The organism is Komagataeibacter rhaeticus (assembly GCF_011611525.1).
GTDB classification, from domain to species: domain Bacteria; phylum Pseudomonadota; class Alphaproteobacteria; order Acetobacterales; family Acetobacteraceae; genus Komagataeibacter; species Komagataeibacter rhaeticus.
In genome coordinates this window covers 2,061,266-2,175,636 of record NZ_CP050139.1, presented here as the reverse complement: position 1 = coordinate 2,175,636, position 114,371 = coordinate 2,061,266, and the positions used below count along the sequence as shown (strand labels likewise).

Sequence of the window (114,371 nt, the reverse complement as noted above, 5' to 3'; positions counted from 1 at the left end):
AGCGGTTCGCCCGATTTGGCCCTGGCACGCAGCGCCGTGCGGAATGCGGAGGGGATGGAAACCCGTCCTTTTGCATCCAGCCGGTTGAGGTGTGTGCCCAGGAATACACTCACGCTGCGCGATGCCCTCCCTTGGCATGAATTTCAGGAGCCGTGGATTGCGTGCCTGCGAGGACCGCCCGTGGGCCGCAGCCATCCTTATCCGGCATGCGCATGGGATAACATGGGATTTCATGGGCGGTCAATTAAAGATGTAGGAAAGATGGCTGAAAACTACTGCTATTTCAGCACAGACACGCCGCATGGCAGGTAAAGAGCCCAATTGGCATGCAATATGGCAGCAATGTGCCGTGTTTATGGTTTGTTCTTTATTGTTAATACTTGTAAACAACTCTGGGTAGAGTAGCCCTGTGGCGGGCCGATGCGATGGAAACAGGAAAAAATGCCAGACGGTCTGTAAGCCGGGTTCTGTCCGCCCTAAGGCGGGGCGATCATTCCTCTGAGATGGGCCTTGCGGCACACCTTGCGCGACCAACCCGAACGACGGGGCGGAAAACCCCTGATGGCACCCTGCGGCCCATCCGCCGTTCCTATTCGGTCTTGCTCCCGGTGGGGTTTGCCCTGCCATCCATGTTACCATGCATGCGGTGCGCTCTTACCGCACCGTTTCACCCTTGCCCCCAACGCCACCCGCATTGCTGCGGGCACCGCCGTGGGGGCGGTCTGTTTTCTGTGGCACTGTCCCTGGGGTCGCCCCCGCCGGCCGTTAGCCGGCACCGTTTTTCCGTGGAGCCCGGACTTTCCTCCATCGCGTGGCGCAAACCACCCGACAGCGACCGCCCGACCGTCTGGCATGCGGAAACTGGCGGTGCATGCGCGCAGCGTCAAGCGATAAATGATACGGCGGCGTTCTGGTCATGCCCGCGCGCCCCTTTTTTTCCTGCCGGAGTGCCCATGCCCCAGCCCACGCCCCCCTCACGCCCCGGCCTGCTGACCCGCCTGCTGCTGGGTGGCATGAAATGGGCGGCGTCGCGTCGCCATGACGAAACCCCGCATACGCTGGAGGATATGCGCCGCAAGCTTGACCGCCCATGTTTTCCCATGGGGCTGTCGGCCCTGCAGGTCCGTCGTGTGATCGACTGCCGTGTGCCGGGCCATGCGGGCCTGCTGCCCGCGCGGTTATACGTGCCCTATGGCCGGGTGCATGGGGTGGTGCTGTTCATGCACGGGGGCGGGTACGTGCATTGCGGGCTGAACTCGCATCACGGCATATGCTGCAGGCTGGCGCGGCAGTCGGGTGCCGCGGTGCTGTCCATTGCCTACAGCCTGGCGCCTGAAAACCGTTTTCCCGTCGCGGTGGAGGACTGCTGGGCCGCCCTGCGGTGGCTGGCGGGGGAGGCCCATCGCTGGGGCGGGCCGATTGCGGTGGCGGGCGACAGCGCGGGCGGCACGCTGGCCGCCGTGCTGGCGCAGATGGCGCGCGACCGGGGCGGGCCGGAACTGGCCATGCAGCTGCTTTATTATCCCTCCCTCTATGGGGAGCGTGACGTGCCTTCGCGGGCGGCCTATGCCCATGGCTACGTGCTTTCGACCCGGCTTATGGAATGGTATGCGGAGCAGTATATCCGCACACCCGCCGACCTGTCCGATCCAAGGCTTGCGCCCATCTGCGCCCCCTCGCTCGCGGGGTTGGCGCCTGCGGTCATCGGGCTTGCGCAGTGTGATCCGCTGCATGACGAGGGCACGGGTTATGCCGCCGCCATGCAGCAGGCCGGCAGCCCGGCCCGGACCCGCACATGGCGGGGCACCGTGCACGGGTTCCTGAATTTCTATTCCGTCCTGCCCGCCGGGCGGGAGGCCATCCATTATGGCGCTGGCGCGCTGCGCGCCGCGCTGCGGGCGCGCGGCAAGGCTAGCGGGGCAGGGGGTGGAACACGCCCGGGCTCTGCCAGTCCGTCTGCGCCTTCTGGTCAATCCGGTCGATCTGGAGCGTGAACAGCTTGGGCAGGGTGTTGCGGTCACCGGGGCAGGTGCCGGAATGCTTTTCCATCACGTCGATATGCGTGGCGTCGGGCGGGTCGTTGCCGTTGAGCACGAACAGCAGGCAGTTGCCCGGTACGGCCGTCATGCCGTTATGGGTGACAAGGGTGCGGTAATGTTCGACCAGGGCGGTGTTATCGAACCAGCTTGTGCGTGAGAAGGTGAGCCTGTCCGCCGCCTGGTCCAGCCAGCCCATGCGGCCGACCACGAAAACAAGGGCCGCCATCGGCACGATCATGAGCACCCGGCGCACGATGCGCTGGCGCAGCGTGACCGGCCCGCGCCTGCGGGTCAGGCGCGGTGGCGGGGTGGGGGATGATGTGGCCATGGGGCTAGTTCTTCATGTCCTCATGCCACAGGTGCCCGGACTGGGAGAGCAGGTTGCGCGCCCCCTCCGGCCCCCATGTGCCGGCGGCATAGGGTTCCAGCGGGGCCTTGTTTTCCTTCCAGCCCTGCAGGATCGGGTCGATCCAGCGCCACGCGGCGGCTACCTCGTCACGGCGGATGAACAGGATCGGGTCACCACGCACCACGTCCAGCAGCAGCCGTTCGTAGGCATCGGGGTAGCGGATGTTGAACGCTTTTTCGAACTCGATGTTGATGTCGGCCTTGCGCAGGGCCAGGCTGTCGGTTGGCGTGGGGTCCTTGGTCGAGACCGAGAGCATCATCCCCTCATCGGGCTGGATGCGGATGATCAGGCGGTTGGCGTCGGGCCGGTTGGCGAAGATCGACCACGGCGCGCCACGGAACTGGATCACGATCTCGCTTGACTTCTCGGCCATGCGCTTGCCCGAACGCAGGTAGAACGGCACCGTGCCCCACCGCCATGTCAGGATCTCGGCCTTCAGCGCGACAAAGGTTTCCGTCTCGCTGGTCACACCTTCGCCCAGGTCCTCCAGGTAGCTGCCGACCGTGCGCCCGCCAATGGTGCCGCGCATGTACTGCCCGCGCGCGGTATAGATGGCCACGTCATCCGCCTCGATCGGCTTGAGGGCGTGCAGCACCTTCAGCTTTTCATTACGCACGCTGTCGGCCGCCAGTGATACGGGCGGGTCCATGGCCACAAGGCAGAGCACCTGCAGCAGGTGGTTCTGGATCATGTCGCGCAGCGCGCCGGAGCGGTCGTAATAGGGGCCGCGGTTTTCCACGCCCACGGTCTCGGCCGCCGTGATCTGTACGTAATCGATCGCATCGCACGACCACAGCCGCTCGAACACCGGGTTGGCGAAGCGCAGGGCGATCAGGTTCTGCACCGTCTCCTTGCCCAGATAGTGGTCGATGCGGAAGATCTGGTTTTCGGGGAAGTGGCGGCCCACGCTGTCATTGATCGCTTCCGCGCTGGCAAGGTCGGTGCCGATCGGCTTTTCCAGCACCACGCGCGACTGGGGCGTGATCAGGTCCTCGCGGCTCAGGTTCTCGCAGATCTGGCCATACAGGGCAGGGGAGGTGGCCAGGTAGTAGACCCGGATGCGCCCCGGCGGCACGCTGCCCAGCAGGGTCTGGAGCGTGGGCCAGTCGCTGTCCGCCTCCGCCCCGTTCAGGCTGACGTAATGGACCATGTTCACGAAGCGGGCGACGGTTGCGTCATCCAGCGCCTCGGGCTTGACATGTTCATGCAGGGCCGCCGTGGCGCGCTGCTGGTAGTCAGCGCGTGAAAGGGCGGAGCGCGCCGTGCCGATGATGCGGGAATCATCGGGGATCTGGCCGTCACGGTAACGGTGGTAGAGCGCAGGCAGCAGCTTGCGCATGGTCAGGTCACCTGTTCCGCCGAAAACGATGTAGTCAAAGGTCTCAACGGGGGGAAGATGTGCCATGGAAGGTGGCCTCCTGCCTGTATCGGTGTGCCATGACTGCCGGTGGCACGCATGGGGATGGGGCATGCCGCAAAAGCTGCATACCGGCTGCCGCTTCGATTACGGCCCGGCTCTCCGGCCTGTCAAGTTGGCATTGACCATCGGGCGGCGGCGCGATAATCCCGCCGTTCCACCCCATCGCCTAGTGACATTCCCTTCATGTTGCTGATGGGCGCCTAACGGGACAATCACGATATCTGGAGACATCTGCCATGAATGCTGACAATTTCGGGGCGGACGATACGTCTGCCGCTGTCGGTGGTATCGCAGCCGATCGCCTGCGCAGCATTATCGAGCGCGTTGAACGCCTTGAGGAAGAACGCAAGGCGCTGGCTGGCGACATCAAGGATATTTTCACCGAGGCGAAGTCCGCCGGTTTCGATGTCAAGGTGATCCGCCAGATCATCCGCCTGCGCAAGCAGGAACCCGCGGAAGTGGAAGAGCAGGAAACCCTGCTTGACATCTATCGCCGCGCGCTGGGCATGTAACGGTACGGCCCTGTCATGCCCTGATGGCGCGGGTGGCAGCGGCCCGTGCCGCCGGGTAACTTCAGTTCAGGGTGCATAGGTACATGCTGTCGTCCCTTTTTCCGCAATGGATGCCGCCATGGGCACAGGCCGTGCTGCTGGTGGGGGGCATCCTGTTCGCGCTGGTCTGGCTGTTCGTGCCCTTTGCGGTCTTTGGCGTGAAGGGGCGGCTGGACAGTCTTGCCATCCAGCTTGATGACCTGCAGGCCGAACTGCGGGTCATGGCGATGGGGCTGAATACGCCATCCGCCAATCCCGACCCGGCCCCCGCCGCCCGGCCGCCCGAACCCGCGCCCGTGTGGGAGCCGGAACCCGCATCCCGCCCGGCCGCGCGTCCCGTGCCCGATCCCGATGCGGACGGGCATGACATTCCCGCCTATGAACGCCGCGCCACCCGCGCGCCGCAGTCCGCCCCCGTGGCACCGCCCCGGCAGCCCGACCCGCCCCCCGTGCGGGTGCGTGAGGATGGCGATGAATGGCCGCCGCGCGCCAGTATCCGCCCGGCTGCCGCCCCCGCGCCGCGCCCCGGGCGGGAAGACGAAGCCCCCAGCCTGTCGGAATGGAGCCGTGGCCCGTCGCGCGCGGCCCCCGAACCCACGGGTCACCGCCCGTTGCGCGCGTCCGTCTGGCCGCCTGAACGCGGGCAGCGGGCGGAACCGACCCTGCGCTGGCCGCCCCGCCCGGATGCGTGAAAAGCTGGTTTCGTAAAGCGTGGAAGGACGCCGCCTTTTTGGAAAAAGGCGGCCCCGGAACTTTTATTGTCTTGAGTGCAGTGGTTCAGTCGGTAGCGGATTCCGCGCGGGTGAACAGCACCAGGTCATCGCGGTGAATCACCTCATCCGTGCCCTGCCAGCCCAGGCGGGACTCGATTTCATCCGACCGGCACCCCGCGATCCGGCGCGCATCCTCCGCCGCATAGGCCGCCAGCCCGCAGGCCACCCGGCGGCCGTGGCGGTCCAGCACCGCAATCAGGTCGCCCCGGTCAAAATCCCCCGCGACATCACTCACGCCCGCGGGCAGCAGGGAAGACCCCTGCATCAGCGCCACAAGCGCGCCGTCATCAATCACCATGTGGCCTGACGGCGTCAGGCTGCCCGCGATCCAGTTCTTGCGTGCCGAACGGGCATCGGTCGTGGGCAGGAACCAGGTGCAGCGCGCGCCATCGCGCAGGCGGCCAAGCGGGTGCAGGTCCTGGCCGCGTGCGATCACCATGGCGCAGCCCGCCTGGGTTGCGATGCGGGCCGCCATGAGCTTCGTGCGCATGCCGCCCGATGAATAGCCCGGTGGCGGCGCGCCGCCCATGGCCTCGATACTGTCGGTCAGGGCGGCTACGACCGGCAGGTGCCGCGCATCGGGGTTGCTGCGCGGGTCGGCCGTATAAAGCCCGTCAATGTCGGACAGCAGTACAAGCTGGTCCGCATTGATCATTTCCGCCACCCGGGCCGCCAGGCGGTCGTTGTCGCCAAAGCGGATCTCGGTCGTGGCGATGGCGTCGTTCTCGTTGATGATGGGAACGCAGCCCAGTGCCAGCAGCGTGTTGAGCGAGGCGCGGGCGTTGAGGTAGCGGTTGCGGTTTTCTGTATCATCGGGGGTGAGCAGAAGCTGGGCCGCCGTCAGGCCCAGGCCGGACAGCGCATCGGTCCAGGCCTGCGCCAGCCGGATCTGGCCGACGGAGGCGGCGGCCTGCTTTTCCTCCAGCCGCAGCACGCGGCGCGTCAGCCCCAGCTGGTGGCGGGCCAGGGCAATTGCACCGGATGAGACCACAACCACTTCCGTTCCCTGCGCGCGCAGGTCGGCTATGTCCTGCGCCACGCTGTCCAGCCAGGCCTGCCGGGGCGCGGCCTGTTCGGGGTCCACGATCAGGGCGCTGCCAATCTTCACGACAACCCGCCGGGCCGTGCGCAGGTGGGGCAGGGGGGCGGTCATGTCGCGGGGGTCTCCGCCTCTGCGGCCTGCGCGCGTTCGGCACGGTCGCGGGTGACGAAATCCTGCAACCGGCGCAGGACCGCATCCACATTCATGTGGGCGACGGAGGACATGGTCATGACATCCTGCCCGCTGGCCTGTTCCAGGGCGGTGCGGCGTTCGTCAATTTCCTCGGGCAGCAGGGCGTCGATCTTGTTCAGCACGATGATTTCGGGCTTGTCCGCCAGTCCGCCGCCATATTCCGACAGTTCATGGCGGATGGTGCGCCATGCGCCCACCACCTCCTCTACCTCTGCCGTGCCATCAATCAGGTGCAGCAGTACCGCGCAGCGTTCGACATGGCCCAGAAAACGGTCGCCCAGCCCGCTGCCCTCATGCGCGCCTTCGATCAGGCCGGGAATGTCGGCAATCACGAATTCTTCCGTAACCGACAGCCTGACCACGCCAAGCTGCGGGTGCAGCGTGGTAAACGGGTAATCCGCGATCTTGGGCCGTGCCGCCGATACGGTGGACAGGAAGGTGGACTTGCCCGCGTTGGGCAGGCCGACCAGCCCGACATCGGCAATCAGCTTCAGCCGCAGCCAGACCCAGCGTTCCTCCCCCGGCCAGCCCTTGTCCGCCCGGCGTGGGGCGCGGTTGGTGCTGGTCTTGAAATGCGCGTTGCCGCGCCCGCCATCACCGCCCCGGCACAGCAGCAGGCGCTTGCCCGCCACGTCCAGGTCGCCCAGCATGGTCTCGCGGTCTTCATCGAAGATCTGGGTGCCGATGGGCACCTTGATCACAACCGTCTGGGCCGCGGCCCCCGTGCGGTCGGACCCCGCGCCATTGCCGCCCTTGCGCGCGCGGAAATGCTGGGTATAGCGGAAATCGATCAGGGTATTGAGGTTATCGACCGCCTCGAACACGATATCGCCGCCCCGGCCGCCATTGCCCCCGTCCGGACCGCCAAATTCGATATATTTCTCACGCCGGAAGGCAACGACCCCGTCACCCCCATCGCCTGATTTTACATAGATTTTGGCCTGGTCAAGAAACTTCATTGCCTGCGATCCGGTGGGGGGTGCGGCACAAGCGCGCCCTGTGTGCGTGCATGATACCAGAGAATACGCCCCGGCATCATACGAAAAAGGGGGCGGCCAGAATGACCGCCCCCCCTGAATATCGGGTAATCCCGCAGTGTTGAAGGCGTTGGGCCTTATTCCGCTGCCAGCGGCAGGGCCTGCACGGATACATGCACCCGGCCTTCCGCACGGCGTTCGAACTTCACATGTCCGTCCACCAGCGAAAACAGGGTGTGGTCGCGGCCAACGCCAACGTTCACACCGGGCTTCATCTTCGTGCCGCGCTGGCGGACGATGATGTTGCCTGCGATGACGCTTTCGCCACCAAACTTCTTGACGCCAAGACGGCGCCCGGCGCTATCGCGCCCGTTACGGGACGAACCGCCTGCCTTTTTTTGTGCCATTGCCTGAACTCCTTAAAACTGAAATCTCTGATCGAACCTGCCCGGCCTGTGGCCGGGCGGGGATCAGGCGGCGTTGATCGCGGAGATGCGCACCACGGTCACCGGCTGGCGGTGGCCATTCTTGCGGCGGCTGTTCTGCCGGCGGCGCTTCTTGAAGATGATGACCTTCGCCAGACGGTCCTGTGCGATGACGGTGGCCGTGACGGTGGCACCCTTTACGGTGGGGGCGCCGATGGTCGTGCCGCCTTCGCCGCCAACGGCCAGGACCTGGTCGAAGGTGATCGTGGCGCCGGCTTCGCCTTCCAGCTTTTCAATCTTCAGGACGGCGTCCTTGGCAACGCGGTACTGCTTACCGCCGGTACGGATAACTGCAAACATGTCTCTATCTGTCTTTCCGATCTCTTGGCGTGTGCGGCACCGTGGGTGGTGCAGGCGACACGGCCCAGTCGCTTTTTTATATTGGCCGCAATTGCAGCGGCGCCCCGTCCGCGCGGGGTGAGTGCGGGCTTTTACTGGCTGGGGGGGCGCAGGTCAATGTTTTTTATGGGGTGCGGCCAGCGGCAAAAAGACCCCTTGCGCCCGCCCGCGCACGCCCCTATAAGCCGCTGCATCACCGCGTGCAGATGGAGAGGTGCCGGAGCGGTCGAACGGGGCGGTCTCGAAAACCGTTGTGCGTGCAAGCGTACCGTGGGTTCGAATCCCACCCTCTCCGCCACTGCATCGCGTGTGTATTTCCCCAATTCAGGTCATTAGCCTGCCGTCGCAATCATGCGCTGGACATGATTGTCCGGGTGGTCACGGCATGGCGTATGGTTTCCGCCTTACCCTTACACCCCGGCCCTGTCGCGGTCATGTGCCAGGCGCCCGCCCACATAGGTGGCGCGGATGCTGCGGTCATCGCCCAGCATCATGAGTGTGAACATCAGGTCCGCCGTGCTGTCGCACATCTGCGTACGCAGCGCCTGCAGGGGCGTGGCCGCGGGGTCCAGGATGCACAGGTCCGCATCCATGCCGGGGGCCACCGTGCCGATCTGTCCGTCCAAGTGCAGGGCGTGCGCGCCGCCTGCCGTGGCCAGCCAGAAGGCCTGTACGGGGTGCAGCGTGTGGCCGGTCATCTGTGCGATCTTGTAGGCTTCGTTCATGGACTGCAGGTGCGACAGGCTGGTGCCGGCCCCCACATCCGTGCCCAGGCCCGTGCGCACCGGCCGCGCGGGGGCCAGGGCGTCGAACAGCCGGAACGCGCCACTGCCCAGGAACAGGTTCGAGGTGGGGCAGTGCGCCAGCGCGCAGCCGGTGGCGTGGCAGCGCCGCATGTCGTGTTCATCAATATGGATGGCGTGTCCCATCACGCTGCGCGGGCGCACCAGTCCCGCGCGGTCATAGACATCCAGATAGGAGCGGCTGTCGGGGAACAGTTCGGCCACCCAGGCCACTTCCGCCCGGTTTTCGGCCAGATGGGTCTGCATGAACAGCGTCGCGTCACGCGCCAGCAGGCTGCCCGCCGCTTCAAGCTGCGCGGGGGTGCTGGTGGGGGCGAAGCGTGGGGTGACGGCGTAATGCTGGCGGTTTTTTCCATGCCAGCGTTCGATCAGCGCCAGCGACTCATCGTAACCCTGCTGGGCCGTGTCGCGCAGGTAATCGGGGGCGTTGCGGTCCATCAGCACCTTGCCCGCAACCATCAGCGTGCCAAGGCGGGTGGATTCGCTGAAGAACGCATCGACCGATTGCGGGTGGACGGTGCAGTACACCGCAGCCGTAGTGGTGCCGCAGCGCAGCAGCGTGGACAGGAACTGCCGGGCGATGGTGGCGGCATAGGCTTCATCGGCAAAGCGGCGTTCGGTAGGGAAGGTGTAGCGTTCCAGCCATTCCAGCAGCTGTTCGCCGTAAGCTGCGATCATGGGCAGCTGCGGGTAATGGACATGGGTATCCACAAACCCTGCCGAGATCAGGCACCCCCGGTAATCCGTCACCGCCAGATCCGGTGGCAGGTGGGCCACCGTCCGGTCATACGGGCCGACATGGGTGATGCGCCCCGCCTTTATGATGACCAGACCATCTGGTTCATCAACCAGCGCCGCATCGGGCGGCATGAGGAAAGGATTGCCGCAAAAGGTAATGACATGGCCGCGCAGGGCGGCATCGGCGGGAAGGGGGGAAGGGGTCATGTCTGGCTCCGTTTCCGGGTCCGCCGCGTGTCAGGCCACGTTCATGACACGTCGCTTGCACGATAGGGCTGGGAGGCATCAAGGAAGGCTGCGTTGGCCCCCAGTTCATAGGAAATGACCAGCAGATAGGCAATGGCGCGCGTCATCTCGATGCGCGAGGTGATGTTGGCTTCCGCCGCTTCCAGCCTGCGCAGGCTGCGGGTGGCCCCGCGCGCCACCCGCGCCGTGCGGCCAAAGCGGCCGTAGCGGCCGCTGAACTGCGACATGCGGGTCAGGAACAGCTCGATGGCGCGGTGGGCGGCGGGGGGTAGCTGCCCGCGTTCCAGCACCACGCGCAGGCGGATGATGTTCAGCCCGATGGTCATGGCCGAAAGCGTGCCCTGCAGATAGGCCTCGATGGTGGGCGTGGGCGTGGGGCCGGCATGGCGGATCAGGCGCGAGAAACGGTCGGTATTGCGCCCGATCCACGACTGGGTACGCGGCATGGGCTGGGCGGAAGCCAGGTGGCGCAGGTCATGCAGCGTGCGGTTGCGCATGCGCCAGCGTTCCTCGTCATTGTCAAACGGCAGCACCGCGCGGAAGATCAGCACCGCGAAGCCGATGCTGCACAGGAGCGCGAAAGAGGCGTTGAAATACGCGATCTCGTTCAGGCGGCTCTGGTTGCCCGGCCCCACCAGATTGGGCAGGAACAGGGAATAGGACGCCGCCGCCCCCGCCGTTGCCGGATTGCGCGCGGCAAGGCCGCCCGCGATCATGGGCAGGGCAAGGACGGCTGCAAGCATTTCAAATTCCGCCGGTCGCGGCAGGAACAGCAGTACCAGGAAGCCCGACACCAGTACCGACCAGCATGCCCCGCGCAGGAAGCTCATGGTGCCCACCACCGGATTCTCACGCGTGGCGAACAGCCCGCATGTGACCGCGACCATGGTGATGAAGCCGATGCCGTTGGCCCAGGCCGTGACCTCCCATATCAGGGCCGAGGTGCCGATGGCCACGGCGGCGCGGATGCCGTTATAGGCCGCTTCCTTGAAGTCACGATGCGCCTCGATGCGGAAATGGAAGTGGTCGCCCCGGATCTCGTGCTGGCTGGCGTCGAATTCCTGGATCGCCTGTTCCAGTTCGCCCAGCAGTTCATCCAGCGCGTTATGCAGGATGCGGCAGTTGAGCAGGTCGTCCACCTCGGCCGTTTCCGTGGTGGCGCCACTGCTGATTTCCTGCGTCAGCGCGTCGATGATACGCTGGCGGCACACGCCGCGCAGGTCCTGCAGGTCCTGCTGGATATGCGGGATCTCGGCATCGTTCTCCAGCCGGGTGGACACGCCCAGCAGGAAGGTGCGGGTCAGCAGCGAGGTCTCGGTAAACTGTTCGTTGCTGGTTTCCAGCGCCTTGATGCGCGCCATCATGCCCAGCCCGCGTGACAGCAGGACGGACACGGCCGCAAGGGCTGCGCGCGCGTGGTCGCCCTCATGCCCGTGGGGACCCATCTCGACTTCACTGAACTCGATCTGGTCATTGATGGTCAGGATCGTGCCGAACAGCGCGCGCGAGCGGATGAAGGCCGCTTCATCCCCCGCCAGCAGGTTGGCCACGGCGTCGGTGGCGCTGCTCAGGGCCATCTGGATCTTCTGGCGCATGTTGCGCCGGGCGCTTGCGGCCAGATTATGCGCGAACAGCACCGCCACCAGCGTCTCGCAGGTGATGCCCAGCACGATATAGGTCGTGCGCGACATGGTGATCATGAAGATGTTGTCCGGGTCGCGCGTGGCGGCCAGCGCGATGATGGCGCAGGTATAGCCCGACAGCACCAGCGCATAGGACCGGAAGTTGCGCACCAGGGTTGCGCACATGCAGCACAGCCCGATCCACAGGCTGATGGCCGGGAAGAACAGCCACGGCGCCTGCGGGAAGGAGCAGACCAGGATGACGGCGCTGATCGCCCCCACCGCCGTGCCCACCAGCCGCCACCGCGCCTTGGACAGGCTTTCCCCGCGTGAACCCTGTGCCACGATCCACACGGTCATGGCCGCCCATGGCGGGTCGTCCAGTTCCATCCACATGGCGATGGTCAGCGCCATCAGTGCCGCAACCGTGGTCCGCACGGCAAAGGCCAGGGCTTCAGGCGTGGGGGCGTAAAGCCATTTCAGCCCGCTCATCCGCGCGTAGCCGGGCGCGCGGATGGTGGGAAAATGCTTTCCACTGAACAGGCGGGTCAGGAAGGAGGGCAGAAGATTCAGGTCAGCAGGCACGATATGCGGCTTCCGGCGACAAGGGGCGCGTTATCCATAACGCATCTTGCCATCACGTAATGGTGCCACGCATGCATATCTGGCATCGGCTTTCCTCGTGGCGGGTCAGGGGGTGGCCGGGGGCAGGTGCGACGCCGCCAGCCGCAGGTCGGCTACGAAGCGGTCATATTCGCGCGTCCGCGCATCCGCGTCGGGCAGGCGCAGCAGGTAGGAAGGGTGAACGGTCACGACCCCCGTGCTGCCGTCCTCCATCGGGATGGGGCGGGAACGCTCGTGGCCAATTGTAACGCTGCGGCCCAGCAGGGCGGATGCCGCCGTGGCGCCCAGCATGACCAGCACGCGGGGGCGGATGATGCGCCGCTCGGCCGCAAGCCATGGCGCGCAGGCCGCTATCTCCTCCCGTCCCGCCTTTTCATGGATGCGGCGGGTGCCGCGGCGGATGAACTTGAAGTGCTTGACGGTATTGGTCACATACGCATCCGCGCGGTCGATGCCGGCTTCCGCCAGCGCGCGGTCGAACAGCTGCCCCGCCGGGCCGACAAAGGGGCGGCCGGCCTGGTCCTCGCGGTCACCGGGCTGTTCGCCCACGAACATCATGCGCGCGGTGGGTTCGCCCTCGCCAAACACCGTCTGGGTCGCATGGCGGGCCATGGGGCAGATCAGGCAGGTCCGGGCGGCCAGATAGGCCGCGCGCAGGCTGGTGATCTGGCCGATGTCCAGATCCGTCACCAGCGGCAGGGCGGGCGGGGGCAGGGTGTTCAGCGCCAGCGGGCGCAGGGGGTCGGCCGGACCATACAGCAGCGTCTCGCCCGTCCAGTGCAGCATGCGCCCCGGCAGGGAAAGCCGCCAGGGCGCCAGCGAGAGCTGGAGGGTGATGAAGCGCGCATTGCTTTCGGGCGCATGGGTCCGGGCGGGGAAGGTTGCCTCGCGTGTCGCGCCCGGCTGCATCAGGGCCAGCAGGTTGCGGCGCAGTTCTTCGGTTTCCGCGCGCACCGCTGCCGCCGCCGCCTCGATACGTTCAAGGTCCGCAGGGTCGGGCGTGGTGGCGGTGGCATGGGCGTAGATCAGGCCATAGGCCAGCGCAAAGCGGTCGGCCAGCGTGGACTGGATCGTGGCGGCCGCCAGGCGCATGGTCTCCCGCGGGATGGAAAAGCCCGGCGCGTCCGATGGGGCCGGTGGCGGGGATGTCTGCGTCCCGTCAGGGGCGACCTGCCAGGTAATGGCGGCGGGCGGGACATGCCGAGCCACAAGCGCGCGGGTCATGGCGCGCCATGTCGCGAAATCAAGCGGGTGGGCAAGCGTTACGGTGGTCTGCTGCATGGCGGCGGAGGTCCGGTCATGGGCGCGGGGCAACGGGCGGGGATCAGGCAAGGCCCAGCGCGCGGGCGCTGCGCCACATCATGTACAATGCCACAAGGAAGATCAGGCACGCAAAGATCAGGCGCAGGTGCTGCGGCCGGCTGCCCAGCCGGCGCGCCAGCAGGGTGCCCCCCATGCCCCCCGCCACGCCGCCCGCCACCAGGATGCCCACCATGGGCAGGTCCACCATGCCCGCCATGGCGTAGCTGGCCGAGGTTGTCAGCCCGAAGGCGCATACGGCCACGAGCGAGGTGCCGATGGCATTGAGCATGGGCATGCCGGTGGCCGCCAGTAGGGCCGGCACGATCAGGAAGCCGCCGCCAATGCCGAAGAACCCGGAACAGAATCCGGTCGCGATGCCGTAGCCCAGCACCGGCAGCGGGCTGTCGCGTTCCGGTCTGGCCGCCGCCTGCGCCGGCATGCGGCAGCCACGCAGCATGAGCGCCCCCACCCCCAGCATGACCAGGGCAAACAGGAACAGGAGCCGCTGCCCGTTGATGATCTTGCCGCAACTGGCGCCCCCCAGCGCGCCGATCACGCCCGCGCCGGCAAACACGGTGGCGCATTTCCACCGCACGTTGCCCGTGCGCGCGTGCTGGGCCAGGTTGGACAGGGCATTGATGGTCACGGCCAGCGCGCTGGTGCCGATGGCCCGGTGCGGGTCGGGCATGCCCACCACATACAGCAGCAGCGGCACCGCCAGGATGGACCCGCCGCCGCCCACCAGCCCCAGCGTGAAGCCGATCACGCCCCCGCTGCACAGGCCCAGCAGCCCCTGGATCAGGTCAGGCACGCCGGCACCGGGCGCGCCGGGGCGGCATTGGGGTGGCGGGCAGGGGGCGTGTCATGGCGTGGTTCCCGATATGGGTATGGCATATGATTATTTAATTATTTATTATATTATGTATATATTTTGGCAAGCCCCTGCATCGTGATGCGTGTGCTGTCGGCCATCAATGGTGGTTGGCAGGGCGTTATGGTACGATGGGGCGATATGTTTGAGGGGAATTGAGTCAATGCCCAACCTGCCCAGAACGCGTGAAAACGCGGAAGGCCTTGTGCAGCGGCTGCGCCTGCTGGCACAGCCGCAGCGCCTGATGGTGCTGGCCTGCCTGCTTGATGGTGAAAAGAGCGTGGGTGAGATCGAGGCCCGCACCGGAATAGGCCAGCCCACATTGAGTCAGCAGCTTGCGGAACTCCGGCGTGCGGAAATTGTTGTAACACGCAAGGAGGCCCGACAGGTCATCTACAGCATCAGGGACGGGATGGAGGAGATGCGCCTGCGCCTGATCTGTGCCGTCTGTGATCCGGATTTTGACATGGAAAACCTGGGCGGCCTGCTGCGCGGCCAGAAAACCCCGCCCCCGCCGGAGCGCGAGGTGGACGCCGCCTGCTTTGCCCGCATCGGGCTGGATTCCTGAGCCGGGTCAGGGGATGTGTGGCGGAATTAAGAAGTTTTGTATCAATTTCATACAAAACAATACATTTTGACTAACGGGTATTATTTAATACTATTCTGCGAAAAGAAATAGTTAAATATTGTATCGCGCCAATAGGAAAATGTTCCGCGATTGATGTTGTAAATATTGATGTGCTGGTATATGAACCTGCCTTGATGGTTCGTGAATATATCACGGCTATTGGTTGATATGGAGACACGGAATACGTTATGTCTGATACCGAGCAGGATTTTTCATGTCTGGAACTCACGACACAGATCGTGTCGGCGCATGTTTCCAACAACAGTGTCGCGGCGGATGTGCTGCCTGACCTGATACGGCAGGTGTACCAGGCGCTGGCCAATGTCAGCCGTCCGGTCGAGGAACCCGAGAAGCTCCAGCCTGCCGTGCCCATCAAGCGTTCGGTGTTTCCTGACTACATTGTCTGCCTGGAAGATGGCAAAAAGCTCAAGATGCTCAAGCGCCACCTGCAGAGCGCCTATGGCATGACGCCGGAACAGTACCGTGAGCGCTGGGGCCTGCCCGCGGAATATCCCATGGTCGCCCCCAATTACGCCGAACGCCGCTCCAGCCTTGCGCGTGAGATCGGGCTGGGCCGCAAGATCACCGCCGCGTCTGCCGGCATGACCGCCAGCGGGGGGGATGCGCCCGCCCGGCCGGGCCGCCGCCGCAAGGCCTGATGGCCCGCATGCCCTGAATCCTGCCTTCGGTGTTTACGGTATCCATGATATTGCACCCCCATGGATACTGACCCAGACATATGCCTGCGCGCCACGTCGCTCCACCGCCGCCTGCTGTTATGGCGGGGTGGGGCCGTGGCTTTTTTTGTCCTTGCCTGCATCGTGGCCTTCGGGCGTGCGTCCGGGGGGGTGGACGGGCCATCAGGCGCCGCATCTGGTGCATCTGAAGGTGCAGGGGGTCATTGGCGCCGATGAGCACGAGAATGTCGAGGCCCTGAACCGGGCGCGCGATGACGCGGCGGTCCGGGGGCTGCTGCTGGAAGTGAACAGCCCCGGCGGCGCCGTAACGGGGGGCGAGGTGCTGCATGATGCCGTTGCCGCCTTTGCGCGGCGCAAGCCGGTGGTCGTGTCCATGGGCAGTGTCGCGGCCTCGGCGGGGTACATGGTGTCAACGCCGGCCAGCCGCATCTTTGCCAATCGCTCGACCCTGACCGGCTCCATCGGGGTGATTCTGGAATCGCCCGATGTCTCCCCCCTGCTGGACCGGGTGGGGGTGCGGGTGGACCAGCTTGTCTCCGGCCCGATGAAGGGACAGCCTTCCGTCGTGAAGCCCCTATCCCCCGAAGGGCGCGCGATGCTGCAGGGGGTTGTGTCCGATCTGTACGATTTTTTCGTCACTGTCGTTGCACAGGACCGCCACATGCCCGCCGGGCGCGTGCGGGAGTTGGCCGATGGCCGTCCCTTTACCGGCCAGCAGGCCCTGCCGCTTGGCCTGGTGGATGAGATCGGCAATATGGACGACGCGCGTAAATGGTTGGTCAAGAAGACGATTCTGCCCGATGATGCGAAGGTGACCGATATCGGTCCCGCCGCCACGCGTACCCGGTGGCAGCGTCTGCTCTCGGGCATTCTCTCTGTTGTGCCGGGTGCGGAATTCGTGCTGAAGGAAAGCAGTGCGCTTGACGGAGCCGTTGCGATCTGGAAACTTTAATTTCTTGTTTAAACAGGGGAACAGGATGACCAGGTCGGAACTGATTGCTGAACTTGCCGCTGCCCGTCCCCATCTTCCGGTCCGGGAAGTGGAACGTATTGTCCAGGTCATTTTTGCTGAAGTCAGCAATGCCCTGATGCGGGGGGACCGGGTGGAACTGCGGGGCTTTGGCGCGTTTACCGTCAAGAAGCGCGATGCGCGCACCGGGCGCAACCCCCGCACGGGGGAGACCGTCTCGGTTGATGAAAAGGTCGTACCGTTCTTCAAGGCAGGCAAGGAACTGCGTGAGCGCGTCAATCGCGCCCATGGCACGAAGGAATAACCATCCGCCTGCCACGCATGGCCCGCCATGCATTATCCCGGTTCAATCAGGGCCAGGATATGGGCCGCGCCGGCCGCCACGGCCGGAACCGGACGCGGGGCGGGCCGGGCGGGGCCTAGTGGCGGGCGTTGATTTCCGCTAGCAGGAAGTCGCGGAAGACAGCCACGCGCTTGGACGTGCGCAGTTCTTCGGGATAGACGAAATAGGCATCCACCGTGGGCAGCGGCACTTCGGGCAGGATCTTGACCAGGTTGGGATAATGTGACGCCGCGTAAAGCGGAATCGACCCGATCCCGATCCCGGCCGCGATTGCCCCCGCCATGGCCGCCAGGCTGTTGACTTCCAGCCGCGCCTGACGCCGCTCATCCGACGGCACGCCGGTTTCCGCCAGCCAGTTGATATGCGGCACCGGCGGGTGATAGCCGCCGAACAGCACCAGCTTGTGGGCGTTCAGTTCCTCAAGCGTGCGGGGGGTGCCGTAATCATTCAGATACGACTGTGAGGCATAGATCGGCAGCGGGAAATCGGCCAGATGGCGCTGGATCAGGTCCGGCTGGCGGGGCGGATGCATGCGCACGGCCACGTCCGCCTCCCGCATGCCCAGATCCAGGTCGTTATCTTCCAGGATCAGGGTGATCGAAATGTCTGGATTGGTTTCCATGAACCGGTGCAGCCGTGGCGTGAGCCAGCAGGTGCCAAAGCCGGTTGTTGTGGTAACCCGTAGCCGTCCGGCCGCCTTTTCCTTGCTTTCCGTCAGCAGGGAACTGGGTCATGGCCAGCTTGGAGAAGACTTCCCGAACCGTCTGGTTCAGTGTCTCCCCCTGTTCGGTCAGGATCAGCCCCCGGGCATGCCGGTGGAAGAGGGGAACCTGCAGTGCCTCTTCCAGGGCTGAAATCTGCCGCGATACCGCAGACTGGCTCAGGTTAAGCACGTCGCCGGCATGGGTGAAGGACCCAGCCTCGGCTACAGCATGAAATATCCGGAGTTTATCCCAGTCCACGCGTTGACTCCGCTTTGCTATCTAAATAAGGGCGCGCCAGATGTTATGACACTATTCGTTGTGGTGAAGGAAATAACGGTGCAGGTCAAGGACTCTTACTGGTCCATTACGGCGTTGCGGCAAGAAAACGCTCGGCCTCCAGCGCCGCCATGCAGCCCGTCCCGGCCGCGGTTACCGCCTGGCGGAATATCTTGTCCTGCACGTCTCCTGCGGCAAAGACGCCTGGCACCGAGGTGCGCGTGCTACCCGGTGCCGTAATGATGTAACCGTCTGTATCGATCTCCACCACATCACGGAAAATTGTGGTGGTGGGGGCATGTCCGATGGCAACGAACACGCCATCCACGGCGATATCACGGGTTGCGCCCGTTTTCGTGTCGCGCAGTTCCAGCCCGGTTACGACCGGGGGCGTGCCACTGCCCGTTATGCGCTCTACCGCGCTGTTCCATATGACGGAAACCTTGGGATTGGCGTGCAGCCGGTCCTGCAGGATCTTTTCCGCCCGCAGGCTGTCACGGCGGTGGATCAGGGTGACGTGGCTGGCGTGATGGGTCAGGTAGAGCGCTTCCTCCACCGCCGTGTTGCCGCCGCCAATCACGGCGACATGCTTGCCACGATAGAAAAAGCCATCGCATGTGGCGCAGGCCGAAACGCCGGAACCCTGGAATTCCTTCTCCCCCGGAACGCCCAGCCATTTTGCCTGCGCGCCGGTGGCGATCACCACGCTGCGAGCTTCGTACAGCATGCCGGAATCGCCGGTGGCGTAAAAGCGGCCCGTGCCGTCCCTGCGGCTGAAATCACAGGACACGATTATGTCATCCATCAGCCGCGTGCCGACATTGCCCGCCTGTTCGGCCATCTGCATCATCAGGTCCGGCCCCTGGATGCCCTTGCCAAAGCCGGGGTAGTTCTCGACATCGGTCGTGATCATGAGCTGGCCGCCGGGCTGGAGTCCGGCCACGAGCACGGGCGAGAGGTTGGCGCGCGCGGCATAGATGGCGGCGGTGTAGCCTGCGGGGCCGGCACCGATGACAAGCAGGTCGGTAGAACAGGTCTGGGGCATGAGATCCTAAAAACCCTATGGTCGGAATTTCCTTTGGTATGGTCGTCCACTGGCGTCCGTGCAAGGGTTGGAGTAGGTAGGGCTGGATTATTGTGGCGCGGAAAGACCCGTTTCGCGCCTTTATCGAGAGATGGAACACGTATGGCGGAACGGATGGCTGATCTTGATGCGATTGACCGTCGGATTGTGGCCGAGCTTCAGCTGGACGGACGCATGACGAACGTGGAGCTGGCCCGGCGCGTGGGTATTTCGGCCCCGCCCTGCCTGCGCCGCATGCGCCGGCTGGAGGAAGACCATGTGATCCGTGGCTACCACGCCGATACGGATGGGGCGCGGCTGGGCTGGTCGATCACGCTGTTTGCCCTGATCGGGCTGGACAGCCAGAAGGAGACCGTGCTCTCCGCCTTCGAGACCCAGGTCTCGGCCTGGCCGGAGGTGCGTGAATGCCACATGATCCGGGGCGGGGGCGATTTCCTGGTCCGGCTGGTGGCGCGCGACGCAACCCATGAGAACCTGCTGACCCGCCAGTTGACGGAAGCCCCGCACGTCGTGCGCGTGCAGACGCTGCAGACCATCCGCACCAGTCTCAACCGCCCCGGCGTGCCTGTGTGAGTGCCGGATACAGCCCGAGCCGGTGGCTGTATCCGCTTGGACTGCTGGCCTGTGTGCGGCTGGTTGTGGCGGGGTGGCTGCCACTCTCGCCCGATGAAGCCTATTACCGTGTCTGGGCCCTGGCCCCGGCTGCCAGCTACCTGGACCATCCGCCCATGGTGGCCGTGTGGCTCCGGCTGGGCCTGCTGCTGGCGGGTGACAGCCCGCTTGGCGCGCGGCTGGTGGGGGTGCTGGCCGGGTGTGGCCTGTCCTTTTTCATAATCCGTGCGGCGCGTGACCTTGTGCCCGATGGCGGACGGGAACGGGGCTGGCGGGCGGCCCTGTTGCTGCAGGCGACTCTGGCGCTGGCAATTCAGTCAGTTGTCATAACACCGGACATGCCGGTGCTGTTTTTCGTGGCCATGCTGCTGTGGTGCATGGGGCGCATCGTGGCGGGGGCAGGGACATGGTGGTGGGGACTGGCCGGTCTGGCTGCGGGACTGGCCTTTGACAGCAAATACACCGCCATCCTGCCCGTGGCGGGAATCGGGCTGTGGCTGGGCCTGCAGGCGCTATGGGGCCGGTGGGCATGGGTGCGCGGGCAGGCGGCCGGCGTGGCGGGCGCGCTGGGGCTGGTGGCGCTGGTCGTGGCGCCGGTGGTGTGGTGGAACGCACGGCATGACTGGGCCAGCTTTGCCCGGCAGGGTGGCCGGACAGCGGACTGGCATCCCGCGCGCGCGTTCCAGTACCTGACGGAACTGCTGGGGGGGCAGCTGGGGTTGATGACACCGGGTGTGGCCCTTTTTTTCGCGGGGGGGATGACATGCCTGCTGCGCCGCGCCCGCCGGCATGATCCGGGTGCGATGCTGCTGGCGTGCATGACCTGCGTGCCTGCCTGTGTGTTCGTGCAGCATGCGCTGGGGGACCGGGTGCAGGCCAACTGGCCACTGGTCATCTATCCCCTGCTGGCCGTGGGTACGGCGGTGCTGGGCTGGCGGTGGGGGCGCTGGGCCGTGGGCGGTGGCATGGCGATGGGGGCCATGGTGTATGCGCAGGCCCTGTTCGCGCTGCTGCCGTTATCCGCCCATACGGATGTGGCGCTGCGGCAGATGGCGGGATGGCGGGATCTGGCCGCCCGGATCAATGACGTAGCCCGACCGGGCGAATTCATTGCCGCATGTGATTACGGCACGGCGGCGGAACTGGCCAGTGTCATGCCCGGCCGGGTGGTGGTGGGCATGGAACCACGCTGGGCGCTGTTCAGCCTGCCCCATGGTGTGGCGGGGGATGGGGTGATGGTGTGCAACCCGCGCCGTGAATTCGAGCGGGCGGACTTTACCCTTGTGCAGCCCCTGGGCGTGGTGATGCGGGGCCGCCATGGCCGGGTGGCGGAACCGGTCGGCCTTTACCGGGTACACATGCGCGAAGACCTGCCTGCCGCCCGCGTGCAGTCCATCGCTCGGTTGCCGGTTCCCCCGCAATCGTAAGAAAGTTTTTGGCGAAGCTTTTTTAAAAAAGCTTCGAAGGATGACCCCCTTTTTGAAAAAAAGGGGCACCCAAAAACTTTTATTATTTGAAAACGGTTCTCAGTTCGGCACAGGCACCGCCTGGCGCACCTGTTCCAGCAGGGCTTTCATGCGGAAGGGTTTTTCCAGCAGGGGCAGGGGGGCGTAACTTGCCAGCCGGTCCGGGTCGCCGCTCATGGCAATGACCTGACTGCCCCGTGCGCGCGCCGCCTGGATGAAGGCATCGGGTTCCCCATCGGGCAGGGTCAGGTCAACCAGCGCAAGCGTGTAGGCAGTGGTTTCGATGCGGTGCATGGCATCCGCCACGCTGGGGCTGATGGTGGCGGCAATGCCCTGGGTTTCCAGCATGGTTGCCACCAGTTCGGCTATCGTGGCCTCGTCCTCGACAATCAGGGCGGAAATCTGGGTCATGACAGGATGCTTTCGGGCCGCTGTGCGGTGATGGTGTTTTCAGGCATGCGGGTCTGCTGCGCGACGGGCCACGGGGCAATCCCGCGCGGGGAAAGGGCCAGCGCCCCCAGTTCGGGCAGGCCGGGGCTGAAGGCCGCCGGACTGGCATGGACCTGGGCCATGTCAAACCAGCCCACATCGCAGGCATCATCGCCTGCCCGTATGGCGGTCCAGCCGTTATCGTGGCATTTCACCGCGACAATCAGGTAGTGGAAGCGGATCTGTCCATGCCCATCGCGGTCAATCAGGTCAAAGGCGGTCAGCGTGCCTTCGGCGTGGGTTTCAAAGCCGGTTTCCTCCCGCAGTTCGCGCGCGGCCGCGGCCAGATAGCTTTCACCATGTTCGATGCGGCCGCCAGGAAAGCCCCACAGCCCCTGATCGGGCGGATTGCGCCTGCGCACCAGCAGCATGCGTCCGTCGCGCACCACAATGGACAGGACCGCCCCGGCAAGTGTCGTTCTGTCAGACATACAGGGAATATAGAGGATCAGGCCCGCGCATCCATGCCAATGTCAGACCGGCCTGTTCCCGATTGCGTGAACGCCCTGTCCACGCGGGGGGCGGCCTAGCGTTTCAGCACGATATGGGCACGGCAGCGCGGGGTGCCGTAGGTGCCGACTATGGTCCTGCCTTCCGGGTGGGCTTCGAACACCATGGGAAAGGGCGCGCCGGAGGGCTGCTGGATCAGCGCTTCGGCATGGTAGTGGGCATAGCCCTTTTCCGGCACGCCGGTCAGCAGGATCGAGCCGTCGGCGGGGGTGAAGGTGATGTGCCTGGTCTCGATCTGGAAGGTGGAGGTGTCGCGGGTTTCATCATCACAGCTGCCCCGGTCGGCAACAAGCCGGCCGGTCCATAGTCCCAGCGGGCTTTCGGCCATGGCCGGAAACGGCAGGGCGCACAGGCAGGCAAGCAGGGCAAGGAAGGCAGGCGCTGGCAGCGCGGAATGGCGCGTCGTCATGGAACAACCCCGGGGTCCGGTTTTATGTGGGCAGGGGCACGGGGCGGCCTGCCGTGATGCCGTATATTGTGCTATCCGGGCACGAAAGACTATCCCGCCCTTGCACTCTGTTGCCAGATCATGCTGGAAGCCTAGCCTATCGATAATGCCGCGACCGAAAGACACATGATGACCGATACCGTGAAGACCGCCGCCCCCCCCCCGGCAGCCCTTGATGAAGCCCTGCACGAGGATCGGATCCTGATCCTGGATTTTGGCAGCCAGGTCACGCAGCTGATTGCCCGCCGCGTGCGCGAAAGTGGGGTGTATTGCGAAATCTGGCCGTATTCTGCCACTGCGGAAAAGATTCGGGCCTTCGCGCCGAAGGGGATCATCCTGTCCGGCAGCCCGGCCAGCGTGCTGGATGCGAATGCCCCCACCATCCCCGATGTGGTCTTTGCGCTGAATGTGCCGGTACTGGGCATCTGTTACGGCCAGCAGGCCATGTGCCGCCAGCTTGGCGGGGCGGTTGAATCGTCCGAACACCGCGAATTCGGTCGCGCGCATATCGATATCGTCAAGGACTGTGCCCTGTTCCGTGGCACATGGGCACGCGGCGGGCGCGAACAGGTCTGGATGAGCCATGGCGACCGCGTGACAAAACTGCCGCCGGGTTTCCAGGCCGTGGCCGTAAGCGAAGGCGCGCCGTACGCGATCATCGCCGATGAAGGCCGCCGGCTGTACGGCATGCAGTTCCACCCCGAAGTGGTGCATACCCCCCACGGTGCGGCCCTGCTGCGCAACTTTACCCATGATGTGGCGGGCTGCCGGGGCACATGGACCATGGCGGGCTTCCGGGATATGGAAATCGCCCGCATCCGCCAGCAGGTGGGCAAGGGGCGGGTGATCTGCGGCCTGTCGGGCGGTGTGGATTCATCGGTTGCCGCCGTGCTGATCCATCAGGCGATTGGCGACCAGCTGACCTGCATCTTTGTCGATCCCGGCATCCTGCGCGCGGGTGAGGCGGATGAGGTGATCCGTACCTTCCGTGACCGCTTCAACATCCATCTGATTCACCGTGATGCGTCCGATTTGTTCCTGAATGCGCTGGAAGGGGTGAGCGACCCCGAAATCAAGCGCAAGACCATTGGCCGCCTGTTCATTGAGGTGTTCGAGGAAGAAGCGGCCAAGCTGGGGGGGGCCGACTTCCTGGCGCAGGGCACGCTGTACCCCGATGTGATCGAGAGCGTCAGCTTTACCGGTGGCCCGTCGGTGACCATCAAGTCGCACCACAACGTGGGTGGCCTGCCGGAACGGATGAAGATGCAGCTGGTCGAGCCGCTGCGCGAACTGTTCAAGGATGAAGTGCGCGAACTGGGCCGCGAGATGGATATTCCCGAAGCCATTGTCGGGCGCCATCCGTTCCCCGGTCCGGGGCTGGCCATCCGCATTCCCGGTGCCATCACGCGTGAAAAGCTGGCCCTGCTGCGGCGCGTGGATGCCATCTTCCTGGAGGAAATCCGTTCGGCCGGGTTGTACGATGCCATCTGGCAGGCCTTTGCCGTGCTGTTGCCCGTGCGCACCGTGGGCGTGATGGGGGATGGCCGTACCTATGATTATGCCTGCGCCCTGCGCGCCGTTACCAGTACGGATGGCATGACGGCGGATATCTACCCGTTTGACATGTCATTCCTTAACCGCGTGGCAGGACGGATTGTTAATGAAGTGCGGGGAGTGAACCGTGTAACCTATGATATTACTTCCAAGCCGCCTGGCACGATTGAGTGGGAATGATTCACAAGGGGTCCTGAAGTATCCCATTCCCTCCCCGAACCCTACCTAACATATTGAAATAAAAAGTTAATGTCGTCGTCTGCTATTGCAGACTATCGATGTGCACAGGTTGGTTTTGACGGTATGCGTGACGGACCTCGTCAGGCTTGCCAGTCGGGAATTGTGTGAATACCGTCATGGGCAGATGGGCCTGTGACGGTATTTTTTTTACAATAAGTCTTTGTAAACAGATGCTTTTTCTCCGAAACAGCCCACCAAAATCCCTTGACGGTATTTTCGGGTCGGAGGCGGTGCAATGCTTACGGATGCTGCAATTAGATCGTTGAAACCAAAAGGAAAAAAATACAAGGTCGCGGACCGCGACGGGATGTATGTCCTCGTCACGGAAAAAGGCGTGGTGTCCTTTCGAATGGACTACCGTCTGAATGGACGGCGCGAGACCGTGTGTTTGGGGAAATACGGTCCAGGGGGACTATCGCTCGCGCGTGCACGGGAGAAGTGTATTGATGCGAGACGCGCTCTTGCGGAAGGAATTTCTCCGGCGATCGAGAAGCAGCGCAACAAGCGGCGCCTCAAGGAGGCCAGAAGCTTTGGCAAGCTGGGAGAGAAATGGCTGCAGGCTGCAGCAATGGCCGATAGCACCCGGGCCATGCGTCGCGCAATTTTCGAACGGGAACTGCTTCCTGTCTGGAGCAATCGTCTTCTGACCGAGATCACGCCAAATGATCTCAGGACGCATTGTGCAGCGATAGTCGATCGCGGTGCGCCGGCGACGGCGATACACGTTCGGGATATTGTAAAGCAGATCTACAACTTTGGTATTTTGCACGGAGAGAAGGTTGCCAATCCTGCCGACGAGGTCGGACCATCATCGATCGCGACCTTCGTTCCCAAGGACCGTGCACTTTCTCCCGCTGAAATTCGGGTGTTGTTCCGGGTGATAGAAAACGTACCGACGTTGCCGACCATCCGCCTGGGAATGCGGTTCTTTTTACTGTCCATGGTCAGGAAAAGCGAATTGCAGGACGCTGTCTGGGATGAAGTTGATTTCGAGAATGCTGTCTGGACAATTCCTAAAGAACGCATGAAGCGTTCAAAGGCACATAATGTGTATCTTTCTCATCAGATGTTGGACATATTGATCGCATTGAAAACGTGTGCAGGAAATTCGCGTTACCTACTACCGTCTCGCTATGATGCAGACGCGCCGATGTCCCGCGCGACATTCAATCGCGTGACCTATTCGGTCGTCGATCAGGCCAAAAAGGATGGGCTGTCGTTGGAAGCTTTTACGGTCCACGACCTGCGTCGCACCGGATCAACGCTTCTGAATGAATTGGGCTTCAATAGCGACTGGATTGAGAAATGTCTTGCTCATGAAGACGGGCGTTCCTCGCGGGGCGTCTATAATAAAGCAGAATACGAGCTACAACGGCGTCATATGATGCAGGAGTGGTCGAACACTGTGGATGCCTGGATCGCAGGTAAGAAATACGTGCCCAACCTGGTGTCACCATCTATGCCGTTGTTCGAGCCGGATCCTGCCCTTTGATCGGGCGCGTTCGCCTCTGCCTTACGTCGGGACCTCTTGCCGGCATACTTGGTTTTGAACGCCGTTCTTCCAACCATGCTTCCACTTCGGCCAGGTCCCACACGACACAGCGTGGCGAAAGACAGAAGCGGCGCGGGAATGCACCGCGTTGTTCCATTTCGTAAATTGTGCTGTCGGCCAGTGGCACCATTTCACGCAGTTGGCGCCGACGGATTGATTTCCGGGGAGACAATATGGCTCTGGCGTGCATTGATCTAACCTTTCCTATTGGCGCTAATAATAAGAGCCAATAGGTATCATTGTGCGGAAGTGTATTTTCTATCGTAGGAACAAACGGGATAGAAACGGATAAAAATAGGATAGGGGCAGCAGTTTATACAGGATCTGGATGCCTGTACAGCATAAGGTCAGTCTGTGAAGAGACAGTTCTCAATGCGTATGCCCTGTTGCATGATTGGCGGATCGTCAGAATACGCCTTGGTTCAAGACGTGGACCTTGGCGACTTATGTTCCCGAAAGCAGACGTCAGATCGTAACCTGTCTGCGTAACAGGGCAGAGATCCATGCGCTTGTGCAGGATGATCATGTCGCTGGAACCTATCGTTGGCGTCCTGCACTGGCGGCGGGACGGATCGACATGATCGACCATGGCCTCCAGTCCGTGTCCTGAAACCGTCGCCGGAGAACATGTGGAAGTGCGCAATATTGCCCTGACTTCCATGGAGATGAACGTCCATCGCGTCTAGCCATTGCTCGCATGGTTGGTCCATGCGTAACGCGACGTGGGCGTGTGGTGGCTGCCCGACCCAAGGATGCTGCGACCATGCACCCGGTACGTAACGCGGCAGGAGGATATTGAAAACCCGTTGACAGACTCTGCTTTCGAAGGCTTTGATTAAAACAGCTAGTCCGGTCTTTGCGGACCGTACTTTCGTATGCGTTAACGTGAAACAACGCACAGAAACTGACAGCAGCATGCTGGCAGCCTGTGCGTCTGTGTATCCACAGTCACCGGTCTGTCGGCATGACAGGGATACACAATGATGAAGCTTTTCCAGTCCTTTTCAAATCGTGATGATGCCCCAGAGATTCGCCGTGTGCGGCATAATCTGGTCAGGCGTCGCCTTGAAGTCCGCGCTGTTGAGCGCCTGACCCCGCACATGATCCGTATCACGCTGGGTGGCCCCGAACTGGCCGGGTTCACCAGCCCATCCCCGGATGATCATATCAAGATATTCGTGCCCGGCCCGGATGACGCACCAACCCGTCGCGATTACACGCCGCGCCGTTACGACCCACAGAACGGTACGCTGCTTCTGGATTTCGTCAATCACCATGGTGGCCCGGCGGCGGCCTGGGCGCGGGCCGCCAAACTGGGTGACCGACTGGAGATCGGTGGTCCACGCGGGTCGCAGATCATTTCCGGCCCGATTGATCACTGGCTTCTGATCGGTGACGAAACGGCGTTGCCTGGATCGGACGACGGGTTGAGGCGCTTCCTGCCCGGACGTCCGTTACGAGCGTGGTTGCCGTGCCGGGGGCGGAAGACGAGCAGATCTTTACCACGGCCGCACACCATGCTGCCCATTGGGTCCATCGCTCCATGGAGCAAGCGGATGACGCTGCCGGCATTCTTGCTGTCCTGAAAAATCTGGAAATTCCGGACCGTACTTTTGTCTGGGTCGGTGCCGAGGCCCGCGTGGCGAAAGCCGTGCGCCAGTATCTTCTCGATGAACGCAGGATTCCGGCACAGTGGGTCAAGGCATCCGGCTACTGGGTGAAGGGCCAGGCCGATGCGTCGGTCAAGGATTTCGGGGACGCGCGCTGAACGATAAGGGGCATGGGTGTCAGGACCATGATGCGGCGCCTCCCTTACAAATTTATACATTCATTCAGCGAGACATGACCTACGTTTGGTTCATGAACCGAAGAAGGCCGAACAGGACATTTTGCCTGATATGAAAAACATACTTCTGACCCTGACCGTTCTCCTTGCGGTCATGGGGGCAGGGGCAGGATTGCTGCCTGCCACTCCTGCACAAGCAGCGGATATGGCTTCGCTGCCGGTGGTCGCTCCCGCCATATCGTGCGATGTGCTGGGCCATATCGATCTTGCGCCCGCCGTCGGCGCTGCAGTCCATGGCCAGAAGGCTGCCGTGCTTCAGACGCCGAAGGGGAAATTCTGCAAGGTCACGGGACAGGTCGCGCCTGCGATTTCCTTTGAGGTCGATCTGCCCATGGAGCACTGGACCCAGCGCTTCCTGCTGGGTGGGTGTGGTGGCCTGTGCGGCATGACGCGTGTGGGCATCAGTAATGCCGGGGCCTGCGCGCCCGCCCTGAATGGCGAATTCGTCATGGCGGGTGATGACATGGGCCATACCGGCTCCATGATGGGACTGGCGCAGGGCGAGTTTGGTAAAGACCCACAAAAGCGCATTGACTTCGCCTATCGCGCGAACCATGTCACCACGCTGGCGGCCAAGGCCCTGACGGCGGCTTTCTACGGACAGGCTCCGAAATATTCCTATTTTGTCGGCTGTTCCGATGGTGGGCGCGAAGCATTGATGGAAGCCCAGCGTTTCCCCGATGATTTTGACGGCATTTCTGCCGGTGCCCCGGCCGCCCTGTTTACCGTGCAGAACTCTTTCTACCATGCGTGGAACGTGCGCGGGAACCAGCGTGCCGATGGCACCAGCATCCTGCTGCAAGGCCGCATGGGCGTGCTGCATGATGCCGTCATCCGCCATTGCGATACGCTTTCGGGCGTAAAGGACGGTATTCTCGAAGATCCCCGCACCTGCCATTTCGATCCTGCATGGGTGCGGTGTCCGGCTGGCCAGAGCGACACTTCGCACTGCCTGACGGCAGAGGAAACGCAGGCGGCTGTGCGTCTCTATACCGGGGCAACCGATGCATCCGGTCATCCCTACATCATCGGCGGCCCCCTGCCGGGATCGGAACTGCAATGGGCGCTGCCCGCGACCGCGCACGGAGAGTCCATGAGCAATGGCATTGCTGCTTCGGCCATTGCCTATGTCATTCCGGTTCAGGTGGATGAAAAGGCGGCTGACCTGACCCGCTTCCGCTTTAACGATGCGTCCTTCGCTTACATGAGCGAGCTGGCCCCGCTGTATAATGCCGAGAACACGGACCTTCATGCGTTTCACAAACGTGGTGGCCGTCTGATCCTGTGGCATGGCCTGGCGGACCAGTCGATCTCGCCCCTGAATACCATCGCCTATTATCAGGGCGTGCAGCGGGAAATGGGTGCGGAGCAGACTGACCAGTTCATGCGCTTCTATCTGCTGCCCGGTGTGGGCCATTGCGGCAATGGCGAGGGCTTTCCGCAGGTCGATTTCCTCTCGCCGCTGATGGGCTGGACTGAAACCGACACCGTGCCCGCCGTCATCCGTACCGAGCGGACAGCGCAGGGCAGGGAACCGATGGGACCACCGCCCGGCAGCCATGACAGGCGCCCGGCGGACGGGCAGATCCACATGGCCCCCATGCCCAGCCAGCCTTATGCGCAGCCGAATGCCACGGCGACGGCCAGCCGTCCGGTCTATCCCTATCCGTATATTGCCCGGTATACCGGGGCAGGGGACGTGAATGATGCCCGGAATTATCGCCCTGTGAAATCGTCTGTGTCCCTGCCGATGACATTTACAAGTCACGCCACGCCGCTTATCGGCCCGGATAACCAGAAGCAGTATGGCGTCCGGGACGACAGGCTTGTGGCGGAAAGCGCGAAGTAACAGGCATTGCGCCGCCCGGCATCAGATGTCGGGCGGACGACCGGGCTGTTCAGACTTCACGGTTATATGGGTTCCGGCGCACTACCCTCGCCCGGTAGGATGATGGAGCAGGGGGCAGCGATCACGCCCTCCACCGGCCCAGGTAGATGTCTACCCGTATGTCGACGGCATGAATTGCGGCCTGTCCGCTGTGTCTTAACTGGACAGGCCGCAATCGCCCTCATTGCAGACATTCTGCCACATTGCTGCATTGCCCGAAGCAGATATCAGGGAGCATGGCGCGCTCAGAGCGCGCATACGTAATGATGCTTGATGCCTACACAGGAACAAATTAGAAACATTTGAAGCTACGATAACATTCGGGAAAGACAAACAGCATGCGGTCATTACAATCTGCTTCTGGCCGTTTGCCTTCTTTGTCTGTTGATTTTCACTGAGAACTGACCCGGGTAGGGCGGAAATTTTCATCGAGATTTCATATCCGCAGAGTTCTGCGAAAAATCAATCAAACCGCTTTCTGATTCAGGCTCTGAGACCAAGTCCATAGTCCCGACAGAAGAGGAATTATATGAAGAATGTAGTGAATTTTCGATGGCAGGAATACATGAATGCCTACAAAAAAACGTGATGAAAGTCAAAAAGCGTTAACACAAGTTGAATACCATGTGAATACCATGCTGTCTCGATGGGATGTGGAAGACCAATATATTGCTCAGGCAAAAAGTCATTTTGCAATAGATAAGCAGGAATTTATTAATTATCGTGAGGCGCACTGTCTCTTTGTAAAATCTTTGGGTGCTAGTGGAATTGGTAATGCATTGGAAATAAGAGAATATGCGTGTATTGCCGAATTGAATTATAGGAGAATTGCACAATTGCGGGAAGCTGTTTCTCAGTTCCAGCTTAAATAACCCGCCTCTTTGGTGAAAATAAGATCCTCTTTCATGTTTTCTGCTACTGCTGAGAGAAAGGCGAAAATCGCCAGACGGAGTAAGGAAACTGGTTTGTCATTTAAGATTATGCTGTGACGGTGAGTATGCGAAGTGGTGACAGTATCTAACATAGGAATCGAGCCTCAAATAGCTTACTCACTATCCCGATAGTCCCTGAAATCTCAAAATTTTTTCCCTTTAATTTCTGTTGTAAAATCAAAAGTGTAGCATTTTGCGGGATTGTTAACGGTTCCGTCCGACAAGGGAGATCACCAGTAAAGCGAGATATCGGGGGGACACGTTCTGCCGGGAAGGGCATGCCACCAGAACATCTCATACGGATGGTTCCTGCCGGGCAAACAGGTATGTGCGCAGGAATGTGCAGAATACGTCACTGATCACGGGAAGGCTGCGGCCTTTCCTGATTCCCAGCACCATCTGGCGTGTACTGTCACGGAATTCAGCCAGTGGAATGGCAACGAGTTCAGTGGAAAGCGGATGGCGTTTTTCATGGAATCCGATCTGGAAATACAGGCCGCTGTTGTTACGGGCAAAGCCTGCCATGACTTCATTCGAATTCGTCTGTAGCCCCACATTCAGCTCCGTGCCGGATGCAGCCAGGTAATGATCCAGCATCTGCCGCCCCCCCCACGTACTGTCGCCCAGCGCCACGCGATAGGCCGCGCAGTCCGGCAGGCGCAGGACCGTCCGTGATGCAAGGGGGTGATCGCGGTGCATGACCGCACATAGCTGCTGCCGTGTCCGGGCCAGTATGGTGAAGGCGGGGTCAGGGGGGGGATTGAAGGCGATGCCGCAATCCGTTTCGTCTTCCACCACGCTCCGCACCACATCGTCCGACCCGGCGATCGTGATATCGAAGGTCACGTCGGGATGGCTCTGCTGGAAATCGGCAATAAGCCGGGGCAGTTCCTCCGCCGCGATGGCGGAAATGGAGGACAGTCGGATCACACCCCGGCGCAGCCCCTTCAGGTCCTCGATGCGTGACAGCACGGCATTGTGTTCGGACAGGGCATGGCGGGCAAAATGCAGGTAGGCTTCACCCGCCGCAGTCAGCCTGACCCCGCGCGGCGTCCGTTCAAAAAGGGAGGTCCCCAGTTCGTGTTCCAGATCCAGGATGCGGCGGGTCAGGGCGGAAGAAACGATATGCAGTTTTTCCGCCGCCGCCCGGATGGAACCCGCACGGGCCACGGCATCCACGTATCTGAGCATGCGTGTAAAATCTAAGGCCATGGACCAGGCACCCCGGTTGCAGGTCTGTCAGTCCCCACGTCGCACGATAATGCTGAGCGGGCCACCCCCATCCGGTCCCTGATGTTCGGCCCCACCCGATACGAACAGCGCCGTCCGCCCCAGCGCGCCCGCCATCACACCCCCCACCAGCGCGCGGGCATGCCGTGATGAGGCGATATCGCTGTCATCCAGCATCGTATGCCGGGCGTTGCGGATCTGGCCGGAACGGGATGCTTCCGCCTTGGTCAGGAGTGTCACGACCCGCCGTGCCGGCTCCGGCGGCAGGGGACAGGTGGCGTGAATATCCACCTTCGCCAGCGCGCGGAGCAGTGCCGCCGCATCGATCGCATCGGCCATGACATCATGCGACGCCAGCAGGTCGCCACTCCAGTGCGGGCTGTTGCCCATGACAACCACCTGGTTTTCCATAAGCTCGACCCCGGCAGATGTGCTGGCGCGGCTGGAATACAGTCCGTAATCGCGGCAGACCACGCCATCATGCACGGTGTCTTCCCCTATTTCACCCAGCGCAACCGCCACGCCCAGCGCCGAAGCCCCGCGTGAATATCCCATCGAGTCCAGCGTGCTTGTGGTTGCGACGGTATGGCCATCACCAACCGCGCGGGCGATGCGTGACTTGGTCAGCAGCGGGCATTTGACCTGAACGTAATGCACATCATCCACATGGTCGATACCGGCATGGGCCATGGCTTCGCGCACGGCATGCGCGGTTTCGTTCACCTGTGGCATGCGCCCGATTTCATGCGGGGCGAAGGGGCGGGTCGTGGCCGTCCCGATGGCCAGGGCCTTCCTGTCCGGCCGGGGGGGCGTGCGGTCGGGATGTATTTCAAAGACGATCCAGTGTGGCGACAGCCCCCCTTCGGTTCCGCCGGACATGACGAATGCGGTCCTGCGTTCGATATCGCCCGCGTCCTGCCCGGTCAGGCCACCCAGAAATGCCTTGAACGTGTCGGTGGCGTAACCACGGGTAAAATCATTTACGCACCCGTTGCCTTCGGTCTTGCCCAGGATGGCTACAATATGGGCGGCGGAGACGCGGCCGTTTTCGATAGCGGCGCGCAGGCCCGAAATATCATTGGGCGCGCTGGCGGGAATACAGGTGACGCGGGCTTCCATTTTCATTTCCCTTGCATTTCCCCAGAGCATGAAACAGCGGCCTGTGTAGCGGCAAGCGGTGTTTCCAGCGCACGGTGGTGCCGTTTGGGCAGCGATGGCGGCCCCGACGCCCTGCGTATGGCGCCGGGCATGATGCCCATATGGCACCACGCCGCGCTGGAAAGAGCACTTGTGCCGGCCAGTAAACCTGCCGATCCTTCTGCTGACGTCATGGTCGCTCCGGACCTGGCAGGGCAAGGGAACCCCGTTCATGCCGCCTGCAATCTCTCCCGCTTCCATGGGGCCAGCGGACGTAACAGTGCGCGCCAACCCCTATGACTGGCCGTTTGACGGACGCTTGGGCGTGCATGACACGGCGCTGCTCGTCATCGACATGCAGACGGATTTCTGCGGGCCGGGGGGCTATGTTGACACGATGGGATATGACATCAGCCTGACCCGCGCGCCGATCGCGCCCATCGGCAGGGTCATGGACGCCATGCGGCAGGCCGGGTTCATGATCATCCACACGCGGGAGGGACATCGCCCGGACCTGTCCGACCTGCCGCGCAACAAGCTGTGGCGCTCGCGTCGGACTGGCGCGGGTATTGGCGATGCCGGGCCCGCCGGCAGGATACTGGTGCGGGGCGAACCGGGGTGGGAGATCATTCCCGAACTGGCCCCGCGACCGGGCGAAGTCATTATCGACAAGCCGGGAAAAGGGGCCTTCTACGCCACTGACCTTGATCTCGTGCTGCGGGGGCAGGGTATCCGCAACCTGATCCTGACCGGCATCACCACGGATGTATGCGTTCATACCACCATGCGGGAGGCGAATGACCGGGGTCTGGAATGCCTGATCCTGTCAGACTGCTGTGGTGCGACCGACCGGGGCAACCATGAAGCCGCACTTAAAATGGTCACCATGCAGGGCGGTGTATTCGGGGCGGTGGCATCCAGCGATGACCTGCTGGCCGCCCTTGAAAGCAGCCGGTCATCGGGGAGAAAAGCATGACCACGTCCCCTGCCGTGTTTTCCGGCCTGCTTGGTGGTGACCTGTCCGGGCTGGTTTTCACCCCCTTCCGCCCCGGCGTTGACATATGCCGCCTTGCGGACAATGCGGCCGGCGAGACCACGCTGGCCCTGTTGCGCTATGGAGCCGGGGCATCGGTTCCGCGCCACATGCACCCTGATACGGAGACGATTATCGTGCTGACCGGCGCGCAGAGCGACGAACGCGGCACCTACAGGGCGGGCGATGTTGTGGTGAACGCCCCCGGGTCCGCTCACCGTGTGTGGTCGGATAATGGCTGCCTGGTGCTTATTTCGTGGGGGAAGCCCGTAAGGATACTGGATGACGCACCCCACGGCGACGGATGCACGGGAGCAGCCGGCAATGGATGACACGTTCGGGATTCTGGATCTTGGCACGCTAAGACGCGCATACGATAGCGGTGTCACGCCCGCGCAGGTCATTGCGGTGGTGGAGCAGCGCATCGAGGCCGCGGGCGACCGGGCGATCTTTATTTCACGCGCCAGCCACGAGCAGCTGGCGGCCGCCATATCCGACCTGCTGGCGCGGGCGCCACGGGCGAATTCGCTACCGCTGTGGGGCGTGCCCTTCGCCATAAAGGACAATATCGATGCGGCCGGGTTCGCCACGACGGCGGCCTGTCCGGAATTCGCCTACCGGCCCGACGCCAGTGCAACGGTGGTCGCGCGCCTGGTCGCCGCCGGTGCCATACTGGTTGGCAAGACCAATCTGGATCAGTTCGCGACCGGCCTGAATGGTACCCGGTCGCCCTATGGCGCGCCACGATGTGTTTTTGATGAACGCTATATCTCGGGTGGGTCCTCTTCCGGGTCGGCCGTGGGGGTTGCGGCCGGACTGGTATCCTTCGCGCTGGGAACGGATACGGCGGGTTCCGGCCGGGTGCCCGCGGCGCTGAACAATATCGTCGGGATCAAGCCTTCGCCCGGCCGGGTGTCCAATACGGGTGTCGTACCGGCCTGCCGGACGCTGGATGTGGTGACCATATTCGCCCCGGGCGTAAGCGATGGCATTGAAATCAGGGCCGTGATGGAAGGGCGCGACCCAACCGACCCTTATTCCCGCGAACCGGGCGAAGTGGCCCTGCCGGACCGGCTTCGGCTGGGCATTCCGGCGGGCGATGAGCTGGCCTTTTTCGGGAATGAGGCGTTTCGCGGCCTGTTTGTCCGGGCGGTTGAACGCGCACGCATGCTGGGCGCGGAAATCGTGGAAATTGATTACCGCCCGTATCGCGAAGCCGCGGCGCTGCTCTATAACGGTCCATGGGTCGCGGAACGGCTGGTTGCAACGCGGGATATCCTGGCGGCCCGGCCCGATGCGGTGAACGGGGTGGTGCGTGATATCCTGCACAACGCCACCCGGCTTACGGCCGTGGATGTCTTTCAGGGGGAATACCGGCTCAAGGCCCTGCTGGCGGAAGCCGATCGCGAATGGGCCAGGGTCGATGCGCTGCTGCTGCCCACCACGCCATCCACCTATACGGTGGCGGATATGATGGACAACCCGATCGAACTTAACAGCCATCTGGGGTATTACACGAACTTCGCCAACTTCATGCGGTGCGCGGCGATTGCGGTTCCGGCGGGACGCACGGCCGCGGGCCTGTCATTTGGAATACAGATTGTCGGCCCCTGCGATAGCGATGCCGCCATCGCGCCATTCGCGGCGGCCATGCACCAGGCGGCGCGGTGCGGGGCCGGAACCGATGGTGCATACCACCCCGCATCAGTGCCCCTGCCCCTGGCCGGGGAAAGGCTGCGGATTGCCGTCGTGGGCGCGCATCTGCGGGGCATGCCCCTGAATGGGGAACTGACCGGGCGTGGTGGCCTTTTCATCCGCACGACCACGACCGCCCCCGGTTACAGGCTTTATGAACTGGCGGGCACGGTCCCCGCCAAACCCGGTCTGGTGCGCGATGACAATCATGACGGGGATGGCGTGGAGGTGGAAATCTGGTCCCTGTCCCCCGTGCAGTTCGCGGGGTTTGTCGCCAGTATTCCCCAGCCGCTGGGTATTGGCCGGATCAGCCTGGCGGACGGGAGCGAGGTATCCGGCTTCATATGCGAGCCTGCAGGACTGATCGGGGCGACAGACATAACCGTCTTTGGCGGGTGGAGACAATTCCGTCAGCAGGCAGAGGGAACCGGCCCGTCCTGATGGTCCGGATTATTCTCATCGCGTTGTGACAGGATCATGCCGCGGTGATCCCGGCGGCCGTCAGTTCCGGGGGCAGGCCCTTTACGGTAGGCCATGATGCGTTTCCGGTCCTTTATGAAGGACGGGAAGGGACGGACTGCCGGAGCCGGACGGCACCGGCATGTGTCCTGACATGCTGTCAGGGCGGCTGGCAGTCGTACTGATTTTTCAGTGCCAGACCCAACTCATCAATCCAGGACCCATTCATCAACCGGCCGGTTGGCCATGTCATGTGCCCTGTAGCCTTTTTTGCGTGTCCGCTCGCTGTCCGCGCTCCCGGCCGGAAACAGCTTGCGGGCATCTTCATAGGCAAACATCGCAGCCTTCGCGGCTTTCTGGCGTTCCTGTGCGGTTTTGTCGGGGTTCAAGGCTTTGGCCATCCAGGCATCGCCTTTACGCTCACATTCATTGGCAGGGATCATTATGGGGCCTTTTCTGACCGGGTTTCCTGTACGTAAAATACTCTAAATCATATGCCCGGGTCCAGTCACGGCGCGGCAACCGGCCTGCGCCCCGGAATGAGCCGCGTATGGACGATCCCCCGCGCTTTCCAGTCCTGCCCTGTGTGCCAGCCGCCGCACCAGGCGAAGCGGTGGTGCCGGGGGCAGGGCCTGCCCGTGACGTTCCCGTCGCCTCACGCATGCGGCAAGCGTTGCCGGGCATACCAGGCGGAACCGGCGTTCTGACCGGCCTTGCGGGACGGGACGCCACAGGCGCGTGCATGCGGCGTATCGTGGCGTCCTGACAAGGTTCCGGGAAACGCCCGGACGGGCATCTTCCGCTTCCGCGGAAGCAGGTCGGGATATTCGTCCCGGACCTTCAGTGTGTGGCGAAACTTTCGTCAAGCCAGGCGCGCATCATTTTTGATGACCAGCCGTCCGCCTGCGCATCATACCGGCACAGGCCCGATGCGGCCGTCGCTTCCTTTTCGGTAAAGCAGTGGACAGCATGGCCGATGGCAAGAAACTGCCACGGGGCGGGGCTTGCGCGCATCTCGGTCAGGAAGCCGTCGAACTGGGGGCTGGTCGTGGTGTCGTCCGCCCCGTTCATGGCGAGAACCCGCGCCCGGATCGCATGCGCCAGGGCGGGATCATCAGTCGAGAGATTGCCATGGAACGCGACCGCAGCGGCGATGTCCGCGCCGCTCCGGGCCAGATCAAGGACCGCCGCGCCGCCAAAGCAGTAGCCGATGGCGGCCAGGCGGGTCGTGTCGATCGGTGCCTGCGCGGCAAGGGACCTGAACCGCGCCAGGGCAAACGCGGCACGACGGCGCATCATGGGCCGGTCAGCCAGCAGCGGGGATACGGCGTCGCGTGCGCTGGCCGTGTCCTTCGGGCGGATCGTGGCGCCGTACATATCCGTCAGCAGGATCACATAACGCTGCCCCGCGATGCCTTCGGCCTTGCGGATGGCGTTCTCGTTGACGCCGAACCACGCGGGAACCATCAGAAGGCCCGGCCGCCGCGCGGCCGTCGCGTCGTCATAGACAAGGACGCTGTCATAGCGCGCGCCCTCGAATGTCCACGAAACCGGCCTGTCGACCATGCGCGCACTGGCGTGCCCGGCAACAAGAAACGGCAACGCGGCAATGACGGTATGGCGCAGGCGGACCATTGACGTTTTCCTTCCGGTCAGGGGAAAGGCGAGAGGGCGGTCAGATTACCGCATATGCCGCTCCGCTCCAGACCATGAGGGCGCGAAGCTGTCACGAAATCGGGATAACGGGCCAGAATGACCGTTTTCTTCTGTCCCGTTCCCGAAACCGGGGCCGGTGCTTACCCGCAACGGCCCTTCGTCGGGCTGACAGGCGGCGACCGCCGCATCCGAGGTGGAAAGACATTGCGGTATTGTCCCGGGGCGGACATGGTAACGGGCAACGGATCGATGGCGCCGGGTCCGGCCCGGCGTTGCACAGCCATGGAATGGCGTATGGACTGGCCTGGAATTTCAGGGAAAGCAGGGTAATGGGGAACGGGCAGGTGCTTTCCGTAAAAGAAAAGACGGCCTATGGCTGCGGGGACGCCGCCTCCAACATGATGTGGGGCATGACGTCATCCTACCTGATGTATTATTATACGGACATATATGGCCTGCCGCTGGCCGCCGTATCATGGATACTGCTGGTGGCCCGTGTTGTGGATGCCTTCTGTGACCCGGCCATAGGCTATGCTGTTGACCGTATCGGCGGGCTGGTCGTGCCGCGCCTGATCCGCTTCCTTGCCATTCCCTTCGGCATAACGGGTTTCCTGTGCTTTCTGGCCCTGCCGCTTTCACCCACGGGGAAAATCCTGTGGGCTGGCGCGACCTATATCGTGTTTGGCGCCATCTATTCGTGCATCAACACACCCTATGGCGCGCTGGCCGTCATGATGAGCCGCTCCGCCACGGGGCGCATCGGCCTTAACGCATTCCGCATGATGGGCTGTCAGGCCGGATCGCTGCTTGTGGCGCTGCTGACCATTCCCGCCATCACCTGGCTGGGTGGGGGCGACAGTGCGGCGCAGCACCGGTATGGCATGGCGGTCTATGTGCTGGCCCTGTCGGTTCTGGGTAGCGTGTTGTGGCTGTGCGTGGCGCGTGGCTGCACCGTAAGGCATCCGCCGGTACCCGTCCGGCAGGCTTTTGTCGGCACGCTGCGCCATCTGCTGGGAAACCGGCGATGGGTGCTGAGCAATCTGCTCGCATCCTTCTATTTCGTGGGGCAGGCGGCCCTGTTCGGGTTTGCGCTGTATTACGCCCGCATCATCCTGGGCGGCACGGAGCAGCTGGGCGCCAATATCATTACCTTAATCACCGTGCTGCTGTTCGCGGGCGTGCCCGCGTGCCTGCCCCTTGCCAGACGTATGGGGACCGTCCGCAGCGGGGTGATATGCCTGATCGCGCAGGGCGTGGCCTATCTGGCAATGGCCGCTGCGGGTGCGTCCATGACGGGTTTTTTCCTGTCCGTAGCACTTCTGGCACTGGCGCAGGGTGTGATGTCCCCGCTGTATTACACCGTGCTGGCGGCAGCCGTGGACGATGGTGATCCGCGGACTTCGACCGGATCGGCTGGCCTGGCGTATTCGATCAACACATGGGTCACGAAGCTGGCGATGGGGCTGACCGGCTTCGTTCTGGCGCAGTTCCTCTCATGGGGGCACTATATTGAGGGCGGAATGACACAGCCACCGGATCTGCCGTCCTGGATCATGGGCGGATTTGTCTGGCTGCCGCTGGGGGCGGTCGGGATGCAGGTTCTCTGTCTTCTGGCATGGCGTGGCAGGGAATGAACATGCCGGTCGCATTCGAAACGATCTGGACCGTGATAGACCATTTTGTGTTCAAGAAAGGTCGCCCGCCCTTGCCGGGACGGGCAGGCCATAGAGTGTAACGAGATGCATTTCTGCCGATCGCTGTTTTTCCAGATTGTCGTGGCGAGCGTGCTGGGTGCCGGGCTGGGCATTGCGGCGCCTGACACGGCGGTCTCGCTCAGGGTCCTGAGCGACCTGTTCCTGAAGCTGATCGCCATGCTGATGGCCCCGCTTGTGTTCTGTGTGGTGGTGCAGGGCATTGCAGGGGCCGGCAGCCTGCGCACGGTCGGGCGGATCGGCCTGAAGGCCCTGTTCTATTTTGAGGCCGTAACCAGCGTTGCCCTGTTCCTTGGCGTGCTGGCGGCGATGATATGCCAGCCGGGCGCGGGCCTGCATGTCGGTGCGGATGCGCAGGCCCCGGGGCCTGACGGCACGTTCGGTGAAAATGCCGCCGCCCTGCGCCATGACGGACCTGCCGGCTTCATGCTGCATCTTGTGCCCGCCAGTCCGCTCGGCGCGTTCGTGCAGAATGACGTGCTGCAGGTCCTGGTGTTCGCCATCCTGTTCGGCTGCGGGCTGTCCATGGCGGGGGCGCAGGGAAAACCGGCGGCGGCACTGGTCAACGCCATTGCCGCCGTGCTGTTCCGCATCATGGGCATGGTCATCCGGGTGGCCCCGGTCGGGGTGCTGGGGGCCATTGCCTATACGGTCGGTCATTTCGGCATACGGTCGCTGGGGCAGCTTGGGGTCTTTGTCGGGCTGTATTTCGTGCTGGTCGGCCTGTTTGTCCTGCTCGGGCTTGGTCTCCTGCTGCGCCTGTGCGGGGTGGGGATCTTTTCCTTCATGTGGTACCTGCGCGCGGAACTGGCGGTTGTGCTGGCCACCACGTCGTCCGATGCGGTGCTGCCGCAGATCATGGAAAAACTTGCCGCCATCGGCATCCCGCGTGAGGTCGTGGGGCTGGTCATCCCGGCGGGGTATTCCTTCAATCTCGATGCGCTGTCCATCTATCTGGGGCTGGCGGTACCGTTCCTGGCCCAGGCGTCGGGCGTTCACCTGACGGGGACGCAGCTCTTCCTGGTCATGGGCACCGCCCTTGTTACCTCCAAGGGGGGGCATGGCGTGCCCGGGGTTGCGATTGTCATTCTGGCCGCGACACTGGCGGTCGTGCCGGAAATTCCCCCTGCGGGGCTGGTTCTGCTGGTTGCGGTGGACTGGTTCATCGGGATTGCCCGCGCGCTGGGCAATGTCATGGGCAACTGTGTCGCAACCATTGTGGTCGCGAAATGGGAGGGCCAGCTTGATGGCGCCGCCACACGGCGTGCCCTGCGGATGGCCCGCACCCACGGAGCGGAATGAACCGGGCGAAAATACACGGTACCGGCATATGGGCGGCCCCGTAACCGTGATGATATGCGTAGTTCGGGTATGATGGCCTGCTGATCAGGATGGCTGTTTCTGGCAGGTGCCTGCCCCTGTGTCCGCTCCGATTGGGTGAAAGACCATGGTCCATGCATGTCCCAGCGTAACCGCATGGCGCGTCGCCCGCCACCGTGCGCGGCATCAGCTGCTGGAAAGGGGGGCTGTCTTTACCGATCCCCTCGCAATCCGGATTATGGGCACAGAGGGTGAAACGCTTGCCACGGCAGGGGACGGGCCGGGAGAAAAGGGTTTTCGTCTTTTCATGGCCATCCGCAGCCGCATCGCGGAGGACAGGCTGGCCCATGCCGTCCGGCGCGGTGTCAGGCAGGCCGTTGTCCTGGGTGGGGGCGTCGATACCTTTGGCCTGCGTAATCCGTATGAACGGCACGGCCTTGGCGTGTTCGAGGTGGACAGGCCCGTCATGCAGGACTGGAAGCGCCGGCATCTGGCACGGATGGGTCTTTTAGTGCCCCGGTCCCTGACATACGTGCCCGTTGACTTCGCGCAGGACAGCCTGCGTGCCGGTCTGGTCAATGCGGGGTTCGACCCCGGCCAGCCCGCATTTTTTTCATGGCTGGGGGTCGTGCCTTACCTGACGCGCGCGGATATCGGACAGACGCTGCGCTTCGTATCGGGCATTCCGGATGCCGAAATCGTATTTGACTATGGCGAACCAGTTGAAAATTATCATGGAGACCACAGGAAACGTATGGAGGAACGCGGCAGGTTTGTCGCATCCGTCGGGGAACCGTGGCTGAGCCGCTTCAGTCCCGTGGCAATGCACGCCATGTTAAGGGACGCCGGGTTCAATGCCATTACGGATTACGACAGGGCGGGCCTTTCTGCCTATTTCGGCTGGCCCGTCAGCAGATCGGGTCCAGAAGCCGGACCACATGTCATGGTTGCCCGCCCGGCGTAATGGCGCATGCCATGACGGCACCGGCCGCCACCCCGCCCGGATTGCCGACAGGCCGGGCCTGACAGCACACCTGGCTGGCATCCGCTTTGCCCCGGGGCGCGCGTGGCCCTGCCGGGCCGGTTTTGACAGGGCCCCGGCATGCCGCCCCATGGCGGGTGGCATGGGGGCATGGTCGTGAACTTCATTGCAATACGATACGGTCTCGTCTATGAAATGGCGGCCACTGGATCCCCTGTCGTCGGGTTCCGGACATGATTGAGGACGCTCCTTGCCCATGCAGACCAGACATGCTGGCACAAAGGCCGGGGGGGCTGTACGGCCGCCATCCGGCCTGCCCACCGTTTCCGGGGCGCGCGGGCCCATCGGGGACAGCACGCCCCCGGCCATGCCCGGACCGGCGCATCGCCCGGCGGGAACCGGGCTGGTCCTGCTGTGCCTGCTGCTGCTTCTTTCCGCCTGCCACAGAAAACCGCCAGCGGAGGAAGTCCGCCCCGTCCGCTCGGTCATGGTTGAACCCGGGCCTGACAGGAATGCCGAGGTGATGACAGGGCAGGTCGCCGCCCATCGGTCCATCAACCTTGCCTTCCGCCTGCCCGGCAAGGTGGTGGAGCGTGCGGTTTCCGCCGGCAGCACCGTGCATGCGGGCGATGTGCTGGCACGGCTGGATGACACGGTGCCGCAGCAGACGCTGCGTACGGCACTGGCGGAGAACGCCACCGCGAAAGCCGCGCTGGAACAGGCCGCTCCCCTGAAGCAGCGTGCCGCCGCCCTGCTGCCGGTAGAGGCCATTTCACGCAACGATTATGATGACGCGGTGCGTCGCTACAAAACCGCGCTTGATCAGGTGCAGGCGACACAGGCGCAGGTGCGCGTGGCGCAGGAACAGCTTGGCTATACCCGCCTGCTGGCGCCCGAGGACGGCATCGTGACCGACCGGCTGGTGGAAGCGGGCGAGGTGGTGGCCGCGGGCCAGCCCGTGCTGCGCATGGCGGCGGGCGACGGGCTGGACGGGCAGTTCGACATGCCCGAGGCCCTGGCGCGGTCCCGTCTGGCCGTGGGCATGACCATGAAGGTGTGCCTGGATGCGACGCCCGCGCTCTGCGCCCCCGCCGCGATCTATGAAATCGCCCCCGATACCGATCCGGCTACCCGCACCTATCATACCAGGGCGCTGCTGCGCGCCACGCGCGACATGATGCCGCTGGGTGCTGTGGTGACGGGACATCTGTCCATGCCATCGGCGCCAACCGTCCATCTGCCACCCGCCGCCCTGACAGTGCAGGACGGCAGGCCCGCGGTCTGGATCATCGCCCCCGACACGCTGCGCGTCTCCCTCCGCCCCGTCATCATTGCCCGCTATGCCACCGATGACGTGGTGATCGCATCCGGCCTGAACGCCGGGGACCGGGTGGTGACGGCGGGCGTGCAGGCGCTTTACCCACAGGAAAAGGTCAGCCTGCTGGATGAAGCCGATGTCCGCCCCTGAGCCCCGTGCGCCGGGGGGCATGAACCTGTCGGACTGGTCCATCCGCCATCGGGCGCTGGTCCTGTTCTTCATGATCCTGATCGGTGTGGCCGGCATCCAGTCCTACTTCAGACTGGGCCGGAACGAGGACCCGCCCTTTACCGTCAAGACCATGGTGGTGGAGGCATTCCTGCCCGGTGCCTCGGTGGAGGAAACCACCCACCAGCTGACCGAACGCATTGAAAAGAAACTGCAGGAAACGCCCGACCTCGATTACGTCAAGAGCTATACGCTGGCGGGCAAGACCACGATTTTCGTCAACCTGCTGTCGGGCGCGCCCAAGGCGCAGGTGCCCGATATCTGGTACCAGGTGCGCAAGAAGGTGGGCGACATCAGGGCCCAGTTGCCGCAGGGCACGGTCGGCCCGTTCTTTGATGATGAGTTCGGCGATACCTACGGCATCATCTACGGCTTTACCGCCGACGGGTTTTCCCACCGCGAACTGCGTGACTATGTCGAGACGGTGCGCGACGAACTGCTGCATGTGCCCGACGTGGCCAAGATCGACACGCTGGGCGCGCAGGATGAGAAGATCTATGTCGATTTCTCCACCCACCATCTTGCCCGGCTGGGCATAAACGGGGCCACGATTGCGGCAGCCCTGCTGGCGCAGAACGCCACGGTGCCATCCGGTGTGATCGATACCGGGCGCGAGCAGATACAGGTCCAGCCCACCGGGCAGTTCGGATCGGTGCAGGATATTGCCAATGTCACGGTCTATGCCGGCAGCCGCAAGGTCCGGCTGGGCGATATCGCCACCATCACCCGCACCTATTCCGACCCGCCGCAGACCCTGTTCCGCGTGGGCGGGCAGGATGCGATCGGGCTGGCGCTCAGCATGCGCAGCGGTGGCAACGTGCTGGAACTGGAAAAGAACATCACGGCCAAGATGGCCGAACTGCACGCCCGCATGCCCATCGGGATCGAGGCGCATCTGGTCGCCAACCAGCCAAAGGTGGTGCACGACGCGGTGGGCGATTTTACCGAAGCCCTGTTCGAGGCCATCGCCATCGTGCTGGGCATCAGCTTCCTCAGCCTTGGCGGGCGGGCGGGCACGGTGGTGGCGTTCTGCATTCCCTTCGTGCTGGCGGTGGTGTTCGTGTGCATGAAGCTGTTCGGCATCGACCTGCAGCGCGTCTCGCTCGGCGCACTGATCATCGCCCTTGGGCTGCTGGTCGATGACGCGATGATTACGGTGGAAAGCATGGTCAGCAAGCTGGAGGAAGGCTGGACCCTGACCCGGGCCGCGACCTATGCCTATGTCTCGACCGCGTTCCCCATGCTGACCGGAACCCTTGTGACCGTGGCGGGGTTCATCCCGGTCGGCTTTGCGAAAAGTGTGGCGGGGGAATACACGTTCTCCCTGTTCGCCGTGGTGGGCATGGCGCTGATCGCATCGTGGTTCGTGGCCGTGCTGGTGGCCCCGCTGGTGGGTGTGACCATTTTGAAGCAGCGCCCGGCGGCAGCGCCCCATGCCCCGCCGGAGGGGCGGCTGCTGCGCGTGTTCAGCCGTGCGCTGCTGTTCACCATGCGCAGGCCGCGCGCCACCGTGCTGGCCTGCCTTGGGGCACTGGTCGTGGCCATTGCGCTCTCGCCACTGGTGCCCCGGCAGTTTTTCCCCGCATCCGACCGGCCGGAACTGCTGGTTGACCTGTCGCTGCGGCAGGGGGCGTCGATCAGGGCGACGGCGGATGTCTCGCGCCGGCTGGATGCCCTCCTGCGCCATGATCCCGACATCGACCACTGGAGTTCCTATGTCGGGCGCGGGGCCGTGCGCTTCTACCTGTCGCTTAATGAACAGTTGCCCAACGACTTCTTTACCCAGACCGTCATCGTCGCCAAAAGTGCCGTGGCGCGTGACCGGCTGCGCAGGCGGCTGGACGTGGCCCTGAGCCGCGACATGCCCGATGTGGTGCATGGGCTGTTCCCGCTGGAACTGGGGCCGCCGGTGGGCTGGCCGGTGCAGTACCGCGTCACCGGCCGTGACCCGGACCGGGTGTGGCATTACGCGCATGACGTGGCGAAGATCATGGCCGACAGCAACCAGTTGCACATGGTCAATTTTGACTGGGGCGACCCCGCGCGCAAGCTGAAGATCGAGGTAAGGCAGGATGAGGCCCGTCGTCTGGGCCTGTCATCGGGGGCGATTGCGCTGGCCATCAATTCGGCCGTGACCGGGCTTACGGCCACGCAGGTGCGTGACAGCATCTATCTGGTCGATGTGGTGCTGCGCGCCAACCACGCCCAGCGCCTGTCGATCGAGGACCTGCGCAACCTCGACATCCGCCTGCCCAATGACCTCACGGTGCCGCTGTCCACCGTCGCCAGCGTCGCTTACGTCGAGGACTATCCCCTGATCTGGCGGCGTGACCGCCTGCCAACGCTGACCATACAGGCGCAGCTACGCGACGGGGTGCAGGCGGATACGGCCGTTGCCACGCTGGCTCCGAAAATCGCGGCGTTCAACGCGGGCCTGCCTGCGGGCTACCACGTTGCCGTAGGCGGCACGGTGGAGGAAAGTGCGAAATCGCAGAAATCCGTCGTGGCTGTCGTGCCGCTCATGATCCTGGTCATGCTGGGCGTGCTGATGATCCAGTTGCAGGACTTCAGGCGGCTGGCGCTGGTCATCAGTGTGGCGCCCTTTGGCCTGATCGGCGTGGTCGGCGCGCTGTTCCTGACCCAGCACCCGATGGGGTTCATCGCCATGCTGGGGCTGGTGGCGCTGATTGGCATGATCATCCGCAACTCGGTCATCCTTGTCCACCAGATCCAGATCGAAAAGGACCTGGGGCAGTCGGAATGGGATGCGGTGATGAATGCGGCCAAGATCCGTTTCCGTCCCATCATGCTGACGGCTGTTGCCGCCATACTGGGCATGCTGCCCATTGCATCCAGCGTGTTCTGGGGGCCGATGGCCGATGTCATCATGGGCGGCCTGGCCGTGGCGACGGTGCTGACGCTGATCTTCCTGCCTTCGCTGTATGTACTGTGGTTCCGGGTCAAGGAAACGCCACAACCGCAGGTTGAGGGAGCCGCCCGATGAAACGCATCCCGATCCTTGTGCTGCCCGCGCTGCTGGCGGGCTGCGCGTGGCTGGCGCCGACCTATCACCGGCCACAGATGCCCATGCCCGATAAATGGGGCACGCAGCAGGCCGCCACCGTGCCCGATGGCGGCGCATGGTGGCGCAGCTATCATGACCCGGTCCTGGACGCGCTGGTGGACGAAGCGCTGAAGAACAATGATGACCTTGCCCTGGCCGGGTCAAAGCTGCAGCAGGCGCGGGCACAGTATAAATATGCCTTCGCCAACCAGTTGCCCTCCATCTCGGTGGCGGGCGCGGATGCCATGGGCCGCCTGCACCTGAAGGATGAACTGCCGGTCACACACAAGATGAGCAACCTTGGCTTCGTGGGCGGCATGCTGAATTACGAAGCCGATTTCTGGGGCAAGAACGCCAGCCTGAGCAAGGCGGCAAAGGCGGGCGTGAAGGCAGCGGGGTACGGGCATGAGGCCGCGCGGCTGTCCATCGCCGCCGCCACCACCAAGCTGTATTTCAGCCTGCGCGCGTTGGACCGGCAACGCGAGATCCTGCAACAGACCATCGGGACCCAGACGGCCCTCCTGGCGCTGGTGCGGCGCCAGCATGAGGTGGGGGCGGTCGATGCGCTGGTGGTGCAGAACGTGACCGAGCAGCGTGACGCGGCACAGGCGGCCCTGCCGGATGTGGAGGACCAGCGCGGCAAGGCGGAAAGTGCGCTGGCCGTCATGCTGGGGCGCGCGCCCCAACAGATCATCGGACAGGCGATGGAGCGGGGCAAGAACATCGACGAACTGACCATTCCCATCCCGACACCGCCGGAAATTCCGTCCACCCTGCTTGAACGCAGGCCCGACATCGCCATGCATGAACAGACGCTGATCGCCAGCAACTTCAATATCGGCTTTGCGCGCGCGGCCTATTTCCCCACCATCTCGCTGGCCAGCCTGGCGGGGGTGAACAACATTGATATCGACAATTTGTACCGCGCCACCACGCGGTCATGGACGCTGGCGGCCTCCATGGCGGCGCCGGTGATGGATTTCGGTCGCACCGCCAGCGGCGTCAGGCTGGCACGCGCCGAGAAGAACGAGCAGGTGATCCTGTACAAGCAGAGCATCCGCACCGCGTTCAGGGAAGTGCATGACGCCCTGCTGGAACAGGCCAACGCCCGCACGCGCGAACAGGGTGACGGGGATAAGGAAACGGCAGCCGAAAAAACCGTGGAACTGACGCAGTTGCGGCTGGAACACGGCTATTCCAGCAGGCTGGATGTATTGTCGGCGCAGGTACTGGCCCAGCAGGCGGAACTGGCGCATACGACCGCACGGCTGTCCAGCCTTGATGCATCGGTTGACATGTACAGGGCGATCGGGGGCGGGTTTGACACCAGGACCCCACAGGACAGCAGGCGGAAATAACGGCGGGGCAGGGGAGGGATGTCCCGCCCGTCCCGGTTTGGACCGGCGGCCGCCCGCATTCCGGCCGCGTGGCGGTACGTCAAAAAAACGCCAGCCCGTTACCGGCGGTCCCTGTTGCCCGACGGCGGGGGAGCGGGTGTGGCCAGTATGCCCGTCATGAAGGCGCGCCAGGCGTGATCAAGGTAGTGGTCCCGGTCCTGTGCCGTCAGCAGCACCCTGCGCCCGAACAGCACCTGCTGGTGGGGGCCGCCAAGGCAGAGCGTGGCCAGCATCTGGCTGGTTTCCTCCAGGTCGCACCCCGCCTTCAGCAGCCCCGCCCGGGAGACGGCGGTCAGGAGCGTGCAGGTCAGTTTTTCCAGCGGGTCAAAGATATGGGCACCCGCATGGTTCACCAGGTCGGGGAAGCGCCATCCTTCCGCAATGAAGGTGCGGCTCAGGGACAGCGTCTCGGGGCTGAGGATCAGGTCAAGCAGCATCCGCATGGTCTTGTACAGGGCTTGCAGCGGGTCGCTGGACACCATCTCCGCGGACGGGGAAGCGGCACGCAGGAAGCTGTTGCCCAGTTCGGCAATGACCGTCTTGAAAAGGCTTTCCTTGGAGGGATGCCGCCGGTAGATCGTCTGCTTGCCCACCCCGGCCACGGCCGCGATCTGTTCGACCGACGTGGCGGCATAGCCCTGTTCGCCAAACAGGCGGGTGGCGGTTTTCAGGATCAGGGCATCCAGTTCTTCCGACATCCGGCTGTCGGGCCGACCTGAGAATTTCCGCTTCCTGTCCTGATCCGCCATTCGACCCCCTGTGCGCACTCCCTTCCGATTATAGGGGACCCAGGCCCCCCGCAAGGGCTTTCAGCGGGGGCGGCATCCCGTCGCGGGCGGCGCAAGCCGCTTCGTTTCCGGCACCGCAAGGCAAAGCGGGCCTGCCGCGCGCTCTTTCCCGCAGAACCCGCCCGGCAGCCCGATGGCAGGGTGGCGCCGTAACCGACCTGTTCCTGTCCTTTTGCGGCAGAAGGGGCGGTGGCCTGCGGCATGCCGTCCTGTCCCGGCCCATGGGGAAGCGGGACGGGCGGACACCGTGCAGAATTTATTTGCGATTCATTCTTACACTCATTATTGATTGACCTGTCCGCGTGACACCCCGTACCCTCCACCGCCGGCCTGCCGTAAACAGGGGCCAGCGACTACCGTCCCCTTCCTTCTGGCCGCGTGCATTACCGGATTGCCGATGCTGTCTTTCAAGCAGAGATGCGACATGGTCGCAGGTCATGATGCGCCATGGCGGGGCCGGCCCGCAGGCGGCCCGGATGCGGCCGTGGTGCCGCCGCGCGCCCCCCATGCCGGCCCGGTCCGCGCCTGGCCCCGCAACCCTTCTGTCAGGAAAGGTCAGCCATGACCCCGATTTCGTTCTCTCCCTGGGCCATGTTCCTGGGGGCTGGCCCCGTGGTCCGCTGCGTCATGACCCTGCTGGCCATGGCGTCCGTGCTGACATGGACCCTGTTCATCGCCAAATCGGTCGAACTGCTGCGCGTGCGGCTGAAGCTGCGCCGCGCCGAACAGGCGCTGGAGCAGGCCAATACCCTTGATCTGGGCGAGGAATGGACCCGCGACAATGCCTCCATCGCCCACACGCTGGTCATGGCGGCCGAGACCGAACGCCGCTGCTCCGCCGATATTCCCGATGATGGCGAGGGCCTGAAGGAACGCATCGTGCTCCATCTGGAACGGCTGGAAGCCGCCGAGGGGCGCCGGTTGCTGCGTGGCACCGGCGTGCTGGCCACGATCGGGGCGACCGCGCCGTTCATCGGCCTGTTCGGTACCGTATGGGGCATCATGACATCCTTTACCGGCATTGCCGCAAGCCGGGCGACCAGCCTGGCCGTGGTGGCCCCCGGCATTGCCGAGGCCCTGCTGGCAACCGCCCTGGGGCTGGTGGCCGCCATTCCGGCGGTGGTGATCTACAACCACCTTGCCCGTCAGGCGGCGTCATGCCGCGCGCAGGTGGCGGACCTGACCGCGCTGGTGATGCGCCTGGTCTCGCGCGATCTGGGGCGGGCGCGGCTGCCGGCGGCGGCGGGCAGCGTCGTGCGTCTTGACCCGCAGCCGCGTGATGCCCTGGCCGCGGCGGAATAGGGGGCGGCCATGACCATCCGTATCCGCCATGCCGATGACAACCCGCACGAGGCCAGCGAGATCAACGTTACGCCGTTCATTGACGTGATGCTGGTGCTGCTTGTCATCTTCATGGTCACGGCCCCGCTGGCCACGGTCAACGTGCCGGTTGACCTGCCGTCCTCTGCCGAAAGACCTGCCCCGCGCCCGGATGATCCGGTGTTCCTGACCGTAAAGGCCGACCACGGCCTGGCCCTGGGCGAGGACGACATCACCCCGGATGCCCTGCCCGGCGCGCTGGAGGGGGCGACGAAAGGCAACAGGGACGAACGCATTTTCCTGCGGGCCGACAGGACAGTGGATTACGGTACGCTGATGGGCGTGATGGACAGGCTGCGCGCGGCCGGATACCTCAGGGTGGCGCTGGTCAACCTGCAGGGGCGGGAGGAAGGGCGCGACCCCGCCACCGCGGGCGGGGCGGGGGCCGCGCCATGACGGCCACCGGCCCGGCATGTTCCCTGCCGCCCTTCGCGCAGTGGCGGCAGGGGCAGGAAAGGCTGGCCCGGCGGGCGGAAGCCATCCGGTGCGGGGTGTCCCTTGCCGTGGTTCTGGCGGTGGCCGGTGGTGCCGTGGCATGGGTCATGCGCCTGCCGCCCCCGCCCGTGGCGCCGCCCGCTCCGCCGCCCGCCGCCATTGCCATCGACATGGCGCCCGAACCCCCTGCCACCCCGATGCCGCCAACGGATGTTCCCCCCGGCCCGCGGCAGACCCTGTCCATACCCGACCCGCAGCCGGACCCGCCGCCCCGCGTCACGGCTCCGCCCGCCCCCGTGCCCGACCCGCCGGTTCCGGTACCGCCGGAGGAAAAGCGCAGGCTGCCTGCAAGAAAGCCCAGGCCGGTCCCGCACCTGAAAAAACCCGTGCCCGACAGGACGCCACCGGCCGATGCCACCACGGCGCCGCCGTCCGTCCAGGCGCCGCCCGCGCCAGTACAGGCCGCGCCGGCACCGGGTGCCAGTTCGGCCCGCGCGGCGCATGACCCGCTTACATGGCAGGGTGCCCTGCTGGCACAGCTGGAAAAGTTCAAGCGCTATCCCCCCGCCGCAATGGGCGCGCGGCAGGAAGGCGTGCCCACCGTCCGGTTCTCCATGGACCGCAGGGGGCATGTCATCTCGGTCGAACTGGCCAGCAGTTCCGGCCATTCCATGCTGGACCAGGAAGCCGTGGCGCTGCCCCGCCGCGCCCAGCCGCTGCCCGCCCCGCCCGACAGCGTGCCGGGGGACCCCATCACGCTAACCGTTCCGGTTGAATTCTACCTGCACCAGAACTGACCATGAACCGGGGGCCGGGGTGCGGCCTGCGCGCCGCCCCGCTGCCTTCATCCCGGCCCCCGCACACCGGCCCCGCCACCCTGGCCCCCGGGGTCATCCGGTGCCCCCGGCACGGACGGGCACATTAATTCCGCGTAACATCCCCCGATATGCCCCATCCGGAGGCAGGTCCCCGCGCGGTGATCAGGGAAGCCCCGCCGCCGCTTATGCGGCCGGCCCGTTTCCCGCCCGGAAAACCGGATGAAAAATGGAATGTTGATGACCGGAAGCGGGCATTGACAGGGATATATTTCCAATATAAGGGGGAAAATTGACCATTATATTACAATATATATCCATTCTGTTCTGAAAAGCCGGATGGAAATCAGGATTTTTTATAAATGACCATCATGTAATGGCGGACGGGTGGCTGCCTGTACCACAGGTTGTGGGTGCGGGACTGCGGGGACTGCCCGAAACGAATGTCCCGTTCCTGAAATCGCCTACTGAATTGCAGCGTATCGTCCCGAATTTCCATGATCTGGCGTATTCTCAAGTCTCCCTTCGTCACCGGCCCGCTCTTTGCCCTGCTGATGGCGGTGGTCAGCCTGACCTATCTCACCCCCGACCACCAGTTCTTCGTGGCGGTGGGGGGTGGGGTCCTGTTCTTCCTTGTCCGGCGGCATGACGAACGGTGGTCGCGCTGCTTTCTGATGGTGCTGTCCATTGTCGTATCCGGGCGTTACCTGGTGTGGCGGTTCACCTCCACCCTGGACCTTGACGGGGTGCTGCAGGGCAGCCTGGTCCTGGCGCTTGCGGTGGGGGAAATCTATACCACCATCCGGGTGGGCTTCACGTATTTCCAGCTGGCCTGGCCCCTGCGGCGGCAGATCCACCCCCTGCCGGAAGATGAGGGCACATGGCCGGTCATCGATGTGTATGTCCCGACCTATAACGAGGACATTTCCATCGTCCGCACCACGGTGCTGGGCTGCCTGTCCATGGACTGGCCGGCAGACAGGCTGAACGTCTACATCCTGGATGACGGGCGGCGGCGCGCGTTCCGTGACTTCGCAGGGCAGGTCGGGGCGGGCTACATCAACCGCGCGGAAAATGTGCATGCCAAGGCGGGCAACCTCAACCACGCCATAGGCGTCACGTCCGGCGACATCATCGCGATCTTTGACTGTGACCATGTGCCCGTGCGCGGCTTCCTGAAAAAGACCGTGGGGTGGATGCTGGCCGACCCCAATCTGGCCCTGCTGCAGACGCCGCATCACTTCTATTCCCCCGATCCCTTCCGCCGCAACATGAGCCGGGGCATGCAGGTCCCGCCCGAAAGCAACCTGTTCTATGGCCTGCTGCAGGACGGGAATGATTTCTGGAACGCCACCTTCTTCTGCGGGTCATGCGCCCTGCTGCGGCGCAGGGCCATCGTGTCGATCAACGGTTTTGCCACCGAAACCGTGACGGAAGACGCCCACACCGCCCTGCGCATGCAGCGCAAGGGGTGGGGGACGGGTTACCTGCGCGAACCGCTTGCCGCCGGGCTGGAGACGGAAACCCTGCTGCTGCAGATCGGCCAGCGCGTGCGCTGGGCGCGCGGCATGTTCCAGATGCTGCGCATCGACAACCCCATGCTGGGCCGTGGCCTGCGCCTGACGCAGCGGATCTGCTACATGGCGGCGGCCACGAACTACTTCTTTGCCATACCGCGCATGATGTTCCTGCTGGCGCCGCTGGCCTACCTGTTCCTGGGTGTCACCATGATCGCGGCATCGCCGTATGAACTGGCGGTCTATGCCCTGCCGCACCTGTTCCATACCACCATGACCATGTCGCGCCTGCAGGGGCGGTGGCGTTATTCGTTCTGGAGCGAGATTTACGAATCCATGCTCGCGCCGTTCCTGGTGCGCATGACGTTCGTGACCATGATCGCGCCGCACAAGGGCAGCTTCAACGTAACGGACAAGGGCGGCCTGCTGGACCGGGAGCGCTTTGACTGGCGTGCGTCCTATCCCGGCGTGATCGTGGCCGTGGTGCTGGCGGTGGGGCTGGTCAGCGGCATCTGGGCGGCGATTGTCCATTACCATGAAACGCTTGTGTTCCGCGCCATGGCCGTCAATTCGATATGGGTGCTGTTCAGCCTGATCATCGTGCTGGGCGGTGTTGCGGCGGCGCGCGAGACCCGCCAGCGCCGGCACAGCCACCGCGTGGCCGCCAGCCTTCCCTTCGAACTGGTGGATGCGCAGGGCCAGGTGCATGCCTGCCGCAGCGTGGACGTGTCGATGGGGGGCTGCCAGCTTGACGCCGCCACGGTACCGGGCGCGGCGGGGGGGCGGGTCATGCTGCGCTGGTCGCTGCCTTCCGGCCCGGCCACGATGGGGGCGACCATCATTGCCCGGTGCGGCGGGCGGCTGCACCTGCAATGGGTCATTGCGGGGCTGGCGTCGGAACGGCAGGTGGTGGCGCTGGTCTTTGGCCGCGACGATGCCTGGGCGCGGTGGTCCGACTTCCCGCCCGACCGCCCGCTGCGCAGCCTGTACCTGCTGGTGGCCAGCATCTGCGCGCTGTTCCGTCCCCCTCCGCGCGTGCGGGATGAAACGCCGCACGCCGTTGCGCGGAAAACGGCAGCGCAGGACGAAACGCTGCCCCGCCAGCAGCTTGTCATCCCGCCCGATCGCACCGTGGTGCTGCGCGATATCGGCACGGCGCTGGTCCTTGCCGCCATGCTCCTGCTGCCGGCCATGGACGCGCGCGCGCAGGCGGCCCCCGCCATGGCGGATGCCGGCCCGGCGGTGGTGGCCGACGGGTCCGTTGACGCGATTGACAATGCCCATATGACCAGCGCGGATGTGGACGAGGTTTCACACCAGCCGGTTACCCGCACGCGCACCCTTGCGGACATGGGCCGGACGGAGGACATGGTCCTGCGCGCGAACGCCCCGCTGCATGGCCTGAGCGCGGGCGTGGGGCGGGACATCATCATTACCGCCGCCCGTCTGGGCATTTCCGGCACCGCGCGCGGTGCCGCGGGCCGCGTGGCGGTTGCGGTCAGCATCAACAACCAGGACGCGGGCGTGATCTGCCCCACCGCCGATGGCGCTTTCGGGCCGGTGGACCTGCCGCTCAGCCCGATGTTCCTTGATACGCGCAACAGGATCAATTTCCGCCTGTTCCTGCGCGCCCCGCAGCCGGCCGACCCGTCCGCCCCCGCCTGCGGCCCCGATGCGCGCGGGCGGGACGGCAGCGCGGCGCAGGTCAGCGATCCGGGGGTGCAGGTCGTGATCTCGCCCCGTTCCACCCTGACGCTGACCACGGTTGGCCTGGTGCCGCACCGGCTGCTCTCCGCCTTGCCCTATCCGGTGCTGGACCCCGATGCGGCGCGGACGGCTGCGGTCACCTTCGTGCTGCCCGGCGGGCGTGATCCGGCGCAGCTGGAGGCGGCGGGCATGGTGGCGTCGTGGCTTGGCTTGCAGTCACGTGAAAGCGGCATCCATTTCAACGTGGCCGCCATCCCCCCCGATCAGGGCAGTGCCGTGGCCATTGCCCCGGGGCAGCCGGGGCCGTGGGGGCGCGCGCCGGCGGGGCCGGCACTGGCGGTCATGCCCAACCCGCACGACAGGTTCGGCACGGTGCTGGTGGTGACCGGCCGCACCCCGGCCGAGGTCAGGACCGCGGCACAGGCGCTGGTGCTGGGGGCGGAACATGACGCGCCGGGGGCCTTTGCCGCGGCCCCCGTCGTGCATCCGCCCGCCCGCCAGCCCTATGATGCCCCCGGCGTGGTGCGCACGGACCGGCCCGTGACCCTGCGGGAACTGGTTTCCACGGCGGCGCTGCGCACCCGTGGCCTGACATCGGGCACGCTTGACATCGCGCTTTCACTACCACCGGACCTGCGTTCATGGCGTTCCAGGCCGTTCATGGCGCGCCTTCAGATCAGCGCGCCCGAAGGCGGCGTGCTGGACCGTGCGAAATCGCGTGTCAGCATCACGCTGAACGGGACCTACCTGCATTCCTATCCGCTGGTGCCGCTGTCGCTCAACCCGTTTCGCACGCCCGGTGCGCCGGTGGAACACGATCTGGAACTGCCGGTGTGGAAAATGGCGCGGCACAACGAACTGCGGCTGTATTTCGATGTCCATCCCCGCCATATGACGGATGCCGCCGCCGCCGCATCGGATGCGGTGGTGGAACTGGACCCGTCCTCCACCATCGATTTTTCCAAGTCGCGGCATTTCGCGGTCCTGCCGGATGTGGCGCTGTTCGCCGCCTCGGCCTTTCCCTTTTCCCGTATGGCCGACCTGTCGGAGACGACCGTGCTGCTGCCGCCCCATCCCGCCGATGGCACTGTGGGCGCATTCGTGGACATGATGGGCTTTGCCGGGGCGATCAGCCGTTATCCCGCCACCGGGGTTACGGTCCGGGCCACCGACATGCCGGTTGATGCCTCGGTAACGGGTGACATCCTGCTGCTTTCCACACTGGACGGGCTGGGCAACGGGCGGGCCGCCCTGGCGCGCGCGGGATGCGTGCGCGCGCCCTCCCTGCTGGCGCGGCTGCGCGCGCGGGTGACGCAGGGCCGTGACGTGCCCGCATGCGACTTCACGCAGGGCGCGCTGGTGGCGGCGCAGTCGCCCTTTGCCGCGCAGCGTTCCGTCGTCGCGGTGCTGGGGGGGACGCCCGATGCGCTGTCCGCCATGGTGCGCGACCTGCGTGACCCGGCCGACACGCCGCGATTCCAGGGGGACATGGTGATCCGCCATGGCGCGCGTCTGGACAGTTACCGCACCGGCGGCCTCTACACCGTGGGCAACATGCCGGCGTGGATGCTGCCGGACTGGTATCTGGGCGGCCATCCGCTGCTGCTGTGCGGGCTTGGGGGGCTGGCCGCGCTGTGCGGCACGTCATGCGCCATGCGGGTGCTGGGCGCGCGCAGCCGGCGGCGCATCCTGAACGATGACCTGACAGGCGACCTGTAACAGAGGGAAACGGACCATGCCGGATGGGTTTGCCATGCCCTGTCGCGCCTTCATGCCCGTGGGGCGGCCCGTCCGCGCGCGGATGTGGGGGGGCGTTGTCCTTGCCGGGGCGCTGTGCCTGTACATGCCACGGGCCGAGGCACAGACACCGCTGCGCTATGCCGAGACCATCCTTGACGGACAGATCGAGGAGGGGGCGTTCTGGATCCACCATGGTGACGACATGCATGCCCTGCATGCCCTCCAGCGCGCGCTGCGCATCGAGCCGGATAACCTTGAAGCCGGCCTGATGCTGGGTGCCGTGCAGGTGCACCAGAACGACATGGCGGGCGCGCGTGCCACGTTGCAGGCGCTACAGGCGCAGCCGGGGGCACAGGCGCAGGTCGCGGCCCTGCGCGGCTGGATCGGGCAGGCGCCCATCGACCCTGCTGCGCTGGCAAATGCCCGTTCCGCGGCCGATACGGGCAAAAAGCTGCAGGCGACGCTGCTCTATCGCGCGGTGTTTCAGGGCGCGCACCCCCTGCCGGACATGGAACTGGAATATGACCGGGTCCTGTCCGGCTCCCTGTCGGGCTATACCGAGGCGACGCAGCGCCTGCGCGCGCTGGGCGCGCTGCTGCCCCATGACCTGGAAATACGCATGGCGCTTGCGCAGGCCCTGAGCTACCGCCCCGCCACCCGCCCGGACGCCATTGAGGACATGCGCCAGCTTGCCACCGCCGCCACCACGCCGGATTTCATCCGGGGCGAGGTGATGCAGTCATGGCGCAGGACGCTGGAATGGATGGGGGCCGACCCGCAGGCGGAACCCTATTATCAGGAATGGCTGGCCCTGCATCCCGATGACACGGAAATCGCCAGCCGCCTGAAGGCGGAACAGGCCGCCCGCGCGCAGGCGGCCCGTCTGGCGCTGGTGGGGGCGGGCTACCATGCGCTGGCGCATGGGGAACTGGAACAGGCGGAACGCGACTTCAGCAGTTCCATGGGCACCGATCCCCCCCGCCCCGAGGCGCTGGAGGGGCTGGGCCTGGTGGCGCAGCGCCGTGGCGACATACCGGCGGCGCGGCGCTGGCTGGAGCAGGCGCGCGCCCTGGCGCCGGATGACGCGGGCATCCGCAATGCGCTGGCCGGGCTGGACGCCCCCGGCGGCGACCCGCAGCTTGCGCGCCTGTGGGCGCTGGTGGCCCGCCACCAGTATGACGAGGCGCAGGCCATGCTGCCCGCCGTGGAAAAGGACCACGGCAGGATTGCCGATACCCTTCGGGTGCGCGCCATCATCGCGCATGCACGCCACGAACTGCCCCGCGCGGAAGCCGCATGGCGCGCGGTGCTGCGGCTTGTGCCCGGTGACCTGCCCGCCGCCGCCGCCCTGTCCGACGTTTTGATCGAGGAAGGCCGGATTACCGAGGCCGAAGGCTGGGTCGCCCGGCTCCGGGCTGCGCATTATCCCGGTGTTACGGGGCTGGAGGCCGGTGTGCTGGGGGCCATGGCCGAAAACGAACCCGACCAGGCCCGGCGCGCCCTGCTGCTGGAACAGGCCCTGCGTGATGCCCCGCATAACGGCTGGCTGCGGCTGCATCTGGCGCAGCTATGGCTGGCGCGGGGGCAGGCCACGCGCGCGCGTGCGCTTATGGCGCCGCTATGCAACCTGCCACCCAAAACGGACGAGGATACGCAGGTCTGCTTCGCCTTCGCGCTGCAGGACCAGGACATGCCGCGCGCCGATGCGCTGCTGGCGCGCCTGCCGCGTGCGGACATTACCGCGCAGATGGCCGATGGCGTGGCGCAGGTGCGGCTGTGGCACCAGATCAGCCACCTGCCGCCAGATGATGCGCAGGCTGTCCCGATGCTGGAGCACATGCCCGTCGTGCCCGATCCCGAAGGGACGCAGGCGCGGCTGGTGGTGAATGCGCTGCTTACACGCCACGCGCCGGTCACTGCCGCAGCCGGGGTGCTGCACCGCGCGCTGGCGGACAGTGCCGGGCATGTCAGCGTGAACCAGAGCCTGTCCTATGCGGGGCTGTTCATGCAGATTGATGACCCGGTGGCGGCGCAGCAGGTGCTGGACGGGCTGCCCGCCGTGGCGCGGGGCAGGCGGCTGACCCCCACGCAGGCGCGTGACCTGCGTGACATGACGCGCAGCCTGGCCATTGCGCAGGCGGACCGTGATGACATTGGCGGCCACCCCGATGCGGCCCGCCGCCTGCTGGACCCGCTGCTGGCGCAAGGCCCGGATGATGCCGACCTGCTCCTGGCGCGCGGGCGGGTGGAAGCCGCACTGCGCCAGCCCGCGCAGGCGGTAGTCTATGACCAAAAAGCGCTGGCCATCCGCCCCGATGACACGATGGCCCAGGCCGCGCTGGCACGCGACAGCCTGGCCAGCGGCCACGAACAGGCGGCGCGCGCCATGGCGCGCACATTGCAGGCCACGCATCCGCAATGGGGCGATACATGGGAGATACAGGCCGAGATCGCGGGTCTGGACGGCCGTGACCGCCGTCGGCTGGCGGATGTGCAACGCGCCCGCGCGCTGGACTGCACCCCCCGCGATGACGGGGATGACAGCACCGGCTACGGCACCCGTATCGATGCGGGCTGTGCCCCTTACCGCGCGCATGCCGGGGATGAATGGCCAGACATCGGCACGAATTTCGTGCCCGGCATGGGGGCCGGCATGCCGGAGGTCTATCATTATGACCCGTCCCTGACCCCCGTGCAGGCGCTGGACCGGCAGGCGGACTACCTTCAGCGCGCGCTGGTGCCACAGGCGGATGGCAACCTGGAAATCCGTGACCGTTCGGGCCAGCCGGGGCTGGGCCACATGACGGTGGTCAACATTCCCATGACGGCCATCGTGCCGTTTTCCTCCACGCAGCACCAGCTTGCCCTTTCCGTCATGCCCAGCGTGCTCATGTCGGGCGATCCGCTGGCATCCGGTGCCACCGCGCAGCAGTACGGCAGTGTTGCGGCGGGTGGCGTGCGTCCGGGCTTTCATGTGCCCGCCGCCGTGGCCGGTGTGGCGCTGTCGGCGCATTACCAGTGGCGGTGGGTTGCGGCCGACGTCGGGTCCACCCCGCTGGGCTTTACCACGACCAATGTGCTGGGCGGGATTGAGCTTGCGCCGCACCTGACCCACAGCCTGACCCTGCGGCTGACGGGTGAACGCCGTGCGGTGACCGACAGCCTGCTGGCCTATTCCGGCGCGCGCGACCCCGCTACGGGGCGGGTGTGGGGCGGGGTGACGCGCAACCGGGGCCATGGGCAGCTGGAATGGGCGCAGCCGGGCTACAACCTGTATGCAGGCGGCGGCTACGCGGTGATGCAGGGCACGCATACGGTAGCCAACCATGAAGCCGAGGCCGGCGCGGGGGGCTCCGGCCTGCTGTGGCACCGCCAGGACGCGCAGCACCTGCGGCTGGGGCTGGACCTTGTCTATTTCGGGTATCGCCGCAACACGTATTTCTTCACATGGGGGCAGGGGGGCTACTTCTCCCCGCACGCGTTCATGGCCGCCCTGGTGCCGCTGACCTATGACGGGCATGCCGGGCGGTGGACATGGCTGTTCAGGGGGGAAGCGGGCTACCAGCACTATACCGAGCACGCGACGGCCATGTTCCCGCTGGGAGAAGGCGGGGCTATGGCGGGGCAGCGTTACGCGGGCCAGTCCACCGGCGGGCTTGCGGGCAATGTGCTGGCGCGCGCGGTCTACCAGCTTACGCCCGCGCTGCGGCTGGGGGTGGAGGGGGGCTATTCACGCTCGGGCAGCTGGGATGAGGTGCATGGCATGCTCATGCTGCATTACGCGCCGGGGTAAGTATATTTTAAAAAGGAACGGAAGTTCCTGGTGAAGCTTTTTTCAAAAAACTTCAGAAGAACGCCGCCTTTTTGAAAAAAGGCGGCATCCAGAAACGTCCTGTCTTTTAAGGGTGCCCCGCCCTGCGGGCAGGACGCCGTGCCCGGATCAGGGCGTGTGGACCAGCTTGCGGTTGAGGAATTCCTCAATGCCGAATTCCGAAAGCTCACGCCCGTAGCCAGAGTTCTTGATCCCGCCAAAGGGCAGGTCGGGTGCGGTGCCGGTGGTGCTGTTGATGAACACCATGCCCGTATCGATGCGGGCTGCCACCCGGCGGCCGCGTTCCACATCGCTGGTCTGGATGGAACCGCCAAGGCCGTAGGGCGAATCATTGGCCAGGGCCACGGCCTCATCATCGCTGCCCACCGGGTAGATGATGGCGACGGGGCCGAAGATTTCCTCGTAGAAAATCGGGTTGTCCTTTGTGACGTGCGTCAGGATCGCGGCTTTCATGAAGAAGCCCTCACGCGCGATCTGCCTGCCGCCCGTAACCAGTGTCGCCCCGTGTGCCACCGCCTTTTCCACCTGGGACACGGCATGTTTCATCGCCACTTCGCTGCTCATCGGCCCATGGGTCACGCCCTGTTCCAGCGGGTCGCCGTACTGGAATGCGTCCAGTGCGGTTTTCAGCTTCGTGGTGAACGCATCAACCAGTGACGTATGCACGATCATGCGCTTGGCCGCGGTGCAGACCTGCCCGTTATTGGACATGCGGCCCTGCACGGCCAGCGGAATGACCTTGTCCAGGTCGGCATCGTCCAGCACGATGAAGGCATCCGACCCGCCCAGTTCCATCGTGCTTTTCTTGAGCGCGCGCCCCGCCTGCGCCGCAACCGCGCTGCCCGCGCGTTCGCTGCCGGTCAGGGCCACGCCGCGCACTTCGGGCCGTCCGATCAGTTTTTCCGACTGGTCGTTGGTAATGAACAGGTTGGTATAGGTGCCTTCGGGCGCGCCTGCTTCACGGAACAGGTCCTCAAACGCCACGGCGCATTGCGGCACGCCGGGGGCATGCTTCACCATCACCACATTGCCCGCCATGATGTTGGGGGCCGCCACGCGGGCCAGCTGGTAGTAGGGGAAGTTCCACGGTTCCACGCAGTAGATGACGCCCAGCGATTCACTGGTCACGGTAGCATGGCCCCGCGATACCGGCAGTTCACGCGGGGCAAGGAAGGTTTCGGCCTTCTGGGCGTAATAGGACAGGATATCGGCCGAAAGATCGATCTCCCCCAGCGCTTCGGGCAGGATCTTGCCCATTTCGATGGAAATCAGGCGGGCATGCTTTTCCCGGTCGCGGCGCAGGATGTCCGCCGCCCTGAGCATGATCGCCCTGCGCTGTGCAATGGTGCGGTGCCGCCAGTCACTTTCCCACAGCTGGTGGGCGGTGGACAGCTTGGCCAGCATTGTCCTGTCATCATGAAGGTCAAAGACCTTTTCCGTCTTTCCGGTGGCCGGATTGATGGTGCGGTAGGGGCTCATGTCAGCATGTCCTTGCATGGTTGCGGGGCGGCAGGTGACTTTATGGCCGGGTGAAGGTTTGTAATGTCTGAACGGGGAATGCCCCGCACCGCAACGCGGTGCACCCGGCCGGCATCGCCCGGCCTGTTGGATGGCTGGCCCCATCGTGACTATATCCGTCCGTATCGTGTCAACATCAGCCACGGGCCGGCTGGGATGCGGTCAGGACAGGCGTGTGCCGCAGGCGGCGCGGGCCGGGGGCGGGCGTGCGATGGCGCCACGGGTGGTCACGATGGTTTGAACACGACGGGGCCGTGCCGGGGCCGGGTACGCCCGCGTCCTGCCCCGCGCCATGCGGGGAGGGGGTGCCCCGCGGCGTGGCTGCTGGACAGGTCCGGCCTCGCCCGCCATGCTGGCGGCCGACTGACCGGAAAGGAGAGCAGTTCATGGATGAACAGGCCAGAAAAACCGCACTGCGGATGATTCCCTACGGGCTGTATGTGCTGACGGCGGGCACGCAGGACACCGCCATCGCATCGGCCACCATCAACTGGGTCACCCAGACCAGCTTCGCCCCGCCGCTGCTGGCACTTGGCATCAAGACGGATTCCGCTGTTTACGACGTGGCCCGCAGGACCGGGGACCTGGTGCTCAACATCCTGGGGCAGGGTCAGGGCGGCCTGGCCTTCGCCTTCTTCAAGCCCGCCGGATATGCGGACGGGAAGCTGGGCGGGCAGGACATCCGCCGGGCGGGCAATGGCGCGCCCATCCTGACCGCGGCACCGGCGGCGGTGGAGCTGAAGGTGCGCCACGTCGTGGAACTGGGCGATCACCATACTTTCGTTGCCGAAGTCACGAACGTGCACCTGAACCGCGAAATCACCGGCCGCCCGGATGAAGCGGTGCTGCACATGAAGGATCTGGGCGAGAAGGTTTTCTACGGCGGCTGATCCCCCGCCCGCCGCCATGCCTGCGGGGCCTATGGTCCGGCCTCCCCCGGCCTGCTGGCGGAAAGAAGGCTGGTGGCCAGCAGGATGGCGGTATCCACCAGCGCCAGCTGCCACATGGGCAGGGCATGGCCCGCAATCCCGGCCACGACCAGCACGCCCGCCCCCGCCACCTGCGCGCGGGCGATACGGCAGGTGGCCACCCAGCGATAGACCGTGCTGGCCACAAGATAGAGCACCGGCCCCAGCGTCAGCACCAGCGCGGGCGCGCCGGTGGCGGGTTCGGCCGGTTCTTCCAGCAAAATGTCCATGCCCACCGCCGTTACAATGATGCCCGCCACCAGTACCACATGCAGGTAATGGAAATACGCCCCCATCCGCCCCGGATCGGCCGAGGAGGTGATGCTGTGCTCGGCTTCCGTGCTGGATGTGCCGAAATACAGCCACCACATGGCAATGGTGCACAGGAAGCCGGTGCCAAAACCCCCCAGTTCCCATACCGACCAGTCCGGGTTCTTTGCCAGCGACAGGCCGGATGCCATGATCGTCTCACCCAGCGCCACGATCACGAAAAGCTGGCACCGCTCCACCAGGTGTCCGCCCGCGATCGTCCATTCCGTCGTGCGCGAACGCCCCAGGCCGGGCAGCCAGAACCCGAACATGGGCGAGACATATTCACACGCCACGCCCACCGCCCATAGCGGCACCCGCGGCCCGGGGGCCGCCAGCCCGCCCGCGATCCAGAACACGGCGGCAATTACCCCCCAGCCCAGGATGCGCCGGTAATTGGGCGCAAGCGGGTGGCGGGCGGGCAGGCTGCACACGATAAAGGCCGAACGGCCCACCTGCATGACCGTGTAGCACAGCGCAAAGGCCAGCCCGCGCGGCCCGAAGGCTTCGGGGGCGGCTGCCCCGCACACCACCGCCAGCGCCATGGTCACGAACATCACCCCGCGCAGCGCGGGCACGCGCGGGTCGAACCAGTTGGTGACCCAGCCGGTGTACTGCCACCCCAGCCACGCGGCAAACCACAGGATGAGCGTCTGCACCCCGCCCATCCAGTTCAGGTGATGCAGCAGGCCATGGCTGATCTGGGTAACCAGGAAGACATAGGCCAGGTCAAAGAACAGTTCCTCGTTCGTGACGCGCGTGCCATCCGGCCCCGGCTGGCGCATCAGCGGGTGAAGGGAGGGGGCGGGTATGGCCATGGTGGCTCCTTCGGATGGGGCAGGGGGCGTGGCCCGTTCTGGTGCCGCCGGGGGGCGGTGCCGCAGCGCCATGTAAAGTGATTCGTGCATGTAACCCGACTCTGCCCCCGGCCGTTACATAAAAAAATACACCGGGATTCGCGCGGCGGAAGTCCTGCCTTTTCACGCGCGGGCAGGGGGCAGGTCACGCATTTAAAGCGTGCATCACACCATATATGGTGCAATCATGATGCACCTACTACAATATGGGCGAACTGGCCGTCTGGCACGGACCCGGCTTCGCATGCAATGAGGGAGCTGGGCATGGACGGAGGTTTCTCGCTGGCTGGTGCGGCACGCATGCGCGCGCGCGACCCGTTCGAGGGGGCGTTTGGCACCCCCCCGCTGCCCGCGCGCGCGCTGGACCGGGGCATGGGTGAAGCCGTGGGCCGCCGCACCGTGTTCCGCCCTGCCGACCACGAGGATTTCGGCCATGTGGCCGACCGTGTCGCAACGGGCAATACCGCCCTGCTGGCCACGGTGGACCCGGCCGAGCGCGCGCAGCTGCGCAACGCCATTGCCACCGGCGCGCTGCTTACCTCGGGCCGCCATCTCCAGCATGGCGATGCCGGGCAGCCGGGGCGCAACATGGAAATGTTCACCAACTGCGCCACGGCCATCTGCTCGTTCGCCAAATTCTACCTGCTGCTCAACGGGTCCGGTGTGGGGCGGGCCTATGATGATGAACTGTGCATCGTGGACTGGGCGCAGGCGCCGGAGTTGAAATTCGTCCTCTCGCCCGATCACCCGGACTATCCGCGCGACCGCGCGGGCCTGCTGCGCTTTGGCCTTGAGATGCAGATCCTGCCCTGGGGCACGGCGCCGGATGCCTTCGATGCGGGGATGGAGGACCAGGTCCGCGCCTTTGTGGCTGAAAACGTGCTGGCCCGCCCGCCAGAGGGCAACGCCCTGCGCCACCTTATTGATGACAGCCGGGAGGGCTGGGGCAAGGCGGTCGAGATGATCGAGGCCATGGCCTTCCGCGGCGCGCGCGAGCGCACGCTGGTGCTGGATTTCAGCGCCATCCGCCGTGCGGGCAGCCCGATCGCGGGCATGCAGGGGCGGCCTGCTTCCGGCCCCGTCTCGCTGCTGCGCGGGCTGCTGAACGTGCGCCGGCATGTGATTGAAGCCGCGCGCGCGGGCGGCATGCCGCTATGGGAGCAGGCGCTGCGGGTGGACCATTACCTGTCGGTCGAGGTGCAGGTGGGCGGCGCCCGCCGTGCGGCGCGCATGGCCACCAAGTCCTGGCGTGATGCGGATGTGCTGCGCTTCATCCGCGCCAAGGAGGAAGGCGGGCTGTGGACCGCCAACCACTCGGTCATGGTCGATGCCGAATTCTGGCGCGGCGTGAACGACCCCGCCCATACCGGCCCGCTGGCCGTCCACGCCCGCGCCGTGTTTGCCGAGGCCACGCGCTGCGCGTGGATCAATGGCGAGCCCGGCTTCATCAACGGTGACCGGCTGGAGGACAGCCGCACCGGCAGCGCCCGGCGCAAGCCCGTGCATGCGGACGGGCGTGATTTCCGCTCGCACCGCTACCAGGCAACCGAAGGCGCCACCCTGCTGGCCGATCTGGCCCGCCGCGCCACCACCGCGCATTTTCCGGTCACCACCAACCCGTGTGGCGAGATTACGCTGCATGTGACGGGCGGCTACTGCGTGATTGGTGATTTTGCCCCGCTGCTGGCCTGCCCCGTGCCGCTGGAGGCGGTAACGCCGGGCCAGGTGCCCACTGATACGGCGCAGACATGGGATGCCCGCGTGCGGGATTCCGTGCGGCTGGGCGTGCGCTTCCTGCTGCGCGCCAACCGCATGGACGCGCTGTATGGCGAGGAAGTGCGCCGCACCAACCGCATCGGCATCGGGCCGACCGGCCTGCATGAATGGGCATGGATGCGCTTTGGCCTTGATTTCCATGACCTGCTGGATGAAGAGCGCGCCGCCCCCTTCTGGCATGCGGTGCGGGAACTTTCCACCATTGCCAAGGCCGAAGCCAATGCCTATGCGGCCGAGACCGGCACCGCGCGCCCCGTCACCATCACCACCGTCAAGCCTGCCGGCACCACGTCCAAGCTGTTCGGCCTGACGGAGGGCGCGCACCTGCCCGCGCGGCGGCAGTACCTGCGCTGGGTGCAGTTCAAGGGCGTGCAGCGCGCCGATGGCATGTGGGAGACGGGGTCCGACCCGCTGCTGGCGGATTATGCGCGCCGGGGCTACCCGGTGCGCGCGCTGCGCAGCTTTCCGGGCATGAGCATCGTGGGCTTTCCCACCGTGCCGCTCATCCAGCGGCTGGGCATGGGCGCGCGCGTGGTGACCGCGCCCGAAGCCACGCCCGCCCAGCAGTACCGCTGGCTGGAACTGCTGGAGAAATACTGGATCGGGGCGGAGCAGGGCAATCAGGTGTCCTATACGCTCAAGATCTATACCGACCGGCAGGACCTTGCGGGTTTCCGCGCCATCGTGGCCGCCAACCAGCCCCATGTGCGCTGCTGCGCCGTGCTGCCCAGCAGGCCGGATTCCGACCTGGGGTACGAATACCTGCCTGAAGAAGAGGTGCCAGCCGGGAAATTCGCGGCCCTGGCGGCGGGAATCCATGACGAGGACGCGCGTGAGGTCGTGGACTGGGCGCATCTGCAATGCGCCAGCGGGGCCTGCCCGATCTGAGTTGGCGCGGCTGCAATCCTGCCTGCCGGTTTTGCGTGCTGCCGCTTTCTGGCCGCATGCGGTATCATGTTCACGGTGACTTGAGACCGGAGGGCCAGCGTGAGCCAGACTTGGGGTGATTTTCAGGCGGTCGTGCAACTGTCGGCCGGCCTGAATGTGGCAATTCTCAGCTTTGTGGATATCAGCCTGTCCGCCATCAAGGAACGGCGGCGTGTCTTTGCCAAGGCCCAGCAGGAACTGAACATGTACCGCACCGCGCCCACCAAGCTGGTCAGCGCGCAGCAGCTCGAACATGACTGCGAGGTGGAGGAGATGAACCAGAAGCTGTACCTGCTGTGGCAGGAAAGCGCCGATTACAGCAATGAAGAGGACACGCTGGTCCATTATACCGGCATAATGGGCTTTTTCGGGGCGGTGCTCAGTCTTGTCCTGCTGTGGTATTCGGCGGCCTATTACGACGCGCCGATCAGCGGGTGGGGGGAGGCGGTGATCGCGCTGTCCTTCTGTTCGCTGGTGGCGGCGTTCATCATCAATTTCATGACCGCGTCCCAGTCCAGCGTCTTTACCCAGAAGTGTAATGACATCCGCCAGCAGGCGCGCCAGAATCTGGGGCCGCGGAACATGCCGCCCTCCGGTCCGGCCGGGTCCGGCACGGCCACCCCCGCCAGTTCCCCCACCGTGCCGCCCGCCTAGTGTGGCATTGTGGCCACAATACGGCCCCCGGCTTCCATGCCGTGACCTGCGGGGCAGGTGGTTTTCCGCAATTCCGGCCCGTGGCGGCAAAAACGGCACATAACCCGGCAGTATAGAACCCTGCATGCGGGCGGTGGCGGCGGCAGAGGGGAAGGTTCCCCAATGTAATGTGTTTTTTAATGCCTTTGTCCGGCGGGGTGGTCCATTTGATGTACAAGGACCGCGCCAAAATTACTTCTGATGAATCAAAATTAAAACGGTGGCATAAAAATTAGTATTTCAATATAGATGTTTTAATAAAACCTTCATAAAACTGTATTGGAAACATAACACACAGGATCAGGCCCGCATTCTAAATGAACTCATCCTTCATTACGGAATGCTTGACATGATCCGCCGGCCTATTGTTTCCCTGTTGCTTGGTTCGTCTGCCCTGCGGGGGCTCTCTTCCTTGCATCAGGCCCGTGCGGATTCCGCATCGGATGCCCAGATCAAGGCCCTGCAACTGGAAATGCAGGCCATGCGGCGGGAAATGTCCGGCCAGATCAGCGTGCTGCGCCAGCGCCTGGTCCGTGCCGAGGCGGTGCGCAGCCCCGAAGCCGCCAACGCCGCGCAGGCCCGCCGGGTTGCGGCCAGCCACGGCCAGCCCCTGCCCGACAGCTATGCGCGTGACATCCATATCGGCGGTGACAGCGGCATGGGCGGCAGCATGGCCAGCGCCATGCAGAAGGCCGACCTGGGCACCCCGCCATCCGACCGTGGCGTCTCCTCCTCCTGGGCGTCGTTCCGTGCGGCAACGGAAAAGGAAGAAGCCCTGCACATGGGTGGCATGGTCGTGGGCTTCCCCGGCGGGCGTCCCACCATCTCGTCCGAGGACGGGATGTATGCCATGTCCATTGGCTTGGCCTTCCATGAGGATATCGGCGGGTTCATGGGCATGTCGCCGCGCCGTGGCGAGACCAAGGGCGATTACGAGGGCCTGACCGAGAACGCCCGCCGCCTGCGTATCCCCATCTCGTTCCGTTACAAGAACTGGATTGCCAACATCACGCCGGATTTCGGCTCCTCCACCGCCGATGGCTCGGCCACGCTGTATGAAGCGAACCTGAACTACGCGGGCTTCAGGAACACCGTGATTACCGCCGGTTACTTCCAGCCGCGCGTGACAGAAGAAGATTCCGAAAGCTCGAACGAATTCGAGATGATGGAACGCCCCGCCATTACCGACATCGTGCGCAACATCGCCGCCGGTGACGCGCGCATGAGCTTTGGCGCCCTGCATTACGCCAAGCGGTGGTGGATCGCGGGTTACGTGACGGGCCAGAGCTATGGCAAGCGCGCAACCTATGACAGCCAGTCCGGTGCGACCTTCCGTGTGGCGGGCCGTCCGTATGTGTCCAAGGATATTGACGTGCATGTCGGCCTGTCGGCCATTACGGCGTTCAAGGTGGCGCAGGGCACGGGCAGCAGCGACCGGTCCTATACCTTTGCCGAACAGCCTGAAGTTGACCTGACCACCACCAAGCTGCTCAGCGCGACGGTGGGCAATGTGGGCAGCATCTGGTCGGCCGGCCCCGAACTGGGCTTCCGCTGGAAGCGGCTGGTGCTGAAGGGTGAATACTACAATATTGGCGTGACCCGTGGCGATTATGGTGCCAGTACCGCCAGCAACACCGCCAATGTCAACTTTACCGGTTATTATGGCGCGGCCAACTACACCATCTTTGGCAAGGCGCGGTCCTACAACATCAAGGAAGGGGCCTTCGCCGCCCCCGGTGTGGACCATGCCTTCGACCCGTCGCACGGTTACTGGGGCGCGCTGGAAATGTCGGCCCGTTACAGCGTGACCGACCTGAACGCCAACCTGGGCAATGCCGCAACCGCCCTGCGTGGCGGGCAGCAGACGGTGTGGTCGGCGGGGCTGAACTGGTATCCCAACCGTCACTTCCGCTTCATGCTGGACTTCAACCACTTCATTGTCAGCCGCAATAGCGTGGCGGCGGACGTGATGGGGCGTGAGGGCAACTCGGTCGCCGGTCGTATCCAGGCCGCCTTCTGATCGGGCGGCGCCCTGTCCTGATAAAGCCGTGGCAGGTGCCCGGACCCGCGTGGTCCGGGCACCTGAAATTAAAGATTAAGAAATAGTGCCGTTTATTTGTTGTAGTGTGTAGTAAAAGTTAATTTATATTGTTATTTTAAATAAATATGGTCATATTTTTATTTACCAGTCTCCGGTTTCAGGTATTTGTTCCGGAATGGCTGATAAAAACACCGTAGCCAGCCCCCGCTGTGGAAAATTGAATGATGAATGAGACTTCTGCACAGAAAAGCCCGTCCCCCGTCCTGACAATGGGGGATATTGCAAGGCCGGGGCCGGTCATTCCCCCCGATGCGCCGGGGGAGCGCCTGTTCACATTTTTCCACGCCCGCCCCGAACTGATGCTGGTCGCGGTGGTGGATGCGGATAACGTGCCTGTCGGCCTGGTGGAGCGGCAGGCCTTTTTCCTCAGGGTATCGGGCAAATTCGGCCATGCGCTGTTCAACCGCCGCCCGGTGGCGCTGCTGATGGATGACAGCCCGGTCATGATCGAGGCCGATGTCTCCTCATCCGACTTTACCGCCCTGACATTGATGAGCCAGCCCTCCGACCTGCTGCGCGGCTATATCGTGACCCGTGGCGGCCGCTACCTGGGCACGGGTTCGGCGCTGGACCTGATTACCGCGTCGCATTCCCATGCCGTGGCCTCGGCGGCCAGCCTGAAGGAAGCGGCCGAGGACCTGCGCCGCGCCAACCGAAAGATTTTACGCGACAAGCTGTTCATTGACACGATTGTCGAGAACATTCCCTCCGCCCTGCTTGTACGGTCGCTGCGGCACGGGCATCTGGTGCTGGTCAACCGCGCGGCCGAGGCCATGACCGGCTGCCGGCGTGACCTGCTGGTCGAGCGCGATGTGGAGGATGTCTTTACCCCCGACGAGATCGGCCACCTGCTGGTCAGCCGCTTTGCCGGCGGCGGGCAGGGCGTGATTGAAAAGGTGCTGTGTGACCATACCGGCGCAAAACGGGCCATTTCCACCCGCCAGGTCACCATTGCCGATGAACGCGGCGCGCCAAGGTGGGAACTGTGCGTGGCCGATGACGTGACCGAACAGCGCAACGCCCAGCACCAGGTGGAACTGCTGGCCCATTACGACCCGCTGACCGGCCTTGCCAACCGCGCGCTGTTCAGTTCCCGGCTGGAAGCCGCCTGTGCTGCCGGCAGCACCGCAACACTTCTGTGCATCGACCTTGATTACTTCAAGACCGTGAATGACGTGTACGGCCACGCGGCAGGCGACAGCCTGCTGCGGCTGGTTTCCGAACGGCTGCGCGCGTGCAGCCGGCCGGGGGACCTGGTGGCGCGGCTGGGTGGGGATGAATTCGCCATCATCTGGCCCGACGTGCCGGCGCAGGCCGAACTGACCACGCGCGCGCGTGAGATTGTGGAGACGGTCAGCAGGCCCTACATCATTGACGGGCACCACATCGTCATTGGCGCCAGTGTCGGCTCCGCCCTGTATCCGCGCGATGCGGAGGCATCCGAGACCCTGCTGCAATATGCCGACATCGCGCTGTACCGCGCCAAGTCGCTCGGCCGCAACGGCTTCCAGTTCTTTGATCAGGAACTGCGTGATGAAATCCAGACCCGTGCCCGGCTGGGCAGCGAACTGCGCGGCGCCATAGCCGGTAACGGGCTGACGCTGCATTTCCAGCCGCTCTATTCCATGCCCGGCAACCGCCTGAGCGCGTGCGAGGCACTGGTGCGCTGGCACCATCCCACGCAGGGCATGATCCCGCCCGACCAGTTTGTGGGGCTGGCAGAGGAAAACGGCCTGATCCACGATCTGGGGGAATGGGTGCTGCGCGCGGCCTGTACTGAAGCCGCCTGCTGGCCCGCACAGGTCAGGGTGGCGGTCAATGTCTCGCCCATCCAGTTGCGCAACCCGCGTTTCATCCGCATTGTCGAGGACGCGCTGGCCCAGTCCGGCCGGCCGCCCGAACGGCTGGAAATAGAGATTACCGAAAACATATTCGTCCAGAACAGCGCCACCAACCGCGAAATCCTGCAACGCCTGGGGCGCATCGGGTGCAGCATCGTGCTGGATGATTTCGGCACGGGCTATTCCTCGCTGGGCTACCTGCGTTCGTTCCAGTTCCAGAAGATCAAGATCGACCGTTCCTTCGTGCAGGAACTGCCCGAACGCGGGGCGGCGGGCATCATCCGCGCCATCATCAGCCTGGCGCAGAGCATGGACATTCCCATCACCGCCGAAGGGGTGGAAACGCAGGACCAGTGGACGCACCTGAACGATCTGGGCTGCAATCAGGTGCAGGGCTTCCTGCTGGGCCGCCCGCAGCCGGCCGAAAGCATCCGCCAGGCCATCCTGACCCATGCCTGAAGCTGACGGGCGAAGGCTGCGCCCCGCTTTGCCGGACATGTCATCAAGGCTTGCGACGCGGCCCCAAAGCGCGTAATCATCGGCCTGCATCAAGAGTTGGGGCGACGCCCAACGCCAACCTGCCATTCCGGGCAAGGTGGCGCTTCCGCAAGGAAGGATGTGGCCCGACCGGCAACCAAACGGAACAAGCCACCGCGTCCACCCCGACCCGTAACGGAGGTTGGACGCAAGGCAATGCCGATCAGAATTCCCGATAATCTGCCCGCCCGTGGTGTGCTGGAGGCGGAAGGCGTGATGGTGATGGGGGAGACCGATGCCATCCGGCAGGACATCCGCCCGCTGCGCATCGGGCTGCTCAACCTCATGCCCGACAAGATCCGCACCGAAACGCAGATCGCCCGCCTGGTGGGGGCCACACCGCTGCAGGTGGAACTGACGCTGGTGTGCATGGGGGGGCATGTGCCGCGCCATACTTCCGCGCTGCACATGGCCGCGTTCTACCAGCCGTGGCAGGACGTGCGCGCCGAACGCTTTGACGGCTTCATCATTACCGGCGCCCCGGTCGAGCGGCTGCCCTTCCATGAAGTGACCTACTGGGATGAACTGCGCCGGGTGTTCGACTGGACCCGGACGCATGTGCACCGCTGTCTCAACATCTGCTGGGCGGCACAGGCGGCGGTCCACCACTTTCATGGCATGCCCAAGCACGCGCTGGCGCAGAAGGCGTTCGGGGTGTTCGACCATCAGGTGCTGGTGCCCACATCGCCCTACCTGCTGGGCTTTGCCGATGACGTGCCCATTCCCGTCTCGCGCTGGACCGCGGTGCGGCGCGCGGACATCCCGCCCGCAAGCGGCCTGACCATCCTGGCCGAAAGTGCCGAGACGGGGCTGTGCCTGCTGGATGACCCCGACAACCGCGCCCTGCACATGTTCAACCATCTGGAATACGACACCACATCGCTGGCCGAGGAATATTTCCGCGACCGGGAGGCCGGCCTGGCGGTGGACGTGCCGCGCCATTACTTCCCGCACGACAATCCGGCCAACCGCCCCGTCAACCGCTGGCGGGGGCATGCCCACCTGCTGGCCGGGAACTGGATCAACCAGATCTACCAGACCACGCCGTTCGACCTGGAGCGCATTGGCGGCCCCAGGGGCGTGCCCGCGCTGGCCGGGGCATGAGGCCGGGCTGGCGCGGCAGGTGTAACATAAAAGAAACAAATTAAGGGGTGTGGTATAAAATCTGTTACAAAAAGATAAATTTTGCCGTAGAAAAGCCGCCATATCTGTTCTTTACGGCAAAATTCGGTCACACTTCGTCACATGACCAGCATCCCACGCATGCAGATCGGCTTTCTGTTCAACCATGACTGCATCCACCAGATTGCGCATACCGCGCCGATCATCTGTGAACTGGTGGCGCTGGGGCAGGATGTAAGCGTTGTCACGTCGTGCGATGCGCAGGAACGGCAGGTCAGGGCCATCATTGCGGGATGCGCCGCGCGGGTGCGTTTCATCCATATCGACATCAGCCGCCTGTCACGCGCGATCAACGTGGTGGCAAAGGCGGTGCTGCCCTTCCGCCGCATCGCCAACCTGCGCGAGAATGTGGGGCTGTTCGCCCGCTTTGACGCGCTGGTGGTGCCAGAGACGACGTCGGCCCTGCTCAGGAGCCATTTCAACCTTGATGTCAGGCTGGTCTACCTGCCGCACGGGGCGGGGGACCGTGCCATCGGGTTCCGTGACGTGACGCGCTTCTTTGACCTGGTGCTGCTGCCCGGCACCAAGACACGTGACCGCATGCTGGCCGGGGGGCTGGTCCGCCCGGGGCACCATGCGGTGATCGGCTATCCCAAATTCGATATCATCGACATGGGTGCCCGCCCGCGTTTTTTTGACAATGACCGGCCCACGGTGCTGTACAACCCGCATTTCGACCCGGTCCTGTCCTCGTGGTGGGACATGGGGCTGGGGGTGCTGGAATGGTTTGCCCGGCAGGATGACTACAACCTGATCTTCGCGCCCCATGTCATGCTGTTCCGCCGCTGGCTGCACACATCGGTCGAGCACCGGCGCATCCGCTGCCGCTGGCCCATACCCGAACGGCTGCGCAACCTGTCCCATATCCTGATCGATACCGGCAGCACGCGCTCGGTCGACATGTCCTATGTCCTGGCGGCCGACATCTACCTGGGTGATGCCAGCAGCCAGGTCTATGAATGGATCTGCAACCCGCGCCCGTGCATCTTCCTTAATTCCCACGGTGCGCGCTGGCAGGGCAATCCCAGCTATGCGCACTGGAACATGGGGCAGGTGATCGACCGGGTCAGCGCGCTGCCACGGGCGCTTGCGGTGGCGCAGGAACAGCAGGCAGCCTTTGCCCGCCACCAGCGCGCGGCCTTTGCCGCCACGTTCCATATCGAAGCGGGGGGCAGTGCCGCCCGCCGTGCCGCGCGGGAAATTGTTTACTATTTGTTACAGGATAAACGCGCCGCCGCCTGAACGCGGGGGCCGCATGGCGCTATGATCCCGCCACCCTGCGGGGGTGGTGGAGAACGTCATGCGGATTGCTTATGTCATCAACAGTTTTGAAGGTGGTGGCGCGGCCCTCCCCATTCCGGCGATCGTGGATGTCTGCCGCGCCCATGGCCATACGGTGCATGTGGTGGCGCTGGAACGGCGCAACGGCCGCGCCATTCCGGCGCTGGAAGCGGCAGGCATCGGGACGGACGTGCTGGCGGCCGATGATGCCCCGGCCCCGTCCGTGCTGCGCCGGCTGGATGGCTGGGTGCGCGATGTGGCCCCCACCCATATCTGGACATCCCTGACGCGCGCGACGCTGCTGGGGCAGGTCGTGGGCCTGCGGCGGGGGGTTCCGGTTACAAGCTGGCAGCATAATGCGTTCCTTCGCCCCGGCAACCTGGCGCTGCTGCGGCTCATGCGCGGGCGCAGCGCGCTGTGGGTGGGGGATTCCGCCTATGTGACCGAACTGACCCGCAGGCGGCTGGGGGTGCCCGAATCGCGGCTGATGTGCTGGCCCATTTTCCGCACCCGCCCCGATCTGGCCCCGGCACCGGGCTGGCAGCCGGGGCAGGTGGTGCGGATCGGCACGCTGGGCCGTCTCAATCCCGGCAAGGGGTACGACATGCTGTGCCGCGCGCTGGTACTGCTCCGGGCGGTGGGGGACCTGCCGCCGTTCCAGGTCACGATCGGGGGCGAGGGGGCGGAACAAGCCCGCCTGCGCGCCTTCTGCCAGCGCCACGGGCTGGATAACGTGGTATTTGCCGGTTACGTGCAGGATACGGCGGCGTTCCTGCGCGGGTGCCACCTGTATGTCCAGCCCTCCCGCCGCGAAGGGTTCTGCATCGCGGCGCATGAGGCCATGGACACGGCCCTGCCCGTGATTGGCAGCACGGTGGGGGAGATGAACCATTCCATCATCAATGGCGTGACCGGCTGGAAAGTCCCGCCCTGCTGCCCCCACGCGCTGGCCGACCGGCTGGAAACCGCCCTGCGCCAGCCCGGGCGGCTGGCGGCCATGGGGCAGGCGGCGCACGCGCTGGTCACGCAGCGCTACAGCCCGGCCGTTTTTGCACAGGCGGGGCATGCGGTGCTGCGCCGCATGGCGGGGGAAGAAGGGTAGGGCGGCGGTCTGGCGGCCTGTTCCCGACACTTCGGGCAACGTCACCTTTCCGGGAACGGGGCGACACCCGGAAACTCTTTTTTATCAACGGGTTGTTTTTTTTCAGCCCTGCGGTGTTCCTTATGTTCCCAATGTTCCCTTGGTTTGGGCAGATCTGTCGGTATGGTAGCAGCCATGCCAGAGGATACCGTATTTCAAATATTATTCCCTATAATCAAAGGGAACGTTGGGAACGTTGGGAACATACCCTGCAAGCCGGCGCCCTCTGCCCCGGAAAAGCGCGGATGGCCGCCATTTATCCGGCATGGCGGGCCGCCTGCCCATGACACCGGGGGGAGGGAACAGCCAGCCGCCTGAACCGCCCGCAGGGCATCATGCGGGGTCTCTGGCGCTGCTTTTTTTACAAGGCACCGGCAGAGAAGCCGCCTTCGCGGGGAAAGGCGGCCCCCATTCAGCCACGGGCCGGTTTCCGGCAGCCGGTCAGACGATCTCGGCTGGCGGGTTCTGCTTGGTCAGCCGGTCATAGCGCAGCAGGGTGGTCAGCAGGTCTTCCATACAGGCCAGCGGCAGCATGGTCGTACCATCGCTGGGGGCTGTATCGGGGTCGGGATGGGTTTCAATGAACACCCCCGCAACCCCTACGGCCAGCGCCGCGCGCGCCAGGATGGGGGCGAATACCCGCTGCCCGCCCGAGGATGTGCCCAGCCCCCCCGGCTGCTGGACGGAATGGGTGGCGTCAAAGATGACCGGATACCCCGTGCCCGCCATGATCGGCAGGCCGCGCATGTCATTGACCAGCGTGTTGTAGCCAAATGACGTGCCACGCTCGCACAGCATGATGCGCTCATTGCCGGTGGAAGCCACCTTGGCGGCCACGTTCGCCATGTCCCACGGGGCAAGGAACTGCCCCTTTTTTATGTTGATGGCCGCCCCCGTCTGGCCCGCCGCCAGCAGAAGGTCGGTCTGGCGGCACAGGAAGGCGGGGATCTGGAGCACATCCACCGTCTCGGCCACCGCGGCGCACTGGTCGGGCAGGTGCACGTCGGTCAGCACCGGCATGCCGAAGCGGGCGCGCACCTGACCCAGTATGTCCAGCCCCTGCGCCATGCCCACGCCGCGCGCGCCGTTGATGGAGGTGCGGTTGGCCTTGTCGAACGAGCTTTTGTAGATCAGCCCGATCCCCAGTCGCGTGGCGATGCCATGCAGCGCGTCCGCCACCTCCATCGCGTGGCTTGCTGATTCGATCTGGCAGGGACCCGCAATCAGCGTGAAGGGGGACTGGTTGCCAACCGTAAGGCTGCCGATGGACAGCGCGCGGTGGTCGGTCATCGCCTGCCACCCGCCCGCTCGGCGGCCTTTTCCACGGCGGCCTTGATGAAGCCGGAGAACAGCGGGTGCGGGTCAAACGGCTTGGACAGCAGTTCGGGGTGGTACTGCACCGCGATGAACCACGGGTGATCGGGGTATTCCACCACTTCGGGCAGGATGCCGTCGGGCGACATGCCAGAGAAGCGCAGCCCGGTCTTTTCCAGCTGCTCGCGGTAGTGGTTGTTCACCTCGTACCGGTGGCGGTGGCGCTCACGGATGTCGGTGCGGCCATAGGCTTCGGCCGCGCGCGAACCCGGCGCAAGCCTGGCGGGGTAGGCGCCCAGCCGCATGGTGCCGCCCATCTCGCCGCCCTCGCGCCGGCGCAGCAGTTCGTTGCCGCGCGCCCATTCGGTCATCAGGCCGACCAGCGGGTATTCGGTCGGGCCGAATTCGGTGGATGACGCCTTCTCGATCCCCGCCAGGTTGCGCGCGCATTCGATCACCGCCATCTGCATGCCAAAGCAGATGCCCATGAAGGGAATGTTGTGCTCACGCGCGTATTTCACCGCGCGGATCTTGCCTTCCGACCCGCGCTCGCCAAACCCGCCGGGCACCAGGATGGCGTCGCTGCGGGCAAGGGTGTTCACCGCGTCGTCCGATTTCTCGAAATCCTCGGCCTCGACCCAGTTCAGCCGCACGCGGGCCCGGTTGGCAATGCCACCATGCTGCAATGCCTCGATCAGGGATTTGTAGCTGTCCAGCAGGGCGGTGTACTTGCCCACCACCGTCACCAGCACCTCGCGGTCGGGGTGGCGGACGGCATCGACAATCTTTTCCCAGCGCGACAGGTCGGGGTCGGGCGTGGTGGGCAGGCCGAAATGGTGCAGTACCTCGGTATCCATGCCCTCGGCATGGTACGAGATGGGGCAGGCATAGATGGTGTCCACGTCGCGCGCGGCAATGACCGCCTGCGGGCGCACGTTGCAGAAGCTGGCGATCTTGCGGCGCTCGTTTTCGGGTATTTCCCGGTCGGAACGGCAGACCAGCATCTGCGGCTGGATGCCCACGTTCTGCAGTTCCTTGACGGAATGCTGGGTGGGCTTGGTCTTCAGCTCACCCGCCGCCGCGATCCATGGCAGCAGGGTGAGGTGGATGAACATCGTCTGGTCGGGGCCAAGGTCGTTGCGCAGCTGGCGGATGGATTCAAGGAAGGGCAGGCTTTCGATATCGCCCACCGTGCCGCCGATCTCGACCAGGACGAAGTCCAGGTCCTCGGTATCGGCCACGATCGTTTCCTTGATCGAGTCGGTAATGTGGGGAATGACCTGCACGGTCGCCCCCAGATAGTCGCCACGCCGTTCGCGCGCGATCACGCCGGAATAGATCTGCCCCGTCGTGGCATTGTCCGCCCGGGTGGCATGCACACCCGTGAAGCGTTCGTAATGCCCAAGGTCGAGATCCGTCTCGGCGCCGTCGTCGGTCACGAAGACCTCGCCGTGCTGATAGGGGCTCATCGTCCCCGGATCGACATTCAGATAGGGGTCAAGCTTGCGCAACCGGACCCGATAGCCACGGGCCTGAAGCAGGGCAGCAAGGGCAGCCGAAGCGATGCCTTTGCCAAGGGAGGACACCACGCCGCCGGTGATGAATACAAACCGCGTCATGGATGGCCTTTCTACACAGCTTGCGGCCCGGCTGCAAAGGCTACGATGCGCCCGTGGCCCAAAAAATGAAAAATGCCCCGGCACGGCGTGCCGGGGCATGGAAATCGCGTGCCGTGGGGCGTGCGTTCAGGGGGCTGGCGCGGGTGCGGGGGCGGGGGCCGCCGCGGGCGGTGCCGCCAGGATATCATGGCCCACCCCGCTGGACGCGCCACGGTTCATGACCGCAAGCGTCAGCGAGAGCACCATGAAAACCGTGCCCAGCACGGCGGTGGAGCGCGTGAGCAGCGTTGCCGTGCCGCGCCCGGACATGAAGGAACCCATGCCCTGCGAGCCGCCGATTCCAAGCCCGCCGCCCTCGCTGCGCTGGATCAGGATGGTCCCGATCAGCGCGATGGTGACGAACAGGTGCAGTAGAAGAAGAACAGTGATCATGCGTCTTTCCAGTAGAGCCCCGCCAGCCGCGCGGCAATCACGAGGCGCGGGCGGCGCGGACAAGCGGCACGAAGGCATCGGCCTTCAGGCTGGCATTGCCCACCAGCGCCCCGTCCACGTTTTCAACGGGCAGGATATCGGTGACATTGCGTTCATTGACGGAGCCACCATAAAGGATTCGGATCGTTTTGCCAGCTTCCCCGAACTGCCGCACCAGTTCGGCGCGGATGAAGGCGGACATGTCGGCAATATCCTGCTGTGATGCCGCCTGCCCGGTGCCGATGGCCCAGACCGGCTCATACGCCACGATGCCGGTAAAGCCCTGCGGCAGGGAGCCCTGGATCTGCCAGCCCACCTTTTCCTGCGAATCCCCGCTGTCGCGCTGGTCGGCGTTCTCGCCCACGCATACGATGGGGGTCAGGCCGGCCGCCATGGCGGCCACCGCCTTCTCGCGCACCGTCTCGTCCAGCTCGCCATGCTCGGCGCGGCGCTCGGAATGGCCAAGGATCACGTATTCCACCCCAAGGTCCACCAGCATCGGGGCCGAAATGTCGCCCGTATGGGCACCCGACCTGTCCTTGTGGCAGTCCTGCGCGCCCAGTGCCATGCCCGCGGCCTTCAGCTTTGGCGCCAGGCGCGCAAGCTGGGTAAAGGGGGGGCAGACCACCACGTCCGCCCGCGCGGGCAGGGCGGCAAGGCCCGTGGCCAGTGCATCCACCAGTGCGTCCGCATCGGCGCTCAGGCCGTTCATTTTCCAGTTGCCGACAATAATCTGCTTCATGTTTCCACTCCTGGCCCATGCCGCCTGGGTGCCGCGTGCGGCGGTGCGGGGCATGGCTTATGACGGGCGCCAGCCTACACCACGGCGCGGCGGCCTGTGCAACCCGCGCGGCGCGCGGGACATGGCTGCGTGCATGCGGGTGCTGGTCAAACCGGCGGCGTGACCGTATGGTGCCCGACCGGAAAACAGGGCGCCCGTCCGGGTGCGCATGGTGCGCACGCCCTGTTCCGTCCGGCTTTGTCTTGGTGCTGGCGCAGGGTTTTTCATGCTATCTTTTCTGTATCGCGTGTTTGTCGATTCATGGGTGGGGCGCATTGTTGCCGGGCTGTTCTTCCTCGCCTTCATCGGGTTTGGCGTGGGGGATGTGCTGATGAACATCGGCACCGAACGCGCCGACGTGGCCGCCCGCGTGGGCAGCCGCCCCATCCTGGTGCAGTCCTACCAGAACGCGCTCCAGTCCGAGATGCCGCAGGTGGCCCAGTCCATGCACCTGTCCGACCCGGCCCAGATCCCGCCCGCAACGCGCGAACAGGTGGCCCGTCAGGTGCTCCAGCGCCTTGTGCTGCAGGCCGAAATTGCCGAGGCCGCCGACCGCCACGGCCTGATCGTGCCCGATTCCGTGGTGCGGGACGAGATTTTCTCCATCCCCGCCTTCAGGGGCACGAATGGCCAGTTCGACCGCGCCCTGTTCAACGACCGCCTGCACCGCACTGGCATGACCGAAGGGCGGCTGATTGAACTGGTGCGGCAGGAACAGGCGTCGCGCGTGCTGCTGGAGCCGATTCGTGACGGGGCCACCGTGCCCGACGTGATGGTCCGCCGCCTGTTTGATTTCGAGGCCCAGACCCGCACCATCGACCTGGTGCGCGTGCCCTTTGACAGCCAGCAGGTGACCGCCACCCCGACCCCCGCCCAGCTTGCGCGCTACCACGCCAACCACCCGTGGGAATTCACCGCCCCCGAATACCGCCATGCCCGCGTGGTCGTGCTTTCGGCCGACACCATCGGCCGCATGCTCGACATTACCGATGCCGAACTGCAGAAAAGCTATCAGGATCAGGCCCAGACCTTCAGCGCGCCCGAACGGCGCAGCGTGCAGATCGTGACCGTGCCGACGCAGGACCGCGCCACCGCCCTGCGCGCGCGGTGGACGGATGCGGGGGCATGGGCGCAGGTGCAGAAGGACGCGGGCCGGGACGCGGCGGCGGTGGAACTGCCGGGCATGAAGCAGACGGACATTCCCTCCGCCGATCTGGGCCGGGCGATCTTCGCCGCCCCCGTCGACGTGACACAGGGGCCGGTGAAGAGCGAGGGCGGCTGGGTCGTCTTTCGCGTCACCACGCTTACCCCCGCCCACACCACGCCCTTTGCCGATGTGAAGCAGGCGCTGCATGACCAGATCGCCCATACCCGCGCGCAGGCGCTGCTGGCCGACCGGGTGCAGAAGCTGCAGGACGCGATTGCCGGCGGCGGGCTGGATTCCATTCCCGCCGACCTGGGTGCCGTGGCCGTATCGGGCGACCTTGATGCCAGCGGCAACACCCACGAAGGCACGCCCGCCCCCATACCGGGCAGCGATGCGGTGCGGCAGGCGGTCATCGCCCGCGTGTTCTCCCAGGCAAAAGGGGCCAGCCCCGTGCTGGTGCAGGGGCCGGATGGCGCATGGTATGCCGTATCGGTTGATGGCGTGACGCCGGGCCATGCGCTGGATCTGGCCGAGGCCGGGCCGCGTGTCGCCGCCGCATGGCAGGCCGATGCCCGCCGCCACATGGCCGATCAGCAGGCCACCGCCTTCTACAACCAGGCGCAGGGGCAGGGGGGGCTGGCCCATGTCACCCCCGCCGTGCCGGGGCTGGAGCACAGCCAGCCCATTTCCCCCATGCAGCCGGCACCCGAAATCCCGCGTGAGGTGGCCGCCCTGATCTTCCGGCTGGAGAAGGTGGGGCAGAATGTCATGACCGAAGCGGGTGATTCCTATGTGGTGGCCACGCTGACGGCCATCAACCACCCCGACCCCGCCACGCAGAAGGACCTGTACGGGCGCGTGCGCGCGGGCCTGACCCAGTCCATGGGCGAGGATATCGAGATGGGCTATGGCGGGGCGCTGGAAGCCATTGTCAAGCCCAGGCCCAACGAGTCCGCCCTTCGCGCCGTGATGGCGGAGGTAACGGGCGGCCAGAACACAGGAACCGCACAGTGACAGCAGACGCCGCGCGCATGCGCCCCCCCTCCCGGCAGCCCGATGCCGCCCGGCGCGCGGCGGCACTTGCCACCCTGCGCGAAGGCAGGGCCGCCGTGGCATGGCGGGTCGAGCCGGCTGACCTGCTTACCCCCGTTGCCGCCTTCCTGCGCCTGTCGCCCCTTGCGCGCAGCCATGGCGGCGGCAATGGCGGGCACAATGCCTTCCTGCTGGAAAGTGTGGAGGGCGGCACCTCACGCGGGCGCTATTCGGTCATCGGCCTGCTGCCCGACCTGATCTGGCGCTGCCATGACGGGCGTGCCAGCCTGTGCACCGACCCGTCCGCCCCCGCCCATGCCTTCGTGCCGCAGGCCGAGGCCCCGCTGGTCTCGCTGCGGCGCATCCTGCATGCCAGCCGCATCGACCTGCCCGAGGGGCTGCCGCCCATGACCGGCGGCGTGTTCGGCTACCTGGGCTATGACATGGTCCGTCAGGTCGAATGCCTGCCCGACATGCCCGCCGATGACCTGGACCTGCCCGAGGGCATCCTGATGCGTCCCGGCCTGTTCGCCATATTCGACACGGTGCGTGACGAACTGCTGCTGGCCGCGCCCCTGCGCCCGCAGGAGGGTGTTGCCCCCGAAGCCATATGGGACGCGGCGCAGGCCCGGCTGGAACAGGCGCGCGCGGCCCTGTCCACCCCGGTGGAACTGCCTGACGGGCCGGTGGGCGAAATGGCGCCCCCCGTGCCGGAATCGACGATGAGCAAGGACGAATTCTGCGCCATCGTGCGCAGGCTGCAGGACTATATCGCTGCGGGCGACGCCTTCCAGATCGTGCCGAGCCAGCGCTTCAGCGCCGCCTTCACCCTGCCGCCGTTTGCACTGTACCGCGCATTGCGGCGCATCAACCCCGCGCCCTTCCTGTTCTATCTGGACCTGGACGGGTTCAGCCTTGTCGGCTCCTCGCCCGAGGTGCTGGTGCGCCTGCGCGAAGGCACCATGACCGTGCGCCCGCTGGCGGGCACCCGCCCGCGTGGCCGCACGACGGTGGAGGACCTGGCGCTGGAGGCCGAACTGCTGGCCGACCCCAAGGAACGCGCCGAACACCTGATGCTGATCGACCTGGGCCGCAACGATGTGGGCAGGGTGTGCGAACTGGGTTCGGTCAGGGTGACGGAGCAGTTCGTGATCGAACGCTTCAGCCATGTCATGCATATCTCATCGAATGTGGAAGGGACCCTGCGCCCCGACCTTGGGGCACTGGACGCGCTGATGTCGGGCTTCCCCGCCGGCACGCTGACGGGGGCACCCAAGATCCGCGCCATGCAGATCATTGACGAGGTGGAGCCGACACGGCGGGCGACCTATGCCGGGTGCATCGGCTATTTCGGCCCCGATGGGGACATGGATACCTGCATCGGCCTGCGCATGGCGGTGGTGAAAGACGGGCGGATGTACGTGCAGGCGGGCTGTGGCGTCGTGGCCGACAGCGTGCCCGAGGCGGAATACGAGGAAACCCGCCAGAAGGCCCGCGCCCTGTTCCGCGCGGCGGAGGAGGCGGTACGCTTCGCCACGGCCGGGGACGCCTGAAGGCCATGGAAATTTCCGGGGGCCGCCTTTTTGAAAAAGGCGGCGTTCCCTCCTGAAGCTTTTTGAAAAAGCACCACCGGAAACTTCTTTCGTGTGCGGGCGGTCGTGACATCAGGGGACTGAAACACTTCGCAAGATGATTTTACGGCTTCCGCGTACATGATAAGGGATGGCAAGACATGCCCGGGCCACGCCAGAAGGTTTGACCCGGCCCAGCGGAAAAGCCATGATACGCCCATGATCCTTCTGATCGACAATTATGACAGCTTTACCTTCAACCTCGTCCACTATCTGGGCGATCTGGGGGAAAAGTGTGACGTCCATCGCAACGATGCGATCAGCGTGGCGGATGCGCTGGCGCTGCGGCCCGAAGCCATTGTCATCTCGCCCGGTCCCTGTTCCCCCAATGAAGCCGGGATCTGCTGCGACCTGATTGCCGCCGCCGCCGGAAAGGTGCCGGTATTCGGCGTCTGCCTGGGCCATCAGGCGATAGGCCAGGTATTTGGCGGCAGGGTGGTGCGCGCGCCCGTGCCGATGCATGGCAAGGTCTCGCCGGTCTATCATGACGGGACCGACATCTTTGCCGGCCTGCCCGACCCGTTCAGCGCCACGCGCTACCACAGCCTGACGGTCGAACCCGAAAGCCTGCCCGAAACGCTGGTGGCCACCGCGCGCACGGAAGATGGCGTGATCATGGGCCTGCGCCACGCCAGCCTGCCCATATTCGGCGTGCAGTTCCACCCCGAGAGCATCGCATCCGAACACGGGCATGACATCATGGCCAATTTCCTGTCCATCGCACGCGGCACCAACACGCCGCGCAAGGCTGCCTGAGCAGGGATGGGCAGCACGATGGACAGCACGCCAGCCACCAGCGCCCTGTTTCGTGATCTGCTGGGGCAGGCTGTCGATGGCGGGGCGAAGGTGGCGCCGGAACTGGCGCAGCAGGGCCTGAAATGCATTGAACGGGGCGAGGCGGCGCCCGTGCCCGCCACCGCCTTCCTGACCGCGCTGCGCCTGCGTGGCCTGCTGCGCGCCGATCCGGTGGAACTGGAAGCCGTGCTGGGCCACCGCCCGCCCGTGGTCGTGGCACCTGAAATGCAGGCCGCGCTGGACCGGGTGATGGACGGGCAGGCATTGACGCCAGAGATGGCGCAGGCCGCGTTTGACCGGATCATGGATGGCGGCGTGCCCGATGCCGCGCTGGCCGCCTTCCTGACCGCGCTGCACATGCGCGGGGAAAGTGCCGGTGAGCTGGAGGCCGCCGTGCGCGCCATGCGCGCGCGCATGATCGCGGTGCCCGGCATGCCGGATGACGCGATTGATGTCTGTGGCACGGGTGGCGACGGGCTGGGCACGCTCAATGTCTCCACCGCCGTGGCCTTCGTGCTGGCCGCCCTGGGGGTGCCGGTGGTCAAGCATGGCAACCGCGCGCTGTCCTCGCGCTCGGGGGCGACGGATGTGCTGCTGGAACTGGATGTGCCCCTGCCGGTGGAGCCCGCGCGTATTGGCGGCATGGTGGAACGCCACGGGCTGGCCTTCCTGGCCGCCACCAACCACCACCCCGCCATGCGGCATGTGGGGGCGGTGCGCCGGGCGCTGGGTTTCCGCACCATTTTCAACCTGGTCGGCCCGCTGTGCAATCCCGCCCGGGTAACGCGGCAGATGGTGGGCGTGTTCTCGCCCGACTGGCTGGAAACCATGGTCCGGGCATTGCAGGCCACCGGATCGACGCATGTCTGGGCCATAAGCGGTGACTGCGGGCAGGGGCGGTTCATTGACGAACTGACCCTGGCCGGTCCCACCCGCGCCTGCGTGCTGGAGGGCGGGCAGGTGCACGCCGTGGACGTGGATGCGGCGGCGGCCGGGCTGGAACCGGCCCCCATTTCCGCCATTGCCGGTGGGCCGCCCGCCCATAACGCGCAGGCGCTGCAGGCGCTGGCGCGCGGGGCGCGCGGGGCGTACCGGGATACGGTGCTGCTGAATGCCGGTGTCGCATTGCATGTGGCGGGGCGGGGCAGCACTATCATACGGGGTGGCGCGATTGACTATGCCGCCCTGCGCGGGAACATCCGCCTTGCGGCGGATGCGCTCGATCGTGGCGCGGTTGCGGCCGTGCTGGAGGCCGTGCGGAGCTTCCGCACGGACGTGCCAAACAGAGTAACAGGGTAGAAAATGAACGACACGCCAAGCACCTCCCCCCAGACAGGCAGTGTCCAGCCCGAGGATGTGGACAGCATTCCCGACGTGCTGGAGCGTATCTGTGCCCGGACAAGGGTGGATGTGGCGCAGCGCGCGAAAGTCATGACACTGAAGGAAATCACCGCCCGCGCGCGGGAGGTGAACACCCCGCCGCGCGGGTTTGGCCAGGCGCTGAAGCAGAAGACGGCGGACCACCAGATCGGCCTGATCGCGGAAATCAAGAAGGCGTCGCCTTCGGCCGGGATCCTGCGTCCCGATTACGAACCCACGCAGATCGCGCAGGAATATGAAAAGGCGGGGGCGGCGTGCATTTCCGTCCTGACCGAAGGCTCGTGCTTCCACGGTAGCGCCGAGGACCTGACCCGCGTGCGGGAGGCATGCAAGCTGCCGCTTCTGCGCAAGGACTTCATCATCGACCCGTGGCAGGTGCATGAAAGCCGCCTGATCGGCGCGGACTGCATCCTGCTGATCATGGCCATCCTGACCGATGCCGAAGCCGCCGAACTGCTGGACATCGCGCGCGGGCTGGACATGGACGTGCTGGTGGAAGTGCATGACGAGGGCGAGCTGAACCGCGCGCTGGCGCTGGATACCTCGCTGATCGGCATCAACAACCGCAACCTGAAAACACTCCAGACCGATATCGGGACCACCTGCAGGCTTGCCCCGCTGGTGCCGCCGGACCGGATCATCGTGTCCGAAAGCGGCATTCGCACCCATGCGGATGTGATGAAGCTCAACGCCATTGGCGCCTCGGGCTTCCTGGTGGGGGAAAGCCTGCTGCGGCAGGCGGATGTCGGGGCGGCGGTGCATGCGCTGCTGGGCACCACGCCCGATGGCGCGGCCCCCGTGGCCCCCGCGCCATGACAGGGCCGCGCCTGTCCCATCTGGATGGCGCGGGACATGCGGTGATGGTGGATGTGTCGGCCAAGGCCGATACACGGCGCGAAGCGGTGGCGCACGGGCATATCAGCATGCGGCCCGAAACGCTGGCGCTGGTTGTGGCGGGCGCGATGCCCAAGGGCGACGTGCTGGCCACAGCCCGCATCGCGGGCATCATGGCGGCCAAGAAAACCGCCGACCTGATCCCGCTGTGCCACCCGCTCGCCATCTCGTCAGTCAGGGTGGAACTGCTGCCCGACGCGGATCAGCGCGGCATCACCATTACCGCGCGCGTGCGCACAACCGGCCCCACCGGCGTGGAGATGGAGGCACTGACCGCGGCCTCCGTCGCGGCGCTGACGCTGTACGACATGTGCAAGGCGGTGGAGCGGGACATGGAAATCGGTCAGATACACGTGATCCATAAATCCGGAGGGGCTTCGGGTACTTATGACCGCGTTGCGGGAGCATGACGGATCATGGCGCGCCCCTGTAACCGAAACGGCTGTGCCGGCCGCCCGGCAGGGGGCAGGGCACAGGCAACATGAACCAAGGACGTTCGATGAGTAACGAGACAGATCCCGGCCTGTCGGGTGGCCACAACAGCCGGACCATGACCGAGGCCGACCTGAAGGAAGCCTATTACCAGATGGTGCTGATCCGCCGGTTCGAGGAACGCGCGGGCCAGCTTTACGGCATGGGGCTGATCGGCGGTTTCTGCCATCTGTATATCGGGCAGGAAGCGGTTGTCGTGGGCATCCAGATGGAGCTGAAGCAGGGGGACAAGATCATCACCTCCTACCGTGACCACGGGCAGATGCTGGCCGCCGGCATGGACCCGCGCGGTGTCATGGCCGAACTGACCGGGCGCGAGGGCGGGTATTCCCACGGCAAGGGCGGGTCGATGCACATGTTCTCTTCCGAGAAGCATTTCTATGGCGGCCACGGCATTGTTGGCGCGCAGGTCTCGCTGGGCATCGGGCTGGCCTTTGCCAACAAGTATCGCGGCACGGACGAGGTCTCGGTCACATATTACGGCGAGGGCGCGTCCAACCAGGGCCAGGTGTACGAAAGCTTCAACCTGGCCGCCCTGCACAGGCTGCCCTGCCTGTTCGTGCTGGAGAACAACCGCTACGGCATGGGCACCAGCGTGGAGCGGGCCTCGGCCTCGAAAGCGCTGTGGCGCAATGGTGAGCCGTGGGGCATTCCGGGCATGTATGTCGATGGCATGGATGTCGAGGCCGTGCGCGCCGCCGCCGCCGAGGCCGTGGCCCACTGCCGCGCGGGCAAGGGCCCGGTGCTGATGGAGGTGGATACCTACCGCTACCGTGGCCATTCCATGTCCGACCCGGCCAAATACCGCCAGCGTTCGGAAGTGGACGAGATCCGCAAGAACCATGACCCGATCGACCGCGTGCGCCGCGAACTGCTGGAACGCGGTGTGGCGGAAAGCGACCTGAAGGCGATGGATGACAGGGTGAAGGCCGTTGTGGTTGACGCGGCCGAGTTTGCCCAGACCAGTCCCGAACCCGATCCTTCGGAGCTGTGGACGGACATTCTGGTAGGAAGCTGATTGAAAGATGGCAATACAGATACTTATGCCCGCCCTGTCCCCCACCATGAAGGAGGGCACGCTGGCGCGCTGGCTGCGCAAGCCGGGCGAGGCGATTGCCGCAGGCGATGTGATTGCGGAAATCGAGACCGACAAGGCCACGATGGAAGTCGAGGTCGTGGATGAAGGCGTGATGGGCCGCATCCTGATCCCCGAGGGGACGGAGAACGTGGCGGTCAACACCCCCATCGCCGTGCTGTTGGCCGAAGGCGAGAGCGCGGATGCGACGCCCGCGGCATCCCCCACGGCCCCGGCAGTACAGGCACCCGCCGCCCCGCCATCATGCGGGCCGACGCCTGCCGCCCCCGGCGCGCCGAAGGTTGCGGCCGAACCGGAAAAGGACTGGGGCGAGACCACCGAGATGACCGTGCGCGAAGCCCTGCGCGATGCCATGGCCGCCGAGCTTGCGCGCGATGAGGACGTGTTCCTGATCGGTGAGGAAGTGGCCGAATACCAGGGGGCCTACAAGGTCTCGCAGGGGTTGCTGGACCAGTTTGGCGAGAAGCGGGTGATCGACACCCCCATCACCGAACAGGGCTTTACCGGCATGGCCATTGGCGCGGCCCTGACCGGGCTCAAGCCGATTGTGGAGTTCATGACCATGAACTTCGCCATGCAGGCCATTGACCAGATCATCAATTCCGCCGCCAAGACGCGCTACATGTCGGGCGGGCAGATGTCGTGCCCCATCGTGTTCCGTGGCCCCAATGGCGCCGCCGCCCGTGTGGGGGCCCAGCATTCGCAGTGCTATGCCAGCTGGTACGGCCATGTGCCGGGGCTGAAGGTGGTGGCACCCTGGTCGGCAGCCGATGCCAAGGGCCTGCTGCGCGCCGCCATCCGTGACCCCAACCCGGTCATCTTCCTGGAAAACGAGATCCTGTACGGCCAGCGTTTTCCCTGCCCGGTGGATGAGGACTTCATCCTGCCGATCGGCAAGGCGAAGGTCGAGCGCGCGGGCACGGATGTGACCATCGTGGCGTTTTCCATCATGGTTGGCGTGGCGCTGGAAGCGGCCGGAAAGCTGGCGGAGCAGGGGATCGATGCGGAAGTGATCAACCTGCGCACCATCCGCCCGCTGGATACCGAGACGGTGGTGGAAAGCGTGAAGAAGACCAGCCGCGTGGTGGTGGTGGAAGAAGGCTGGCCCTTTGCCGGTATTGGCGCGGAAGTGGCCATGCAGGTGATCGAGCACGCCTTTGACTACCTGGACGCGCCGCCGGTGCGCGTGGCGGGGGCCGATGTGCCCATGCCGTTTGCCGCCAATCTTGAAAAGCTTGCCCTGCCCAATGCGGACTGGATCATCAATGCCGTCCGGCAGGTTGTGTGAGGGACCGCGCGATGCCGATCAACATCCTGATGCCCGCCCTGTCCCCCACCATGAAGGAGGGCACGCTGGCCCGCTGGCTCAAGGCGGAAGGCGACGCCATTGCCGCGGGCGACGTGATTGCGGAAATCGAGACCGACAAGGCCACGATGGAAGTCGAGGCTGTGGATGAGGGCATACTGGGCCGCATCCTGATTGGCGAGGGGACGGAGGGCATTGCCGTCAACACCCCCATCGCCATACTGGTGGCCGAAGGCGAAAGCGTGCCCGATGCGCCTGCTGCCACCGCCGCTGCCACGCCCGCCCCCGCAGCACCCGCGCCAGCAACACCCGTGGCCCCGGTTCCCGCCACCACGCAGGCCGCACCGGCAGCCCCTGTGGCCCCGGCACCAAAGGGCACACGCGTCTTTGCCTCCCCCCTTGCGCGCAGGATTGCAGCCCAGAAGGGCATTGATCTTGCCACGCTGAAGGGCAGCGGCCCCAATGGGCGCATCGTGCGCCGGGATGTGGAACAGGCGCAGCAGGCCCCGGCCGCAGCCCCCGCAGCCACGGCCGCGCCCGCCGCAGCGCCGGCATCGGCACCCGCACCCGCCAGCACGGCGTATGACACCGTGCCGCATTCGGGCATGCGCAAGGTGATTGCGCGCCGCCTGACGGAAGCCAAGTCCACCATCCCGCATTTCTATGTGGAAATGGATGTGGAACTGGATGCGCTGCTGGCGCTCCGCAGCCAGCTTAACGCGGCCGCCCCGTCCGAAGGGCCGGGAGCGTACAAGATTTCCGTCAATGACATGCTGGTCAAGGCGGCGGCGGTGACGCTGCGCCGGGTGCCGCAGGTCAATGTGTCCTATACCGATGACGCGCTGCTGGCGTATCATGACGTGGACATCTCGGTTGCCGTTTCCATCCCCGACGGGCTGATTACGCCCATCGTGCGCGCGGCCGACACCAAGGGCCTGCGCCAGATCAGCCTGGAAACGCGCGACCTTGTGGCGCGCGCACGCGCAGGCAAGCTGAAGCCGGAGGAATTCCAGGGCGGCACCTTCTCCATCTCCAACATGGGGATGTACGGGGTCAAGGCGTTCTCCGCCATCATCAACCCGCCACAGGCGGCCATCCTGGCCATTGCGGCGGGTGAGCGCAGGGCCGTGGTCAAGGGCAATGACATCGTGATCGCCACCGTCATGACCGTGACCCTTTCGGTCGATCACCGGGTGGTGGACGGGGCGCTGGCCGCACAGTGGCTCTCGGCCTTCCGCACGGTTGTTGAAAACCCGATGAGCCTTGTGGTCTGAGGAAACGATCCGAAATGAGCACCACGCAATTTGATCTCATTGTCATTGGCGGTGGCCCCGGCGGGTATGTGGCGGCCATCCGCGCCGCCCAGCTCAGGCTGAAGGTGGCGGTGGTGGAAGCCGCCCAGCTTGGCGGCATCTGCCTTAACTGGGGCTGCATTCCCACCAAGGCGCTGCTGCGCGCGTCCGAAATCAACCACATGCTGCACAACCTGGAGGAATTCGGGTTTGCGGCGGACAATGTGCGCTTTGACTTTGCCAGGGTGGTCAAGCGCTCGCGCGCTGTCTCGGCCCAGCTTTCGGCGGGTGTTGCCCACCTGCTGAAGAAGCACAAGGTCACGGTCATCAACGGCTTTGGCAGGCTGGCGGGCACGCAGGGGGACCTGCGCAAGGTTTCGGTCAGCACGGACGGGAAGGAGACGGCTGTCCTGACCGCGCCCAACGTGATCGTGGCCACGGGGGCGCGTGCGCGCGTGCTGCCGGGGCTGGAGCCGGATGGCAAGCTGGTCTGGTCGTACCGTGAGGCCATGGTGCCGACCGAACTGCCGCGCAGCCTGCTGGTGATCGGTTCGGGCGCGATCGGGGTGGAGTTCGCCTCGTTTTACCGCAACATGGGTGCGGACGTGACCATTGTGGAAGTGGCCGACCGCATCCTGCCGGTGGAAGATGCCGAAATCAGTGCCTTTGCCCGCAAGGCGCTGGAAAAGCAGGGGATGAAAATCCTGACCGGCGCGAAGCTGGGCGCGATAAAGAAGGATGCTGACAGCGTAACCGTGGAGGTCACGGCTGGCGGCAGGACGCAGCCGGTGACGGTTGCGCGCGTGATTTCGGCGGTGGGGATTGTGGGCAATGTCGAGAATATCGGCCTTGAAGGCACCGCGATCAAGGTGGACCGCAGCCACATCACGGTCGATCCCTACTGCCGCACGGCGGAGAAGGGGGTCTTCGCCATTGGTGACATCGCGGCCCCGCCGTGGCTTGCCCACAAGGCCAGCCATGAGGGCGTGATGGTGGCGGAACTGATCGCAGGGCGCAGCGTGCACCCGATCAGCCCGCTCAACATTCCCGGCTGCACCTACTGCCGCCCGCAGGTGGCCTCCGTCGGCATGACGGAGGAAAAGGCAAAGGCCGCAGGCTATAAGCTGCGCGTCGGCCGCTTCCCCTTCATCGGCAACGGCAAGGCCATTGCGATGGGAGAGCCGGAGGGCATGGTCAAGACCATCTTCGATGACGCCACGGGTGAACTGCTGGGTGCCCACATGGTCGGCCCCGAAGTGACCGAGATGATCCAGGGCTACGTCATTGCCCGCACCGGTGAACTGACCGATGCGGAACTGAAGGAAACCGTGTTCCCGCACCCCACCATATCGGAAACCATGCACGAAGCCGTGCTGGCGGCGTATGACGGTGCGTTGCATATCTAGCTGATAAAAAAGAATAAAAGTTTTTGGGTGCCGCCTTTTTTCAAAAAGGCGGCGGTCTTTGACGCTTTTTGAAAAAAGCTTCACCAAAAACTTTTTTCACTTTCCGGCCTGTTATGCGGGCAGGGCAGGGGATCACAGCGCTGATCGTGCGGTTGTGATCCCCTGCCGCCGCGCGGGCCGCAAGAATGCTTGACGTTGTGGGGCAGGCGTTACACTTCTGGTCAACCAGCCTGCCAGATGGGATGTTCATGCCATGTCCGTGCGTTTGACGATCGACCACCGCAAGAAGACGGATGCCGCCCTGCGGCACCCCGAAAAGGCGCATCGGCCCGATAACCCCATTGCGCGCAAGCCCGACTGGATCCGCGTGCGTGCCCCCAACCACCCCACCTATCACGAGACGCGCAGGCTCATGCGCGACAACAACCTTGTCACCGTGTGTGAGGAGGCAGCCTGCCCCAATATCGGCGAATGCTGGTCCCAGCGCCACGCCACCATGATGATCATGGGGGAAATCTGCACCCGTGCGTGCGCGTTCTGCAATGTCACCACCGGCCTGCCGCACGCGCTGGATGCGGATGAACCCGAGCGCGTGGCCGATGCGGTGGCGCGGCTGGGGCTGCGGCATGTGGTCATTACCTCGGTGGACCGCGATGACCTGCCCGATGGCGGCGCGCACCACTTCGCGCGCGTGATCGGGGCGATCCGCGCGCACGCGCCCGATACCACCATCGAGATCCTGACCCCCGACTTCCTGCGCAAGCCCGGCGCGCTGGAAGTGGTGGTGCGTGCCCGCCCCGACGTGTTCAACCACAATCTGGAAACCGTGCCCCGGCTCTACACCACCATCCGCCCCGGCGCGCGGTACTACCAGTCGATGCGCCTGCTGGATGACGTGAAGAAGATGGACCCCTCCATCTTCACGAAATCGGGATTGATGCTGGGACTGGGTGAGGAACGGCCCGAAATACTCCAGGTCATGGATGACCTGCGGATTGCGGATGTTGATTTCATCACGCTGGGGCAATATCTCCAGCCCACAGTGAAGCATGCGGCGGTGGCCCGGTTCGTGACACCGGAGGAATTCGCCGATTATGCGGGCATGGCCCGGGTAAAGGGGTTCCTGCAGGTCAGTTCCTCGCCACTGACGCGGTCGTCGTACCATGCGGACGCCGATTTCGCGGAACTGCGTGCCGCACGCGAACAGCGCCTGCGGGGCGAACGTGGCGTAATGGAGATTATGTGATGCCCACCCATGCCGAACGTCGGCTTATCGCCTATTCCCCCAGCCAGCTTTTTGACCTGGTGGCCGACGTCGGGAAATACCCCCAGTTCCTGCCGTGGTGCACGGGCGCGCGGGTGCGCACGCGCACGGCAACCGAACTGGTGGCGGACCTGACCATCGGCTTTGGTCCCTTCCGTGAGACGTTCACCAGCCGCGTGCTGCTTGAGGCACCGGGCACGATCCGCGTCAGTTATGAAAAAGGGCCGTTCCGCTACCTGAACAACGTCTGGACCTTCACGCCCGAACCGCGTGGCTGCCTGGTGGATTTCTTTGTGGATTTCGAATTCCGCTCCCGCCTGCTGCAGGCCGCGATCGGCGTGGTGTTCAACGAGGCGGTGCGCCTTATGGTCTCCGCCTTCATCCGCCGCGCGCGTGACATATACGGCCCGCCCGCACCCGCGGCTCCCGTACCGCCGCCCGTGGGCACGGCCAAGGCCGGAAGCGCCTGAACACCCAGATCCGACCGGACAGAAGGACCCCGTCATGACCAAACGTTTCCTTGCCACCATGCTGGGCGGTGCCCTGCTGTGCACCACGCTGCCCGCCATGGCCGCGCCCGCCGTCCGTCATGCGGCCCGCCATGCGGCGGAAGCCAGCACCGATGCACAGACGGATGACCTGAACGCGCAGAGCCTGCAGAAGGCGCGGTCGGCACTGCCACAGCCCACGGCGGCCGGCACGGCGGCCCCCGCCGCTTCCCCCGTTTCCATGCGTGCGGGGCCGGGCAGCACGGGCCGGGCCGCAAGCCATGCCGTACAGGCCGCCGGCACGGGCGAGACGGCAGGCAGCATACCCGTGCCCCGCACGCAGATGGATGGCGCGGGCGAATAGTCCCCGCACCCTGCCGCCACTATTCCGCCATCAGCCGCCCGGCATGGTCCAGCAGCAGCATCAGCGCCGTGCGGACCGCCTGCGCGCGCACATCCCACCGTTCGCCCGCGAAGGTGTGGGAGAGCGTATCCACGCTGCCCCCGCCCGCCACGCCAAACCAGACCAGCCCCACCGGCTTGCCTTCCACCGCGCCGCCGGGGCCGGCTATGCCGGTGATGGCAATGGCCAGGTTGGCGTCGGGCGCATGGCCCAGCGCGCCCTGCGCCATGGCGGCGGCCACTTCCCGGCTGACCGCGCCGTACCGTTCCAGCAGCGTCGCGGGCACGCCCAGCGCGTGGGATTTCATGCTGTTGGAATAGGTGACAAAACCGCCCGTCACCACATCGGATGACCCTGCGGCTTCGGTCAGGGCCGCGGCCAGCAGGCCGCCGGTGCAGCTTTCCGCCGTGACAATGCGGCACCCCGCCGCGCGGAAGCGGGCCAGCGCGTCGGGTATGCGGGCAAGGAGCGTATCAGGTAACATGCGCCGGGTTCTCCATTTCTGGCCGGTCTAACGCATCAGGCCAGGGCGTGGATGCCTGCCAGTATGGCACCCGCCATAAGCCCGGCCACGACATCATCCCCCATTATGCCCACCGCGTCATGCCTGCGGTCAAACCAGCCCACCGGGCCGGGCTTGGTAATGTCAAACAGGCGGAACAGGGCAAAGGCCAGCAGCAGCCACAGCCCGTCCGCCCAGCGCAGGGCAGTGAGTGGCAGGGGGGCAAGGGGGAACATGGCCAGCCACATGCCCGCCACTTCATCAATCACGATCCAGCCATGGTCCGCCCCGCCCGATACCGCCACCGTGGCCCGCCAGCCCACGAAGGTGCATAGCAGGATGGCCAGCGCCATCCAGATCCAGTGTCCCAGCAGCGGGATGCCCACCACCAGTGCGGCCAGCGAACCCACCGTGCCCGGCGCGCGCGGGGCCAGCCCGCAGCCGCCAAAGGTTGCGACCAGCCGGGCCAGCCGGGGTGCGTCGCCCGCCATCAGCCCTGTCCCAGCGCGGGGTCGGTGGCCTGGTAGATGGCCATGTTCTCCTCCACCCGTTCCACGTAGTTGCGGGTCTCGCCAAACGGGATGCTCTCGATCCAGTCCAGCATGGCGTCGGGCACCGGGGTGTCGCGCGCGGGGTTGCCCAGCGTGAGCAGCCATGTGTCGGTGCGGTGCGGCCCGGCATTGTAGGCGGCGGCCACATAGGGCACGGCGCCGCCCATGCGCTGGGCAATCTCGGCAAGGTACGCGGCCCCCAGCTGCATGTTGAGCTGCGGGTCGGTCAGGGATTCGGCGCTGACCCGTGTGGCGGGCAGGCCCGCCTTGCGCGCCATCTCGCGTGCGGTGGGCACCAGAAGCTGCATCAGCCCCACGGCGTGGGCGGGGCTGACCACGGCGGCGTCAAACCCGCTTTCCTGCCGCGCCACGGCCAGTTCCACATCGGCGGGCAGGATGGAAGTGGGCGGCGTGTAGGTGCGCGGCCAGCCTTCATGCACCAGTGTCAGCCCGTCGCGCCCGGCCAGGCGGGCCACCATCACGGCGGCATCGGGTATGCCCAGCCGCGTGGCCATGCGGGCGGCCAGCACATGGTCGATGGTGCTGGTGGACTGCGCATCCAGCGCCAGGATGAAGTCACGCGCATGCCGCCGGTCCCCCCATGCCACCAGGATCTCGGCCGCGCGGGCCAGGTCGGTGGTGTCAAAGCGCACGGAATCGGCCACGCTGGGGGTGGGTTCGCTCTGGCGCAGCAGGTAGGCGCGGATCTGGCGGCCGGCCTGTTCGGGCACCAGAAGGGGGTTCATGGCATTGCCACCCAGCCACGCGATGGCCATCTGGCCATAGAAGGTATTGGCCAGCGTGGCAGCCTGTTCCCACTGCGCGCGTGCCGCGGCGGCATGCCCTTCGGCCGCAAGGGCGCGCCCGGCCCAGAACAGCCCCCGGCTGCGGGTAATGACCGGCACCGCCTGCGCCAGCGGGGTGAAATCGGTCACGGCGTGCCTGGCATCATGCAGGTATTGCAGCCGGATCCACCCGCTCAGGAACAGTGCGTCGTAATGGTTGGCGGAACCGATATCGGCGCTGTCACTGGCCATGAACAGGGCATCGGCGGTGCGGTGGGCCAGCAGCAGGTCACGCGCCAGCCCGTCACGCTCGCGCCAGAAACCGGCCGCGATCGTGGGGGGCACCTCCTTTTCCGCCGCCACCCCGCGCGCATGCCACAGGGCCAGTGCCTCATCCAGCCGCTGCGCGTGGTGCAGCCAGCGCAGGTGGTCGAACACCAGCGCGGCATCGGCCTGCTGCCCGTCCGGAACCGTGGCCAGCACGGCTTCCGCCTGCGGGTCGTTGCGGCGCAGCGCCAGCCGCGCACGCGCCACGACCTGCTGGGCGGGGTCCAGCATGGGCACCTGCCTTGCTGCCGCATCTACCTTGCCCGCGCGTTCCTGCCGGTCAAAGCGCTGCCAGTGGTCCTGCGGTGTCAGGACGGTGCCGAATCCCGTCAGCAGGGCCTGGGCCTCGGCCGGGGTGTCGGCGCGGTTGACCCATGTGGCGCGCGCCTGTGCGTCCAGCCCGGCGGGGCGGGGGGTGGCACTGGCGCAGCGCAGCAGGGCGTGCGCATCGGTCAGGGGCTGGGCGGCGCACAGGCGGCCCGCCGCCGCGTTGTCCGGCTCGGCGGCCAGGGCCTGCTGGAAGCGCGCCAGCAGCAGCGCGCGCTGGGGCCAGGACGGGTTCTCCGTCAGGAAGGTGGCGTATTCATCCGCGCTGCTGCGCGCGGGGGAAAGCAGGCGCAGATAGACCAGCAGCTTGGCTGCGACCGGGTCGTCATCGGCATTGCCCGTGGCGGCCTGCCGCGGGGTGGGCCAGTCGCCACGGGCGGGCGCGGGCGCGGGCTGTGCGGATGGCGCGGCCGGAGCGGGGCGGGCGGCCAGCGCCGCCAGCAGCGCCACGCCCGCCGCCAGTGCGGGGCGCGCGGCGCGCGGCATCACGCCGCCCCCCCCACATGCGTCCAGACCTCGCCCCCGCCCTTTACGATCAGTTCGATCGCCACCGCCAGCACCACCAGCAGCCCGACCCACGAAATCCAGCGGTACCGCTCCAGCAGCCGCGCGATAAGCGACGCCGCCACCGCCATCAGCACCACCGAGACCGCAAGCCCCGCCACCAGCACGCCAATATGCTCGCCCGCAGCCCCCGCAACCGCCAGCACGTTGTCCAGGCTCATGGACAGGTCGGCCACGATGATGCGGATGATGGCATTGCGCAGTGAACCGGGGGCGGGCGTGCCCTCTTCCGCGGGGGCGGTGCCGCGCATTTCCCGGTACATCCGCCAGCATACCCACAAAAGCAGCAGCCCGCCCGCCAGTGTCAGCCCGATGATGGCCAGCAGCCGCACCGCCACCAGCGCCAGGCCGATACGGATCACCGCCGCCCCCAGCACGCCGCACAGGATGGCGACTCGCCGCGCCCTGTGCGGCAGGTTGCGCACCGCCATGCCCACCACGATGGCGTTGTCACCCGCCAGGGTCACGTCAATCAGGACGACCTGCGCCAGCGCGTACAGGGCGGAAGGGGAAAGGAAGGCGGACATGGGCAGATACGATCCTGGCTGTTGGCCCGTACGCGGGCATGGCTTCACAAGGGCTTTATGGGGCCGCCGGTATGAATCATGCAATCTCCCCCATCATGACGGATCATGCATGCCCCCGCCACGGCGCGCATGAATATAAGGGAGACGCCGCCATCAGAATTGGCTAGGAAGGCGGCCACACGTTCCGATTGAGCCACTGCCGTAAGGAAACCCCATAACATGGTCCCGCGCTATACCCGCCCTGTCATGGCCGCCATCTGGTCGCCCGAGAACCGCTACCGCATCTGGTTCGAGATCGAGGCGCTGGCCTGCGAGGCCATGGCGGACTATGGCGCGATTCCGAAGGATGCCGCGAAGACCATCCGTGAGAAGGGGGATGCCGCCATGGCCGCCTTCTCGCAGGCCGACCTTGACCGCATTGACGAGATCGAGGCCGAAACCCGCCATGACGTGATTGCCTTCCTGACGTGGCTGGCGGAAAAGGTCGGCCCCGACAGCCGCTTCGTGCATCTGGGCATGACCTCGTCCGATGTGCTGGACACCTGCCTGTCGGTGCAGATGGTGCAGGCGACCGACCTGCTGCTGGAAGACCTGGATGCCGTGCTGGCGGCGCTGAAGAAGCGCGCGTTCGAGCACAAGCACACCCTGACCATCGGCCGCAGCCACGCCATCCATGCCGAGCCGACATCATTCGGCCTGAAGATCGCGGGCCATTATGCCGAATTCGCCCGCAACCGCGCGCGTCTGGTCCGCGCGCGCGAAGAAATCGCGGTCTGCGCCATTTCCGGCGCCGTAGGCACCTATGCCCATATCGACCCCCGTGTTGAGGAATACGTGGCGGCCAAACTGGGGCTCAAGCCCGAGGATGTGTCCACCCAGGTCATTCCGCGTGACCGGCATGCGGCGTATTTCTGCGCGCTGGCGGTGATTGCCAGCGGCATCGAGCGGCTGGCCACCGAAGTGCGCCACCTGCAGCGTTCCGAAGTGCGTGAGGCGGAGGAGTTCTTCCACAAGGGGCAGAAGGGCTCGTCCGCCATGCCGCACAAGCGCAACCCCGTGCTGTCGGAAAACCTGACCGGGCTTGCCCGCCTTGTCCGCTCGCACGTCATTCCCGCGCTGGAGAACGTGGCGCTGTGGCATGAACGCGACATCAGCCATTCCTCCGTCGAGCGCAACATCTGCCCCGATGGCACGATCGGGCTGGACTTCGCACTCATGCGCCTTGCGGGCATGATGGAAAAGCTGGTGGTCTATCCCGAGCAGATGCAGGCCAATATCGAAAGCCTGGGCGGGGTCGTGCATTCGGGCGAGGTGCTGCTGGCCCTTGCGCGCGCCGGAATCCTGCGGGAGGATGCGTACCGTATCGTCCAGCGCAACGCCATGGCCACATGGACCCGGCTGGGCAGGCCGGACGGGAAGACCTTCCGCGAGAACCTGGAAGCCGACCCGGACGTGGCGGGCCGGGTGCCGCCCGAGGTGCTGGACCGCGCCATGGACAGCGCATCCCACCTGCGGATGCTCGACCATACATTCACCCGCGTGTTTGGTGAGGCCGGCCCCGCGCGCGGCTGACCCGGCCACGGGGCAGATAACACAGCAGGATGGCAAGGCGTGTGCACAGTCGTCATATCCCATGATCCGGCGCAGGACTGGCCGCTGCTTATGGCGGCCAACCGTGACGAGCGCCTTGACCGCCCCTGGCTGCCGCCGGGGCGGCACTGGCCCGACCATCCCGGCATCGTGGGCGGGCAGGACCAGGTGGCCGGCGGGTCGTGGCTTACGCTCAATGATGCGGGTGTTGTCGCGGGCATCATGAACCGCGTGGGCAGCCTTGGCCCCATGCCGGGCAAGAACTCACGCGGGGCGCTGCCGCTGCTGGCGGGCCGGTTCGATACCGCGCGCGCCGCGGTGGAGCACATCGCCACGATCGACGCGGGGGCGTGGCGGTCGTTCAACATGATCGTGGCCGACCGGCTGGACGCCTTCTTCATCCGTGGCCCCGGCTATGGCCAGCCACAGGTGGAAGCGCTTGCGCCCGGCGTGCACATGGTCGCCACCACCGACCCCGATGACATGGCCATGCCGCGCATCCACCGCCACCTGCCGCGCTTCCGCGCGGCGCTTCGCCCCGTGCCGCCGCACTGGACGGCATGGACCGGCCTGCTGGCCGACCGCTCCCTGCCTGCGGGCAGCGAGATCAACATCCCGCCGCGCTCGGGCTTTGGCACATGCAGTTCATCGGCCATCGGGGTGGCGGCGGATAACCGGCACTCATGGTTTTTTGCCGCGGGCGCCCCGGACCGGGTGGGCTACCAGCCGGTTGATCTGGCGGCGCGCGGGGCGGGGACATAGGTAAAATGGTATCTTCCCGCCCCGAACGCTGCTATGGCATGCGCAGCATGAGGGGTCATGCCAGCAGCAGATCCCGCCGATCAGGGGAGGGGCCGCTCCCGGCCCGTGCCCGCAGCGTTATGTGAAGGACGAGTATGGGCCGCCGCCGCCAGCTTTACGAAGGAAAAGCCAAGATCCTTTTCGAGGGACCCGAGCCGGGTACCCTCGTGCAGTATTTCAAGGATGACGCCAGTGCCGGCAACGGCGCGAAAAAGGGCATCATCACCGGCAAGGGGGTGCTGAACAACCGTATCAGCGAACACCTGATGCTGCGCCTGCACGATATCGGGATTCCCACCCATTTCATCCGTCGCCTGAACATGCGCGAGCAGCTGATCCGCGAAGTCGAGATCATCCCGCTTGAAGTCGTGGTGCGCAACGTGGCGGCAGGCAGCCTGTCCAAGCGGCTGGGCATTCAGGAAGGCACGCGCCTGCCGCGTCCGATCATCGAGTTCTATTACAAGAACGACGCCCTGAACGACCCGATGGTGAGCGAGGAGCACATCACCGCCTTCGGCTGGGCCTGCCCGCATGACATGGAAGACATCGTGGCGCTGAGCATGCGCATCAACGATTTCCTGTGCGGCCTGTTCATGGGCATCGGCATCATCCTTGTCGATTTCAAGCTGGAATACGGCCGCCTGTTCGAAGGCGACAACATGCGCATCGTGCTGGCCGATGAAATCTCGCCCGACAACTGCCGCCTGTGGGATGCCAAGACCAGCGAGAAGCTGGACAAGGACCGTTTCCGCAAGGACATGGGCAAGGTCGAGGAAGCCTATCAGGAAGTGGCGATGCGCCTGGGCATCCTGCCCGAGGCCACGAATTCCGACATGAAGGGACCGGAGGTAATGCAATGAAGGTGCGTGTGACCGTCATGCTGAAGGAAGGCGTTCTTGACCCGCAGGGCAAGGCCGTGGAACACGCGCTGCATGTGCTGGACTTCAGGAACGTGGGTGAAGTCCGCATCGGGCGCGTGATCGAGCTTGAGGTGGACGAGACCGACCGCGAACGCGCCCGCGCGCAGGCCGATGCCATGGCGCGCGCGCTGCTGGCCAATCTTGTGATCGAGGATTTCGTGACGGAGGTCGTTGGATGAAGATCGCCCGCCTTCTTGCCCTTGGCTGCGTGCTGGCCGTGGGCCTGCCCGCCGCCCATGCCTCCGCCCAGCGCGTCTCGCGCATGACGGGCGAACAGCTTGGATCGCTGTGCACCAAGCCCGCCGGCACCGGCATCTGTGATGCCTACATTTCCGGCGTGGCCGATTCCGCGGCCCTGGCCCATCTGTTCGAGCGCAATGCCGAAAAGGATGCCAAGGATATTTCGGCCTTCTGCATTGCGCCGGCAACCCCCACGGCGGACATGCGCACCAAGGTCGTGGGCTGGATGAAGGACCACCGCGATACCCTGTCGCGCCCGGCGGGGGAGGCGGTGTTCACCGCGCTGCATGAATCCTATCCCTGCGGCGGCGGCAAATGAAGGCGGCGATCGTAGTCTTTCCCGGCACCAACCGTGAGCGTGACATGGCCATCGCCCTGCGTGGCGTGACCGGGCAGGCCCCCACCATGGTCTGGCATCGTGACACGGCGCTGCCCGCAGGTGTTGACCTGGTGGTGCTGCCCGGTGGTTTCAGCTATGGCGATTACCTGCGCTGCGGCGCCATGGCGGCGCATGCGCCGATCATGGCCGCCATCCGCGAATTCGCGGCAAAAGGCGGGCATATCCTGGGGGTGTGCAACGGCTTCCAGATCCTGACCGAAGCGCAGCTCCTGCCCGGGGCGCTGCTGCGCAACGCCTCGCTGCGCTTCCTGTCACAGGACTGCTTTTTGCGCGTGGAGCGCGACGGCACGGCCTTTACCCGCCACTGGGCGAAGGGCGATGTGTTCCGCACGCCCATGGCGCATGGCGATGGTAATTATATTGCCGGGGCCGAGACCATTCGCATGCTGGAAGAGACCGGCCGCGTGGCCTTCCGCTACGTGTCGGAAACCGGCCACCTGGATGCGGGCGACGCACGGCTCAACCCCAATGGATCGATGAACGCGATTGCCGGTGTGTTCAGTGAAAACCTGCGCATATGCGGCATGATGCCCCATCCGGAGGATCTGGTCGATCCGCTGATGGGTGGCGTGGATGGCAAACCCCTGTTTACGGGACTGGTGGAGGCTGTGGTCGGATGAGTGCAAGGTTATCCCGCCCCGTTGATGCGGAACTGGCGCGCGAATTCGGCCTGACGGCGGAAGAATACGGCAATGTCCTGTCGATCATGGGCCGCACGCCCACGTTTACCGAACTGGGCATCTTTTCGGTCATGTGGTCGGAACACTGCTCGTACAAATCGTCGCGCGCCCACCTGAAAACCCTGCCCACCACCGCGCCATGGGTGATCCATGGCCCCGGCGAGAACGCGGGCGTGGTCGATATCGGGCACGGGCTGGCCGCCATCTTCAAGATGGAAAGCCACAACCACCCCTCCTTCATCGAACCCTATCAGGGGGCGGCGACGGGCGTGGGCGGTATCCTGCGTGATGTGTTCACCATGGGCGCCAGGCCCATCGCCAACCTCAACGCCCTGCGCTTTGGCGACCCCAACAACCCGCAGACCCGCCGCATCGTCGATGGCGTGGTGCGCGGCGTGGGCGGTTACGGCAACTGCGTGGGCGTGCCCACCGTGGGCGGCGAGATCAATTTCCACCCCGCCTATGACGGCAACCCGCTGGTCAACGCCATGACGGTGGGCGTGGCAAGGCAGGACCGCATCTTCCTGTCCGCTGCCGCCGGTATTGGCAATCCGGTCATCTATGTCGGCTCCAAGACCGGGCGGGACGGGATTCACGGGGCCACCATGTCCTCGTCGGAGTTTGACGAGGACGCGCTGGCCAAGCGCCCGACCGTGCAGGTAGGCGACCCGTTTGTCGAAAAACTGCTGATCGAGGCCTGTCTGGAACTGATGGCGACCGATGCCATCGTGGCCATTCAGGACATGGGGGCGGCGGGGCTGACCTCGTCCTCCGTTGAAATGGCGGGCAAGGGCGGGGTCGGCATCGACCTTGACCTGGACAACGTGCCCCAGCGCGAACGTGGCATGACGGCATACGAGATGATGCTGTCCGAAAGCCAGGAGCGCATGCTGATCGTACTGCGCCCCGACCGCACCGAGCAGGCGCGTGCCATCTTTGACAAATGGGAACTGGATTTTGCCGTGATCGGCCACCTGACCGATACCGGCCACATCGTGATCCGCCACAGGGGCGAAGTGGAAGCCGACATTCCGCTGGCCCCGCTGGCCGATCAGGCCCCGGTCTATCACCGCCCCACGGCACCGGCACAAAAGCCGCTGCCCATGGAGCCGATCATCGACCCCGTGGGCACGGAACAGGCGCTGCTGCGGCTGATCGGCTGCCCGGACCTTGCCTCCCGCGCATGGGTGTACAACCAGTACGACAGCACGGTAGGCGGCCAGACGGTGCGCAGGCCGGGTGCGGCCGATGCCGCGATCGTCAAGGTCGAGGATACGCAGATCGGTCTGGCGCTGACCACCGACTGCACGCCACGCTACTGCCGCGCGGATGCAAGGCTGGGCGGTGCGCAGGCCGTGGCGGAGGCCTGGCGCAACATTACCGCAACCGGCGCGCGCCCGCTGGCGGTGACCGACAACCTGAACTTCGGCTCGCCTGAAAAGCCGGAAGTGATGGGCCAGTTCGTTGACGCCATCGCCGGGATGGGGGAGGCATGCCGCGCGCTCGACTTCCCGGTCGTGAGCGGCAATGTCTCGCTGTATAACGAGACGCGGGCACCCGACGGCACCTCGCAGTCCATCCTGCCCACCCCTGCCATCGGTGGGCTGGGCGTGCTGGAGGACGTGCGCAAGGCCGTGGGGCTGGAAATGCCCGAAGGCTGTGATGTCATGCTGCTGGGCGAGACGAAGGGCCAGCTTGGCCAGTCGATCTGGCTGCGCGAGATCCTTGGCGCGCAGGACGGCACGCCGCCCACGCTCGACCTTGCGGCCGAGCGGCGCAATGGCGATTTCGTGCGCAGGCTGATCCTTGATGGCACGGTCATCGCCTGCCACGACGTGGCCGATGGCGGCGTGCTGGTGGCGGTGGCCGAGATGGTCATGGCAGGGCAGGCCGGCTGCGTGCTGGACGCACCGCAATCGGGCATGCGGCCCGAAGCCTTCTGGTTTGGCGAGGACCAGTCCCGCTACATCGTGGCGGTGCGCGATGGCGCGGCCCTGGCCACGCTGGCCGGAAAGGCCGGTGTGCCATGCCGCAGGCTGGGCCATTCGGCGGGCGGGGGTTTGACATTGCCCAACGGGTCCACAATATCCAAGGCACGTCTGTGCGCGGTGCATTCCGAATTCTTTCCGCGACTGATGGACCGATAGGGCAGGAGCTTCAGACCACAATGGCAATGACCGCACAGGAAATCGAAACCTATATCCGCGAAGCCCTGCCGGACGCGAAGATCCAGATCGACGATCTGGCGGGCGACGGGGACCACTATGCCTGCCGCGTGGTGAGCGAGGCCTTCCGGGGCCTGCCGCGCGTGCGGCAGCACCAGATGGTCTATAACGCGCTGCAGGGGCACATGGGCGGCAAGCTGCACGCCCTTGCGCTCCAGACCCAGACGCCCGACTGATCCCGCGCAGGCCGCGACCCTTACCCCCAGAGCAGGAAACACAATCCATGGCTGAAACAGTTGCACAGCGCATCCAGGCGCAGATCGATTCCAACCCCGTCATGCTGTACATGAAGGGTGATGCCACCTTCCCGCAGTGCGGTTTTTCCGCGCGCGTGGTGCAGGTGCTCAAGCACCTTGGCGTGCCGTTCGCAACCGACAACGTGCTGGCTGATCCCGAGATCCGCCAGGGTATCAAGGACTTCTCCAACTGGCCCACGGTGCCCCAGCTTTACATCAAGGGCGAGTTCATTGGCGGCTGCGATATCGTGACCGAAATGTACCAGACGGGCGAGCTGGAAAAGCTGCTGGCCGAGAAGGGCATCGCCACGGCGGCTGCCTGATCATACGGCACCATAATGGTGCGGCATGCGGGCGGGACAGAAATGTTCCGCCCGTTTTCCGTTTTATAGGCAACATGACTTGCGCGGCCGCCACGCTTTGGCCTAGCTTCCTTTAGCTTTGGAAAACAGGGGGCCTGATGCGCTATAGTGACTTGCGTTTTGCAACAATAATACTGCTTGGCGCAGGTCTTGCAGGCAGCATGGCAGCCCCCGCCCACGCCCGCACCCATGCCGTGAACGATATGGAAGCCGACCGGCTGACACTGGGCGCGCTGACCGCGCCGCCGCCGCCGGTCCGCCACGTCGCCTACCACCACCGCGCGGGCGCGCATGCCGCCCCGGTGGTGCTGGCGTCCAGCCATGGCACCGCCGCCCATACGCGGCGCACGATGGTCCATACCATCGTCTATCATCCGCATGGCACGGCCATCCATCACATCCATCCCGCACCCAGCCGCCACCGTACCTGACCGGGCACCCGGCCTGCCTTTCAGTCCTGCCTGAAGGCGTCGGGTATCCAGCGGATGACATTGCCGGGCAGCACCACGCACACGTCCAGCCGCATGCGGTCATGAACCCAGTGCGGGTTTGACGCGCACAGGAACCGTGCCGCGTTCATGATGCGGCGGACCTGTGCGGGGCGGATGGCCTCGCCCGCCGCCAGCAGGGACGGGCGGGCCTTGACCTCGACAAAAATCAGGCAGCCTGCCTTCAGCGCCACCACATCCACTTCCCCCCAACGCGTGCGGGCCCGATGCGCCAGCACCTGCCAGCCCTGCGCGCGCAGCCTGTCCATGGCCGCCTGTTCGGCCGCCATGCCGGCGGCATGCGCCCGGCGGCCACGCAGGGTGCGGTGGGACGGAAGGGGTGGGCGGCCATCAATGTCCACGATCCGGGTGCTCCATCAGGATACGGCGCTGCCGTGTAAAAGGGTGTCGTAGAACAGTCCATTGAGGAAAATAAAATTTTCCGGGCGCCGCCTTTTTTCAAGAATGCGGTGTCCTGCCGAAGCTTTTTGAAAAAAGCGCCAGCAAAAACGTCCCTATGATCCGCAGGATGGCGCAAAAGCAGGTCCCGGACCCCCGGCAGTGCGTTATAGGGGCCGGCAGCCGGCCCTGTGGGCCGGATAACGGCTGGTCCCGTACGTGACACGGGCAGGATATGCATCATGATCTTTCATGCCCTTACCATATGGGATTTTTTCGTGCTGATGGTGCGTATCGCCATCATCGTGGTGGTGGTGGTGCATGTGCTGCTGACCAAGCGCGATGTGGGGGCCTCCATCGGGTGGATCGGGGTGACGGTGCTCATGCCGCTGACGGGGGGCATGCTGTATGCCATGTTCGGCATCAACCGCGTGCACCGGCGCGCACGCCGCATGGCGGGCCAGCACCCGTGGCGCAGCCGGACCATGTCCTCGCAGTGGCGCAGGGAGGCGACGGGGGCGTTCGCGCCGCTGGCCTCCATGGTGGGCAAGCTGACCGGCCGCCCGCTGCTGGGCGGCAACGCCATTACGATGCTGCATGACGGGGATGGCGCCTATCCGCGCATGATCGCGGCTATTGAGGGCGCGCGCCACAGCGTGCTGCTGTGTTCCTACATCTTCCGCCCCGACCAGGCTGGCCAGCGCTTCTGTACCGCGCTGATTGCGGCGCACCAGCGCGGGGTGCAGGTACGGGTGCTGGTGGATGGCGTGGGATCGGGTTATTTTGACTGCGGGGTGGGGCGCATCCTGCACCGCGCGGGCGTGCCGGTGGGGCGGTTCATGCATTCCATGCTGCCGTGGCGCATGCCCTTCATCAACATGCGTGACCACAAGAAGATCCTGGTGGTGGACGGGCTGGCGGGCTTCATGGGCGGGCTGAACATAGGCGATGAGAACATCGTGGCCTCCGCCCCCGCCCATCCGGTATCGGACACGCATTTCGAACTGGCCGGGCCGGTTGTCCACCAGTTGAGCGAGGCCTTTGCCCGTGACTGGGCCTTTACCACGGGCGAGGAACTGACGGCGGACATCTTCTTCCCCCCGCAGGCCAGCCACGGGCCGGGCCTGTGCCGCATCGTGACCGCCGGGCCGGACATGGACCTGGAAAAGATCGAATACACCATGCTGCAGGCCTTTACGCTGGCGCGGCACAGCATCCGCGTCATGACGCCCTATTTCCTGCCCGATGACCGTTTCCTGACCGAACTGGCGCTGGCGGCGCTGCGCGGGATCGAGGTGGATGTCGTGGTGCCGTGGCACAGTAACCATACCGTCCTGGACTGGGCACGGGCGGCCAACCTGCCGCGCTTTCTGGATTCGGGGTGCCGGATATGGCTGGCGCGGCCGCCGTTCAACCATTCCAAGCTGATGGTGGTGGACGGGCAGTGGTCGTTCGTGGGCAGTTCCAACCTGGATGTGCGCAGCCTGCGGCTGAATTTCGAGATCAATCTTGAAACCTATGACCCCGCGCTGGCGGGCAGGCTGGATGCCTTCATCGCCAGCCACCGGCATGTGCGCCTGACCCATCACGACCTGGACCGCAGGAAGCCGTGGCGCAAGCTGCGTGACGCGGGCGCGCGCCTGCTGCTGCCCTATCTCTAGCCCGCCGCCGAGGGGCGCAGCAGCACCGAGATGGGCCGGTGGTCGGAGGCATAGTTCTCGATCACATGGCGCTCAAGGCAGTCCAGCCCGCGCACCAGGCAGCGGTCCAGCCGGATGGGCAGCATGTCGGCCATGCGGTGGGTGGGCGCGCGCGGCCCCACATCATGGAAATGGCGGATCAGCGCGGGGCCGACCTGGTTGAAATCCCCCAGTATGGCGGCCCGGTGTGGCAGGATCTGGACCACGCGGCGCAACTGGCGGCGGTTGAGCAGCTGCCCGTGGGAAAGGTGGACATTGGCCACCACCAGCGCGCGGCAGTCCACCACCTGTGCCACGCGGCGGATCAGCGTGCCCGCGGGCAGGGTGCAGGTCAGCGGCGGGCGGCGGTAGGGATGCGGGCTCCAGCATGCCAGCCCGTGGATGCGGCCGGGCAGGGGGGAGCGCGCGTAATGCCCGCCCACCAGTGTTGGCAGGCTGTCGATGTCCACGGTTGCTTCCTGCATCAGCAGAAGGTCCGGCCGCTCGGCATGGATCAGTTCGATCACGTCGCGCACGGTCGCGCCAATGCGGCGCAGCAGGTTCCAGCTGACCACCTTCACCGCGCCATCGGCGCGCGCGGGCGGGGCCAGGTCCAGCCGGGCGGGCATGCCGGGCCGGGGCTGGATGGACGGCAGGCGGAGATAGGGGCGGGCTAGGGTCATGGTTCGATAAAGGGCTCGCGCAGGTCATCGGGTATGGGATTGTTGGAGCGGGGATCGCCCGCCGCGAATTCTGCCGTCAGGGTATAGCCCACCCCGATCAGCACGGGACCAAGGAAAATGCCCAGGCCCCCGAAGGTCAGCACGCCCCCCAGCACGCCCAGCACCGTCAGCAGGTAGGGCAGCTGCGCGCCACGGGCGATGAACATGGGGCGGATGATATGGTCGGCCCCCGATACGATGATCGTGCCGTACAGCAGCAGGAAGATGCCCCAGCCGGGATGGTGGGTCAGCAGCAGGAACACCGCCGCCGGAATCCAGATCAGGGGTGCCCCGATGGGCAGCACGGCCACGAAGGCGGTAATCGCCCCCAGCAGCACCGGGCTGGAAATACCCGCGATGGCAAAGCCGATTCCGGTCAGGATGCCCTGTATGATGGCGGTGCCCAGTATGCCGTACACCGTGCCGCGTATGGTGCGGCCCACAATGCCCAGTATCCGGTCGGCATACACGCCCGCGATGCGCCGTACCACGGCCACGAAGGTGGTGCCCAGCCCGTCGCCCCCCAGCCAGAAGAAGAAGGAAATGAACAGCGCCATGGCCAGGTGCGCCATGCCGCTGGCCAGCTGCATCATGGCCGACAGCACGGATTGCCCGATGCGCCCGGCATAGGGGCGGACCACCTGGTCTATGCTGCCCACGTCTTCCGACCATTTCTGCCATTTGTCGGCAATTTCGGGGCCGAAATGCGGGATATGGGCAACGCGCGCCGGCAGGGGCGGCAGGTGCAGCGTGCCCACCGCATCGACAATATACTGCAGCGTGGCCGGAACATCGGCAATGCTGTTGGACACCACGATGACCAGTGGCACCACCAGCACCAGGGCGCACAGCAGCGTCATGACCATGGCGGCGGGCAGCAGCGACATGCCGCGCCGCAGCCGCATGAACACCGGCCAGGTGGAAAAGGTCAGGATCGCCGCCCACAGCAGGGCGGTCATGAACGGATACAGGATCAGGACGCAGCCAAATGCGATCCCCCCCAGCATCAGCCCCATCATGATACGTTCGACCATCATGCTGGCGTACCCCCTCCCGCCATGAAACGAAAGACAAATGTTCAGGACTTTCGTTCCCGCATCATATGCTGCACCCTGTGGCACGACACGCAATTCCTACCGACCGGGAGATGGTATGCATCCGCTGATCTCAGCCAGTGACCTGTCACAGGCGCTACAACAGGACGATATCCTTGTGCTGGATGCCTCCATGGCGCTGCCGGGGCAGACGTTCGACCCGCAGCAGCGCTTTGCCAACGCGCATATCAGCGGCGCGGTCCGGTTTGATATCGATACCTTTTCCGACCCGGATTCCCCCCTGCCGCATACCATCCCCGGCCAGACCCGCTTCACACGCCTGGCGACCGAGCGCGGCATGGGCAACGCGCGGCGCATCGTCTTCTATGATCAGGATGGCATGGCCTGCGCCGCGCGCGCGTGGTGGCTGACCCGCCTGTTCGGGCATGAGCGGGTGCAGGTGCTCGAGGGCGGGCTTGCGGCCTGGAAAAGTGCCGGGCTGCCGCTGGAAAGCGGGCCGGACCTGGCCGCCCCCGCGCCCTTTGTCAGCCGCCCGTACTATGCGCGCCTGCACGGCCTGGGCGATGTGCTGGACATCGTGCACGGGCACAGGCCGGGCCTGATCCTGGATGCGCGCAGCCGGGGCCGGTTCGAGGGGACGGAGCCCGAACCGCGCGCGGGGCTGCAGTCGGGGCACATGCCCGGCGCGCGCAGCCTGCCCTATGGCGAACTGCTGGATGCCAGCGGCCGCTTCCTGCCCGCGGACAGGCTGAAGGAGATGTTCGCCCGGCTGGGTGTGACGGACGATACGGCCGTCACCTGCACCTGTGGCAGCGGCATGACGGCGTGCATGATCGCACTGGCGCTGGTCAGCGCGGGGGGCAGCGCGGGGGAACCGGCGGTGTATGACGGGTCATGGGCGGAATGGGCATCCACGCCGGATTCGCCCATTGTCAGCGGCGCGGCGTAAGGGCGCGCCATGAACGTTTCCATCCCGCCCGTACCCGAATCCCTGCTTGAAAGTGTGGTGCGCGGCTGGCGCGCGCTGTCCACCCGGCTTGTCCAGCTTGGGCGCGACGTGCCCGAAGGGGGGCAGGGCCTGTTCGTCAACCCGCCCGTGACCCGTGGTTCCACCGTGCTGTTTTCCAGCCTTGAGGCCATGGAGACGGCAGGCCGCAACCGCTATGACCATGAACTGATCTATGGCGCGATGGGCACCCCGGTGCAGTACCGGCTGGAACAGGCCGTGGCCGCGATCGAAGGCGGCACGCATGCGCAGGTCGTACCCTCGGGTCTTGCGGCATGCACCCTGCCGCTGCTGGCCTATCTGGAGGCAGGCGATCACTGCCTGCTGTCCGATTCCGTCTATGGCCCCACCCGCCGCTTTGCCGAGAAGGTGCTGCGCCGCTTCGGGGTGGAGACCAGCTATTTCCCGCCCATGGCGGATGAAGCCGCCCTGCGCGCGCTCATACGGCCCGATACCCGTGTCATCTTTGCCGAAAGCCCCGGCAGCCATTCCTTCGAGGTGCAGGACGTGGCCCTTCTGGCCCGCCTGGCCCGCGGGGCGGGGGCCCGGCTGGTGGTGGACAATACGTGGGGTATCGGCCTGTTCAGCCCCCTTGCCCACGGGGCGCATGCATCGGTGCAGGCGCTGACCAAATATGCCGCCGGCCATTCCGATGCCATTATCGGGGCGGTCAGCGTGGCTGACCCGCGTGACTGGCAGCCGTTGCGCGATGCCGCCATCCAGATGGGCCAGCTGGCAGGACCCGATGACTGCTGGCTGACCCTGCGCGGCCTGCGCACCATGGGCGCGCGGCAGGAGCGGCAGGCGGCCAGTGCGCTTGCCGTGGCGCTGTGGCTGCAGGGGCGGCCGGAAGTGGCGCGCGTGCTGCACCCGGCCCTGCCGTCATGTCCCGGCCATGACTGCTGGAAGCGGGATTTCAGCGGCGCGTCATCGCTGTTTGGCGTAGTGTTCGACCCGGGTTTTGACGAATCCGACCTGACCTGCATGATTGACGGGCTGACCCATTTTGGCATCGGGGCCTCATGGGGCGGATATGAAAGTCTGGTGCTGCCCACCACCGGCGGCATTACGCGCGCCATGCCGTCCGTTACGCATGGCGGCGTTGCGTGCAGGCTGCATATCGGGCTGGAAGCGCCCGAAATCCTGGTGGCCGATCTGGCGCGCGGGCTTGATGTCATGTCTGCCGCGCGTCAGCGGCGGGCAGGGGGGTGACCTGGATCAAGGCCGCGTGAACGCAGGGGTGGAACACTGCCTGCCCACGATGCCCCGGCGCCCGTCGGGCATGGGGCCGCACAGCAACAGGCCCCGCCCGCGGGCGGGGGCCATGGCAGCAGAGGGAAGGCGCAGGATGGCTGGAAAGATGAAGGCGGCGGTCGTACGGGAATTCGGCAAGCCGCTGACGATCGAGGAACTGGACATTCCCACGATCCGCCCCGACCAGATCCTGGTCAAGGTGGATGCCTGCGGCGTGTGTCACACCGACCTGCATGCCGCCCGTGGCGACTGGCCGGCCAAGCCCACGCCGCCCTTCATTCCCGGCCATGAAGGCATTGGCCATGTGGTTGAGGTCGGCAGCAACGTCAACTGGATCAGGACGGGCGACGTGGTGGGCGTGCCATGGCTGTATTCCGCCTGCGGGCATTGCGAGCACTGCCTGGGCGGATGGGAAACCCTGTGTGAAAAGCAGGAGGATACCGGCTATTCCGTCAATGGCTGCTTTGCCGAATACGTGGTGGCCGACCCCAATTACGTGGCCCACCTGCCAAAGGACATCGACCCGGTCAGGACGGCCCCGGTGCTGTGCGCGGGGCTTACGGTATACAAGGGCCTGAAGATGACCGACACCCGCGCGGGGGAATGGGTGGCCATTTCGGGCGCGGGCGGGCTTGGGCAGATGGCCATCCAGTATGCCGTGGCCATGGGGCTGAACGTGGCGGCGGTGGATATCAGCGATGAAAAGCTGGAAGAAGCCCGCAAGCTGGGTGCGCGCGTGACCGTCAATGCGCTGAAACAGGACCCTGTGGCCGCTATCCGTGAAAAGACCGGCGGCACGCACGGCGTGCTGGTGACGGCCGTGTCGGACAAGGCATTCAGCCAGGCGGTGGGCTATGCCCGGCGTGGCGGCACCGTGGTGCTGAACGGCCTGCCGCCGGGGGATTTCCCGCTTTCCATCTTTGACATGGTGATGAACGGCACCACCGTGCGTGGCTCCATTGTCGGTACGCGTCTGGACATGATCGAGGCGATGTCCTTCTTTACCGAAGGCAAGGTGACCACCGTGGTCAGCCCGGACCGGCTGGAAAACATCAACACCATTTTCGATAATCTGGAACATGGCCGGGTGGAAGGCCGCATCGTGCTGGACTTCCGCAACGGGGCCTGAACGGGGCGGGAGGCAACTCCGGCGCCCGTGCCACGTTTGGTTTCCTGAATGTGCACGGGTGGCCTGTCCGCCCGTGCTGGCAGGACAAGAGTGGAAAACAGGTGAGGACACATGAAAAGGACGCTGATTCTGGCAGGGCTGTGCGCAACCGGGCTGAACGTGGCGATGGTGCTGCCAGCACATGCGGATTCGTGCGAGGGGGTGACGGACCACGCGGAATGTGAGGTCCGTCTCAAGTCCCGTGAAGCGGGGCACGAAACCCGTGAAAAGGCGCATGAGGCCCATGAAAAGGCCGCGGAAAAGACCGGCGGCGTAAAGGACTGGGGCCACCGCACCGGCCAGACGCTGGACAGGTGGGGCCACAATACCAAGGGCGATATGAGCCAGTTCTTCACCGGCCATCGCTGACGGACGGGAAATGAAGGCTCCCGGGCGCCGTATTCTTTAAGGACGTGGCCGGACCGGATGCCTGCTGAACGACGCTTTACCGCGAACCGGCCCATGGCTGGCCGGCCGGTGCATGAAGATAAGGGGGCGCCACCCGCCGGGTAGCGCCCCCTTTATCTGATCCGGGCGCGATCAGGAATGGTGGTGATCGCCCGCTTCATGCTCGCGCCAGCCCGCTTCCAGCGTGTGCAGGAAGGTCTTGAAGTGCTTCTTCACCTCATCGGGGGAAGCCTTTTCCATCACGTCCTTCTTCGCCGCCGTCAGGGTGGCGGCAGCGTGGATCAGGGCGGCGTGGATGACGTCCGTCGGTTCCTTGGCCATGTCTGTTCTCCTTTTTCTGATGGAGAAAGGATGAAATAGCCCGGCCCCCGTGGCAACCGGCCCGCCTGCATGACTGCCGCTCCCTCCCGCCCCTTGATTCCCCTCCCGGCCGTAACGGGGGGGAACTTCAGCCTGCCCGGCCCCGTTGGATCGGCCAGACATAACCGGATGGGACAGACCATGTTTTTCAGGTACACCGCGTTCGCCCTTGCCACCACCGCCCTTCTTGCCCTGCCCATGGCGGCGCGGGCCGAGCCGGGCGGGTGCATGAAGGGGGCCGTGGCCGGTGGCGTGGCCGGGCATATGGTGGGCAGCGGCCATGGCAAGGGCGGGGCGATGGCGGGCTGTGCCGCTGGCATGGCGCGCCGCCACCATGCGCGCAAGGAAGCCGGGCAGAACCAGCAGGCCCAGCCGCAGAATGAGCCGACCGCCAGTGGCACGCAGGACTCCCGGCCCGCGCCGGATGATGGCGCGGCCCGGTAAGCACGGTGATAAAAAAGGAACGGACGTTTCAGTTTATGGCGCCGACCGCACGGATGACGCCCCCATGGCCCGCGCATAGCACGCCGTAAGCATGTTGTGCGGGTCGGGGTTGATGCCGACGAAAATGATGTCCTTGCGCACATAAAGCAGCTTGTGGCGCGGCCCCATGGTGACGCGGGGCAGCACCACCGGCTGGTCACGGGCCACCTGCGCGCGGGTCTGGGCATCGCGCTCCCGGCTGATCCGGGCCAGCAGGGTCAGGTCCGGCACCACGATGGCCAGATGGGCCGC

At 65.2% G+C, this 114,371-nt stretch carries 103 protein-coding genes, 1 tRNA gene, 1 other RNA gene, 2 pseudogenes and 1 riboswitch (2 of these 108 running past the window's edge); of the genes and pseudogenes, 68 read left to right on the top strand and 39 right to left on the bottom strand.

From position 1 onward, the window contains the following. Together mraZ and rnpB are read right to left on the bottom strand one after the other, a co-directional pair. A protein-coding gene (gene mraZ, locus GWK63_RS09905; protein ID WP_007400187.1) for a division/cell wall cluster transcriptional repressor MraZ crosses the window boundary here: on the bottom strand, positions 1–113 show its beginning. It extends 361 nt beyond the left edge of the window; 113 of the gene's 474 nt are visible here — the first part of the coding sequence; the start codon lies at positions 111–113; the stop codon falls past the left edge of the window. A 327-nt stretch (positions 114–440) separates the two neighbouring features. Beyond that, positions 441–851: RNase P RNA component class A (rnpB, locus tag GWK63_RS09900), an RNA gene on the bottom strand. A gap of 102 nt (positions 852–953) precedes the next feature. Between rnpB and GWK63_RS09895 the strand changes: the two genes are divergently transcribed. Beyond that, positions 954–1,994, top strand: coding sequence for an alpha/beta hydrolase (locus tag GWK63_RS09895; protein WP_034930826.1), 1,041 nt, complete (start codon positions 954–956; stop codon positions 1,992–1,994). Here GWK63_RS09895 and GWK63_RS09890 read toward each other — a convergent pair. Then, positions 1,912–2,367, bottom strand: coding sequence for a hypothetical protein (locus GWK63_RS09890; RefSeq protein ID WP_039999958.1), 456 nt, complete (start codon positions 2,365–2,367; stop codon positions 1,912–1,914). The genes GWK63_RS09895 and GWK63_RS09890 overlap by 83 nt on opposite strands. A gap of 4 nt (positions 2,368–2,371) precedes the next feature. Continuing rightward, positions 2,372–3,853 (bottom strand): glucose-6-phosphate dehydrogenase, encoded by a 1,482-nt coding sequence (gene zwf / locus GWK63_RS09885; protein WP_007400190.1) that lies wholly within the window; start codon positions 3,851–3,853, stop codon positions 2,372–2,374. A gap of 251 nt (positions 3,854–4,104) precedes the next feature. Here zwf and GWK63_RS09880 point away from each other — a divergent pair, with 251 nt between their 5' ends. Both GWK63_RS09880 and GWK63_RS09875 read left to right on the top strand, forming a co-directional pair. Beyond that, complete coding sequence (locus tag GWK63_RS09880; protein ID WP_007400192.1) at positions 4,105–4,380, top strand: DUF2312 domain-containing protein; 276 nt, start codon at positions 4,105–4,107, stop codon at positions 4,378–4,380. An 83-nt stretch (positions 4,381–4,463) separates the two neighbouring features. Continuing rightward, positions 4,464–5,111 (top strand): hypothetical protein, encoded by a 648-nt coding sequence (locus GWK63_RS09875; protein ID WP_039999960.1) that lies wholly within the window; start codon positions 4,464–4,466, stop codon positions 5,109–5,111. Positions 5,112–5,196: 85 nt separating this feature from the next. Here GWK63_RS09875 and proB read toward each other — a convergent pair whose 3' ends face one another. From proB to rplU, 4 genes are all read right to left on the bottom strand, one after another. Beyond that, complete coding sequence (gene proB, locus GWK63_RS09870) at positions 5,197–6,345, bottom strand: glutamate 5-kinase (RefSeq protein WP_007400194.1); 1,149 nt, start codon at positions 6,343–6,345, stop codon at positions 5,197–5,199. Then, positions 6,342–7,385 carry a GTPase ObgE gene (gene obgE, locus GWK63_RS09865; RefSeq protein ID WP_007400195.1) on the bottom strand — a complete coding sequence of 348 codons (1,044 nt, stop codon included), beginning with the start codon at positions 7,383–7,385 and terminating at the stop codon, positions 6,342–6,344. Before obgE ends, proB begins: the two co-directional genes overlap by 4 nt. Before the next feature lie 155 nt (positions 7,386–7,540). After that, positions 7,541–7,810: a 50S ribosomal protein L27 gene (gene rpmA / locus GWK63_RS09860; RefSeq protein ID WP_007400196.1), complete on the bottom strand. Its 270-nt coding sequence runs from the start codon at positions 7,808–7,810 to the stop codon at positions 7,541–7,543. A gap of 63 nt (positions 7,811–7,873) precedes the next feature. Further along, positions 7,874–8,188: a 50S ribosomal protein L21 gene (rplU, locus tag GWK63_RS09855; protein ID WP_007400197.1), complete on the bottom strand. Its 315-nt coding sequence runs from the start codon at positions 8,186–8,188 to the stop codon at positions 7,874–7,876. A gap of 247 nt (positions 8,189–8,435) precedes the next feature. Between rplU and GWK63_RS09850 the strand changes: the two genes are divergently transcribed. Further along, positions 8,436–8,525: transfer RNA gene (locus tag GWK63_RS09850), tRNA-Ser, on the top strand. Positions 8,526–8,637: 112 nt separating this feature from the next. Here the strand turns inward: GWK63_RS09850 and guaD are convergent. The 4 genes from guaD to GWK63_RS09830 all read right to left on the bottom strand — a co-directional run bounded on the left by guaD (position 8,638) and on the right by GWK63_RS09830 (position 14,373). Next, positions 8,638–9,975: a guanine deaminase gene (gene guaD, locus GWK63_RS09845; RefSeq protein WP_007400198.1), complete on the bottom strand. Its 1,338-nt coding sequence runs from the start codon at positions 9,973–9,975 to the stop codon at positions 8,638–8,640. A gap of 41 nt (positions 9,976–10,016) precedes the next feature. After that, positions 10,017–12,221, bottom strand: a complete 2,205-nt coding sequence (locus GWK63_RS09840; RefSeq protein ID WP_007400199.1) for an FUSC family protein — start codon at positions 12,219–12,221, stop codon at positions 10,017–10,019. Positions 12,222–12,326: 105 nt separating this feature from the next. After that, positions 12,327–13,541, bottom strand: coding sequence for a UdgX family uracil-DNA binding protein (locus tag GWK63_RS09835; protein WP_039999990.1), 1,215 nt, complete (start codon positions 13,539–13,541; stop codon positions 12,327–12,329). Positions 13,542–13,584: 43 nt separating this feature from the next. Next, positions 13,585–14,373: a sulfite exporter TauE/SafE family protein gene (locus GWK63_RS09830; RefSeq protein WP_007400201.1), complete on the bottom strand. Its 789-nt coding sequence runs from the start codon at positions 14,371–14,373 to the stop codon at positions 13,585–13,587. A gap of 223 nt (positions 14,374–14,596) precedes the next feature. Here GWK63_RS09830 and GWK63_RS09825 point away from each other — a divergent pair, with 223 nt between their 5' ends. The 4 genes from GWK63_RS09825 (at position 14,597) to GWK63_RS09810 (ending at position 17,033) form a co-directional block, all read left to right on the top strand. After that, complete coding sequence (locus tag GWK63_RS09825; RefSeq protein ID WP_007400202.1) at positions 14,597–15,001, top strand: ArsR/SmtB family transcription factor; 405 nt, start codon at positions 14,597–14,599, stop codon at positions 14,999–15,001. A 248-nt stretch (positions 15,002–15,249) separates the two neighbouring features. Next, positions 15,250–15,720, top strand: a complete 471-nt coding sequence (locus tag GWK63_RS09820; protein WP_007400203.1) for a MucR family transcriptional regulator — start codon at positions 15,250–15,252, stop codon at positions 15,718–15,720. 151 nt (positions 15,721–15,871) lie between these two features. Beyond that, positions 15,872–16,711, top strand: a complete 840-nt coding sequence (gene sppA / locus GWK63_RS09815) for a signal peptide peptidase SppA (protein ID WP_223846512.1) — start codon at positions 15,872–15,874, stop codon at positions 16,709–16,711. Between the two features lie 25 nt (positions 16,712–16,736). Further along, entirely contained in the window at positions 16,737–17,033 is a 297-nt protein-coding gene (locus tag GWK63_RS09810; RefSeq protein ID WP_034930799.1) for an integration host factor subunit beta, read from the top strand. 115 nt (positions 17,034–17,148) lie between these two features. Here GWK63_RS09810 and GWK63_RS09805 read toward each other — a convergent pair. Beyond that, a pseudogene (locus GWK63_RS09805) lies at positions 17,149–18,034 on the bottom strand (LysR family transcriptional regulator). Positions 18,035–18,140: 106 nt separating this feature from the next. Beyond that, on the bottom strand, positions 18,141–19,097 hold the full coding sequence (trxB, locus tag GWK63_RS09800; RefSeq protein WP_007400207.1) for a thioredoxin-disulfide reductase: 957 nt from the start codon (positions 19,095–19,097) through the stop codon (positions 18,141–18,143). Positions 19,098–19,238: 141 nt separating this feature from the next. Between trxB and GWK63_RS09795 the strand changes: the two genes are divergently transcribed. Both GWK63_RS09795 and GWK63_RS09790 read left to right on the top strand, forming a co-directional pair. After that, positions 19,239–19,709: an Lrp/AsnC family transcriptional regulator gene (locus GWK63_RS09795; protein ID WP_007400208.1), complete on the top strand. Its 471-nt coding sequence runs from the start codon at positions 19,239–19,241 to the stop codon at positions 19,707–19,709. Then, positions 19,706–21,175, top strand: a complete 1,470-nt coding sequence (locus tag GWK63_RS09790; RefSeq protein ID WP_007400209.1) for an ArnT family glycosyltransferase — start codon at positions 19,706–19,708, stop codon at positions 21,173–21,175. Before GWK63_RS09795 ends, GWK63_RS09790 begins: the two co-directional genes overlap by 4 nt. Positions 21,176–21,274: 99 nt before the next feature. On the opposite strand, the gene GWK63_RS09785 is transcribed toward GWK63_RS09790, so the two are convergent. The 3 genes from GWK63_RS09785 to GWK63_RS09775 all read right to left on the bottom strand — a co-directional run bounded on the left by GWK63_RS09785 (position 21,275) and on the right by GWK63_RS09775 (position 22,622). After that, the gene (locus GWK63_RS09785; protein WP_034930807.1) at positions 21,275–21,625 is read right to left on the bottom strand and encodes a response regulator; all 351 of its coding nucleotides are present in this window, start codon (positions 21,623–21,625) and stop codon (positions 21,275–21,277) included. After that, positions 21,622–22,134 carry an NUDIX hydrolase gene (locus tag GWK63_RS09780; protein ID WP_007400211.1) on the bottom strand — a complete coding sequence of 171 codons (513 nt, stop codon included), beginning with the start codon at positions 22,132–22,134 and terminating at the stop codon, positions 21,622–21,624. Before GWK63_RS09780 ends, GWK63_RS09785 begins: the two co-directional genes overlap by 4 nt. A 95-nt stretch (positions 22,135–22,229) precedes the next feature. Next, entirely contained in the window at positions 22,230–22,622 is a 393-nt protein-coding gene (locus GWK63_RS09775) for a hypothetical protein (RefSeq protein ID WP_034930812.1), read from the bottom strand. Positions 22,623–22,787: 165 nt separating this feature from the next. Between GWK63_RS09775 and guaA the strand changes: the two genes are divergently transcribed. Together guaA and GWK63_RS09765 are read left to right on the top strand one after the other, a co-directional pair. Further along, the gene (gene guaA / locus GWK63_RS09770) at positions 22,788–24,395 is read left to right on the top strand and encodes a glutamine-hydrolyzing GMP synthase (RefSeq protein WP_099963197.1); all 1,608 of its coding nucleotides are present in this window, start codon (positions 22,788–22,790) and stop codon (positions 24,393–24,395) included. A 295-nt stretch (positions 24,396–24,690) separates the two neighbouring features. After that, complete coding sequence (locus tag GWK63_RS09765) at positions 24,691–25,947, top strand: tyrosine-type recombinase/integrase (protein WP_025438825.1); 1,257 nt, start codon at positions 24,691–24,693, stop codon at positions 25,945–25,947. Here GWK63_RS09765 and GWK63_RS09760 read toward each other — a convergent pair. Continuing rightward, on the bottom strand, positions 25,913–26,104 hold the full coding sequence (locus GWK63_RS09760) for a helix-turn-helix transcriptional regulator (protein ID WP_456305916.1): 192 nt from the start codon (positions 26,102–26,104) through the stop codon (positions 25,913–25,915). The genes GWK63_RS09765 and GWK63_RS09760 overlap by 35 nt on opposite strands. An 886-nt stretch (positions 26,105–26,990) precedes the next feature. Between GWK63_RS09760 and GWK63_RS09755 the strand changes: the two are divergent. The 3 genes and pseudogenes from GWK63_RS09755 to GWK63_RS09745 all read left to right on the top strand — a co-directional run bounded on the left by GWK63_RS09755 (position 26,991) and on the right by GWK63_RS09745 (position 30,613). Continuing rightward, a pseudogene (locus GWK63_RS09755) lies at positions 26,991–27,775 on the top strand (siderophore-interacting protein). Positions 27,776–27,905: 130 nt separating this feature from the next. Further along, a complete protein-coding gene (locus tag GWK63_RS09750) occupies positions 27,906–29,702 on the top strand; it encodes a tannase/feruloyl esterase family alpha/beta hydrolase (protein WP_039999966.1) in 1,797 nt (598 codons plus the stop codon). A 608-nt stretch (positions 29,703–30,310) separates the two neighbouring features. Beyond that, positions 30,311–30,613, top strand: a complete 303-nt coding sequence (locus tag GWK63_RS09745) for a lysozyme inhibitor LprI family protein (RefSeq protein WP_223846511.1) — start codon at positions 30,311–30,313, stop codon at positions 30,611–30,613. A 354-nt stretch (positions 30,614–30,967) separates the two neighbouring features. Here GWK63_RS09745 and GWK63_RS09740 read toward each other — a convergent pair whose 3' ends face one another. Then, on the bottom strand, positions 30,968–31,885 hold the full coding sequence (locus GWK63_RS09740; RefSeq protein ID WP_007400243.1) for a LysR family transcriptional regulator: 918 nt from the start codon (positions 31,883–31,885) through the stop codon (positions 30,968–30,970). A 27-nt stretch (positions 31,886–31,912) separates the two neighbouring features. Continuing rightward, positions 31,913–33,028 (bottom strand): cyanuric acid amidohydrolase, encoded by a 1,116-nt coding sequence (gene atzD / locus GWK63_RS09735; protein WP_007400244.1) that lies wholly within the window; start codon positions 33,026–33,028, stop codon positions 31,913–31,915. 244 nt (positions 33,029–33,272) lie between these two features. Here atzD and biuH point away from each other — a divergent pair, with 244 nt between their 5' ends. The 3 genes from biuH to atzF are packed head-to-tail and all read left to right on the top strand — an operon-like array spanning position 33,273 to position 36,209. Further along, the gene (biuH, locus tag GWK63_RS09730) at positions 33,273–34,016 is read left to right on the top strand and encodes a biuret amidohydrolase (RefSeq protein ID WP_223846510.1); all 744 of its coding nucleotides are present in this window, start codon (positions 33,273–33,275) and stop codon (positions 34,014–34,016) included. Then, entirely contained in the window at positions 34,013–34,405 is a 393-nt protein-coding gene (locus tag GWK63_RS09725) for a cupin domain-containing protein (protein ID WP_007400247.1), read from the top strand. Before biuH ends, GWK63_RS09725 begins: the two co-directional genes overlap by 4 nt. Next, the gene (gene atzF / locus GWK63_RS09720) at positions 34,356–36,209 is read left to right on the top strand and encodes an allophanate hydrolase (protein ID WP_007400248.1); all 1,854 of its coding nucleotides are present in this window, start codon (positions 34,356–34,358) and stop codon (positions 36,207–36,209) included. The genes GWK63_RS09725 and atzF overlap by 50 nt, the downstream gene beginning before the upstream one ends. A gap of 227 nt (positions 36,210–36,436) precedes the next feature. Here the strand turns inward: atzF and GWK63_RS09715 are convergent, their stop codons facing one another. Both GWK63_RS09715 and GWK63_RS09710 read right to left on the bottom strand, forming a co-directional pair. Further along, entirely contained in the window at positions 36,437–36,670 is a 234-nt protein-coding gene (locus tag GWK63_RS09715; protein ID WP_007400250.1) for a hypothetical protein, read from the bottom strand. A 397-nt stretch (positions 36,671–37,067) separates the two neighbouring features. Next, the gene (locus tag GWK63_RS09710; protein WP_110581282.1) at positions 37,068–37,862 is read right to left on the bottom strand and encodes a dienelactone hydrolase family protein; all 795 of its coding nucleotides are present in this window, start codon (positions 37,860–37,862) and stop codon (positions 37,068–37,070) included. A 350-nt stretch (positions 37,863–38,212) separates the two neighbouring features. On the opposite strand from GWK63_RS09710, the gene GWK63_RS09705 reads away from it, so the two are divergent. The 7 genes from GWK63_RS09705 (at position 38,213) to GWK63_RS09675 (ending at position 47,865) form a co-directional block, all read left to right on the top strand. Continuing rightward, on the top strand, positions 38,213–39,517 hold the full coding sequence (locus tag GWK63_RS09705) for an MFS transporter (protein ID WP_112210192.1): 1,305 nt from the start codon (positions 38,213–38,215) through the stop codon (positions 39,515–39,517). A 105-nt stretch (positions 39,518–39,622) separates the two neighbouring features. Beyond that, positions 39,623–40,897: a cation:dicarboxylate symporter family transporter gene (locus tag GWK63_RS09700; RefSeq protein ID WP_112210054.1), complete on the top strand. Its 1,275-nt coding sequence runs from the start codon at positions 39,623–39,625 to the stop codon at positions 40,895–40,897. A 145-nt stretch (positions 40,898–41,042) separates the two neighbouring features. Beyond that, entirely contained in the window at positions 41,043–41,879 is an 837-nt protein-coding gene (locus GWK63_RS09695) for a class I SAM-dependent methyltransferase (protein ID WP_112210052.1), read from the top strand. Further along, positions 41,854–42,057: a hypothetical protein gene (locus GWK63_RS09690; RefSeq protein ID WP_146750220.1), complete on the top strand. Its 204-nt coding sequence runs from the start codon at positions 41,854–41,856 to the stop codon at positions 42,055–42,057. The genes GWK63_RS09695 and GWK63_RS09690 overlap by 26 nt, the downstream gene beginning before the upstream one ends. Before the next feature lie 96 nt (positions 42,058–42,153). Beyond that, positions 42,154–43,365, top strand: coding sequence for an efflux RND transporter periplasmic adaptor subunit (locus GWK63_RS09685; protein WP_039999984.1), 1,212 nt, complete (start codon positions 42,154–42,156; stop codon positions 43,363–43,365). Beyond that, positions 43,343–46,447, top strand: coding sequence for an efflux RND transporter permease subunit (locus tag GWK63_RS09680; RefSeq protein ID WP_112210048.1), 3,105 nt, complete (start codon positions 43,343–43,345; stop codon positions 46,445–46,447). Before GWK63_RS09685 ends, GWK63_RS09680 begins: the two co-directional genes overlap by 23 nt. Further along, positions 46,444–47,865, top strand: coding sequence for an efflux transporter outer membrane subunit (locus GWK63_RS09675; protein WP_007400261.1), 1,422 nt, complete (start codon positions 46,444–46,446; stop codon positions 47,863–47,865). The genes GWK63_RS09680 and GWK63_RS09675 overlap by 4 nt, the downstream gene beginning before the upstream one ends. Before the next feature lie 98 nt (positions 47,866–47,963). Here GWK63_RS09675 and GWK63_RS09670 read toward each other — a convergent pair whose 3' ends face one another. Next, positions 47,964–48,602 carry a TetR/AcrR family transcriptional regulator gene (locus tag GWK63_RS09670; protein WP_007400262.1) on the bottom strand — a complete coding sequence of 213 codons (639 nt, stop codon included), beginning with the start codon at positions 48,600–48,602 and terminating at the stop codon, positions 47,964–47,966. A gap of 651 nt (positions 48,603–49,253) precedes the next feature. On the opposite strand from GWK63_RS09670, the gene exbB reads away from it, so the two are divergent. The 5 genes from exbB (at position 49,254) to GWK63_RS09645 (ending at position 60,079) form a co-directional block, all read left to right on the top strand. Then, positions 49,254–49,994, top strand: coding sequence for a tonB-system energizer ExbB (gene exbB / locus GWK63_RS09665; RefSeq protein ID WP_007400263.1), 741 nt, complete (start codon positions 49,254–49,256; stop codon positions 49,992–49,994). Between the two features lie 9 nt (positions 49,995–50,003). Then, on the top strand, positions 50,004–50,468 hold the full coding sequence (gene exbD / locus GWK63_RS09660) for a TonB system transport protein ExbD (protein ID WP_039999988.1): 465 nt from the start codon (positions 50,004–50,006) through the stop codon (positions 50,466–50,468). Continuing rightward, a complete protein-coding gene (locus GWK63_RS09655; RefSeq protein WP_099963198.1) occupies positions 50,465–51,304 on the top strand; it encodes an energy transducer TonB family protein in 840 nt (279 codons plus the stop codon). The genes exbD and GWK63_RS09655 overlap by 4 nt, the downstream gene beginning before the upstream one ends. A gap of 515 nt (positions 51,305–51,819) precedes the next feature. Continuing rightward, positions 51,820–56,265 carry a UDP-forming cellulose synthase catalytic subunit gene (bcsA, locus tag GWK63_RS09650; RefSeq protein WP_099963199.1) on the top strand — a complete coding sequence of 1,482 codons (4,446 nt, stop codon included), beginning with the start codon at positions 51,820–51,822 and terminating at the stop codon, positions 56,263–56,265. Positions 56,266–56,281: 16 nt separating this feature from the next. Next, positions 56,282–60,079 (top strand): cellulose synthase subunit BcsC-related outer membrane protein, encoded by a 3,798-nt coding sequence (locus GWK63_RS09645; protein WP_112210046.1) that lies wholly within the window; start codon positions 56,282–56,284, stop codon positions 60,077–60,079. Between the two features lie 147 nt (positions 60,080–60,226). On the opposite strand, the gene GWK63_RS09640 is transcribed toward GWK63_RS09645, so the two are convergent. Together GWK63_RS09640 and GWK63_RS09635 are read right to left on the bottom strand one after the other, a co-directional pair. Then, complete coding sequence (locus GWK63_RS09640) at positions 60,227–61,597, bottom strand: NAD-dependent succinate-semialdehyde dehydrogenase (RefSeq protein WP_099963200.1); 1,371 nt, start codon at positions 61,595–61,597, stop codon at positions 60,227–60,229. A 175-nt stretch (positions 61,598–61,772) separates the two neighbouring features. Then, the gene (locus GWK63_RS09635) at positions 61,773–62,024 is read right to left on the bottom strand and encodes a hypothetical protein (protein WP_139064320.1); all 252 of its coding nucleotides are present in this window, start codon (positions 62,022–62,024) and stop codon (positions 61,773–61,775) included. Between GWK63_RS09635 and GWK63_RS09630 the strand changes: the two genes are divergently transcribed. Next, on the top strand, positions 62,023–62,526 hold the full coding sequence (locus GWK63_RS09630; RefSeq protein ID WP_007400274.1) for a flavin reductase family protein: 504 nt from the start codon (positions 62,023–62,025) through the stop codon (positions 62,524–62,526). The two genes, GWK63_RS09635 and GWK63_RS09630, sit on opposite strands and share 2 nt — an antisense overlap. 29 nt (positions 62,527–62,555) lie before the next feature. Here GWK63_RS09630 and GWK63_RS09625 read toward each other — a convergent pair whose 3' ends face one another. Then, positions 62,556–63,821 (bottom strand): low temperature requirement protein A, encoded by a 1,266-nt coding sequence (locus tag GWK63_RS09625; protein ID WP_223846509.1) that lies wholly within the window; start codon positions 63,819–63,821, stop codon positions 62,556–62,558. A gap of 213 nt (positions 63,822–64,034) precedes the next feature. Between GWK63_RS09625 and GWK63_RS09620 the strand changes: the two genes are divergently transcribed. From GWK63_RS09620 to GWK63_RS09590, 7 genes are all read left to right on the top strand, one after another. Next, positions 64,035–66,434 (top strand): recombinase, encoded by a 2,400-nt coding sequence (locus GWK63_RS09620; protein WP_007400276.1) that lies wholly within the window; start codon positions 64,035–64,037, stop codon positions 66,432–66,434. A gap of 99 nt (positions 66,435–66,533) precedes the next feature. Then, positions 66,534–67,127 (top strand): hypothetical protein, encoded by a 594-nt coding sequence (locus tag GWK63_RS09615; RefSeq protein WP_040000005.1) that lies wholly within the window; start codon positions 66,534–66,536, stop codon positions 67,125–67,127. Between the two features lie 388 nt (positions 67,128–67,515). After that, complete coding sequence (locus GWK63_RS09610) at positions 67,516–69,186, top strand: OprO/OprP family phosphate-selective porin (protein ID WP_112210190.1); 1,671 nt, start codon at positions 67,516–67,518, stop codon at positions 69,184–69,186. A 242-nt stretch (positions 69,187–69,428) separates the two neighbouring features. Then, positions 69,429–71,567 (top strand): putative bifunctional diguanylate cyclase/phosphodiesterase, encoded by a 2,139-nt coding sequence (locus GWK63_RS09605; RefSeq protein WP_112210044.1) that lies wholly within the window; start codon positions 69,429–69,431, stop codon positions 71,565–71,567. 81 nt (positions 71,568–71,648) lie between these two features. Beyond that, positions 71,649–71,756, top strand: a riboswitch (SAM-I-IV-variant riboswitch). 45 nt (positions 71,757–71,801) lie between these two features. After that, a complete protein-coding gene (locus GWK63_RS09600; RefSeq protein WP_112210042.1) occupies positions 71,802–72,749 on the top strand; it encodes a homoserine O-succinyltransferase in 948 nt (315 codons plus the stop codon). A gap of 141 nt (positions 72,750–72,890) precedes the next feature. After that, entirely contained in the window at positions 72,891–74,069 is a 1,179-nt protein-coding gene (locus GWK63_RS09595) for a hypothetical protein (RefSeq protein WP_050800806.1), read from the top strand. A 58-nt stretch (positions 74,070–74,127) separates the two neighbouring features. After that, complete coding sequence (locus GWK63_RS09590) at positions 74,128–75,210, top strand: glycosyltransferase family 4 protein (RefSeq protein ID WP_040000015.1); 1,083 nt, start codon at positions 74,128–74,130, stop codon at positions 75,208–75,210. Positions 75,211–75,690: 480 nt separating this feature from the next. Here the strand turns inward: GWK63_RS09590 and kdsA are convergent, their stop codons facing one another. The 4 genes from kdsA to tpiA form a co-directional block, all read right to left on the bottom strand. After that, positions 75,691–76,539, bottom strand: coding sequence for a 3-deoxy-8-phosphooctulonate synthase (gene kdsA / locus GWK63_RS09585; protein WP_007400288.1), 849 nt, complete (start codon positions 76,537–76,539; stop codon positions 75,691–75,693). Beyond that, positions 76,536–78,182 carry a CTP synthase gene (locus GWK63_RS09580; RefSeq protein ID WP_007400289.1) on the bottom strand — a complete coding sequence of 549 codons (1,647 nt, stop codon included), beginning with the start codon at positions 78,180–78,182 and terminating at the stop codon, positions 76,536–76,538. The genes kdsA and GWK63_RS09580 overlap by 4 nt, the downstream gene beginning before the upstream one ends. A 126-nt stretch (positions 78,183–78,308) precedes the next feature. Next, positions 78,309–78,614, bottom strand: coding sequence for a preprotein translocase subunit SecG (gene secG, locus GWK63_RS09575; protein WP_007400290.1), 306 nt, complete (start codon positions 78,612–78,614; stop codon positions 78,309–78,311). Between the two features lie 37 nt (positions 78,615–78,651). Further along, positions 78,652–79,395 carry a triose-phosphate isomerase gene (gene tpiA / locus GWK63_RS09570; protein ID WP_007400291.1) on the bottom strand — a complete coding sequence of 248 codons (744 nt, stop codon included), beginning with the start codon at positions 79,393–79,395 and terminating at the stop codon, positions 78,652–78,654. On the opposite strand from tpiA, the gene GWK63_RS09565 reads away from it, so the two are divergent. From GWK63_RS09565 to GWK63_RS09500, 14 genes are all read left to right on the top strand, one after another. Then, complete coding sequence (locus GWK63_RS09565; protein ID WP_007400292.1) at positions 79,394–79,558, top strand: hypothetical protein; 165 nt, start codon at positions 79,394–79,396, stop codon at positions 79,556–79,558. The two genes, tpiA and GWK63_RS09565, sit on opposite strands and share 2 nt — an antisense overlap. Before the next feature lie 45 nt (positions 79,559–79,603). Continuing rightward, positions 79,604–81,595 carry a peptidylprolyl isomerase gene (locus tag GWK63_RS09560; RefSeq protein WP_050800808.1) on the top strand — a complete coding sequence of 664 codons (1,992 nt, stop codon included), beginning with the start codon at positions 79,604–79,606 and terminating at the stop codon, positions 81,593–81,595. 17 nt (positions 81,596–81,612) lie between these two features. Continuing rightward, positions 81,613–83,166, top strand: coding sequence for an anthranilate synthase component I (trpE, locus tag GWK63_RS09555; protein WP_007400294.1), 1,554 nt, complete (start codon positions 81,613–81,615; stop codon positions 83,164–83,166). A 237-nt stretch (positions 83,167–83,403) separates the two neighbouring features. Then, complete coding sequence (locus tag GWK63_RS09550; RefSeq protein WP_007400296.1) at positions 83,404–84,000, top strand: anthranilate synthase component II; 597 nt, start codon at positions 83,404–83,406, stop codon at positions 83,998–84,000. Positions 84,001–84,006: 6 nt separating this feature from the next. Next, on the top strand, positions 84,007–85,338 hold the full coding sequence (gene trpD, locus GWK63_RS09545) for an anthranilate phosphoribosyltransferase (protein ID WP_007400297.1): 1,332 nt from the start codon (positions 84,007–84,009) through the stop codon (positions 85,336–85,338). A 3-nt stretch (positions 85,339–85,341) separates the two neighbouring features. Next, entirely contained in the window at positions 85,342–86,235 is an 894-nt protein-coding gene (trpC, locus tag GWK63_RS09540; protein WP_007400298.1) for an indole-3-glycerol phosphate synthase TrpC, read from the top strand. After that, positions 86,232–86,723 (top strand): cyclic pyranopterin monophosphate synthase MoaC, encoded by a 492-nt coding sequence (gene moaC, locus GWK63_RS09535; RefSeq protein ID WP_034929838.1) that lies wholly within the window; start codon positions 86,232–86,234, stop codon positions 86,721–86,723. The genes trpC and moaC overlap by 4 nt, the downstream gene beginning before the upstream one ends. Positions 86,724–86,863: 140 nt before the next feature. Beyond that, the gene (pdhA, locus tag GWK63_RS09530; protein WP_007400301.1) at positions 86,864–87,823 is read left to right on the top strand and encodes a pyruvate dehydrogenase (acetyl-transferring) E1 component subunit alpha; all 960 of its coding nucleotides are present in this window, start codon (positions 86,864–86,866) and stop codon (positions 87,821–87,823) included. Between the two features lie 7 nt (positions 87,824–87,830). Then, positions 87,831–89,189 carry a pyruvate dehydrogenase complex E1 component subunit beta gene (locus tag GWK63_RS09525; protein ID WP_007400302.1) on the top strand — a complete coding sequence of 453 codons (1,359 nt, stop codon included), beginning with the start codon at positions 87,831–87,833 and terminating at the stop codon, positions 89,187–89,189. 11 nt (positions 89,190–89,200) lie between these two features. Next, a complete protein-coding gene (locus GWK63_RS09520; protein WP_040000009.1) occupies positions 89,201–90,481 on the top strand; it encodes a pyruvate dehydrogenase complex dihydrolipoamide acetyltransferase in 1,281 nt (426 codons plus the stop codon). Positions 90,482–90,495: 14 nt separating this feature from the next. Then, positions 90,496–91,905 (top strand): dihydrolipoyl dehydrogenase, encoded by a 1,410-nt coding sequence (gene lpdA, locus GWK63_RS09515; RefSeq protein ID WP_007400304.1) that lies wholly within the window; start codon positions 90,496–90,498, stop codon positions 91,903–91,905. 253 nt (positions 91,906–92,158) lie between these two features. Continuing rightward, positions 92,159–93,151, top strand: coding sequence for a lipoyl synthase (lipA, locus tag GWK63_RS09510; protein ID WP_040000011.1), 993 nt, complete (start codon positions 92,159–92,161; stop codon positions 93,149–93,151). Beyond that, positions 93,151–93,639: a type II toxin-antitoxin system RatA family toxin gene (locus GWK63_RS09505; RefSeq protein ID WP_034929821.1), complete on the top strand. Its 489-nt coding sequence runs from the start codon at positions 93,151–93,153 to the stop codon at positions 93,637–93,639. The genes lipA and GWK63_RS09505 overlap by 1 nt, the downstream gene beginning before the upstream one ends. 34 nt (positions 93,640–93,673) lie before the next feature. Then, complete coding sequence (locus tag GWK63_RS09500; protein ID WP_007400308.1) at positions 93,674–94,021, top strand: hypothetical protein; 348 nt, start codon at positions 93,674–93,676, stop codon at positions 94,019–94,021. A 19-nt stretch (positions 94,022–94,040) separates the two neighbouring features. Here GWK63_RS09500 and GWK63_RS09495 read toward each other — a convergent pair whose 3' ends face one another. The 4 genes from GWK63_RS09495 to GWK63_RS09480 are packed head-to-tail and all read right to left on the bottom strand — an operon-like array spanning position 94,041 to position 97,643. After that, positions 94,041–94,544 carry a CinA family protein gene (locus GWK63_RS09495; protein ID WP_007400309.1) on the bottom strand — a complete coding sequence of 168 codons (504 nt, stop codon included), beginning with the start codon at positions 94,542–94,544 and terminating at the stop codon, positions 94,041–94,043. A 35-nt stretch (positions 94,545–94,579) separates the two neighbouring features. Further along, a complete protein-coding gene (locus GWK63_RS09490) occupies positions 94,580–95,053 on the bottom strand; it encodes a phosphatidylglycerophosphatase A family protein (RefSeq protein ID WP_007400310.1) in 474 nt (157 codons plus the stop codon). Beyond that, positions 95,053–97,038 carry a lytic transglycosylase domain-containing protein gene (locus GWK63_RS09485; protein ID WP_099963201.1) on the bottom strand — a complete coding sequence of 662 codons (1,986 nt, stop codon included), beginning with the start codon at positions 97,036–97,038 and terminating at the stop codon, positions 95,053–95,055. The genes GWK63_RS09490 and GWK63_RS09485 overlap by 1 nt, the downstream gene beginning before the upstream one ends. Continuing rightward, positions 97,038–97,643, bottom strand: a complete 606-nt coding sequence (locus GWK63_RS09480) for a YjbE family putative metal transport protein (protein ID WP_034929814.1) — start codon at positions 97,641–97,643, stop codon at positions 97,038–97,040. The genes GWK63_RS09485 and GWK63_RS09480 overlap by 1 nt, the downstream gene beginning before the upstream one ends. A 219-nt stretch (positions 97,644–97,862) precedes the next feature. On the opposite strand from GWK63_RS09480, the gene purB reads away from it, so the two are divergent. The 10 genes from purB (at position 97,863) to GWK63_RS09430 (ending at position 105,528) form a co-directional block, all read left to right on the top strand. After that, positions 97,863–99,215 (top strand): adenylosuccinate lyase, encoded by a 1,353-nt coding sequence (purB, locus tag GWK63_RS09475; protein ID WP_007400314.1) that lies wholly within the window; start codon positions 97,863–97,865, stop codon positions 99,213–99,215. Between the two features lie 39 nt (positions 99,216–99,254). Continuing rightward, on the top strand, positions 99,255–99,995 hold the full coding sequence (locus tag GWK63_RS09470; protein ID WP_034929811.1) for an NRDE family protein: 741 nt from the start codon (positions 99,255–99,257) through the stop codon (positions 99,993–99,995). A 134-nt stretch (positions 99,996–100,129) separates the two neighbouring features. Next, complete coding sequence (gene purC / locus GWK63_RS09465) at positions 100,130–100,894, top strand: phosphoribosylaminoimidazolesuccinocarboxamide synthase (protein ID WP_007400316.1); 765 nt, start codon at positions 100,130–100,132, stop codon at positions 100,892–100,894. Further along, entirely contained in the window at positions 100,891–101,133 is a 243-nt protein-coding gene (purS, locus tag GWK63_RS09460) for a phosphoribosylformylglycinamidine synthase subunit PurS (RefSeq protein WP_034929808.1), read from the top strand. Before purC ends, purS begins: the two co-directional genes overlap by 4 nt. After that, positions 101,130–101,513 carry a Rap1a/Tai family immunity protein gene (locus GWK63_RS09455; protein WP_007400318.1) on the top strand — a complete coding sequence of 128 codons (384 nt, stop codon included), beginning with the start codon at positions 101,130–101,132 and terminating at the stop codon, positions 101,511–101,513. The genes purS and GWK63_RS09455 overlap by 4 nt, the downstream gene beginning before the upstream one ends. Beyond that, a complete protein-coding gene (gene purQ, locus GWK63_RS09450; protein WP_007400319.1) occupies positions 101,510–102,214 on the top strand; it encodes a phosphoribosylformylglycinamidine synthase subunit PurQ in 705 nt (234 codons plus the stop codon). Before GWK63_RS09455 ends, purQ begins: the two co-directional genes overlap by 4 nt. Continuing rightward, positions 102,211–104,421 carry a phosphoribosylformylglycinamidine synthase subunit PurL gene (gene purL / locus GWK63_RS09445; protein WP_007400320.1) on the top strand — a complete coding sequence of 737 codons (2,211 nt, stop codon included), beginning with the start codon at positions 102,211–102,213 and terminating at the stop codon, positions 104,419–104,421. Before purQ ends, purL begins: the two co-directional genes overlap by 4 nt. 20 nt (positions 104,422–104,441) lie before the next feature. Continuing rightward, on the top strand, positions 104,442–104,675 hold the full coding sequence (locus GWK63_RS09440; RefSeq protein ID WP_025438778.1) for a BolA family protein: 234 nt from the start codon (positions 104,442–104,444) through the stop codon (positions 104,673–104,675). 47 nt (positions 104,676–104,722) lie between these two features. Further along, positions 104,723–105,058, top strand: coding sequence for a Grx4 family monothiol glutaredoxin (grxD, locus tag GWK63_RS09435; RefSeq protein WP_007400322.1), 336 nt, complete (start codon positions 104,723–104,725; stop codon positions 105,056–105,058). A gap of 137 nt (positions 105,059–105,195) precedes the next feature. Beyond that, positions 105,196–105,528 (top strand): hypothetical protein, encoded by a 333-nt coding sequence (locus GWK63_RS09430; protein WP_007400323.1) that lies wholly within the window; start codon positions 105,196–105,198, stop codon positions 105,526–105,528. Positions 105,529–105,548: 20 nt separating this feature from the next. On the opposite strand, the gene GWK63_RS09425 is transcribed toward GWK63_RS09430, so the two are convergent. Next, entirely contained in the window at positions 105,549–105,947 is a 399-nt protein-coding gene (locus GWK63_RS09425) for a YraN family protein (protein ID WP_007400324.1), read from the bottom strand. Positions 105,948–106,226: 279 nt separating this feature from the next. Between GWK63_RS09425 and GWK63_RS09420 the strand changes: the two genes are divergently transcribed. Then, complete coding sequence (locus GWK63_RS09420; RefSeq protein WP_040000021.1) at positions 106,227–107,645, top strand: phospholipase D-like domain-containing protein; 1,419 nt, start codon at positions 106,227–106,229, stop codon at positions 107,643–107,645. Here the strand turns inward: GWK63_RS09420 and GWK63_RS09415 are convergent. Together GWK63_RS09415 and GWK63_RS09410 are read right to left on the bottom strand one after the other, a co-directional pair. Beyond that, positions 107,642–108,346 (bottom strand): endonuclease/exonuclease/phosphatase family protein, encoded by a 705-nt coding sequence (locus GWK63_RS09415; RefSeq protein WP_034929794.1) that lies wholly within the window; start codon positions 108,344–108,346, stop codon positions 107,642–107,644. The genes GWK63_RS09420 and GWK63_RS09415 overlap by 4 nt on opposite strands. Continuing rightward, on the bottom strand, positions 108,343–109,419 hold the full coding sequence (locus GWK63_RS09410; RefSeq protein WP_034929885.1) for an AI-2E family transporter: 1,077 nt from the start codon (positions 109,417–109,419) through the stop codon (positions 108,343–108,345). The genes GWK63_RS09415 and GWK63_RS09410 overlap by 4 nt, the downstream gene beginning before the upstream one ends. Before the next feature lie 118 nt (positions 109,420–109,537). Between GWK63_RS09410 and GWK63_RS09405 the strand changes: the two genes are divergently transcribed. The 4 genes from GWK63_RS09405 to GWK63_RS09390 all read left to right on the top strand — a co-directional run bounded on the left by GWK63_RS09405 (position 109,538) and on the right by GWK63_RS09390 (position 113,237). Continuing rightward, positions 109,538–110,389, top strand: coding sequence for a sulfurtransferase (locus GWK63_RS09405; protein WP_007400328.1), 852 nt, complete (start codon positions 109,538–109,540; stop codon positions 110,387–110,389). 9 nt (positions 110,390–110,398) lie between these two features. Further along, entirely contained in the window at positions 110,399–111,658 is a 1,260-nt protein-coding gene (gene metC, locus GWK63_RS09400) for a cystathionine beta-lyase (protein WP_007400329.1), read from the top strand. Positions 111,659–111,794: 136 nt separating this feature from the next. After that, positions 111,795–112,829: an alcohol dehydrogenase AdhP gene (gene adhP, locus GWK63_RS09395; RefSeq protein ID WP_007400331.1), complete on the top strand. Its 1,035-nt coding sequence runs from the start codon at positions 111,795–111,797 to the stop codon at positions 112,827–112,829. Positions 112,830–112,940: 111 nt separating this feature from the next. Further along, a complete protein-coding gene (locus GWK63_RS09390; RefSeq protein ID WP_007400332.1) occupies positions 112,941–113,237 on the top strand; it encodes a hypothetical protein in 297 nt (98 codons plus the stop codon). Between the two features lie 171 nt (positions 113,238–113,408). On the opposite strand, the gene GWK63_RS09385 is transcribed toward GWK63_RS09390, so the two are convergent. Further along, entirely contained in the window at positions 113,409–113,597 is a 189-nt protein-coding gene (locus GWK63_RS09385; RefSeq protein WP_007400333.1) for a hypothetical protein, read from the bottom strand. A 180-nt stretch (positions 113,598–113,777) separates the two neighbouring features. Here GWK63_RS09385 and GWK63_RS09380 point away from each other — a divergent pair, with 180 nt between their 5' ends. Continuing rightward, positions 113,778–114,080, top strand: a complete 303-nt coding sequence (locus GWK63_RS09380; protein ID WP_034929788.1) for a hypothetical protein — start codon at positions 113,778–113,780, stop codon at positions 114,078–114,080. Between the two features lie 33 nt (positions 114,081–114,113). On the opposite strand, the gene GWK63_RS09375 is transcribed toward GWK63_RS09380, so the two are convergent. Next, positions 114,114–114,371: the 3' portion of a DUF6056 family protein gene (locus tag GWK63_RS09375; protein ID WP_007400335.1), read on the bottom strand. The gene runs 1,119 nt beyond the window's last position; only the last 258 of its 1,377 coding nucleotides appear in the window; its start codon lies beyond the right edge, outside the window — the gene reads right to left on this strand; its stop codon occupies positions 114,114–114,116.

Coding starts and splice junctions, on each gene's coding strand:
- GWK63_RS09895 (WP_034930826.1), top strand. CDS start 954: ATGCCCCAGCCCACGCCCCCCTCACGCCCCGGCCTGCTGACCCGCCTG.
- GWK63_RS09890 (WP_039999958.1), bottom strand. CDS start 2,367: ATGGCCACATCATCCCCCACCCCGCCACCGCGCCTGACCCGCAGGCGC.
- zwf (WP_007400190.1), bottom strand. CDS start 3,853: ATGGCACATCTTCCCCCCGTTGAGACCTTTGACTACATCGTTTTCGGC.
- GWK63_RS09880 (WP_007400192.1), top strand. CDS start 4,105: ATGAATGCTGACAATTTCGGGGCGGACGATACGTCTGCCGCTGTCGGT.
- GWK63_RS09875 (WP_039999960.1), top strand. CDS start 4,464: ATGCTGTCGTCCCTTTTTCCGCAATGGATGCCGCCATGGGCACAGGCC.
- proB (WP_007400194.1), bottom strand. CDS start 6,345: ATGACCGCCCCCCTGCCCCACCTGCGCACGGCCCGGCGGGTTGTCGTG.
- obgE (WP_007400195.1), bottom strand. CDS start 7,385: ATGAAGTTTCTTGACCAGGCCAAAATCTATGTAAAATCAGGCGATGGG.
- rpmA (WP_007400196.1), bottom strand. CDS start 7,810: ATGGCACAAAAAAAGGCAGGCGGTTCGTCCCGTAACGGGCGCGATAGC.
- rplU (WP_007400197.1), bottom strand. CDS start 8,188: ATGTTTGCAGTTATCCGTACCGGCGGTAAGCAGTACCGCGTTGCCAAG.
- guaD (WP_007400198.1), bottom strand. CDS start 9,975: ATGACCCCTTCCCCCCTTCCCGCCGATGCCGCCCTGCGCGGCCATGTC.
- GWK63_RS09835 (WP_039999990.1), bottom strand. CDS start 13,541: ATGCAGCAGACCACCGTAACGCTTGCCCACCCGCTTGATTTCGCGACA.
- GWK63_RS09825 (WP_007400202.1), top strand. CDS start 14,597: ATGCCCAACCTGCCCAGAACGCGTGAAAACGCGGAAGGCCTTGTGCAG.
- GWK63_RS09820 (WP_007400203.1), top strand. CDS start 15,250: ATGTCTGATACCGAGCAGGATTTTTCATGTCTGGAACTCACGACACAG.
- GWK63_RS09810 (WP_034930799.1), top strand. CDS start 16,737: ATGACCAGGTCGGAACTGATTGCTGAACTTGCCGCTGCCCGTCCCCAT.
- trxB (WP_007400207.1), bottom strand. CDS start 19,097: ATGCCCCAGACCTGTTCTACCGACCTGCTTGTCATCGGTGCCGGCCCC.
- GWK63_RS09795 (WP_007400208.1), top strand. CDS start 19,239: ATGGCGGAACGGATGGCTGATCTTGATGCGATTGACCGTCGGATTGTG.
- GWK63_RS09785 (WP_034930807.1), bottom strand. CDS start 21,625: ATGACCCAGATTTCCGCCCTGATTGTCGAGGACGAGGCCACGATAGCC.
- GWK63_RS09780 (WP_007400211.1), bottom strand. CDS start 22,134: ATGTCTGACAGAACGACACTTGCCGGGGCGGTCCTGTCCATTGTGGTG.
- GWK63_RS09775 (WP_034930812.1), bottom strand. CDS start 22,622: ATGACGACGCGCCATTCCGCGCTGCCAGCGCCTGCCTTCCTTGCCCTG.
- guaA (WP_099963197.1), top strand. CDS start 22,788: ATGATGACCGATACCGTGAAGACCGCCGCCCCCCCCCCGGCAGCCCTT.
- GWK63_RS09765 (WP_025438825.1), top strand. CDS start 24,691: ATGCTTACGGATGCTGCAATTAGATCGTTGAAACCAAAAGGAAAAAAA.
- GWK63_RS09760 (WP_456305916.1), bottom strand. CDS start 26,104: ATGGAACAACGCGGTGCATTCCCGCGCCGCTTCTGTCTTTCGCCACGC.
- GWK63_RS09750 (WP_039999966.1), top strand. CDS start 27,906: ATGAAAAACATACTTCTGACCCTGACCGTTCTCCTTGCGGTCATGGGG.
- GWK63_RS09745 (WP_223846511.1), top strand. CDS start 30,311: ATGCCTACAAAAAAACGTGATGAAAGTCAAAAAGCGTTAACACAAGTT.
- GWK63_RS09740 (WP_007400243.1), bottom strand. CDS start 31,885: ATGGCCTTAGATTTTACACGCATGCTCAGATACGTGGATGCCGTGGCC.
- atzD (WP_007400244.1), bottom strand. CDS start 33,028: ATGAAAATGGAAGCCCGCGTCACCTGTATTCCCGCCAGCGCGCCCAAT.
- biuH (WP_223846510.1), top strand. CDS start 33,273: ATGCCGCCTGCAATCTCTCCCGCTTCCATGGGGCCAGCGGACGTAACA.
- GWK63_RS09725 (WP_007400247.1), top strand. CDS start 34,013: ATGACCACGTCCCCTGCCGTGTTTTCCGGCCTGCTTGGTGGTGACCTG.
- atzF (WP_007400248.1), top strand. CDS start 34,356: ATGACGCACCCCACGGCGACGGATGCACGGGAGCAGCCGGCAATGGAT.
- GWK63_RS09715 (WP_007400250.1), bottom strand. CDS start 36,670: ATGATCCCTGCCAATGAATGTGAGCGTAAAGGCGATGCCTGGATGGCC.
- GWK63_RS09710 (WP_110581282.1), bottom strand. CDS start 37,862: ATGGTCCGCCTGCGCCATACCGTCATTGCCGCGTTGCCGTTTCTTGTT.
- GWK63_RS09705 (WP_112210192.1), top strand. CDS start 38,213: ATGGGGAACGGGCAGGTGCTTTCCGTAAAAGAAAAGACGGCCTATGGC.
- GWK63_RS09700 (WP_112210054.1), top strand. CDS start 39,623: ATGCATTTCTGCCGATCGCTGTTTTTCCAGATTGTCGTGGCGAGCGTG.
- GWK63_RS09695 (WP_112210052.1), top strand. CDS start 41,043: ATGGTCCATGCATGTCCCAGCGTAACCGCATGGCGCGTCGCCCGCCAC.
- GWK63_RS09690 (WP_146750220.1), top strand. CDS start 41,854: ATGTCATGGTTGCCCGCCCGGCGTAATGGCGCATGCCATGACGGCACC.
- GWK63_RS09685 (WP_039999984.1), top strand. CDS start 42,154: ATGCAGACCAGACATGCTGGCACAAAGGCCGGGGGGGCTGTACGGCCG.
- GWK63_RS09680 (WP_112210048.1), top strand. CDS start 43,343: ATGAAGCCGATGTCCGCCCCTGAGCCCCGTGCGCCGGGGGGCATGAAC.
- GWK63_RS09675 (WP_007400261.1), top strand. CDS start 46,444: ATGAAACGCATCCCGATCCTTGTGCTGCCCGCGCTGCTGGCGGGCTGC.
- GWK63_RS09670 (WP_007400262.1), bottom strand. CDS start 48,602: ATGTCGGAAGAACTGGATGCCCTGATCCTGAAAACCGCCACCCGCCTG.
- exbB (WP_007400263.1), top strand. CDS start 49,254: ATGACCCCGATTTCGTTCTCTCCCTGGGCCATGTTCCTGGGGGCTGGC.
- exbD (WP_039999988.1), top strand. CDS start 50,004: ATGACCATCCGTATCCGCCATGCCGATGACAACCCGCACGAGGCCAGC.
- GWK63_RS09655 (WP_099963198.1), top strand. CDS start 50,465: ATGACGGCCACCGGCCCGGCATGTTCCCTGCCGCCCTTCGCGCAGTGG.
- bcsA (WP_099963199.1), top strand. CDS start 51,820: ATGATCTGGCGTATTCTCAAGTCTCCCTTCGTCACCGGCCCGCTCTTT.
- GWK63_RS09645 (WP_112210046.1), top strand. CDS start 56,282: ATGCCGGATGGGTTTGCCATGCCCTGTCGCGCCTTCATGCCCGTGGGG.
- GWK63_RS09640 (WP_099963200.1), bottom strand. CDS start 61,597: ATGAGCCCCTACCGCACCATCAATCCGGCCACCGGAAAGACGGAAAAG.
- GWK63_RS09630 (WP_007400274.1), top strand. CDS start 62,023: ATGGATGAACAGGCCAGAAAAACCGCACTGCGGATGATTCCCTACGGG.
- GWK63_RS09635 (WP_139064320.1), bottom strand. CDS start 62,024: ATGAACTGCTCTCCTTTCCGGTCAGTCGGCCGCCAGCATGGCGGGCGA.
- GWK63_RS09625 (WP_223846509.1), bottom strand. CDS start 63,821: ATGCACGAATCACTTTACATGGCGCTGCGGCACCGCCCCCCGGCGGCA.
- GWK63_RS09620 (WP_007400276.1), top strand. CDS start 64,035: ATGGACGGAGGTTTCTCGCTGGCTGGTGCGGCACGCATGCGCGCGCGC.
- GWK63_RS09610 (WP_112210190.1), top strand. CDS start 67,516: ATGATCCGCCGGCCTATTGTTTCCCTGTTGCTTGGTTCGTCTGCCCTG.
- GWK63_RS09605 (WP_112210044.1), top strand. CDS start 69,429: ATGATGAATGAGACTTCTGCACAGAAAAGCCCGTCCCCCGTCCTGACA.
- GWK63_RS09600 (WP_112210042.1), top strand. CDS start 71,802: ATGCCGATCAGAATTCCCGATAATCTGCCCGCCCGTGGTGTGCTGGAG.
- GWK63_RS09595 (WP_050800806.1), top strand. CDS start 72,891: ATGACCAGCATCCCACGCATGCAGATCGGCTTTCTGTTCAACCATGAC.
- GWK63_RS09590 (WP_040000015.1), top strand. CDS start 74,128: ATGCGGATTGCTTATGTCATCAACAGTTTTGAAGGTGGTGGCGCGGCC.
- kdsA (WP_007400288.1), bottom strand. CDS start 76,539: ATGACCGACCACCGCGCGCTGTCCATCGGCAGCCTTACGGTTGGCAAC.
- GWK63_RS09580 (WP_007400289.1), bottom strand. CDS start 78,182: ATGACGCGGTTTGTATTCATCACCGGCGGCGTGGTGTCCTCCCTTGGC.
- secG (WP_007400290.1), bottom strand. CDS start 78,614: ATGATCACTGTTCTTCTTCTACTGCACCTGTTCGTCACCATCGCGCTG.
- GWK63_RS09565 (WP_007400292.1), top strand. CDS start 79,394: ATGTTTCCACTCCTGGCCCATGCCGCCTGGGTGCCGCGTGCGGCGGTG.
- tpiA (WP_007400291.1), bottom strand. CDS start 79,395: ATGAAGCAGATTATTGTCGGCAACTGGAAAATGAACGGCCTGAGCGCC.
- GWK63_RS09560 (WP_050800808.1), top strand. CDS start 79,604: ATGGTGCGCACGCCCTGTTCCGTCCGGCTTTGTCTTGGTGCTGGCGCA.
- trpE (WP_007400294.1), top strand. CDS start 81,613: ATGCGCCCCCCCTCCCGGCAGCCCGATGCCGCCCGGCGCGCGGCGGCA.
- GWK63_RS09550 (WP_007400296.1), top strand. CDS start 83,404: ATGATCCTTCTGATCGACAATTATGACAGCTTTACCTTCAACCTCGTC.
- trpD (WP_007400297.1), top strand. CDS start 84,007: ATGGGCAGCACGATGGACAGCACGCCAGCCACCAGCGCCCTGTTTCGT.
- trpC (WP_007400298.1), top strand. CDS start 85,342: ATGAACGACACGCCAAGCACCTCCCCCCAGACAGGCAGTGTCCAGCCC.
- moaC (WP_034929838.1), top strand. CDS start 86,232: ATGACAGGGCCGCGCCTGTCCCATCTGGATGGCGCGGGACATGCGGTG.
- pdhA (WP_007400301.1), top strand. CDS start 86,864: ATGACCGAGGCCGACCTGAAGGAAGCCTATTACCAGATGGTGCTGATC.
- GWK63_RS09525 (WP_007400302.1), top strand. CDS start 87,831: ATGGCAATACAGATACTTATGCCCGCCCTGTCCCCCACCATGAAGGAG.
- GWK63_RS09520 (WP_040000009.1), top strand. CDS start 89,201: ATGCCGATCAACATCCTGATGCCCGCCCTGTCCCCCACCATGAAGGAG.
- lpdA (WP_007400304.1), top strand. CDS start 90,496: ATGAGCACCACGCAATTTGATCTCATTGTCATTGGCGGTGGCCCCGGC.
- lipA (WP_040000011.1), top strand. CDS start 92,159: ATGTCCGTGCGTTTGACGATCGACCACCGCAAGAAGACGGATGCCGCC.
- GWK63_RS09505 (WP_034929821.1), top strand. CDS start 93,151: ATGCCCACCCATGCCGAACGTCGGCTTATCGCCTATTCCCCCAGCCAG.
- GWK63_RS09500 (WP_007400308.1), top strand. CDS start 93,674: ATGACCAAACGTTTCCTTGCCACCATGCTGGGCGGTGCCCTGCTGTGC.
- GWK63_RS09495 (WP_007400309.1), bottom strand. CDS start 94,544: ATGTTACCTGATACGCTCCTTGCCCGCATACCCGACGCGCTGGCCCGC.
- GWK63_RS09490 (WP_007400310.1), bottom strand. CDS start 95,053: ATGGCGGGCGACGCACCCCGGCTGGCCCGGCTGGTCGCAACCTTTGGC.
- GWK63_RS09485 (WP_099963201.1), bottom strand. CDS start 97,038: ATGCCGCGCGCCGCGCGCCCCGCACTGGCGGCGGGCGTGGCGCTGCTG.
- GWK63_RS09480 (WP_034929814.1), bottom strand. CDS start 97,643: ATGTCCGCCTTCCTTTCCCCTTCCGCCCTGTACGCGCTGGCGCAGGTC.
- purB (WP_007400314.1), top strand. CDS start 97,863: ATGGTCCCGCGCTATACCCGCCCTGTCATGGCCGCCATCTGGTCGCCC.
- purC (WP_007400316.1), top strand. CDS start 100,130: ATGGGCCGCCGCCGCCAGCTTTACGAAGGAAAAGCCAAGATCCTTTTC.
- purS (WP_034929808.1), top strand. CDS start 100,891: ATGAAGGTGCGTGTGACCGTCATGCTGAAGGAAGGCGTTCTTGACCCG.
- GWK63_RS09455 (WP_007400318.1), top strand. CDS start 101,130: ATGAAGATCGCCCGCCTTCTTGCCCTTGGCTGCGTGCTGGCCGTGGGC.
- purQ (WP_007400319.1), top strand. CDS start 101,510: ATGAAGGCGGCGATCGTAGTCTTTCCCGGCACCAACCGTGAGCGTGAC.
- purL (WP_007400320.1), top strand. CDS start 102,211: ATGAGTGCAAGGTTATCCCGCCCCGTTGATGCGGAACTGGCGCGCGAA.
- GWK63_RS09440 (WP_025438778.1), top strand. CDS start 104,442: ATGGCAATGACCGCACAGGAAATCGAAACCTATATCCGCGAAGCCCTG.
- grxD (WP_007400322.1), top strand. CDS start 104,723: ATGGCTGAAACAGTTGCACAGCGCATCCAGGCGCAGATCGATTCCAAC.
- GWK63_RS09430 (WP_007400323.1), top strand. CDS start 105,196: ATGCGCTATAGTGACTTGCGTTTTGCAACAATAATACTGCTTGGCGCA.
- GWK63_RS09420 (WP_040000021.1), top strand. CDS start 106,227: ATGATCTTTCATGCCCTTACCATATGGGATTTTTTCGTGCTGATGGTG.
- GWK63_RS09415 (WP_034929794.1), bottom strand. CDS start 108,346: ATGACCCTAGCCCGCCCCTATCTCCGCCTGCCGTCCATCCAGCCCCGG.
- GWK63_RS09410 (WP_034929885.1), bottom strand. CDS start 109,419: ATGGTCGAACGTATCATGATGGGGCTGATGCTGGGGGGGATCGCATTT.
- GWK63_RS09405 (WP_007400328.1), top strand. CDS start 109,538: ATGCATCCGCTGATCTCAGCCAGTGACCTGTCACAGGCGCTACAACAG.
- metC (WP_007400329.1), top strand. CDS start 110,399: ATGAACGTTTCCATCCCGCCCGTACCCGAATCCCTGCTTGAAAGTGTG.
- adhP (WP_007400331.1), top strand. CDS start 111,795: ATGGCTGGAAAGATGAAGGCGGCGGTCGTACGGGAATTCGGCAAGCCG.
- GWK63_RS09390 (WP_007400332.1), top strand. CDS start 112,941: ATGAAAAGGACGCTGATTCTGGCAGGGCTGTGCGCAACCGGGCTGAAC.
- GWK63_RS09385 (WP_007400333.1), bottom strand. CDS start 113,597: ATGGCCAAGGAACCGACGGACGTCATCCACGCCGCCCTGATCCACGCT.
- GWK63_RS09380 (WP_034929788.1), top strand. CDS start 113,778: ATGTTTTTCAGGTACACCGCGTTCGCCCTTGCCACCACCGCCCTTCTT.